Source organism: Microbacterium oxydans, from assembly GCF_000956405.1.
Classification (GTDB): domain Bacteria; phylum Actinomycetota; class Actinomycetes; order Actinomycetales; family Microbacteriaceae; genus Microbacterium; species Microbacterium oxydans_C.
The window spans coordinates 1-82,290 of the sequence record NZ_JYIV01000013.1; the positions used below are offsets into that span (position 1 = coordinate 1).

The window sequence follows — 82,290 nt, forward strand, 5'->3', positions numbered from 1 at the left end:
GCGGGAAGACCTCGCGCAGGGGGCACCCATCGGCGGATGGGATGATCGAGGGATCATGACTACCCCTCCGCGGCTCGACCCCGCCCTCGTTCCGGACGCCGCGGATCCGGACGCCGTCTACCTGGCGTTCGTCGAATGGGCGGAATCGACGGGCATCAGCCTGTACCCCGCGCAGGACGAGGCGATCATCGAGATCGTGTCCGGCAACAACCTGATCCTGTCGACGCCGACCGGCACCGGGAAGTCGCTGGTGGCGATCGGCGCGCACTTCAGCGCACTCGTGGCCGGGCGTCGCAGCTACTACACGGCACCGATCAAGGCGCTCGTGAGCGAGAAGTTCTTCTCCCTGGTCGACGTGTTCGGTGCCGAGAACGTGGGCATGGTCACGGGAGACTCTGCGGTGAACGCTGACGCCCCCATCATCTGCTGCACGGCGGAGATCCTCGCGAATCTCTCGCTGCGCCAGGGCACCGACGCCGACGTCGGGCAGGTCGTGATGGACGAGTTCCACTTCTACGCCGACCCCGACCGCGGATGGGCGTGGCAGGTGCCGCTGCTCGAACTCCCGCAGGCGCAGTTCATCCTGATGTCGGCGACCCTGGGCGATGTGACCGAGCTCGCCGCCGACCTCACACGTCGCACCGGCCGCGAGACGGCGACCGTGACGGGGGTGGAGCGCCCCGTCCCCCTGCACTTCTTCTACGAGACCACCCCGATCCACGAGACGATCGACGACCTGCTGAACACCGGGCAGGCGCCGATCTACGTCGTGCACTTCTCGCAGGCCGCCGCGATGGAACGTGCCCAGGCACTGTCGAGCACCAAGGTCGCCACCCGCGAGCAGCGGGACGAGATCGCCGCCCTGATCGCCGAGTTCCGGTTCACGACCGCGTTCGGGAAGACGCTCTCGCGGTTCCTGCGTGCGGGCATCGGCGTGCACCACGCGGGCATGCTGCCGAAGTACCGACGCCTCGTGGAGCAGCTGGCTCAGCGCGGTCTGCTGCGCGTGATCTGCGGCACCGACACCCTCGGCGTCGGGATCAACGTGCCCATCCGCACGGTGCTGCTCACCGCGCTCACGAAGTTCGACGGCACGCGGATGCGACAGCTGAACGCCCGCGAGTTCCATCAGATCGCCGGACGAGCGGGGCGTGCGGGATACGACACCGCCGGCACGGTGGTCGCCCAGGCGCCCGAGCACGAGAGCGAGAACGCCGCGGCGGTGAAGAAGGCCGGCGACGACCCGAAGAAGAAGCGCAAGATCGTGCGCAAGAAGGCACCCGACGGCTTCGTGTCGTGGGGTGAGCCCTCGTTCCGCAAGCTCATCGATGCCGTGCCGGAGACCCTGACCTCCCACATGCAGATCACGAGCGCCATGATGCTCAACGTGATCGCCAGGGGCGGCGATGTCTTCGCCAATATGCGCGCGCTGGTATATGACAACCACGAGCCGCGAAAGCGGCAGCGCGAGCTGGCACTCCGGGCCATCGGCATCTACCGCACCCTCCGGGAATCGGGCATCGTCGAGAAGACACCGGACGGCGACATCCGCCTCACAGTCGACCTGCAGCCGAACTTCGCCCTCAATCAGCCGCTCTCTCCGTTCGCCCTCGCCGCGTTCGAACTGCTCGATCCAGACGCCTCGACCCGCTCGGCGACCCAGGGGGTCGGAACCGGCTCCTACGCACTCGACATGATCTCGATCGTGGAGTCGACGCTCGACGATCCGCGCGCCGTGCTGAGCCAGCAGGAGTTCCTGGCGCGCGGCGAAGCGGTCGCCGCCATGAAAGCCGAAGGCATCGAGTACGACGAGCGGATGGAACTGCTCGAGCAGATCACGTACCCGAAGCCGCTCGACGAGCTGCTGACCGCAGCTTTCGAGACGTTCAGCGCCGCTCAGCCGTGGATCCGCGACTTCGAGCTGCACCCGAAGTCGGTCGTGCGCGACATGTACGAGCGAGCCATGTCGTTCGGGGAATATGTCGCCTACTACAAGATCGCACGGTCCGAGGGCGTGGTGCTGCGCTATCTCTCCGATGCCTACCGCGCGGCCTCGCAGACCATCCCGGAGGAGTTCAAGGACGAAGACCTCCGCGATCTCATCGAGTGGCTCGGCGAACTCGTCCGTCAGGTCGATTCCAGCCTGCTCGACGAGTGGGAGGAGCTGATCGCCGGCGTCGACAACGGACGCTTCGACCCGCATCGACCTGACGAGCCGATCGTTCCCCCCGCCCCCAAGCGCCTCACGAGCAACATCCGCGCCTTCCGGATCCTGGTGCGCAACGAGCTGTTCCGGCGGGTGCAGCTCGCCGCGCGGGAAGACGTCGACGCGCTGGCGGAGCTCGACCCGACTTTCGGCGCCGACGCGTGGTCGGATGCTCTCGACGGATACTTCGACGACCACGACGAGATCCTCACCGGAACGGATGCACGCAGCTCGAAGCTGCTGATCCTCACCGAGGGCCCGGCGGTGTGGACCGCGCGGCAGATCTTCGACGACCCGGCAGGCGACCACGACTGGGGCATCTCCGCGACGATCGACCTCGCCGCGTCAGATGAGGCGGGCGAGGCGGTCGTCACCGTCGCCGGAGTCGACCGGCTGTAGACGGGGATCAGTTTTCGGGCGGATCCTGCCACCCACGCGGGTCGGGGTCGAGCCGGCGCAGCGCCTGGAGCAGAACGTCGTCGATCGGCGCCGCGAGCAGTTCACGGGTCGCCCGGAGGTCGTCGACCGTGCGCATGCCGATGATCGTGCGATCGATCCGCGGGTCCTGCGTCGAGAAGGCGAGGGCGGCGGCGATCAGCGGGACATCCGCCACGCGGCAGAGGGCGGCCGCCTCTTCCGCCGTCCGATAGGCGCTCGGCGCTGCGGGACCGTAGGCGTAGCGCTCGGTGGGCGGCGGCCATGCCGTGAGGAATCCTCCGCCGTAGGGCGAGGCGTTCGTGACGTGGATGCCGTGCGCGTGCGCGTGGTCGATGAGGCCTTCGGCGCTGCGATCGACGATCGTGTAGCGGTTGTGCGTGATGAGCGCCTCGAAGTGGCCGGTGTCGAGGTAGCGGCGCATCAGAGCGGAGGGTCCGCCCGCGACGCCCAGCGTTCCGATCACGCCCGTGTCGCGAGCGGCGACCAGCGCCGCGACCGGCCCATCGACGGCGAACGCCTGCTCCCAGCTGATGTTCTCCGGATCATGGAGGTAGACGACGGGAAGTCGGTCGAGACCGAGGCGGCTGCGGCTCTCATCGAGCGACAGCCGCAAGCGCGCCCCGGAGAAGTCCCCGGACACCATGTCGCGATCCGCCTTGGTCTGGATCACGAAGTCGTCGGGAACGCCGCCGTGCTCACGGATCGCCATGCCGATCCGCTCTTCGCTGGCCCCGAAGCCGTAGTTGTTGGCGGTGTCCAGCACGCGCACCGCCGGGTCCTCGAAGAGTTCGAGCACGAGGTCGATGGAGTCGGCGGCGGGCACATCCGTTCCGATGCTCGCCGGGTTCCACTGCACCCAGCTACCCGACCCCGCCGCGATCCTCGATGTCGTCACAGTGACCGCCCCTTCGCGTACGTCATGTCATTCCGGATGCTGCTACATTCTCGGAATGCGGTTTCCCGCGCACCGATCGTAGTCCGCCACCGCCGCATCCGCCAAGGAGAATCGATGACCCTCCCCCCGAGTCAGATGCCGACCGCCCGTCCGCCTGCGCAGTTCCTGATGCGACGCGGCCTCGTGACCCAGCTGTTCGCCCCTGAGCAGTTCTGCATCCTCGGCGACCTGCTCGACTTCGGTGAACGCCCGGTGATCCAGGCTCTGGACGATCCACGCCTGCGCACCGTGCACACACTCATCACCGGGTGGGGCTGCCCGCGGATCGGACCGGAGGAGTTGGACCGCATGCCCGCCCTCCGCGCGATCCACCACGCGGCGGGAACCGTGAAGGAGCACCTCGATCCGGAGGTCTGGCATCGGGGGATCCGCGTGACCACAGCGGCGGCGGCGAATGCCGTGCCCGTCGCGGAGTACACGCTCGCCATGATCCTGCTCGAGGGCAAGGGCATCCCCCGCGCCGCGGCCGCCCACCGCGAGGACCCCGCCCGCGATCTCTCCCCGCTCTTCGAGAGCATCGGCAACCACCGCCGCCGCATCGGGATCCTCGGCGCGTCGAAGATCGGGAGGCGGGTGATCGGGCTGCTCCGAGGTTTCGACTTCGACGTCGCCGTGAGCGATCCCTATCTGCGCGACGACGACCCGATCCGCGAGCACGCACGGGTGGTCGACCTCGACGAGCTGTTCTCGAACAGCGACATCGTGAGCGTGCATGCGCCGCTGCTGCCCGAGACGGTCGGCCTCGTGAGCCGCCGACTGCTCGGCCTGATGCCCGACGGGGCGACCCTGATCAACACGGCGAGGGGTCGGATCGTGGACCATGACGCCCTCGTGGCCGAGGTCAGAGCCGAGCGCCTCCGAGCTGTCCTCGACGTCACGGATCCGGAACCCCTTCCAGCTGGGCACGTGCTGCTGGAGTCGCCGTCGGTGATCGTGACCCCGCACATCGCCGGCGCTCTGGGCAACGAGCTCCGCCGCCTCGGGGAGTCCGTCGTCGCCGAGGTGCGGCGGGCCGCCCGCGGCGAGACCGCGCGACACGCCGTGTCTCTCGACGAACTCGCGGCCATGGCGTGAGCAGCAGCTTGACAGGTGCGCGACGCATCCTTAGTCTCGTGGGAAAGCGCATTCCGATACGCTTTCCCACGTCGACCCGACGGCTACCCATCAAAGGAGATGCACCATGAGAAGGACCCTGCTGGCCGCTGGGGCGATCGTCGCCTCAGCCGCACTGCTCGCCGGCTGCGGCGCCGGAACCGGAACCGAGGACGAGAGCAGCGGCCCCGTCACACTGCAGATGTGGTCGTGGGATCCGTCGATGCCCGAGATCGCCAAGGTCTGGAACGAGTCGCACCCCGACATCTAGGTCGAGGTCACCGACCCCGCCGGTGGCAACGAGCTCGTGAGCCGCATCCTCACCGCCCACAAGTCCGGTGACGCCGCCGACATCGTGAAGGTCGAGTACCAGGCACTGCCGGCGCTCGTGTCGAACGGCGTCGCCGCCGACATCACCGAGTACACCAAGGACGCGACCGACAGCTTCACGCCGGCGGCCTTCGACCAGGTGTCGTTCGATGGCAAGGTCTTCGGCCTTCCGCAGGACTTCGCGCCGCTCGTCTTCTTCTACCGGAACGACATCTTCGAGCAGTACGGCCTCACCCCGCCCACCACGTGGGACGAGTACGCCGACGTCGCCCGCACACTGCACGCGGCAGATCCGAGCAAGTACCTCGGCACGTTCAGCTCCGCCGACCCGGGATGGTTCACTGGCCTCACCCAGCAGGCGGGTGCGAACTGGTGGTCCGCGAAGGGTGACACCTGGAAGGTCGCGATCGACGACGACGCCTCGGTGAAGGTCGCCGACTACTGGCAGGGCCTGATCGACGAGGGGACCATCAAGGGCGAGCCGTTCTGGTCGCCGCAGTGGAACAAGGAGATGGACGACGGCACCTACGCCGGGTGGATCTCCGGCGCCTGGGCCCCCGCGCAGTTCGGCGGCATCGCCCCCAACACCAAGGGAAAGTGGACGATGACCGCGCTTCCGGACTGGAACGCCGGCGACGCCACCACGGGCATCTGGGGCGGTTCGGCGACGGCCGTCACCACCGACTCGAAGCACCCGAAGGAAGCCGCAGCCTTCATCGAGTGGTTCAACACCAGCGACGAGGCGCTCGCGCTCCAGGTGGAGAAGATCAACATCTTCCCCGCCGCCATCAACGGCCAGAAGCTCGACGCCCTGCAGACGCCTCCGGCCTACATGCCGAACCAGCCCGACTACTACTCCACGGTCGCGAAGATCTCCGAGGGTGCACGCACCTTCGACCTCTGGGGCCCGAACGCGACGGTCACCTTCGGCGCCTACAACGACGGCTTCGCCTCCGCCATCGAATCCGGCTCCCCCTTCTCCGACGTGTTGAAGAACATGCAGGAGGTGACGGTCGCCGACATGAAGAAGCTCGGCTTCACCGTCGAGAAATAGCATTCCCGGTGGGTGGGGCGGAGCCGCCCCACCCACCCTCCCGAGAGAAAGACAGACGTGACCACCACCACCGCCGCGCGGCGATCGAGCCGGCACACCCCTGAAGACCCGCGCGGCCGACGTCGACCGAGGACGAACGCCGGCTTCGCACTCGCACTGCTGACGCCGGCGCTGATCCTGCTCGCGCTCTTCACCCTCGCCCCCGCGATCTACGCCCTGATCCTCAGCCTCATGCAGCGTCGGATCTCCGGCGGCCTTCTGGGAGGCGAGTCGACGCTCGAGTTCGTCGGCATCGAGAACTACGTCTCGGCCTTCCTCGACTCCGAGCTGTGGGCGGGTCTCGGACGCATGCTCATCGTCGCGGGCATCGGCGTGCCGGGCACCATCATCCTCGCCGCCCTCTTCGCGCTCTGCCTCGATGCCGACCGCACCCGTCTCATCGGCGTCTGGCGCATCCTGATCTTCCTGCCCTATGCGGTTCCCGGCGTGATCGCCTCGCTGCTGTGGGGCTTCCTCTACCTCCCGGCCACCAGCCCGATCGGCGGTGACGTCATCGACTTCTTCGGCGGGACGGAGATCTTCTTCTCCGTGGCGAACATCGCCGTCTGGGGCGTGGTCGGCTTCAACATGGTGATCATGTACACCGCGCTGCGCGGCCTGCCCCAGGAGATGTACGAGGCGGCGAAACTCGACGGAGCCGGCGAGCTGCAGATCGCCCTGCGCATCAAGCTCCCTCTCATCCGCCCTGCGATCGTGATGTGCTCGCTCTTCTCCGTGCTCGGCGCGCTGCAGCTGTTCAACGAGCCGACCACCCTGCGTCCGCTCGCGAACGCCATCTCGTCGACGTGGGTGCCCCTGATGAAGGTCTACACCGATGCCTTCGTCAACGACGACATCCACCGCGCCGCAGCGACCTCGCTCCTGCTCGTCGTGCTCACGGTCGGGGCATCCGTCCTCGTGAACCGTGTCGGAATCCTGATCGGAAAGAAGCGATGACCGCCGTCGTGTCCAGCCCTCGGCGTCTGAGCCGCACCAACCTCTTCTCCACGATCGTCCTGTTCATCGGCGCCCTGTACTGCGTACTGCCGGTGCTGTGGATCGTGGTCGCCGCGACCAAGAGCAGCACCGAGCTGTTCTCCACGCCGACCGCGCTGCCGTCGTTCAGCGGCGGCCTGTTCGAGAACATCGCCGAGCTGCTCGCCTACCGCGACGGCATCTTCGGGCGCTGGATGCTCAACTCCGCGCTCTACGCGGGTGGCGGCGGCATCGCCTCGACGCTGATCGCGGCCGCAGCCGGGTACGCCCTCGCCAAGTACCGGTTCCGCGGCAGCACGTCGATCTTCCGCATCATCGTCGCGGCGGTGCTGCTGCCGCAGATCATGCTCGCGATCCCGCAGTACCTGCTGCTGGCGCAGTTCGGGATGACCAACAACTACTTCTCCGTGATCCTGCCGCTGCTGGTCAGCCCGTACGCCATCTATCTCTGCAAGATCTACGCCGAGGCGTCGGTGCCGAACGAGATCATGGAGGCCGCGCGCATCGACGGCGCCACGGAATGGCGCATCTTCCTGTCGACGGGGCTTCGGCTGATGTCACCGGCGCTGGTGACGGTGTTCCTGCTTCAGTTCATCGCGATCTGGAACAACTTCCTGCTGCCGTTCATCATGCTGACGGACGACTCGAAGTTCCCCCTCACGCTCGGCCTCTACGCGATGCTCCGTGCCGGTGCCTCGCAGGCGGCGCTGTACTCGCTCGTGATCACGGGCGCGGCCATCGCGATCATCCCTGTCGTCGCCCTGTTCCTGTCGCTGCAGCGGTTCTGGCGCCTCGACCTCATGTCGGGCGGTGTCAAGGCATGAGTCGCCTGCGTCTCGTGTCGTCCTCGGACTCAGCGGGGCGGTGTGCTCGCGCGCACGACCGGATGGGTCGGGATGACGCGTCGGCGCAGATCGGCCGGCGCCGCCGTGGCGCGGTGGATCGCTTCGGCGGCGACCTCGTCGAGCGGCACGTGCACGCTCGTGAGGGGCGGCACGACATCACGCAGTGTCGTGATGTCGTCGAACCCGGCGACGCCGATGCGCCCCGGCATCTCGATGCCCCGCTCACGGAGGCCGTTCAGCGCTCCGAGAGCGAGGACGTCGGTCACCGCGAACACCAGATCCGCGGATGCGAGGACGCTGTCGTCGAGCTCCGTCATGAGCTCCCGCGCGCCGTCCCAGTGGAACTCGGGGCGCAGCACACGAGACGGCGGGATGGCGATGCCGGCTTCCGCGAAACCCGCCGTGAAGCCGTCGATCCTCTCCTGCATGGAGCGCAGCGGCAGGTCGCTTCCCAGGAGCAGTGGCGCGCGGTAACCGCGCGCCACCATCTCGACCGCGAGACGACGCGCACCCTCGAAGTCGTCGAAGTACACGGTCTCGAACGGCATGTCGGCGCGGCTGATCAGCACGACGCGCCCGCCGGTCTCCTGGTAGCGCAGCAGCTCCGCCTCGACAGCGGGGTCGGACCGCGCGTCGGTGTAGCCGGTTCCCGCGAGGATGATCGCGCGCGGCTGCTCGCCGCGGAGTTCACGCACCAGCTCGAGCTCGCGCTCGGTGTTGCGAGAGCCGACCGCGAGAGAGACGCGCAGATCGACCGCCTCGGCGGCGTTCATGATCGACGCCGTCATCGCGGAGAAGTAGGCGTCTGCGATGCCACCGGTGATGAGCGCGATCCGGTGGGACGCGCCCCTCGCCACGGCCTGCGCTGCGATGTTCGGCGCATAACCGAGCTGACGCGCCGCGCCGAGGACGCGCTCGCGGTACTCGGCGTCCACGCGTCGTGCCGAACCGTTCACAACGCGGGAAGCGGTGGACTGGGAGACACCGGCCAGGCGCGCGACGTCCGAGAGTGTCGGCGGTCGTCCGCCACGTGCATCGAGAGTCATCGTGGAGAAGACTATCGCGAACCTCGCAGGAATGCGCTTGCTGCGTCACAGAGGACTACCCTGAATAACAAAAAGAAAAAGTGGGACAGCGCATTCCCGCTTACGAGAACTGAGGTGCTCTCATGACATCGACGGAATTCGGATACCCGGATATCGAACTCCTGGTGGACGGGAAGCGCATCGGCGCGGCCACTCGGGCGACCGCTGCGGTGGAGAATCCTGCAACCAGAGAGGTGATCGGGCGGGTGCCGCTCGCGACGGCGGAAGACATCGCCGACGCACTCGCCGGCGCAGGTCGTGCCGCCGAAGCCTGGCGTGACACCTCGCCGCACCACCGCGCCGCGATCCTCATGCGAGCTGCGCAGCTGCTGCGCGATCGGCGCGAGCCGATCGCCCATGCCATGACCCTCGAGAACGGCAAGCCCTACGGCGACTCGCTCGGCGAGGTCGACTACACCGCCGACATCATCGACTCCCTCGCCACCGAGGCGCCGCGCGCCTACGGGGTCGTCCTGCCAACGGCCGGAGACGAGGGGCGAACGCTCGTCGTCACCGAGCCGGTCGGACCGGTCGCGGCCTTCACACCGTGGAACTACCCGCTCACGGTGCCGGGACGCAAGGTCGCAGCCGCCCTCGCGGCCGGTTGCACGGTCGTCATCAAGCCCGCGGAGGAGACCCCCGCCAGCGCGGTCGCCCTCGCGGATGCCCTCGTCGACGCCGGTCTTCCCGACGGCGTGCTGAGCATGCTGTTCGGCGATCCGGCGCAGATCTCCGAGACCCTGATCGCATCGCCCGTCATCCGCAAGGTCTCGTTCACCGGGTCGATCGGCGTGGGCAAGCACCTGGCCCGCCTCGCCGGAGACGCGGCCAAGCCGGTCATGCTGGAACTGGGCGGCCACGCCCCCGTCCTGGTCTTCGACGACGTCGACGTGGACGAGGTGGCACGACAGGCCCTCGGCGCCAAGCTCCACAACACCGGGCAGTCGTGCGGTTCGCCCGTGCGCTTCTACGTGCACGAAGCCGTCCACGCCCAGTTCGTCGCCCGGTTCGGCGAGCTGCTCGCGGCCGCGCGCACCGGTGACGGCTTCGACGAGACCACGGAGATGGGACCGCTCGCGAACTCGCGCCGCTACGACGCCATGGCACCGTTCGTGCAGGATGCCGTCGAGCGCGGGGCCACTGTCGTCGCCGGCGGCTCGGGCGACGACAGCGTCGGATACTACTGGCCGGCCACGCTGCTCGCCGATGTCCCGGACGACGCCCTCGTGATGCACGACGAGCCGTTCGGGCCGATCGCGGCCACGAGCGTGTTCACCGACGAGGACGAGGTGGTCGAGCGGGCGAATGCCCTCCCGTACGGCCTCGCCGCCTACGTGTTCACGAAAGACGCCGACCGGGCGCTGCGCCTGCCGCGTCGCCTGGACGTGGGGATGGTCAGCGTCAACAAGTTCGGCGTCGGTGCCAGGGACACGTTCTTCGGCGGACGCAAGGAGAGCGGCTTCGGCTCGGAGGGCGGCCCCGAGGCCGTGCACGAGTACCTGGTCAAGAAGCTGATCTCGCAGGGATAGATCATGGTCGATGCCCTCATCCTCACGGGAACCGGACGCTACGCCGACCCGTGGCACCCGTATGCGGAGACCAGCCCGCTGCTGGCGGAGCTCGTCCGCACCGCCGGTTTCTCCCCGCGCATCGAGACCGACGTCGACGCAGCCCTGCGCGGACTCGACCCCGGGGTGCGTCTGCTCGTCGTCAATGCGGGCGACCCCGAGGGTCCGGATGCCGGGGACGCGCCCGACGCGCAGGCGCCGACGGTCCCACGGGAGCACCGTTTCGAGCATGCGGTGGCGGGCGACCTCGCCCTCGGTGCCGCGCTCGACCGCGGCATCGGCCTCCTCGCCGTGCACTCCGCGGCGGCGAGCCTGCGGGACTACCCGAGCTACGAACGCGCCCTCGGCGGGCGATGGGTGCGCGGGACGTCGTGGCATCCGCACTTCGATGAGGCACAGGTGCGGCTGGATCCTCGGCATCCGCTCGCCACCGGGATGCCCGACTTCACCGTCGACGACGAGCGATACACCGACCTCCGGGTGCACGGCGACATCGACCGGCTGGCGTTCCACGAGCACGACGGCGTGCAGCATCCGCTCGTGTGGACGCGCGAGGTCGGCCCGTCGCGAGTGGTCTACGACGCACTCGGTCACGACTCCCGCTCGTACGCGTCGACGGGTCATCGCGAGCTGCTCGGCCGTACCCTGCAATGGCTGGGCGGGGTCTGACGCCGCAGCTCACCGCTCGAGAGCGCCGGAGGCCACCGAGCTGACGGGAACGGACTGTGCGGTGCGCCCCGCCCGATCCACCGCGACGATCCTGCCGAACCTCGCCAGCGTCTCGCGTCGGTGGGAGGCGGCGATCACGGTCCCTTCGAACCGTTCGAGCACGTCCGAGATGATGCGCTCGGACTCGGCGTCCAGGCTCGCGGTGATCTCGTCGACGATGAGCACCCGCGGCTCGCGACACAGCGCCCGCGCCAGGGCCAGCCGCGCCCGCTGGCCTCCGGACAACCGGGCACCGTGCTCACCGAGTTCGTCATCGAGGGTGATCCAGTCGTCCGCTCCCACTCGCGCGAGGGCGTCGCACAGCTGCTCGTCGGTGCGAGGGTCCGCTCCGCGCAACAGGTTTTCTCGGACCGTGCCGTGGAAGAGGCGGGTGTCCTGCTCCACCACCGCGACGACCCGGCGCAGATCGTCGTCGCGGATGCGGCCGAGCGGAAAGGCGACGCCTGTCGCGTCGACGAGCGCGACGACGCCGGTCGCCGGATCCCACAGGCGGGCGGCGAGCGCGATGACCGTGCTCTTGCCTGCCCCGGACGGCCCGGCGAGACCGATGTGCTCGCCCGGATCCACGTCCATCGACCAGCCGCCCAGCACCTCGGTCCGGTCGTCGTAGGAGAACGAGACCTTCTCGAAGCGCACCCCGACGGGGCCATCGGGCACTGAGATCGGACGCTCGACCGGCGTCACGACCGGAGGACGATGCAGACCCGCCCCCACACGGTCGGCGCTCGCGATCAGCGGGTGCAGCTCCGACACCGTATGGGCGGCATCGGCCACCGCAGCCACTCCGGCCACGGCGAGCGCGATCACCGCGGGCAGCATCGCGGCCCGAGTGCTGCCGACCGTCCCGTCGAGGACCAGGGACGCCGCGATCACGCCGATCACCACAGCGGTGAGGATCAGCTCGCGAGTGCCGTCGACGAGGTGGGCGATGGCGTCCCTCCGACGACTGATCGCCGCGGACCTCCGGGTGCCGGCGACCGCCTCGCCCACGACGCGGCCCTGCAGCCCGTAGGCGAGAACCTCGCGCACGGCGCCGAGAGCATCGACCAGTCGCTCGGACTGATCCTCCCGCTCCTGCTGCTCGCGCGCCCCGACCCGCCGCGCCGGTCGCGCTCCTGCCCACGCGGTGAGCGCGACGGCCGCCGCCCCGCCGAGCATCACGCACGCCGCCACCGGCATCACGATGAGCGCGCAGACCACGGCTCCGAGGAACAGGGTGAGGGCGGCCCCGATCTGCGCCACCGTGTGCGCGTAGAAGAACTCCAGCTTCTCGATGTCGGTCATCGCCACCGACGCCGCGCGACCCGAGTGCTCGCGGCGCCGCCCCGGGACGCTTCGGGAGTAGGCATCGAAGAGCGCCATCCGCAGCCGCGCCAGCACCCGGTATGCGAGGGCGTGCGACACGTCCATCTCCCGCCAGGTGAGGAAGGTGCGCAGCAGCACGAGCGTGCCGAGCGCGACCCACCAGATGACCGGAGGCCAGGTTCCATGCACGACCGCGCCGCCCACGCCGAGGGCGGTGAGCACCCCGATGGCGGCGAGCGCGCACAGACTCGTGGTGGCGATCAGATAGCTGCCGATGATGCGACGCCACTCCGGTCGCAGCGGCGGAAGGAGCCGGGCGAGGATGGCCCCTGACGAGGTCACGGGGTCTCCTCCACGAGCACTCCCTCGCGCAGCACCCGCACGTCGGCCACGCGGGCGAGCGCCTCGGGGCGGTGACTGATCATGAGCACGATCCTCTCCTCGGCGACGCGTTCGAGCGTCTCGGCGACGGTCAGGGCGCTGCGGTCGTCGAGGGCGCTGGTGGGCTCGTCGACGAGCAGCACGGGGCGACGGGCGAGCAGTGCTCTGGCGAGCGCGAGGCGTTGGCGTTGTCCCCCCGACAGGCTCGCGCCCGCCTCCGCCACCCTCGCCTCGAAGCCGCCGGGGATGGCCCTGATCTCGTCGAGAACACCTGCCGCGGCGCAGGCACGCTCGACCTCTTCATGATCCGCACCGAACAGGTCGACGTTCTCCCTGATGGTGCCGGCGAAGAGGACAGGGCGCTGCGAGACGACGGCGACATCGTCCGGCTGGAGCGGACGCCCGTCGAGCTCGACCGTTCCGGCTGCCGCGGGCAGGAATCCGAGGACGAGGTCGAAGAGCGTGGATTTGCCTGCGCCCGAGGGACCGGCGATCGCGTGGACCTCTCCGCGCTCGGCCAGGAGGTCGACGCCGCGGAGCACGTCCCGCTCGGCACCGGGATAGCGGTACGAGAGACCGGAGATGCGGAGCACCTGGCCCCCGCGACGAGCGTGCGCACCGGCCTCCCCCTGCACCGGCACGGGAGCGGGCGAGCGACGGAACGCCCCGAGGGTCGCGAGACCGGGAACAGCCGTGAGGCCGAGGAAACCCGCGTGCCAGTGCCGGGAGAGCTCGCGCACCGGACGGAACGCCTCGGACGAGAGCAGAAGCAGCGCGTACACCTCGACGGCCGGAGGCTCACCGGTCAGGACGGCGACGACCGCGAGCCCGGCGGCGAGTACCACACCGGCCTGCACGGCGAGATCGGTGATGGCCGTCTCCGCCAGCGAGGAGCGCATCACCCGCTCGGTGGCGAGGCGCAGCGCCTCCGACCTCGTGTGCAGGCGCGCCCGCGTGGCGGGGACGTCTCCCAGAGCGCGCAGCGTCGACATGCCTCGGAGGGACTCGAGCAGGTCGCCGCTGAGTGCCTCGTAGCTGTCCCAGTGCTCGAAGCCTCGACGGGCGAGCATGCGCTTCCACAGCAGCGGACCGAGCACCGCCAGCAGGATCCCCAACGCGACGCACACCGCGATCAGCGGGGACAGCACGGCCACGAGACACACCGCCACGAAGCTGCCCACCACGAGCTGCACCACTGCGGGGATGTACTTCGACACATAGGCGTCCGTGCCGTCGATGCCGTCGCCGAGTGCGAGCTGCGTCGAGCCGTCCCTGAGACCGGCGTCGTGCAATCGCTCCGGCACGAGCACCGCGGAGACAGCCGCACCCCGCAGGTCTTCCCTCACCCTCCCCCCGAGACGCGCGGCGGCATCCCCCTGCACGAGGGTCAGCAGCATCCGCGTCACTCCGATCGCGAGGATCGCCCCGATGCCGACGACCGCACCCTGCCCGTCACCGCGCACGAGAGCGGCGAGCGACCACGCGAGCGCCAGCGCCTGCAGCAGGTGCGTCGCGTACACGAGGAGAAGGAGGAACGTGGTCCCGGCCAGAAGCCAGGGGTGCCGTCGCGCTTCGCGCCACAGCTCGGGGACGATCATCATCGTGAACCTCCGGGAGAGTCGAGGAAGGCGACCGCGTGGAGGATCCAGCGCCCGCCGGTCGAAGAGAAGCCGGACACCGGGCGAACGCCACAGCCTCCGTCGAGGGCCGCGCGGTAGCAGAGACCGGCCGCGGCGAGGTGGGCGTTCCAGAGCGCGGTACCGATGACCGATGCCGAAGCCGTGGTGGGCACGGACCAGGAGCGGACGGCGCTTGCGCCCCGCACCCACGCCTGCCCGGACGCACGCGCGAGGTGCTCGACCTCGGCACGCAGCGACAGGCCATCACGCGAGATCAGGCCCATCGACGGTCGATCGGCCTGATCTCGCGCGTCTGCCTGATCTCGCGCGTCGGCCTGATCTGGCGCGCACGCTCGATCTCGCGCGTCGGCCTGTTCTCGCGTGTCTGCCTGATCTCGCGCGGGGGTCCGGGCCGCGAACTCCGACGTGGCCGGCGAGCGTCTGGTGCCGAGAGCGCGACGTGCCGCGTCCACCGGCAACGGAGCGCGCGGGAGCTCGACCGCGGCGAGCGGGATCTCGGGGACGAGCCCCCGTCCGAGCCAGCTGTCGACGTCGGAAGCACGGGGCACGCCGAGCAGCCCACGCAGCAGGGCCGACGGTCCGAACAGCCCCCGCCCCGCCCTCGCACCCAGGAGGAAGCCCACGGCGGCGACCGCGTAGGCGGTGTCGGCGATCCACAGCGGCCACGCTCGATGTCGGTAACGGCCGAAGGATCGACCCGGCTGCACCGTGAACACCACCCGCGCGATCCCGTCCCCCGGAGTGTTCGACGGCCATCCGTCCGCGCGGTCGGCACGGGGATCACGCCGGAGGAAGAGTCCCCTGTCGTGGTCGACCGCCCAACGCCCGCCATCCGCGTCGACGAAGTGCGTCTGCACCGGGTAGCACGCCCCCGCCGAGGGCACAGGGCGACGGTGGATGCGCGTGGACGTGCCGTCCTCCGCCCGATGGAACTCCCCGGGGAGCCACAGACCGTCGACGAGTTCGCGCACCCCGACAGCGGGTTCGTCCGACACGGCTCCGGTCCGTTCCCAGGCGTTCACCCTCGGGCCGGGCGGCAGCGGACCGGACGGTACCTGCGTCGAGTGCACCTGATCGAGCGGGGCGGCGAGGCCACGCCCTTCGCGGAACCCATGCGTCACGGCAGACCTCACATGTGCGGGGCCGGGAGGAGCGTGAAGTCCTCCGGTCCGCCGTTCCAGGTCGTCCGCCAGCCGCGCTCCTGCGCCGCCTCTCGGAACCGGGGCATGCCGAGGTACGAGAACGCGGCCGGTGCGTTGGGGACGAGCCCCGTCACGATCGAGCGCACCACGCGCAGATCAGTGCGCCGCACGTCGGAGGTCGTGAGGTCGCGCGTGAGCACGCGGTGGCCGCGATCAGCCAGGCGCGTGTAGACCTCGTCCATCGTCACGGGTTCCACTGCGCTCAACGGGAGTACGCCCTGCACTGGATCCTGAAACCGGCGTGCCTCTCCATGCACGGTCGGGTCCAGCCAGACCTGCACGTGTGCGCCGAGGTCGATGACCTTCTCGAACCGGGCTCCGGCCGCGGTCGTGTAGTCGGCGTCCGCACGGAACTCGAGGGTGAGCCCCTTCGCCATCAATCCTTCGGCGACGGCGCGGAACACCCACCCGTCCGCCGTCGTGCAGCCCTGCGTGTAGATCCAGGTGTGCACGGCTTCCAGCACGGCCTTCCGTGCGGCGCGTGCGGGATCGAGCGCGGCCGAGAACCCCGCGGCGTAGAGGCCGCGCTCCGGGTCGTGCACGAGAGCGCCGATCGCCGGGGCGAACTCCGAGGGCATGGCGACCAGCCACACACGCAGGCTGCTTCCGCGCAGATCGTCGAGCAGGCCGGGGACCGTCGCAGGGTCGATGCCGAGCGTCGGCCCGTCGAGGTGCCACCACACCTCGAGCGCATCCCGCTCGATCACCTCGATCACCCCGCGGTCACGTGCGTCGTGGAAGCCTGCGCCCGTGGCGATCCCGGCGTAGTTGAGGTGATGCGTGCGGGGCAGGGACCGGAACCGGGATTGCCGCCAGTTCAGGTGCACGAGGGAATCCGGCATCCACACCGAGCCCCCGTCGAGATCGTCGCAGCGCGCCCACAGCGTGGGAGTGGACTCCTCCAGCCGTTGATAGGGGAAGCCAGGACGGGAGAGCTGCCAGTCGGCGAAGCGCGGAAGATCGGCGTCGTCGATGACGGGCTCCCCGTCGGCGCGCAGCTCTTCCGCCGAGGAGACACGGAGCTCGTCCGGCGGCAGCACATCGGGCAGCCAGTTGCCGCAGTACCGCTCCACGCCTTCGCCGATCGCCGCGATGCGCGCCTGGGCTGGGTCGCCGAACGAGGTGCCGAGCGAGACCCGGTCGGCGGGCCATTCGCCCAGCAGGCGGGCGTCGGCGACCGATGCGGTGAGAGCCAGATACCGGTGCGGAGCGCCGATCGGATGCGGAACCTCGCGCACCGAGCGGATGATGCCTGCCTCCGCATCGACGAGCGCCTCGGCGGGCAGGGTCGCCCGAGCGGCGCGGTCATTCCGGGTGTCGTGCGCGTTCATGCTGTCCTCTCGTAGCGCCAGCGGCCGGTCTCGGGCTCGAAGGCCGATCGGGTGCGCCGGGTCGACTGCCGACCGACATGTGCGGTTTCGGGTGCCGACGCTGTTCCCGCCGAGGGCAGGCCGGTCTCGGTGAGCCAGGCATCCAGCACCCCGCCGATGCCGCCCGCGCTGCGCAGCCGCGAGCGGACGTCGTCATCGTCGATGTCGGCGGCGAGCCGGTGGCCCCAGGGACCGTCGACCAGGTGCAGCGGCCCACGCCAGGCGTCGGCGAGCCGGCCCGCATCCGCGAAGAAGAAGTCGTGGTCGCCGCGGATGAGCAGCAGGGGCACGCGGAGGTCGCCGTAGGCGCGGTGCAGATCGACGGCGGGCGCGGACCACAGGCGCCGCCAGCCGGAGAGCACCTCCCGCGACCACCCCCATTCCTCTGCCGCCCGGTGCACGCCGACCTCAGATGCCCGTGCCACCCTGGCCTCGAGCTCCTCGTCGCTCAACGGCGGGAGGGAACGCGCTCCACGACCGTGCTGGTGCCACCACCCGATCCGGTCGCGCAGGTGCGGTCGCCCGTTCTCGTCCCACGCGGTCTCGGCCAGACCGAGCGCCGGAACCAGGAGTACGAGCGCATCGACGTCGACCGATCTCGCCGCCTCGAGTGCGGTGTGGGCGGCGTACGAGCCGCCGGAGAGAAGGAGCGGCAGCCCGGGGCTCTCGGCCCTGACAGCATCGACGACCGCGCGACCGTCCGCACGCTCGGAGAGGTAGGGATGCCACTCGCCGTCGGACGAATGTCTGCCGCGTACGTCGTGGATCACGCAGCGGTAGCCGCGCCTCACCCAGGCCCGCGCGGTGTCTGCATGCCGCCAGGCGCCGTAGGGCGTGCGGATGACCACCACGCCTCGCATCTCTGCGGGCGACCAGACCCACCCGCGCAGCAGGGCTCCGTCATCGGCGACGACGGCGTGGGGACGGGCATCGCGGGGCGGGGTCATCGGAGCAGCCTCGGCGGTGCCGCGGGGAAGGGGAGCACCGTGTGCTCGGTGACCGATCCGGTCGACGGCACCAGCTTCCACAGGGTCGTGCGCAGATGGTCGAGGTCGGCGTCCGCCCGCGCCCAGGCCAGGATCACGTCCAGCAGCCGAGCGAGCACGAGCACCGAGGTCGCCTCGTCGACGGGGGTGGCCGCGGCCGGACCGGACTGCTGCCATGCCTCGGTCGAAGCGGGTGCGCTGCTGGCGGCCAGCCGTCGCGCGGACACCTGGGCCGAGGTCGGGTCGTGCTCGTCGAGCGCGAGCGGATCGATCAGGATGCTCTCGCCCTCACGGTACACACGCAGCCAGGCGACACCCCGCAGGGGAAGCATGTCGAGGTCGGCCCACCGACGACGGTCGTGCGCATCCTCGGCATAGGCGACCACGAGGGAGGCGTCCCCCGGCAGCGCGGACGCCGGATCGAGGACGGTGACCCGCGCGCCCCAGGCCTGCAGCACGCGTTCGAGCTCATCGACGAGTGGGCCTGCTCCCAGAAGGCAGACATCGCGGCGTTCGTCCGGCCAGCGGCGAAGTGCATCCGCGGACTCGCGCTCCTGCACCTCGACCGTCAGGCGGCCGAGGAAGGCGGAGGATGTGCCGTCCACAGCACGGTCGAGAGCGTCGAACAGCTCGGCGGGTGGTGCGTCGATCAGGACGAACCGTCCGGTGCGCAGGCGGATCCGGGGGCGGCCGTCTGCGCCGAGGACGAGATGGGCTCCCGAGTCGGGGAGCGGCAGGATACGGGAGTCGGAAGTCATGGATTCTCTCGGTGAAGGGCCCGGCCGGGCGCGAACGCCCGGCCGGACTGGAGTGCGCTCGAGAGCGCGACGGAAGGATCCGCGATCAGTCGAACGGGTTCTCGACCAGTGCGTTGGAGTGCGATGCCGACAGGTGCGCCAGCTGCTCGGACTCTTCGATCTCGGCGAGGATCTGCTTTTCCATTTCGTTCTCCTTCTGTGAGGTTTCCGACCCGCGGGGTGCGGGGCGGGTCCACGGTGGGACGAGATCGACCCTAATTGATAATGATTCTCAATATCTACTAGTCTGGCGACCATGCCCTCCTCGCTTCCCCTCCTCGCCGCTGATCACCGGGCCGGGACCGTCTTCGAGATTCATGGCGACTCCCGGCGTGTCGCGGTGGCCGACAGCTGGCTCGCCGAGCACGCCGGATTCCTCCGCCTGCCCTCCGGCCCGAACGGCCGCTGGGCGTTCGCCGACGACCGCGGCGGTGCTCTGGTCGTCGGCGGCGGCGACACCGTGCGACGCATCCCGATCGCCATCCCCGCCGAACACCTCGCCTGCGACCCGTCTGGTCGTCACGTCGTCGTCTCCTCCGGCCTGGGGGCGAACGAGGAAGCCTGGAGCGACCTGGTCACCGTCGTCGATCTCGCGACCGACTCATCCGTGCGGTTCCGGGCCCGAGTCGGCGAGCCCGGGGTCGTCGTCGCTCCCGACCAGGCCTCCGGCGAGCCGACGATCGTGCTCCGTCACCGCGAACCCGGGGCCGTCGAAGCGATCCCCCTCGCCGCGGCGCTCGCGGTCGGACCCCACGCCCCGGTGCTCCACGGACGCGTTCTCACCGACATCGCCGCGGACGGCCACGGCGACGTGATCGACCCCGTGTCCGGCATCATCGGCATCGCGACGAGCCGCGGGCTCGAGCGCTTCGTCGTCGACGGGGGTGCACCTCGGGCCATCGGCAGCATCCCCTGGCCCGTCGACGGACGGGCGTACTACCTGCGTCTCGCCGGCGACACCGGGCGGGCGACCGGGATCGTGCGCGGGGGACCGGCCGCCCCTGGATCGTGGCCGGAATGGACGAACACGTTCGTCGAGATCGACCTCGCATCCGGCTCCTCCCGTGCCGTACCGCTGCCCCCGGGACTCGCGTTCCGGTTCGCGCTGGCTGCAGGCGTCGCGGCGGTCGCCGTCATCCACCCCGACGGAGATGCGGTGGTCGTGATCGATCGCGAAGACGCACGAGTCTCACAGATCGTCCCGATCCCGGCGATGGCCCACCCCCCTCGCGCCGGTCGGCTGCCGTGGGACGGTGTCGACGGCCGCCCCGCCCAACGCCGGTCCATCGCGATCGACCCCGTCGGCGGGACGATCGCCGTCACCAGCGGCGGCGACGGCACGATCCATCTCCTCCGCGGGACGGACATCTCGACGGTCGAGCTCCCCACCCCGCTCGACGAGGGCGGGCATCTGCTGTGGGCGTCCGAGGGCGACCGCGTCGACGACCTGGTGGGCCGATGAACACGCATCGGGGAGTGCTCGACGATGCCCTCACCCGCGCCGAGCACCACGGTCGGCCTGGTCTTCCACTCGGCGGCTTCGCACTGGGGCGTGCGGACGGGCGCACCCGCCGCGGCATCCATCGTCTCGACGGTTCGACGGTGATCGAGCCGGACGGACACCTCCATCGGATCTTCCCCTCCCCCGACCGTCGCCTCATCGCGGTGGAATGGGCGCCCACCGCCGACGAGAACGCCGTCCTCGGCCTCGTCGACGTCGCCGCGGGCACGCTGCACCTCCATCACGACATCCGCCTGCGCTACGACACGGTGCTCTGGACGGCCGACTCGCGGAGCCTCGACGTGGTCGCCAGCCGCGACCGCCAGCTCGTGACCCTCGACGTGGAAACCGGCGAGACCCGGGTGGCTCCCCTGGCGAATGAGGGCCGGCTGCGACTGTTCCCCGGGGGAGCGAGTGGCCTGCGCGCCCTCAGCTCGACAGGGGCGGGAACCACTCTGACCGACCGGGCGACGGGGACGCCGCTGGGCCGGTGGTCCGCACTGTTCCGCGCCGGCCCGCTCGGCTCCGGGGTGCTCGTGTGGCACGACAGGGGCTTGGATGCCGTGTCGATCGACGCCGCAGCCGACAGCGCAAACGACAGCACACTCTGGCACTGGCATGACCCCGACGTGCGGATCGTCGACGTCGCGGTGCAGGACGATCGGGTGGTGGCGCTCGCCGTGGCGGAAGGGCGGAGCGTGCTCATCGACCTCGACGACGGCATCGAGGTCGGCCGCGCAGAACCTGCCTCTTCCGACGCCGATGTGCTCACCACGACGATGATCGGCGTCGACGACGGCGGGCTGCATCTGGGCGTCGAAGGCCCGCTCACGCCACCCCGCATCGTCGAGCGCGCACAGCTCGGGACCACGATCGCGCCGCCCTCCCCGTACTCCCGCGCGACCACCGTGCGCCACGACATCCCGGCCGCCGACGGCACGACCCTCACGGTGCACGTGACGTCGCCGAGCACTGCGGAGGGGATCACGGGCGCGGGGACGACAGATCCGCTGCCGATGATCCTCACCTGCTACGGCGGCTTCGGCGTGCCGCACCTGCCCGTGTTCGAACCGACCGTGCCCGCGTGGATCGAGGTCGGCGGTGCCTACGCCTTCGCCCAGCTCCGTGGTGGGGGCGAGCGCGGTGAGGCCTGGCGCGAAGCCGGATACGGCGAGCGCAAGCACCGCACCGTCGCCGATCTCGCCGACGTCGCCCGCGGTCTCATCGCGGCCGGTGTCACCCGTCCCGATCTACTCGTCCTCGCCGGGGCCTCGCTGGGCGGGGTCGTCGCTGCCGCGTGCGCGCTCGAACATCCGGAGCTGTGCGCGGGGTTCGTGACCACAGCCGCCCCGCTCGACGTGCTCGCCCTCGAGGATCATCCGCTCGGGGCGGGCTGGCGCGCGGAGTTCGGCGACGACGGCACACCCGCGTCCCGTGCGCGACTCGGTGCGCTGTCTCCGCTCGCACGCGCCGAGTCCCTTCCGGTCGGTGCGCCGGTCCCCTCCTATCTGGGAGTGGTGCTCGGCGAAGACACCAGGGTCCTCGCCCGCGACACGCACCGGATGGTCGAGTCGCTGCGTCGGGCGGGCGGCTCGGCCCGCTCATGGACGGCAGCGGGGGCAGGTCATGGCGCGAACGAGTCCGTCGCCCTGCACGACCTCGGCCTCGCGGTGCTCGACTTCGCCGCAGAGGTCACATCGACCAGCACAGCAGGCACCACGACCGGAGACACCCGATGAGCGATTCGACAGCCGCCCTCCCCGAACGACGCGTCCGACGCCTGTCCTTCCGAAGGCAGGGGAGCCGAGAGCACGCTCTGCACCGCAGCGGAAGTCGACGGATCCTCCCGGTCGGCCCGACGGTGACGACGATCGTCGTGCTCGCCGTTCTCGTCCTCGTCGTCTCCGCCGCCACCGGCCCCGTCGGCGTCTCCCCCCTCGATGCCGCCAAGATCGTGATCGGCCACCTGATCCCCGGCATGCCCTGGATGTCAGACGGCACGCTCACCCCGCTGCAGGACCAGGCCGTGTGGCAGTTCCGGGTGCCCCGGTCGCTCCTGGCCGCACTTTCGGGGGCGGGACTCGCTCTCGCCGGAGCCATGATGCAAGCCGTCGTGCGCAATCCCCTCGCCGAGCCGTACATCCTCGGCGTCTCCTCGGGCGCGAGCGTCGGCGCCGTGCTGGTGATCGTCTCCGGAGGCGCCACCTTCCTCGGGCTGACGATGAGCGGTGCGGCGTTCGTGGGGGCGATGGTCGCCTGCCTCCTCGTGGCCATGCTCGCGCGCATCCGCGGAGAGCTGTCCCCGACCAGGATGATCCTCGCCGGTGTCGCGCTCGGCGCCCTGCTGAGCGCGGTGACCAGCTACCTCACCCTCACCACCGACGCCCAGAACGTCGTGAGCGTGATGTTCTTCCTGCTCGGCAGCGTGTCGGCCGCCGACATGTCAACGCTCCTGATCCCTGCGGTCGCGCTCGCGATCGCCTGCATCGCCGTGTTCGGGCTCTCCCGTTCCATGAACGCGCTGCTCGCGGGCGACGAATCGGCGCTGGCCGTCGGAGTGCGCACGACCCGGGTGCGGGGCGTGCTGCTCGTGCTCGCGTCGCTGCTGACCGGAGCGATCGTCGCGGTGAGTGGCGGTATCGGATTCGTCGGGCTCGTCGTGCCGCACATGGCCCGACTCCTCGTCGGCTCCGAGCACCGGCGGATGCTGCCGATCACGATCCTCGGCGGCGCTCTGTTCCTGATGGTCGCCGACCTGCTCGCGCGGACGGTCGCGATGCCCACCGAGATCCCCCTGGGCATCCTCACCGCCTTCGTCGGGGCTCCGTTCTTCCTGTGGTTGATGCGCAGCGGGGGCGACCGGGCGGGGTTCGACCGATGAGCGTGCACTTCGACGGCGTGAGCGTCGCCCGCGGCGGACGCACGGTGCTGCACGGGATCGACCTCGAGGTCGCCACAGGCCGCATCGTGGGTCTCCTCGGCCCGAACGGCAGCGGCAAATCCACCCTGCTGCGCACCCTGTTCACGGGCCAGCGTCCGCAGCAGGGGCGTGTCCTGATCGACGGGGTCGACGTCTCACAATTGCCACCGCGCACGCTCGCGCGCACCGTGTCCGTCATGCTCCAGGACGCCCCGTCCGAGTTCGATCTCACCGTGCGCGAGACAGTGCTGGTCGGCCGCTCACCCCATCGTCCGCCGTTCAGCCGGGACACCCCGGAGGATCAGCGCATCGTCGACCAGGCCCTGCGCACCGCGGACGTGCACGATCTCGGCGACCGACTGGTGCGTCGACTCTCGGGCGGTCAGCGCCAGCGGGTGATGCTCGCCAGAGCCCTCGCGCAGAGCGGCGAGATCCTCGTACTGGACGAACCGACGAACCACCTCGACATCGCGCACCAGCTCGATCTGATGCGTGTGGTGAGCGGCCTCGGCACGACCGTGATCGCCGCCCTCCACGATCTCAACATCGCCGCCGCGTTCTGCGACGACGTCGCGGTGATCGACGAGGGCAGGATCGTGGCCTTCGGCGCTCCGGACACCGTGCTCACCCCCGCGCTCGTCGACGAGGTCTTCCATGTGACCGCCCGCATCGCCGTCGAGGTCGACACGGGAGCACGCGCGATGACCTTCCACCCCAGACAGCCCCAACCCCTCACCTAGGAGAAGAAGAATGACACCACGTACCCGATCCACCCGCCTGCTCGCCGCCGTATCCGTCGGCCTCGGCGCGATCGCCCTCACCGCCTGCGGCAGCGGAGTCTCCACAGGAGCAGCACCCGTCTCCTCCGAAGGGGCGATCAGCATCGAGAACTGCGGCCGGACCGTCGAGATCCCGGCCACGCCGACGGCCGTCGTCGGACTGCACCCCTCGCAGACCGAGCTGCTACTACGCCTGGGTCTCGCCGATTCGCTCGTCGGACAGGCGCAGGCCACCGCGGAGGAGTTGCCGAGCGACGTCGCGGACCTCGCGGCCGATGTGCCCGTCATCGGCGGAGACGCCCCGCCCAGCCGGGAGGAACTGCTCGCCGTCGAACCCGACTTCGTCTACTCGCCGACCACCTACGAGTTCACCGCGGAGCAGGGCTTCGCCAGCATCGAGCAGCTCTCCGAAGCCGGCGTCGCCGCGTACACCGCGACCGGCGGATGCTTCGACCGGCGCATGGAGGGCACGGTCGACGACCTCTTCATCGACCTCGAGAACCTCGGCGAGATCTTCCATGTCGAGGACGAGGCGAAGGACCTGATCGAGTCGTCCAAGGCCGAGCTCGCGACCGTCGAGGCGGCGCTCGACGGCCAGGATCGTCCCCGCGTCGCTCAGATCTTCGTGGAGGGGACGACCCTCACCGCGATCGGCGCCGGCATCGAGTACGACATCCTGAAGCGCGCCGGTGCCGACAACGTCTTCACGCCGGACGACCCCGCGTTCGCCGACTTCTTCGCCGCCGAGATCACCCCGGAGTCACTCGCGTCAGAGGCACCGGACGCGATCGTCTTCGCGGTGTCCGACCCCGCGCACGAGGCAGCCGTCCGCTCCTACCTCGCCGCGACGTTCCCCGACATGCCCGCCGTGCGCGACGGCCGACTGATCGCGGTGCCCTCGACCGACCTGTTCCCCGGCACACTCGGCAACGTCTCGGCCGTGCGACTGATCGCCGAGGGCCTCCACCCCGACGTCGTCTTCGACTGAGCAGCACTGCCGCGCCTGCACCCCCGGAGAGCACACGCCCTTCGGGGGTGTGGCGTCAGATCTCGTAGACGTCTCGACGGTGCGCGACACGCACCAGGGTCACGAGCACCTGATCGTCGATCACTTCGTAGAGCACGCGGTAGTCGCCGATGCGCACCCGCCAGGCATTGTCATAGCCGGAGAGCTTTCGGACACCGGGAGGGCGGGGCTCCCGTTCCAGCTCAGCGATGCCGACGAGAATCCGTCGACGGATCTGCGCGTCGAGTTTGCGTATCTCCTTGGCGGCCGCTGTGGTGAACTCGACCCGGTAGCTCGTCACGCAACTTCCGTGATGAGCTCATCGAGCGACACCCGCTGACCATCATCCGCAGCCTTGGCGGCCGCGAACTCGGCCGCATCGCGCGCGGCTTCGAGCTCTTCGAGCAGTTCCAGATCAGCCACGCTGATCACGACGGCCGTGAGCTTGCCGTGGCGGGTGACGCCCACGCGCTCGGAACCGTAGGCGACACCTCCGAGAACGTCGGCCAGGCTGTCGCGAAGATCCTTCGACGGGACGCTGCGGCTGATCGTGTTCATGTCACCATTCTACCCCTTATGTACATAAGAGCGAGAAGATACCTGAATCAGGCCTGCATGACGGCGAGGACGTTGCCCGCGGGGTCGCGGAACCACGCGATGTCCGGTCCCCGCCCGTTGCCGCGGACGATGCCGCGCTCGTCGGAGGGGAACTCCTCGTCGCTGTAGATCTTCGTCTGCACGCCCCGGGCGATGAGCTCATCCACGGCGGCGTCGACATCCGCCACCGGGAAGTTCAGGATCGTGAAGCTCGCCGGCGTGTGGTTCGGCTTCGGGTACACGAGGATCGAGCCGCCGCGAGGCAGGCGCAGGTCGAGGAAACCCATCGCGTTGCGCTCGACGTCGAGCCCCAGGGTCGTGCCGTAGAACTCCTCCGCCGCGTCGATGTCGTCGACGCTGAATCCGCTGAACGCGTTGTCCGCTGTGAAAGCTGCCATGGCTCCAGCATCCGCCTCCTGGGCCCGGTTGTCGATGCCTTCTCGACTCCTCCTCACACCGCGGCGTGCACGAGCCTGCCGACCAGGTCGACGTAGTCCACTCCCGCAGCCGCGAACATCCGCGGCACCTGCGACGCTGCGGTCAACCCCGGCATCGTGTTCACCTCGTTCAGCAGGGGACCCCTGTCCGTGAGGAAGAAGTCCATCCGCGCGACGCCATCGCACCCCAGGGCGTCGAACATCGCGATGGCAGCACGCTTGAGGGCGGCCGCCTCGCCCGCGTCGAGCTGAGCCGGCACCGTGAAGCGCGCGCTCCCGTCGTACTTCGTCGCGGTGTCGAAGAGTCCGGTCGCGTGGATCTCGAGCGGCGGAGCCGCCCACCGGATGCCCCCCTTCTCGCGCAGCACGGCCACGTCGATCTCCCGCGCCCGGACGACCTCCTCGACCAGGATGCGCCGGTCGAAGCGCGCAGCCTCGTGCAGCGCGGCGAGCAGATCCTCCTCCTGAGTCACGAGGCTCACGCCGTGGCTCGATCCCGCCGACACCGGTTTCACGACGACCTCGCCGTCGAACTCCACGTCCCCGATGTCGTCCGCCGAGACCAACCGCCCCCGTGCGGTCCCGATCCCCACCGCATCCGCCACCAGCTTCGTCGTCCATTTGTCCATGCCGATCGCCCCCGCTCGCAGACCCGAGCCCACCACGCGGACTCCGGCGAGCGCGCACAGCGCTGCCAGTGCGCCATCCTCGCCGAGCGCACCGTGCACAGCGGGGAAGACCACGTCCGTGCGCGTGAGCAGGGGAAGCGCGAGCGCCAGCGACTCGGCGGTGGATCCCCCGTTCGGGCGTCCGTCGACGCGCCAGATGCCGTCTCGATCGATCGTCACGCACGTCACCTCGTGACCGCCCAGCCGCAGGGCTGCGGCGACCGCGGCCGCTGATGCCAGCGACACGTCGTGCTCGGCGTTCTGCCCTCCCCCGATGACCAGCACCCTCGTCATGCCGCACTCCTCCGCACTCGCGCTCCGATCCCGGTGACGATGGTGTGCGGGATCGTCCCCGCCCACCGCGCCCACTCCTGCACCGAGGGCACCGGGCCCCCGTCCGGCCCGAACACGGTCGCGATCGTGCCGCGCGGGAACAGCGCGGCCCCGGTGTCGACCACGATCTGATCCATCGACACCCGTCCGACGATCGGATGCCGCACGCCGCCGATCTCGACGCCGGCGCCAGGCGCGAGCTCGCGCGGGATCCCATCGGCGTACCCGACGCCCACCACCGCGAGGTGCGTCTCGGTGCGGCTGACATGGCTTCCCGCATACCCGACAGCCGTGCCGGCCGGGGCGAGAGCACCGTGCACGACGGGGGCGGTCCAGCGCGCGGCCCCGACCAGTGGCGTCGTCTCCGAGGGGTCGATCCCGACCAGGCCCGCGCCGATCCGAACCATCCCGAAATGCGTCGCGGGATCGGTCAGCGCCCCCGACGTCGCCGCCAGATGCACGAGCACCGGACCGAGCCCGGCGCGCAGGACCGCATCCCTCCCCTGCCGCATGCGCAGCACCGACGCCGCGTTCGCGCGCGGGTCGCCCTCGTCGGCACACGGCAGATGACCCATGACGCCCATGACCTCGACACGCCCCCTCCCGGCGCGGGCCAGCCGGAACAGCTCGGGCCATTCCTCCAACGGAGACCCGCCGCGGGCCATCCCGGTGTCCAGGTGCAGATGCACTCTGACCGGGCGGGACGCATCGGAGATCAGCTGGTGCAGTTCTTCGGCCGAACCCACCGCGATGTCGATGCGATGCTCCGCCGCCGCCTCCGCATCGATACCCGCAGGGTTCAACCAGGAGAGGATGGGCACGGCGAGTCCGGCCTCTCGAAGTGCGACACCCTCGGCGACCTGCGTCACCCCGAGCCATTCCGCCCCCGCCGCGACCGCTGCTCTGGCCACCACGACGGCACCGTGTCCGTAGCCGTCCGCCTTCACGACGGCCATGATCGGCACCGAGGTCGCGGCCCTGACGATCCGCAGGTTCTCGGCGACGGCGTCGGGGAGCGTGGTCAGCGTCGGCGCATGCAGGCGCGAGGCGATCGCGGGATGAGGGACGGTCATGATGGTCATCGCTGCATCCTCGGGTCTTCGGTGGGGTCGGCGTACATCTCGGGGCACCCCTGATCGATCGCCTCGGGGCGCAGTTCGTAGTGCCAGGACTCGTTCGCGTAGGTCTGGCACAGCCCGTAGTGGGAGCCGTGCTGGGCGAGCCAGTCGAGCGTGGGCAGCGGACCGACGTCCACGGCATCACCCGACACGTGCGCCGACGTCTGCGGCGTCGCCACCCAGCGACGCGCTTCGTCCTCCGAGCCGTAGTCGGCGATCGCGTCCTGGAGCATCCGCTCCTGGAGCCCCGGCGAGCGCCATCCGCTGTTCACCAGGAACGTGACGCCGTCGCGCTCGGCGTCCGAGGCCGCCCGCTGCAGGGCGTCGAGCAGCGCGGGGTCGAGGTTGCCGACCGCGACGCGGTCCACGTCGAACACCGTGGGCTGATCCCCGTCACGGATCGCCCCGTCGGCGTCACCCGGCACGTCGACGGGCTGCACCTCGTCGGGCACCGGGGTCGGCACGGGCGTGGGGAGCGTCTTCGCCGTGTCGGCGAAAGCCACGGACAACGACTGCTGCACCGCGAACGCCAGGATCACGGCGGCGGCGAGCGCGACCACGGCGCCGGCGACCCGACGGCGGCGGCGTGCCCGCGGCAGGAGGGACGAGCTGTTGGTGTTCATGCTCCCAGTGAAGAAGGAGCGCAGTTGCGACGGCGTATGCGCTTTTCCATATGCTCGCGATATGCCGGGGTGCGTAGGATCGCTGCCATGCGTGTGCTGATCGTCGAGGACGAGCCCTACCTCGCCGAGGCGGTCCGCGATGGGCTGCGCCTGGAGGCGATCGCGGCCGACATCGCGGGCGACGGCGACACGGCGCTCGAACTGCTGAGCATCAACTCCTACGACCTCGCCGTGCTCGACCGTGATGTGCCTGGCCCCTCCGGCGACGACATCGCCCGCTGGATCGTCGCGTCGGGAAGCGGCATCCCCATCCTCATGCTCACCGCGGCCGACCGGCTCGACGACAAGGCGAGCGGCTTCGAGATCGGTGCCGACGACTACCTCACCAAGCCGTTCGAGATGCGCGAGCTGGTGCTGCGTCTGCGCGCCCTCGACCGTCGCCGTCAGCGCAGTCGGCCTCCCGTGCTGGAGGTCTCCGGCCTCCGCCTCGATCCGTTCCGTCGTGAGGTGTACCGCGACGACCGCTATGTGGCACTCACCCGCAAGCAGTTCGCCGTGCTGGAGGTGCTCGTCGACGCCGAGGGCGGTGTCGTCAGCGCGGAGGAGCTGCTCGAGCGCGCCTGGGACGAGAACGCCGACCCGTTCACCAATGCCGTGCGCATCACGGTCTCCTCCCTGCGCAAACGCCTGGGCGAGCCGTGGATCATCCTCACCGTGCCGGGTGTCGGCTATCGGATCGGAACGGACGCCGATGCCTAGGCGCCGCGGGATGAGCGCTCGCCTCAAGCTCACCCTCAGCTATGCGGGCATCGTGGTGGTCTCCGGCGTCCTGCTGTTGGGAGCGGTGGTCTTCTACCTGTTGCGGTATGTCCCGGACACCGTCGAAGTATTTCCCAACCGCAGCGACCTCATGCGGGTATTCGTTCCCGTCGCTGCGATAGCGATGCTGATCCTATTCGTGATCGGTCTAGCCGGAGGCTGGATCCTCGCCGGACGCATGCTGGCACCGTTGGGGCGTATCGGCGATGCAGCGCGTCTGGCAGCGCAGGGATCGCTTTCACACCGGATCAGGCTCCCCGGTCCCGGCGATGAGTTTCGCGGCCTGGCCGACGTCTTCGACTCGATGCTCGAGCAGCTCGAAGCGCACGTCGCCGAGCAGCAGCGGTTCGCCGCCAACGCCTCGCACGAGCTGCGCACTCCCCTCGCGATCTCGCAGTCTCTACTCGAAGTCGCCCGCGACGACCCGGACCGTGACGTGGACGAGCTGATCGTCCGGCTGCAGCGGGTGAACACGCGAGCGATCGATCTCACCGAAGCGCTGCTGCTGCTGAGCCGGGCGGAACGTCGGACGTTCCCGCGGGAGATCGTCGATCTCTCCCTTCTCGCCGAGGAGGCCGTCGAGGCGCTGGTGCCCCTGGCCGACCGTCGCGGAGTCGCGATGGAGGTCGGCGGTGTCCCCGCGCCGGTGCTCGGATCCGCGGCGCTCCTGCCGCAGCTGGTGACGAACCTCGTGCTCAATGCCATCGTGCACAACCTGCCGACCGGCGGCGCCGTGGCCGTGCGCACGCACTCGATGCCGCACGCGGTCGCGCTGGTCGTGGAGAACACCGGCGAGCAGCTGCCCGCGCATCGCGTCGCCACCCTGGTCGAACCGTTCCAGCGCGGCGCCGAGCGCACCCGCAGCGACGACCATGCCGGGGCTGGACTCGGCCTCGCGATCGTCGACCGCATCACGCAGGCGCACGGCGGCACACTGGTGCTCACCCCGCGATCGGGCGGCGGGCTGATCGTGACCGTGTGGCTGCCGCACCCCTACCCGACGGAGCTTCCCAGCTGACCGACCACCTGGGCTTCGAATCGCGCAAATGGTCGGATGCGGGGCCCAGAAGGAACCATTTGCGCGATTCGAAGACCGGCAACGGGCGTCACCAGGGGCTGGGTTCGTAGTCCTTCAGGAACACACCGTGGATGTCCTCGCCGGCCTCGCCGCGCACGATCGGGTCGTACACGCGGGCGGCACCGTCGACCAGGTCGAGCGGGGCGTGGAATCCCTCTTCGGCGAGGCGCACCTTCGTGTAGTGCGGGCGCTCGTCCGTGATCCAGCCCGTGTCGACGGCGGTCATGAGGATGCCGTCCTTCTCCAGCATCTCCCCTGCGCTGGTGCGGGTGAGCATGTTGAGAGCGGCCTTGGCCATGTTCGTGTGCGGGTGTCCAGGTCCCTTGTAGCGGCGGGAGAACTGCCCCTCCATGGCCGAGACGTTGACCACGTACTTGCGGTGCGAGTCGGAAGCGGCCATCGACGCGCGCAACCGGCTGATCAGCAGGAACGGAGCGGTGGTGTTGGCGAGCTGCACCTCGAGCATCTCGAGCGGATCGACCTGCTCGATCGACTGCACCCAGCTGTTCACGCGGTTCACGTCGGGCACGAGACCGCCGGCGTCGATCGCTGTGCCGTCCGCATGCTTCTCGAGCGACGAGGATCCGGGGGCCATCGCGAGCCGGGCGAGGTCTTCGGCCGTGAGCGCCTGTCCACCCTGCTCGGCGACCGTGCCGCCGAGGGCAGCGACCGACAGCAGCGGATGCGCATCGACCGAGGCCTGCAGCGCCTGCGGGTGCGGATCGGCCGTGTGACCGAAGGTCTCCATCTCGGGCAGGGGCCCGTCCGGAAGCGGCTGCAGCTCGGCATCCGCCAGCAGGGAGTACGCACCCGGGGAGCGGCGCACAGTCTGAGCGGCGTTGTTGATCAGGATGTCGAGCGGACCCTGCGCCGCGACCGAGTCAGCGAGGCCGATCACCTGGGCGGGGTCTCGCAGGTCGATGCCGACCACACGCAGACGGTGCAGCCAGTCGGCAGAGTCGGGCAGGGCCGAGAAGCGCCGCACGGCATCACGGGGGAAGCGGGTCGTGATCGTGGTGTGCGCGCCGTCACGCAGCAGCCGCAACGCGATGTGCATGCCGATCTTGGCGCGGCCACCCGTCAGCAGGGCACGCTTGCCGGTGAGGTCGGTGCGGGCGTTGCGCTTGCCGTGGCTGAAGCGCGCGCAGTCCGGGCAGAGCTGGTGGTAGAAGGCGTCGACCTGTGTGTAGGGCTGCTTGCAGATGTAGCAGTTGCGGGGCTTGAGCAGCTCTCCCGCGATCGGGGCGTCCACCACGCTGGTGGCGAGGTCGTTGCCACGGGTCTCGTCGTCGATGCGGTCAGGGGCGCCCGTGGCGGTGCGGGCGACCACGGCCTTGTCGGCCTCGGCGATGGCGTCGCGGATCTGCTTGCGGCGCACGCGCTTCACGTCTTTGAACATCGCCGCGGTGGCCTGGCGCACCGCGATGAAGTCGGGGTGCTCGTTGTCGATCCGGTGCAGCTCGCGCAGCACACGCAGCGTGGTGGCGAGATCGTCGGGGTCGACGCCCGGTCCGAGTTCGGGTGCAGCGTCGGAGGGGGCGTCGGTCATTGTCCCGATTTTACGCGAGCATCCTGCACGTCCGCCCCCTCCCTCCTCCTCCTTTCCTTCGAGTGCACGGGATGTCACCGAGTGCACCGTGTACCCGCGCGCCGATGCCGTGTGCTCAGCGAGAACCCGTGCGCTCGGCGACGCGAGCTCCTGCTCCGCTCGCGAAGGCGCAGACTGGAGGCATGAGCGAACCCGATCCGCACCTGATCGACCCCGGACTCCTTCCGACGCCGTTCACCGCCGACGAGATCCGCGACGCCACCGGGACCGGCACCACGATCCATCTGCTCCTGGAAGGGCCGGACGGCCCGCTCGCCGAGCACGTCAACCGCTACCACGACGTGGACGACGAGGGCGCGACGCTCGACCGGTGGTCGGTCGACGACCCGAAGGCGATCGTCTCGAACCGGGTGACCTGGCTCGAGCTCCAGGGCCACTCCGCGTTCGATCCCGAGACGACGAGTGTGTCGACAGTGAGCCTGACGACTCCCCTCGGCACACTCACCTGCCGCAGGTACGACACCGTCGACGGTGTCTTCTGGTTCTCGGTCGACCACCCCGGCATGCCGGTGCAGTTCGAGTCCGACGGCCTGCGCACGACCGTGCTGAGCATCGAGCGCGACTGAGACGCCGCGGCCAGGCCCTCCGCGGTCTGCAGGGCTCTCGCGAAAACAGGCCAACACGCGAGAACAGGCCATCGTGCGGCGGAACTGCCTGTTTCGACGCGTCCGCCTGATCCCGCGCGCGGCTGACCACGCCGGGAGTGGGACACCCCCGAACGTCGGCACCCCGGCGTAGGGTCGCACCATGAGCAGCACAGCATCCGGAGAACGTCATGGAGTGGTCCCCTCCTATCTGCTCGCGCGTCTGGCCGAGTCGGGCCGCTTCCCGAAGGCTGCAGCTGCCGCGCGACAGACCCTGACCGCCGGGCGACCGCCGTTCCGCGCCCGCATCGACCTGTCGATTGACGAGAACGGCGACCTCGTGGCGCAGCTGTCCGACGCCCCCAACCGCACGATCAGCGACGCCGGCAACACCCAGCAGCTGCCGGGCGCGATCGTGCGCGGCGAAGACGATGCCCCGGTCGAAGACACCGCGGTGAACGAGGCCTACGACGGACTCGGCGCCACTTTCGAGATGCTCCTGGCGGCGTTCAACCGCAACTCCCTCGACGACGCGGGTGCCCCGCTGGACGCGACCGTGCACTACGGCGTCGACTACGACAACGCCTTCTGGGACGGTGAGCGTATGGTCTTCGGCGACGGAGACGGAGAGGTGTTCCAGCACTTCACGGGCTCTCTCACCGTCATCGGCCACGAACTCGCCCATGGGGTGGTGCAGCACACCGCCAACCTCGAGTACCAGGGGCAGCCCGGTGCCCTGAACGAGTCGATCGCCGACGTGTTCGGCGCCCTGACCGAGCAGTACGCCCTCGGGCAGACGGCCGACCAGGCGACGTGGCTCATCGGCGCGGAGATCTTCACCGATGCCGTGGAAGGGTCGGCGCTGCGCTCGATGATCGCGCCCGGCACCGCTTACGACGACGACGAGCTCGGCCGCGATCCGCAGCCCGACCACATGAGCGGCTTCGTCCGCACGACCGAAGACAACGGCGGGGTGCACATCAACTCCGGCATCCCCAACCGCGCGTTCGCCCTCTTCGCGACCGACCTCGGCGGCAACGCCTGGGAGCGCGCGGGGACCGTCTGGTATCGCGCCCTCGCCGGAGGCCTGTCGAGCACCGCGACCTTCACGCAGTTCGCCGACGCCACGGTCGCCGCGGCCGCGACGTTCGACCGGTCGACGGTCACCGCCGCTCGACGGGCGTGGACGACCGTGGGAGTCTATGAGGATGAGCGAGTCCCCTCCACCGACTGACGCACAGGTCGTCATCGCGGTGGTGCGCACGGGCGGCATCGCCGGCATCCGTCGTCAGTGGCGGGTCGAAGCGGAACCCGACGACGCCGTGGAGTGGATCGACTTGATCGACCGCTGCCCGTGGGACCAGGAAACGGAATCCGGACGGGGCGCCGACCGGTTCATGTGGAGCATCCGCGCGCGCACGCCGTCCGAGAGACGCGAACGCGAGCTGCCGGACTCCGCACTCGACGGCCCCTGGCGCACACTCGTCGACGCCGTGCGCGCGGCCTCCACCTGACACGCCCATCCGACGTACGCTCTCAGGTGAGCCGTGGACCGGCGGCCTCGCGAAGGGGGATCATGCTGACGACGGACGAAGCAGAACGGCTGCTCGGAGCAGCACGAGATGCGTACACCAGGGGTGACCCCCTTCTCCATCTGCACGTCGAGGTCAGTCGCCTCACCGGGGCCCCGTCGTCCTGGGGGTCGGCGGAGAACGACTACCTCCAGAACGAGAGCGTCGGCTACTTCCTCGGCGAAGTGGAGCGGGTCGGCTGGCGTCTCGAGCACACCGGATACGCCTTCGTCGACTCCGGCGCCACCACCTCGGATCGGCTGATGAGCACTGGAACAGGCGTTGTCAATCACGGTGGCGTCTCGGGGTACTTCACCTTCCGCCGCACGGCCTCCACCTGACGCGCCCGGCACTCGGCGGCATCCGATCAATCGCGTGTGAATCCGGCCCTGTCTCGGCGGCACGGGGTCACAATGGACCCCATGGGACTTTTCCAACAGAAGCCTGAAGAAGAAGAGAACCAGTGGGTGCTGCCTTCTGAGCCTCTCGAGCGCTCCGAATCAGAAGTCCTCGACACGGCACCCGTCGTCGATCCGCTGTCGATCGGACTCGGCGCAGAGACCAGCGGTGACCTGAGTTCGGTGCTGTTCCCCGTCGCGCCTCCCGAGCCGGAAGCCACTGCGACCGAGAACCGGGAACCCGAGGACGACCCCGAAAACGACTGACAGACCGGCCAGACCCGCCGATCTCAGCCCCGCGCCTCACCCAGTCTCCAGTACCCCGAGAACGTGATCCGGTCCTTGGAGACGCCACGATCGACCAGGTGTCGGCGCAGCTCCTGCACCGCGAGTCGCTCTCCGCACACCCACGCATAGTCGATCACCTCGGGAAGCTCAGCGGCCCGTACCGCCTGCTGCAGCCTCGCCCCCGGCAACTCACCCCGGCGTTCGACCCAGGTGACGGCGCCCGCGAGATCCTGTCTCTCCGCGGCGTCCGCGATCTCGATGAAGACGTGGGTCTCCGAACCCCCCGTCTCCTCGAGGATGCGGGCGATCGCGGGCAGTGACGACTCATCGCCGATGATCACCCGCGCGCGAGTCTCGGGCAGCGGCGCATACAGTGCCGTGCACTCGCGGATGCCGAGAGCCGAGCCGACGCGCGCCCGTCCGGCGAATCGAGTTCCGGGACCCTCGTCACCGTGCACGACGAAGTCGACATCGATCTCGCGAGCCTCGGGACGGTGGTCGCGCACCGTGTACCAGCGCAGATCCGGCCGCTCCGTCTCGGGGATGGCCGCGACCGCCGCACGGATGTTCTCCGTCCCATCGTTCGCGGGCAGCACGAGCGGAGCGCTCTCGTCGCGGGGCAGCAGCAGGCCGAGGTACTCGTCCGGTCCCGCGGGCGCGTAGTCGGCGAACTCCACCGCGGACATGGTGAGCCGCCGCATGTGCGGGGTGAGATCGCGCACGGCCGTGACGCGGGCCGCGAAGACGCGAGCGCCGGAGCGGCGAGGACGCTGGGGAGGACGGACGCGGTGGATGGTGCGCTCAGCCACGCCGAGCCCCCTCTCTCCAGAGCAGCCACAGGAAGAACGCGCCGCCGACGGTGATGGTGACGACGCCGACCGGGATCGGCGCCGGGAAGATGTTCTGCGCGAGCAGGTCGCTGGTGAGCAGCAGCAGCGCCCCCACGAGTCCCGAGGCGAGGAAGCTCGTCGCGCCGGTCAGACCCCTGGCGATGTGCGGGGCGATCAGCGCGACGAACGAGATCGGCCCGGCCGTGGCGACGGCGACCGCCACGAGCAGAGTGGCTGCCGCGAGCAGGATCCATCGCGCGCGCACGGTCCGCACGCCCAGCGCGGTCGAGACGCTGTCACCGAGTGCCATCATCCGCGCAGCCGGCGCCGCCCGGACCAGGAGCGGGATGATCAGGAGCAACGCGATCAACGCCGGGAGCAGGTCACCCCATCCGCGGCCCTGCAGCGAGCCGATCAGCCAGGTCTGCGCCGTGGTCGCGCTCGCGACGAACACCTGGGTCAGCACGTAGTCGACCACGGCCATCGCGGTGGCCGACAGCGCGACACCGGTGAGGATCAACTGCACACCGTGGAGCCCGGAACGCGCGGTGAACAGCACGATCACGCCCGCGATGACGAGGGCACCGATGACTGCTCCGAAGGCCGCCTGCGCCAGGGATCCGCCCAGCACGAGCATCACGACCACCGCGCCCACCGAGGCGCCGCTGCTGATCCCGATCACGTCGGGGCTGGCGAGAGGATTGCGCGTCAGGCTCTGGAACACGGCACCGGCGACGGCGAGGCTCGCACCGACGACGATCGCGACGAGGCTTCGCGGCAGACGGCGACCGAGCACGAAGAACCCGTCCAGTCGCTCCGGCGGGCGACCGAGCAGCGTCTCGATCAGTGCGGCCGGGGTGACGATGTACTCGCCGATCATGAGCGCGGCGATCAGCAGCACCAGCAGGGCACCAGCGAGGATGCCGCACACGAGGGCCGTGCGATGGCTGAACCGGAAGGACCAGCGCTCTCCGCGGAGAACACGGTCGTCGGACGTCAACGCGACGGTGCGCGGGCTCATGAGATACCCGCCGTCCGCTTGCCGACCACGAAGGCGATGAGCAGCGGGCCGCCGATCAGAGCCGTGACGATGCCGACCTGCACCTCTCCGCCTCCGCCGATCACGCGGCCGAGAGTGTCCGCCAGAAGCAGCATCGCCGGGGCTGCGAGCAGCGACAGCGGCAGCACGATGCGCAGGTCGGATCCGACAAGGCGACGGAGCAGATGCGGGATGACCAGACCGACGAACGCGATAGGTCCGGCGATCGCGGTCGCCGTTCCGCAGAGCAGCGTGACGGCGACGAGCACGAGCGCGCGCACGACACCGGGCTTCACTCCGAGCGCGATCGCGCTGTCGTCACCGAGTGCCATCAGGTTCAGTGCGGGCCCGAGCAGCAGAGCGAGGATCACCCCGACGACGATGAAGGCCACCAGCGGCAGCGCCTCTTCCACCGGTCGGGCGGTGAGGGAGCCTACTCTCCAGAACCGGAACGCGTCGAGCACCGTCTCATCGGTCAGCACGATCGCCTGCGAGAGCCCGGCCAGGATGGCCGAGAACGCGACCCCCGCGAGGATCAGTCGCACGGGCGATCCCGAGGCGAACCGGGTGCCCGAGAACCAGAAGATCACCGCGGATGCGAGAGCCGCTCCGGCGAGCGCGAGCCAGATCGTGCCTCCGACGCCGAGGGCGCCCAGCACGCTCATGCCCGCGACGACGCCGAACGAAGCGCCGGCGCTGACGCCCAGCATCCCCGGGTCCGCGATCGGGTTGCGGGTGAGCGCCTGCATCAGCACACCGGCAGCACCGAGCGCGACGCCGCAGATGACCGCGTTGACGGTGCGGGTCACGCGCAGCTCGCCGACGATGTTCAGGACGTTCTGGTCACCCGTGCCGAACAGCGAGAGCACGACCTCGTCGAGGGGCACGAACCGCGCGCCGACGGCGAGACTCGATGCCAGCGAGATCGCCAGCAGGGCCACGACCAGGGCGATGCCGAACCGCGTGGGGAAGCGGGATGCCGCGAGCGGGGTGCGACGGCGCGCGACGACGACCGGTTCGGAACTCATATTTGGATAGCCTAACCAAACATCACTAGGGTTGTGAGACGTGAACAGACCTCATCGAACGCGCTTCCGTCCGCTCGCCACCGCTGTCGCCTCTCTGGCCGCGATCACCCTGATCGCCACCGGATGCTCGAGCACTCCCGCAGCGGAGGAATCCGCTCCCGCAACGGACACGAGCTATACCGTGGTGCACGCGATGGGCGAGACGGAGTTCGAGTCGGTCCCCGAGCGGATCGTCGTGCTCGACTCCCCGCAGATGGACGCGCTGGTCGCCCTGGGCATCACTCCGGTCGGCGCACCGGAGATCGGGGCCGGACGCGGCTTCCCGGCCTACCTCGCCGATGAGCTCGACGGCACCGAATCGATCGGCTTCATCGCCGAGCCCGACGTCGACGCGATCGCGAACCTCGCCCCCGACCTGATCATCGGCTCGAAGGTGCGGCACGAGGCGCTCTACGAGGAGCTGTCGGCCATCGCGCCCACCGTCTTCTCGGAGGACACCGGCACCAACTGGACCGAGCAGGCCGTGCTGACCGCCGCCGCCGTGGACCAGAGCGACAAGATGGACGAGCTCATCAAGGGCGTCCAGGATCGAGCGGCCGAGATCGGCTCGGCGGTCGAAGCCGACGGCACCACCGCGTCGATCGTGCGCTTCCGCTCCGACAACTTCCGCCTGTACGGGCCCGGCACGTTCTCGGGATCGCTGCTCACCGACATGGGATTCGACCTGGGCGCAGACCGCGACTGGAACGAGTACTCGATGATGGAGCTCAGCCCCGAGCTCTACGAGCAGATCGACGGCGACGTGGTGTTCTACATGAGCCCCGGTGGAGACCCCACCGCGACCACGCAGGAGCGAATCACCGGCCTGTGGGGCGCCCAGCCCGGCCCTTCCGGCGACAAGGCCTTCCAGGTGGAGGACGACACCTGGATGGTCGGCATCGGCGTGATCGGTGCCAACCTGGTGATCGACCAGGTCGAAGACCTGCTCGGCTGATCCCTTTCGAATCGCCCGAATGGTTCCCTCCCACCCGAAAAGGGAACCATTCGGGCGATTCGAACACCCGGAGGAACGATGACCACGCCGCACCCGGCACTCGAAGCTCGCGGACTCGTCGTCGCCTACGACGGCAAGGTCGTCGTCGACGGCGTCGATCTGGCGCTGCCGGAGGGGTCGTTCACCGTGATCCTCGGGCCGAACGCCTCGGGCAAGTCCACCGTGCTGCGCACCCTCGCCCGCGTGCTGAAGCCCGAATCCGGCGACGTGCTCTTCGACGGCCGCGCGCTCGGCGAGTACGGCTCCAAGGAACTCGCCCGCAGGATGGGACTCCTGCCACAGGATGCCATCGCTCCCGAGGGGATGCGGGTCGCAGACCTGGTCTCGCGCGGCAGGTATCCCCACCACTCCGCACTGCAGCGGTGGACGGCCGCCGACGACACCGCCACGCGCGAGGCCCTCGCCGCGACGAACACCACCGATCTCGCCGAGCGCTACGTGGACCAGCTCTCCGGCGGGCAGCGGCAGCGCGTCTGGGTCGCGCTCCTGCTCGCCCAGCAGACCCCGGTGATGCTGCTCGACGAGCCGACGACCTTCCTCGACATCGCGCACCAGTACGAGCTGCTCGACCTGCTGCGGGACCTGAACGCGCAGGGCAAGACCGTCATCGCGGTGCTGCACGACCTCAACCAGGCGGCACGGTATGCGGACAACCTCGTGCTCATGAAGGAGGGGCGCGTGGTCGCCACCGGGACCCCGTCCGGGCTCATCACGGCAGAGCGCGTGGGAGACGTCTTCGGCATCGACGCGGTGGTGACACCCGATCCGGTGACCGGCACCCCGATGGTGGTCCGGCGGTGATTTCCGCGTCGTCCCCCACCGTTACGGTTGAAGGATGACGATCACCGCCGCCGCAGACGGCTCCGCCCTGGGCAACCCCGGCCCCAACGGCTGGGCCTGGTACATCGACGACGCGAACTGGGCGGCCGGCGGTTCGCCGCACGGCACCAACAACCAGGGCGAACTGCGCGCCGTTCTCGAACTGCTGCGCGCGACGGCCGGCACCGACGAGAAGCTGCTGATCGAGTGCGACAGCCGCTACGTGATCGACTCCGTGACCAAGTGGATGCCGGGGTGGAAGCGCAAGGGCTGGCGCAAATCCGACGGCGGGCCGGTGCTGAACCGCGACCTGCTGGAGGGCATCGACGAAGCCATCCGCGGCCGTGACGTCGAGTTCTCCTGGGTCAAGGGCCACGCAGGGCACCCGTTGAACGAAGCCGCCGACGAGCGCGCGAACGCCGCCGCCAAGGCCTACCAGGCGAAGCAGGAACCGCGTCGGGGGCCCGGCTTCACGATGGCGACGGATGCCGGAGCCGCGGTCGCCGCGTCCGCTGCAGTCGTCGCCTCCGCTCCCTCCTCCGCCCGGACGGCTTCGACGCCGGCCTCCACCCCTGCTCCCTCGGCTGCGGCCTCCCCCGCACCAGCCCCGGCCGCAGAGACACTGTGGGCCGAGGCCTCCGACCTCCTCGACGGACTGGATGCGCCGGAGGACGACCCGATCGAGCTGCGCATCCCGCTGTCGTCCGACGAGCACGCGAGGCTGCGGGACCGCGCCGAGGCCCAGGGCGTCTCGCTCGAAGAGGCGCTCCGCCGCCTGATCTGAGCGCGGCGACCGAGGCGTACACTCGCACCATGTCGACTCCCGCCCACACCATCGGCCGTATCTTCCTCGGCGCCTCGCTCGTCTTCGCCGGCGTCTCCCACCTGACGGTGGCCCGCGAGGAGTTCCAGGCGCAGGTGCCGGAGTCGCTGCCTCTCGACCCCGACACCACGGTGCTGGCCTCCGGCGTGGCCGAGGTCGCACTCGGTTCCGCTCTGCTGCTGGCACGCCGTCGTCGGCGCACGGTCGGCACGATCGCCGCTCTGTTCTTCGTCGCCGTGTTCCCCGGCAACGTGGCGCAGTGGATGCACCACCGCGACGGATTCGGCCTCGACACCGACATGAAGCGCTTCGTGCGGCTGTTCTTCCAGCCTGTGCTCGTCGCTCTGTCGCTGTGGTCGACCCGCGAGCCGCGACGCTGAGCGAACGTCGCGGGTGAGGGGCGCCCGCTGCGGCACGGCGGGTCCTCCGAGGTGCGGTCCGTAGACTCGGCGGATGACGGAATGGGTGGTGACGCAGCGGTGAAGGCCCGCACCGCCTTCGGCCTGCTCCGCCTCGGTGCCGCCGCCGTCTGCCTGGTGGCGCTCATCCACAGGCTCGCCTGGGGCCTGGCGTCGAACACCATCGCGAGCCAGAACTTCTTCGCGTATCTGACCAACCAGTCGAACATCGCGTTCGTGGTGCTGTTGAGCATCGCGGGTGTGATCGCCCTGCGCACGGCGCGCGATCCGCGCTGGCTCACGGTCGCGCTGGCTCTCGTGCTGACGTGGACGATCACGGCCGGACTCGTGTTCGCGATCCTGGTCTGGCAGGCCGGGGTCCGCGGTATCCGCATCGACGTCCCGTGGTCGGATCAGGTGCTGCACTTCTGGCTGCCCGCGGTGACGGTGGCGGCATGGGCGCTCGCCCCCGGGCACCGTTCCGTCCCGTGGCGGGTGGTGCCGGTGACACTCGCCTATCCCGTGCTCTGGGGCGTGTTCACGATGATCCGCGGCCCGTTGATCGGCTGGTACCCGTACTACTTCCTCGACCCGAGACAGGTGAGCGGTCCCCTGGAGTTCCTCGTGTCGTCGGCGATCGCCCTCGCCACATTCGCCCTCGTCGCGACGATGCTGGTGCTCATCAGCCGCATGCCGCTGCCCCGGCTGCTGCAGAGGGAAGCCGAGCAGAGCGCGGAGACGACGACGGACGAACAGGTTCCGATCGGCGAGCGCGTCGGTCAGACGTAGAGGGAGAGCGAGGCGAGGGCGGCTTCGATCGCCTCGTCGTCGTCGAGCTGCGCGAACTCGGCTGCCGCAGCACCGCCCACGATTCCCACGAGCACGTTCTCGCCCGTCGCGGGTCGCAGGTTGATCCAGGTCGGGATCGTCACGTCGGCGCCGACCGCGTGCCAGATCGCCTCCTCGCTGTCCCAGAACGCCTCGTCCCAGCGCAGCCAGACCGTCTCGATCGCGCCCATGCCGAGAGCCGACACCGCGCCGCGGTTGGAGAAGGGCAGGGGTGGGTCGAACTCGATGCTCCGGTCCTGCAGCACGCCGAGCGGCACGGTGACGACGACGCGGTCGAAAGACAGCGCCTCCCCGGTGCCGAGACGCACGCTCACCCCCGAGTCGTCGTACGCCAGCCTCGCGACGGGCGAGTTGAGGCCGACGGTGACGCCGTCGAGCGTCTTCTCGATGAACGGCGTGAGGTCGCCCGTCGCCGCCTTCGGGTCTCCTGTGGGCAGCGGCGGCGCGAACCAGCTCGAGAGTTCGTCGGCGCCGGCTCCGGTGCGGGCGGCGAGGATCGCGAGCAGTGCGGCGGTCGCGGGGTCTGCAGGGTCGATGCCCGCGGCGGTCAGCGCGTCGGCCACGGAGGTGTCTTCGGGAGCAGCCTGGGCCGTGGTGATCGCGGCGTCGAAGGGCTGCGGGTCGACCGGGTCGATGTCGCCGTCCGGTCCGCGCCAGAGCTCACCGGCGAGATCGACGATCCCGACCTCCCCGCTGCTCAGACGATCGAGCACCTCGCTGTCGTCCGCGCTGAAGAGCCAGGCCCCGAGCTGCGCCGGTACGGGCCAGGAGTCGTCGAGGCGCGAATAGACCCGTCCGCCGACGCGGTCTCGTGCCTCGAAGACCGTCACCTCCATGCCGCCTTCGGCGAGGAGCGCGGCGACCGTCGCGCCGGCGAGGCCTGCGCCCACGACGGCGATGCGTTCGCCCGAGGTTGCAGGGATCATGACCTCTTCGGCGGCGCGGGTGCCAGAGGCGATGGCTCCGCGCACCGTGCCGGGAGCGTCCACGTCTGTCGCCTCACCTGCGAAGAACAGCCGCTTGCCGACAGGCCGCGCCAGTGCGGAGCGGGTGTCGGACAGCACGCGGACCGGGGTGAAGCTGACCGCGCCGAGAGAGTACGGGTCCGTGGTCCAGGTGCTGCGCACGCTGCCTGCCGCGGCGGGGACCCCGGGTGGCGGTTCGGGTTCGCGCGTGCGGGTGGGGGTCGGCGTGGGAGCGGGTTCGGGGGTGCACGAGGCGAGAAGCACCGAAGCGACACCGGCTCCGGCGCCGAGGAGCAGAGTGCGGCGCGTGATCCTCATCGTGTCGCCACCTTATCCCGAACACCTGCCCGGACGTGCGGCACCTCGACGCGCGGCCTCGTCGGGACAGGCGAAAACGCCGGGTCAGGCGAAACGTCGCATCAGGCAAAACCGCCGGATCAGGCGAAACGCCGCATCAGGCAAAAACGCCGGATCAGGCCGCCTCGAGGGAGATCGGCCTGACCCGGCGTGAGCGCCTGAAACCGCGACGGCTTCCGCGCGCAGGATCCGACGCTAGACGGAGAGCAGCTCCCGCTCCAGGCGGGCGAACGACGACTCCATGCCGTCCACCATGCCGGTGGCGAGGATCATGTCGCGCGTCTCCTTGTCGGGGTACTCGATGAGCAGCGTGACGAGGGTCGCGCCGTCCTCCTCGTACAGGTTAAGGTCGTTGAGCGTCTCGGTGGGCATCCCCTGCATCCGCTCGGTGGTGACCGCGCGGCGCGGAGCGTCGATGAGGAGCGCCTCCCCCTCGAAGCCGAACGGCTGCCCCTCGGTGTCGCCCACCGGCGCCCACGAATTCCGGTACGACTGACCGACCTCGGTGGCAGCGACGCACTCCGTCATCTCCCACCCGTCGGGGCCGAGCATCCACTTGCGGATGAGGTCCGGCTCGAAGTGCGCGCGCCACACCAGCTCGCGCGGACCATCGACCAGGCGGGTGATGCGCACGTGCGTGTCGTCGAGCAGCTCCAGTCGCGTGCCCTTGCCCTGGGCGTAGTCGCGGAGGTCCTGCAGCACGGCGTCGAGCTGCGCCATGGCCATCTTGATCCCCTCGACCTGACCCATCTCGACGACCTGTTCGAGCGCGTCGACCGAGTCGAAGTGGCTCGTGGTGGTCATGCGGGTGCCGTCGGCGGTGGACTCGAAGGCGAAGGTCATCCGCTGGGCGGGGAAGCCGTCGAGCGGTGTGCCGTTCTCGTCGACGAACGAGTCGATGACCTCGAACGCGTTCGGCGCATCGATCGAGATGAACTCCCACGACCCGGACGACTTCTCCCCGCGCGGACCGTTCATCGAGTACTGCGCACGACCGCCGACGGTGTGGTCCCACGCGGTGAAGGTGGCCGGCCATCCGGGAGGGCCCCAGAAGCGCTCGAGCTGCCGCGGGTCGGAGTAGGCGCTCCACACCCGCTCGATCGGGGCGGCGAAGTCGGCGACCACGGTCATGGTCAGATTCTCGGCATCGGTGATGACGTCGGTGACAGGCATGTTCAGTCTCCTTGTGCGTTCTTGTCGGTATCGCTGTTGTCGGATGAGCCGGACCCCACGGTCTCGGCGAGCAGATCGTCGAGTCGGGCGATGCGCGACCGCCACAGCTCTTCGTATCGGGCGAGGAGCGCCCTGGCGCGGGCGATCATCTCGGGGTTCGCGCGGACGAGCCGCTCGCGTCCCTCGGCGCGCTTGACGATGAGGTTCGCGGCCTCGAGCACGGCGACGTGCTTCTGCACCGCGGCGAACGACATCTCGTATTCGGAGGCGAGAGTCGAGACCGACTGCTCCCGCTCGATCGTCCGGCGCAGGATGTCGCGCCGGGTCGACGTCGCCAGTGCGTGGAAGACACGGTCGACCTCCGCTTCGCTCAATTCTCTTTGTGCAACCATTTGGTTGTACGTTATGCCTGCGGAGCGGGTGTGTCAAGAGGGGTTTTGCGAATCGCGCCCCGGTGTCGGCGACCCGCGATACCGTCGCATCACAGCCCACGTCATCACGGAAGAGGCCCCCTTGTCTCGACACTCCGTCCTCGACGTCGGCGAGCATGACCTCGAAGATCTGCGACGGCGGCTGCGCGACACACGCTGGGCCGAGCCGTGGCCCGTGGAGGACTGGGAGGCGGGCACCGACCAGGCGGAGCTTCGCCGGCTCGTCGACGTGTGGCTGAACGGCTTCGACTGGCGCGCGCAGCAACAACAGATCGAGGAGCTGCCCTGGCACAGGGCGGACATCGACGGGACGCCGGTCGCTTATCTCCGCTTCGATGCCGAGCCGGGAGGGACCGGGATTCCCGTTCTGCTCACGAACGGCTGGCCGAGCACAGCACTCGAACTCGTGGATGTCGCTCGACGCCTGGCGACACCATCGCGTTTCGGGGGCGATCCCGCCCATGCCGCCACCGTGATCGTGCCCGCGCTTCCCGGGCTGCCGTTCTCACCGCAACGCCCCCGACTCGGCGTGCAGACGCACGACCTGTGGCACCTCCTGATGACGGAGCATCTCGCCTTCCCCCGATACCTCGCGCACGGCGGCGACCTGGGGGAGGGGATCACCTCCCGTCTCGCGCAGGCATACCCCGAGGAGGTGGTCGGCATCCACCTGCTGTCCACAGCCGCTCCCGCACACCTCGACGAGGAGTCGATCACCGCCGAGGAGCAGGCCCACCTCGACCGGGTACAGGAGTGGTCGGCCTCCGAAGGCGGATACCAGCACCAGCAGCAGACGCGGCCGCTCACACTGGCGGCCGCCGTCTCGGACTCCCCTGCCGGATTGCTGTCATGGATCCTGGAGAAGCATCGATCATGGAGCGACTGCGGTGGCGACGTCTCCTCCCGCTTCAGCGACGACTACCTGCTGACGCTTGCGACCGTGTACTGGTTCACGAACTCGATCGGCACGTCGTTCCGCCCCTATTACGAGTACGCAGCGGGATTGACCTCACGCATAGAACGGGTGGAGGTGCCGACCGCCGTCGCCCTGTTCCCGCACGACCTGGCGTCGCCGCCACGGAGCTGGATCGAACGCACGTACAACCTCGTCCGCTACAACCGAATGCCGCGCGGGGGTCATTTCGCGCCGCACGAGGAGCCGGCACTGCTCGCCGACGACATCTCCACATTCGCCCGCGCACTTCCGCACGCATCCTCCGCGTGAATCCACCTCCCCATCGCGGACCATGCGGCGCGGCGGCATCGATCGCCCCATCGACTGATCACAGCATCGACGTGAGCACTCCGCCATCCGCACGCACAGCCGCCCCGTTCGTGGCCGACGCGCGGGGACTCGCCAGGTAGGCGACCAGGTCGGCCACCTCGGTCGGGTCGAGGAACCGCTCGATCAGAGTGGTCCGGTTCTGGTCGATGATGACCTGCTTCATGGCCTCCGGCGACAGATCCTGCACTCGAGCCACAGCCTCGACCGCCGCAGCGACCCCATCAGAGTAGGTCGGCCCGCCCAGGACCGTGTTCACGGTGACCGAGGTACCGCGGGTGAGCTTCGACAGACCGTTGCCGAGAGCGATCATCGCCGCTTTGGTCACGCCGTAATGCACCATATCGGCGGGGACATTCACCCCGGACTCGCTGCTGACGAGGATCATCCGGCCCCAGCCTCGCTCGATCATCCCGCCCAGCAGGTGTCGTGCGAGCCGGACTCCGCTCATCACGTTGACCTCGAAGTAGCGCTCCCACTCGGCGTCGTCGACGGCCTCGAACTCCGCGAGCCCGAACACGCCCACATTGTTGACGAGGATGTCGACATCGCCCAGCTCCTCGAGAAGCCTTGCGACGTCATCCGCGTTCGCGAAGTCGGCGACGAGCCCGGAGACAGACGCCCCGGCGTGCTCCGCTCGCAGGCGCCCCACCGCCGCATCGACCGCCGTCGAGTCACGACCGTTCACGATCACTCGCACACCCTCGGCCGCGAGCGCCTCGGCGATCGCGTATCCGATCCCGCGGCTCGAACCGCTGATGAACGCCGTCTTCCCCTGCAGCTGTAGATCCATTCGCTTTCCTCCTCTTGACGCCGAACACGGCAAATCACTTGCTCGGGAAAGCGACTCTAGATCATTTCACTTGCTCAGGAAAGTCAATACCCGCGGATCTTCACGCTCGATGACCTATCCTTGACGCATGTCCGAGCAGCCGACTCCCCTGCACCTGAGCGACGATCAGCTGACGATCTGGTCCTCCGTCGCCACGCTGTTGGAGCGCCTCCCCACGGCTCTCGATGCGCAGCTGCAGCGCGACAGCGGCCTCACGCACTTCGAGCACGGCATCCTCTTCGCGCTCGATTCCGCACCGGATCGTCGCCTTCGCCTGAGCACCCTCGCCGCCTATGCGAGCTGCACGCTGTCGCGCCTGTCGCGCGCGATCTCGCGACTGGAATCCAAGGGATGGGTGCGTCGGGAGATCGACGCGGCCGACGGGCGATTCACCCTCGGCGTACTGACGGACGACGGCCACGTCAAAGTCGCCGAGTCCACGCCGGGCCACCAGGCGCTGGTGCAGCAGCTCGTCTTCGACAGTCTCACCGCTGCACAGGCGCGACAGCTGGGGTCGATCAGCACCCGCATCTCCGCGGCGATCAGTCCTGATCCGACCTGGGCTCCTTCGCCACGCACCCTCCAGTGAAGAATCCATTCACGTGAATCCACCTCCGCTTTTCAGGCGTAGGCTGGAGTGAAGGACGGACCGTCCGAGAAGATCTCCCGGCACCGCGCCCGCCCGGAAGTGGAGTCCCTCGTGGCTCAGTACGACGTCTCGAACCGCTCAGCGATCGTGACGGGAGCGGGCAGCGGAATCGGTCGCTCGACCGCCCTCCTGCTGGCGAAGAACGGTGCATCGGTCGTGGTCAACGACCTGAACGCGGATCACGCGAACGCGGTCGTCGAGGAGATCCGCGCAGCCGGCGGCACGGCCGAGGCCTCGGTCGGCGATGCGACCGATGCCTCGTGGATCGCCTCCTCCATCGAGCTGGCGAACTCCCTCGCCCCGCTGCGCATCGGCGTCAACAATGCCGGCATCGGCGGCGCATCCGCTCCGACGGCCGAATACGAGGACGAGGCGTGGGACAAGGTCATCGCGATCAACCTCAACGCGGTTTTCCGCAACATGAAGGCGCAGATCCCCTCGATCCTCGCGAACGGCGGCGGCTCGGTGGTCAACATCGCGTCGATCCTCGGCAGCGTCGGGTTCGCGAACTCACCCGCCTACGTCACCGCCAAGCACGGCGTCGTCGGCATGACGAAGTCGGCGGCACTCGAGTACTCGGCACAGGGCGTGCGCGTGAACTCTGTTGGCCCCGGGTTCATCGACACTCCGCTGCTCGCCAACATGGGACCCGAGGCGAAGGACTTCCTGGTGTCGAAGCACCCGATCGGACGCCTCGGCCAGGCCGATGAGGTCGCGAACCTCATCGCGTTTCTCGCCAGCGACGCCGCGAGCTTCATCACCGGCAGCTACCACCTGGTCGACGGCGGCTACACCGCCCTCTGATCGAATGGCATCCGACCCCGGGACCCGATTCCCGGTGGTCGGATGCCATCAGCAGCGACGCAGATCCCCCCGGCGGCGTCGCTGCGCACCCCCATCCGCCTTCGCGCACACTTTGCCCAGGAGCGCGTCGGCGGCGGAGGCGAGCTGTCAGGCGACCGCGTGCATCGCCGGAGCGGCGGACAGGAACGGCGCCAGCTCCAGGTCCGTCAGGTCAAGACCGTGCGCGGAGCTCGCCGCAGCCATCATCTTGACCAGCAATGGACGCTGAAGCTCGATCTCCTCTTCGACGGCGAAGCGCACCGGAATCGACGCGTGCATCCACAGCGTCTCGGTGCCGGAACGCGACGTGCGCAGCGTGAGGGGAAACGACTCTCCGCGGCGGAGCTTCGTCACGGTGACGAGGCGAAGATGGGCGAGCGTCGCATCATCGATCTCCACGATCTGCGATTCCCCGGCGTAACTGAGCTGGCCCATGAGTCCCTCTTTCCCGCGTATTTTGTACAGGAAATAGATTACTAGTTTAGCTAGTTAAATGGCAAGCGAAACTATTCAATCGCATCGATCTCTGACGCCAGCCGCCGCAGGAATCGCGAGATCGCGGCGATCTCGTCGGGCGTGAAACCTTCTTCCACTCGCGCCACCCGCCGCGAGATCTCGTCCGCGGGCGAGTTGATGTCGCGAAGCGAAGGACGGATCACCTTCGATCGCCTGTCGTCCGGATGCGCCGTCACCACGATCTGGCCGCGATCGGACAGACGCCGGATCACGGAGGTGATCGCCGCGGTGCTGACCGCCAGGTGAGCGGCAAGATCGCTCGGCGTCACGGGCGCATCGATCGGGGCCGCCGAGATGAATCGCAGGGCCGAGCGGTCGGTCTCGTTGGGCTGACGCCCCGCCATGAGGCGCCGCGCGAGCCGCGCCTCCACGCGCAGCAGTTCATCGACGTCGCGGTCGAGCCGAGACGCCATGACCCCCAGACTGTTCCCCATCACACCCCTCATCGGCTCCGGACACCCATCTTAGCTCGGAAGTCTTTTTATCTGTCTGACTAGCGAAATCCCGCGTGCATCACACCCTCACGCCGGTGAGAGGATGGATCTACCGCACGAAAGGACGTCATGGTCGAGCGATCCGCACTCGAGAACGAGAAGTACATCGATTACGCCGCCCTCCTCGAGCGCCTGGAACGACAGTTCCCCACCATCTCCCGCGATCGGATCGAGCAGATCATCGTGGCCGAGAACGACGCGATCACCGGCGGTTTCCTCCTGGTCGTCCCCGCCGGGGTCGCGACAGGTGCGATCGAGATGCTGACGCGGGAATCCTCTCCCGCGGCAGACGGAGAGGCGGTGGCCTGATGAGCGAGCCCCAGGAGTATGCACGCTCGGGGTACTGGTACCCCGACTCGGAGAGCGCCAGCACCGTCGATGTGCTGAACATGCTGCGGCGTTACCGGGCGGCCGAGACCGCGATGCGCGCCCGCACTCGGGCATCGATGGGCATGAACGAGACCGACCTGATGGCGCTGCGCTTCCTGCTGCGTGAACAGCGCGCGGGCCGCATCGTCCGTCCGATCGACATCGCCAGGATGCTCGACATCTCCACCGCGTCGACGACCACGCTCATCGACCGCCTCGAGAAGGGCGGACATGTCCGTCGCGAGGCGCATCCGACGGACCGCCGCGCCGGAGTCGTGGTTCCGAGCGTGAGCAGCGACGAGGAGGTCAGGGCCACCCTCGGCGCCATGCATCGCCGCATGCTCACCCTGGTCGACGAACTCTCCGACCAGGAACGAGCGGTGGTCACACGGTTCCTCGCCGGGATGACCGCGTCGATCGAAGAGGCCTCCGACCTCGACCAGGAGCTCCGGAACGTGATCCGGGACGAGAAGGGCCCCCACGCGGCGGAGTGATCCCCCGCGCTACAGCCCTTCCGCGATCTCCTTGATCGCAGCGAGGCGGCGGTCCCACTCGCGTCCGATCACGTCGAGCTTCGCCGCCGTGGCGGAGAGCTCGGCACCGACGACGCGGAAGCGCACTTCGCGCCCCACACGAACCGGCTCGACGAGCCCCACCTCCTGCAGCACGGCGAGGTGCTTGGCGATCGCCTGACGGGACACCGGAAGGCGCCCGGCGAGGGCGGATGCCGAGGCATCCCCCTCGCCGAGTGCCGTCAGGATGCTCCAGCGCGTCTCGTCCGCGAGTGCCGCGAACACGGGAAGCAGTGTTTCGGTCGTCACGCTTCGCCTTCCACGAGCGTGACCATCTTGTCGAGCTCCAGATCCCAGCCGGTGCGGTGCGACTCGAGGTTGGCCCTGGGGTCGGAGGTGCGCTCGAACCCGCTCTCGACGACCGTGAGCCGCGTGCCGCCATCCGCGTCCTCGAGCGTGAAGGTGAAGACGGTCGAGGTCGACTCGTCGATGCTGTCCGGCAGCGCGCCGAGGGCATCGTCGTTGTTCCAGCGGTACGTGATGCGCCGCGGCTCGTCGAACTCCTCGACCCGGAGGGGGATCACGTCGTAGTCGGGGAACGTCATCGTGCCGGTCGCTCCGACGCCGCTGCCCTCGAGCACCGTGCGCCCGAACCAGCGCGAGATGTGCTGCGGCTCTGCCACGGCTCGCCACACCTTGTCGACGGGTGCCGCGATCTGGATGCTCCGCCGCACCGAGAATGTCTCCTCGTCGACGACGGATGCCTCGTTCTGGGTCATGTTCACCATGATGGGTCCTTTCGGGATTTCCTGCATGTCCCGTCGGCCGGATCAGCCGACTGCAACTCCAGGGTTGCACTTCTCGGCTCCACGCACAACCCTAGAGTTGCAGCATGCTCACCGCGCACCCCCATCGCTCACTCCACATCACGCCTCACGCCGGCCTCACCTGTCGGAGGAATTCACGAATGCATGAGGAATCGCCGGAAGACCACCCGGCATCCGTGTTTTCTTCCGCCATCCGGAACCATCGGAACCCACGGAACGCAAGGGCACACCCGCACCACAACCGCAGGCCCGTGCCGGCCTCAGGCGCGAGGCCGCCGCCTCTCGAGGAAGCCCGCCAGCAGCACGGCGACGAGCGCGGCCACCGGCGCCACGAGGAGCCCCGCTCGCAGACTCTCGTTCTCGGCGATGTAGCCCACGAACGGCGGAGACAGCAGGAACCCGAGGCGCAGCAGCCACGACACGACCGTGAGCCCGACGCCCGGCCGCAGTCCCGGCAGTTCGTCCGCGGCATGCATCGCCGCAGGGATGAGCGTGGCGATGCCGAAGCCGACAGCCGCGAACCCGAGGATCGTGCCCGGCACCGAGGGGAATGCGAGCGCGAGGGTCATCCCGACGGCCGCGATGGCGCCACCGACCCGCGCGACCCACCGCTGACCGAAGCGATCCGTGAGCGGATCGCCGATGATCCGACCGATGAACTGCGCACCGACCAGGGCGATGAAACCGAGAGGAGCGATCGCCGCCGCAGCTCCGAGCGAGTCGGCGAGGTAAAGAGTCGCCCAGGAATTGCCCGCATCCTCGGCGACGGCGCCGGCCATGGCGATGAGGGTCAGGGCGATGATCGCGATGACGGTACGCGGCGTCACACCGCGGCGGAGCGTTCCGGCGAGTTCGGCCGGCTCGGCCGTAGCCTCCTCGTCGACCTCGTCGTCGCGGCCGGGGAGGCAGAAGCGCAGGGCGACGAGCGCGACCGTGGCGAACACGGCGGTCGAGATGCCCAGGTGCACGGCCAGCGGCAGCCGCAGCGCGATCGCCACCGCGGCCATCGCCCCACCCAGCACCGCGCCGATCGACCAGATGGCGTGGAAGCCGTTGATGATCGAACGCCCGTAGCGACGCTGCACCCGCAGACCGTGGGCGTTCTGAGCGACGTCGGTGATGGCGTCGGACGCCCCGCCGAGAAACAGCGCCACCGCGAAGAGCACTCCCGAGGGAGCGAGTGCCGCCGACAGCAGGCCCAGGCTCGTGAGAACGGTGCCGATCACGGCGATGCGGGCGGAACCAAACCGACGGATCAGCACCGCGGCCAGGAGCCCGGCGGCGATCGCTCCGGCAGGGAACGCCGCGATCGCGAATCCGTAGCCGAGGTTGTCCAACCCCAGAGCGGACTTGATCTCCGGGTACCGCGGGAGGATGTTCGCGAACAGCGCCCCGTTGGTCAGGAAGAGCGCGGAGACGGCGATGCGCGCGCGGCGGGATGCCTGATCCGGCACAGGTCGTCGAATCGATTCGATGGAGGCCATGTCTACGATCGTACGGTGCGCCGCGCGCCTCGGTCGACGAGATCGAGAGCCCACCGATCGAGACGCACCCGGCGCCGCACCTCTACCCAGCCCCGGCGCACCCCGCAACCCCGTTTCCGCAGGTCACTCCTCGGGCCTACGCTCTTGCCATGTCGGAACTCACCCAGCCCACCGGTCGTGAAGATGCTCTGCGCGCCATCCCCCGCGATGATGGGACTCCGCCGCGGGCCCTCGTGCTCGGTGCGACCGGCTACATCGGCGGGCGGCTGACCCCGCGACTGCTGAACGCCGGATACCGCGTGCGGGTGCTGGCGCGCGATGCGGCCCGCGCGGCTTCCTTCCCGTGGGGCGACGACTGCGAGATCGTCGAGGGCTCGGCGGATGATGCGGATGCCGTCGCCGCAGCCGTGGACGACGTCGACGTCGTCTACTACCTGATCCACTCCATGTCGGCAGGAAAGGGCTTCGAGGAGAGCGACGAGCGCGCTGCTCAGACCGTCGCGGATGCCGCTGCCCGAGCGGGCGTGCGACGCATCGTGTACCTCGGCGGACTGCATCCGGACGATGCGCAGCTCTCCCCGCACCTGCGCTCGCGCGTACGGGTCGGCGAGATCTTCCTGAACTCCGGAGTGCCGACACTCGTGCTCCAGGCGGGGGTCGTGATCGGCTCGGGCTCTGCGTCGTTCGAGATGATCCGCCACCTCACCGACGTGCTGCCGTACATGCCGGCGCCGAAGTGGGTGCGCAACCGCATCCAGCCCATCGCCGTGCGTGACGTGTTGCACTACCTCCTCGGGGCGGCGCGTGTGGAGGCGGACGTGAACCGCGCCGTCGACATCGGCGGACCCGACGTGCTGCGCTACGGCCAGATGATGAACGGCTACGCGGTGGAAGCGGGCCTGCGCCAGCGGGCGATCGCCGCCCTCCCCGTGCTGACTCCCGGCCTCGCGTCGCACTGGGTGAACCTGGTCACGCCGGTGCCGCGGTCGATCGCCCGCCCTCTGGTGGCGTCGCTGCAGAACGAGTGCATCATGAAGGATCACGCCGTCGACGAGCTGATCCCCCGGCCCGAAGGCGGCCTGACCCCGTATCGACGTGCGGTCGACCTGGCGCTCGGCCGCGTGCGAGGCGACACCATCGAGACCAGTTGGCAGGACTCCGAGGTCTCCGGCGCACCGAGCGACCCGCTGCCGAGTGACCCCGACTGGGCAGGACGCACGGTCTTCACCGATTCGCGCTCGGTCACCACGACCGCGTCTCCCTCGGAGCTGTGGCGCGTGATCCTCGGTATCGGCGGGGAGAACGGCTGGTACTCCTCGCCGCTGCTGTGGGCGGTGCGCGGGTGGATGGACCGCATCGTAGGCGGCGTGGGCCTCAGCCGTGGCCGACGCAGTCGCACCGCCGCACGTGTGGGCGACGCGATCGACTTCTGGCGCGTCGAAGCGGTCGAGACCACGGACGCCGGATCGCTGCTGCGCCTCCGCGCCGAGATGAAGGTGCCGGGAGAGGCATGGCTCGAGCTGCGCGCGGTACCCGATGCGAAGGGGGCGCGCTACGAGCAGCGCGCGATCTTCTTCCCGCGCGGTCTGACCGGACGCCTCTACTGGCTCGCCGTGCTGCCCTTCCACGGCGCGATCTTCGCGGGCATGGCCGCGCGCATCACCGCCGCCGCCGAGGACCTCGAGACTTCTCCCTCGGCACCGCCCCACCCCGCCGGAACAGGCGAACGCGCCGAAACGGGCGAACGCGCCGACTCAAGCGCACCCGCCGACTCAAGCGCACCCGCGACAACAGGAGAACGCGCGGCAACAGGCGAACCCGCGGCAAAGTCGCCTGATCCCGCGTGATTGCCTGACCCGACGCACCGACGCGCCCTGAGCCGACCCGCCCTGAGCCGACGCGCCCTGAGCCGACGGCCCACACGCTCGGCTGCACTCAAACGACCCACCCCGCCGACACAGGCGAACACGCCGAAACAGGTGACTTCCCGGCAAAGTCGCCTGATCCCGCGTGATTGCCTGACCCGACGCATCGACTCGCCGGCCTGACCCGACGCACCGACTCGCCGACCCGACGCGCACCACGCCCTGACGCGCACCCCGGCACCCCGGCACCCAGAGCCCCCGGGAGCGTCGTCAATCCGTGCGGGGCTGCGGAGCGGGGTCCGGGTCCACGGGGCCGTCTTCCAACGCAGCATCGACGACCGCGTCCACCTCGGCCGGCGGGATGATGTCGATCGCCTCGGTCGCGGCCTCGTACACCTCGGCCAACGTGTCGTCGACGGTGTCCTCGTCGATCCAGGCGAGGTCGTCCTCCGAGTGGTCGTACTCGACGGGCACGAGGGCGAAGTCGTCGCCGTATTCCTCGAGCCCGGCCATGACGCTGTGGCGGACGGCGGCGCGGGCATACCGGTCGCGCAGGATCAGGGGATCCCGTCGCAGATCCTTCATGAACGCGATCATCATGAACGTCATGATGATCGCGAACGGCAGCGCCGCGATGATCGTCGCGTTCTGCAGCGACTGCAGGCCGCTCCCCTCGGCCCCGCTGACGAGCAGCACGGCCGCGATCACACCGACCAGCACGCCCCAGACGACGGCGACCCAGCGTGACGGCTCCGGACGACCCTGCTGGGAGAGCGTGCCCATGACGAGCGAGGCGGAGTCGGCGCCCGTGATGAAGAAGATCGCGATGAGGAGGATGAGCACGATGCTGGTGATGAGCGGGAACGGCAGGTTCTCCAGCACCCCGAACAGCACCTCCTCTGGCGGGTCGACGGTGAGCCCTGCGCCGTCCATCTGCTGCTGGATCGCCGTCGTGCCGAAGATCGCGAACCACACGAGCGAGATGGCGGACGGCACCACGATGACGACCGACACGAACTGACGGAGCGAGCGTCCGCGGGAGATCTTCGCGATGAACATGCCGACGAACGGCGACCAGGAGATCCACCACGCCCAGTAGAAGATCGTCCAGCTCGACAGGAAGGCCTGCGCGGTCTCGCCCTGCGACGCGGAGCGGCCGATCATGGTAGGCAGATCGCCGATGAACTGCACGGCGACCGACGGGATCACGTTGAGGATCAGCAGTGTCGGACCGACGAAGAACACGAAGAACGCGAGCAGGATCGCGACCACGGCGTTGATGTTCGACAGCGCCCGGATGCCCTTGGAGACACCGGACACGGCGGAGGCGATGAAGCACGCCGTGAGCACCGCGATCACCGCGATGAGGATGCCGTTGCCGAGGGGCCCGATGCCGCTGACGAGCTCGACACCGTGGCCGATCTGCAACGCCCCGAGTCCGAGGGAGGCTGCCGTGCCGAACAGCGTCACGATGATGGAGAAGATGTCGATCGTGCGGCCGACCGGGCCCGTGGTGCGGTTCTCGCCGAGCAGCGGGGCGAAGATCGAGGAGATGAGCGGGGTGCGGCCGCGGCGGTAGGCGCCGTAGGCGATGGCACCGCCGACGAGCGCGTAGAACGCCCAGGCCTGCGGACCCCAGTGGTACAGCACCTGGGCCTGCGCCGTGTGCATGGCCTCGAGGGTGTTCGCTTCGACGGTGCCCGGCGGCGGGTTCTCGAAGAACGTCAGCGGCTCGGCGGCGCCCCAGAACACCAGGCCGATGCCCATGCCCGCCGCGAAGAGCATCGAGATCCACGAGAACATCGAGAATTCGGGCTCCTCGTCGTCGCGGCCGAGGGGGATGCGCCCGTACTTGCTGAAGCCGACGAACAGCATGAACACGAGGATGATCGTGGCGATGGTCGTGAAGAAGAAGCCGAAGTACTCCACGACCCAGGCGAGGACCGTGCTCGTGGTGCCGGCGAGGTTGTCGCCCGCGAACACACCCCAGGCGATGAATCCGAGGGCGAAGGCGGCGGCGACGCCGAAGACGAGCGGGTCGGTGCGGTAGGTGCGCCCCGTCTCCTCGACCGAGACACCGGGCACGAGCGCCGGGTGCACGCTGCGCGGCGGAACGGTCGTGATATCTCGGACGATCTTGCGTGCCGTCTCGGAGGCCTTGGCCGGAAGGCGGTTCGTGCCGGTTCCGACGGCGTCGGTCTGCGGACGCGGAGGGTTCGATCCTGCGGAGCGTTCGTCGGGCTTCTCGTCAGGAGTGTCCATGAGAGTCCATTTTGTCATGGACGCTGTCCGGCCGAGGCTGGGCCGAAACCCAGACCGTCGGCGCGAACCGCGGCGCGTCGGGCAGCGACGCGCCGGGCGGACGCTGTCTGCTCTGGGTTTTCGGGCGCGTCGCAGTCAGCGCGGGCGGCGCCCGCCGAACAGCGCGTGCAGCAGCGGGAGTGCCGAGACGCAGACCAGGGTGATGCCCAGGGGCGGCACCGACGGCACGAGCAGCGCGCCGCCGACCAGCAGCGCCGCGAAGAGGACGCCGGAGCCGATGCGGCGCGCGATGCCCTCGAGCCGGTCCAGTCGACGCTCGAGTCGTGAGGTGTCGAAGGTGACGTTGCCGTCGTCGAGGCGCGTGATGATCTTGTCGATGCGGCCGGGTAACGCCCAGGTCGTGGACATCGTGCCCATCGCCTGGTTCGCGAAGGCCTGCACGATGTTGCCGCTCTCGTCGCGCAGCAGACGGCCGGCGTAGGGCTCCGCCGCATCCCACACGTTGAAAGCAGGGTCCAGGCCGCTGCACATGCCGGACGTCAGCGAGACGGCACGGATGAGCAGCAGCATGTTCTCGGGCAGCTGCAGCGGGAGCGAGCGCACCATGTCGCCGAACTCCTCCGCGAAGTCACGGAACTCGCGCGGGTCGACCTTGCTCAGCTCGGCGAACCCCATGCCTCCGAAACGGGCGAACAACGTGGTGAGCGCCCGTTCGAGCTCGGCCGTGTCGGCGGACGGAAGCAGCACGCCGATCTCCTGCGCGGCGGCGACGAGGCCACGACTGTCTCGACCGGCCACCGCGATCAGGAGTGTGCGCAATCCGTCGCGGAGGCTCGCAGGAATCTCGGCCATCATGCCGAAGTCGATGAACGTGAGGCGGAAACCACGCCCCGTGCCGCCCTCCACCAGCGGCGAAGGCGTGACGAAGATGTTGCCGGGGTGGGGGTCGGCGTGCACGAAGCTGTGCGTGAACACCTGATCGAACATGACCTCGGCGAAGACGGCGGCGACCTCGGAGGGATCTATCCCCGCGGCGCGGAGGGCATCGATGTCGTTGATCTTGATGGCCGTGACGTCCGACAGCGTCAGCACCCGACGGGTCGAGCGCTCCCAGACGATCTCGGGAGTGTCGACGCGGGGATCGTCTGCGAAGTTCTCGCGGAAGCGCTCCGCACTCGCGGCCTCGTGCAGGTAGTCGATCTCCTCGAGGCTGGTCGCGGCGAACTCCTCCACGAGTGCGGGCGCATCCACGCGATCGGCGACGATGCGCACGCGCGTCAGCCAGCGCGCGACCCGGCGGAGGGCCGCGAGATCGACCGCCACGATCTCATCGATGCCGGGTCGCTGAACCTTGACCACGACCTCGCCGAGCCCCGTGTCCGCCGCGTCGAGCGCCGACAGTCGGGCGCGGTGCACCTGGCCGAGGGAAGCCGCCGCGACGGGGTTCTCGTCGAACCAGGCGTACGCCCGTTCGAGCGGGATGCCGAGCTCGGCTTCGGCGAGCGCACGGATCGCCGGGGTTGGCACGGGCGGAACCTCGTCCTGCAGCCCTTCGAGCTCTTTCGTGATCTCCGGCGGCAGCACGTCGAGGCGCGACGACATGAACTGTCCGACCTTGATCATGAGTCCGCCGAGTTCGACCGCGAGCACATGGAACCGACGCGCGAACGTCTGCATCCGCTGCCCACGCGTCCGCTCCGAGATTCGGCTCATCCCGAAACGGGGCAGGACGAGTTCGAACCACCAGATCTTGAGGAACTCACGACCGGCGAACGACAGGATGCGGCGGTACCTGGCGCGGTGCACACCCTGTGCCGCAGCATCCGTCATCGCGTGGTCCCTTCGCAGACCCCCACTCGATGCCGCACTGCGCGGTCAGTCCTGCGCGAGGATCGTGTACAGCCTACGGCGGGCCTCGTCGAGGACCTCGATCGTCTGCTGCACCTGTTCGGCGGAACCGCTTCGACCGACCTGGGCAGCCGCGGCAGCGAGGTCGACGCCCGCCTTCGGCAGAGCGTGGAAGCGGGCATTGTCGCGCTGACCGTCTTTGCCGGTCGATGACTCCCACGGCGCCGGGGTCTCCGAGCTCTCGTCGGCGACAGCACGGCCGGCCTCGGTGAGCGAGTAGGTCTTGCGGCCGTTCTGCTCCTCTGCCTCGATCAGCCCTTCGTCGGCGAGCAGCTGCAGGGTCGGATACACGGAACCGGCACTCGGCTTCCACATGCCGCCGCTGCGCTCGGCGATCTCGTTGATGATCTGATAGCCGTGCATCGGCTTCTCGGAGAGGAGCGAGAGCACGGCCGTCCGTACGTCGCCGCGGGCCATGCGCGAACCACCGGACGGGCGCGACTCGAAGGACTTCCGGAGCTGATCCATCGCCTCGAAGATCGCGGATGCCGGGCCACCGGAGCCGGTGCCGAAGCCGGAACCGCCGAAGAGTCCGCCGGGTCCGCCACTGCTGGAGCCGCCGGTGCCGCCGAACGGGTTGGAGGGGAATGCGTTGTTCATGATGACCTCCTGCTGTAGGTGTGAACGATACTCAACGATATATCGTTAACCCTGGGCGCGGGGTGGGAGTTCTGGATCCGAATGCCGGGTCAGTGAGACGGCAGCGTCAGGATCTCCGCGCCGCCCTCGGTGATGGCGATCGTGTGCTCACTGTGCGCCGTGCGGCATCCGGTGGCGCTCCGCAGAGTCCAACCGTCGGCATCCGTGCGGAGCTCATCCGTGTCGGCCATGACCCAGGGTTCGAGTGCGAGCAGCAGGCCGGGGCGCAGCACATATCCCCTGCCCGGTCGACCGTCGTTCGCGACGTGAGGATCCTGATGCATGGTCGATCCGATGCCGTGCCCGCCGAACTCGAGGTTGATCGGGTAGCCGGCAGCACTCAGGACAGTTCCGATCGCATGGGAGAGGTCGCCGATGCGCGCCCCGGGACGCGCGACGGCAATGGCGGCGGCGAGCGCGCGCTCGGTCGTCGCGATCAGCGCCAGGTCCTCGGCGGCAGGATTCCTACCGACCACGAAGCTGATGGCCGCATCGGCGGCGACTCCTCCCAGCGTGACGGCCAGGTCGAGCGTGAGCAGATCGCCGTCGACGAGCCGATAGTCGTGGGGCATGCCATGCAACACAGCGTCGTTCACCGCCGTACAGACGTAGTGACCGAAGGGTCCGCGGCCGAACGACGGTGCGTAGTCGACATAACAGGACTCGGCACCGGCGCGCTCGATCAGCTCGCGGGCGCATCGGTCGAGGTCGAGCAGGTTCACACCGACCGCAGCACGAGCTCTCAGCTCCTGAAGCATGTCGCCGACGAGGGCGCCCGCCGCCCGTGCACGACCGAGCTCGTCGGCGTTCAGTATCTCGATCACGATCTTCCCTCGTTGCTCCAATAACAATCCCGGTAATACTATCCCGGGATTAGAATGGTCGCCATGATGGTCCGCCTGCCCCTCAGCCCCGAAGACATCGAACGCGGTGAGCGCCTCGGTGTCGTCCTGCGTCGGGCGCGCGGAGATCGGTCGATGCTGTCGGTCGCGCTGGAAGCCGGAATCTCCCCCGAGACGCTGCGGAAGATCGAGTCGGGGCGCGTGGCAACGCCTGCCTTCTCGACGATCGCAGCCGTGACCGACGTGCTGGGCCTCTCCCTGGACGCGGTGTGGGCGGAGATCGGTTCTCACACAGACAGCGGCCGCGCGCCGAGCATCGCCTCCTGACCCGCGCCAGCGCTTCATCCGCGATCAGCCGTCCGAGTCGAGTTCCCTCGCGCACACGCCCGACTGTCGCGCAAGCCCGGTGACGCACACAGGAAGACGTGGTTAGCTCTGGGAGTTGTCGACTTGGGGGAGTGAGACGTTTGTCACAGAGTGATCGGCCGGAGAAGAACAGCAGCGACACCGGCAACATCCGTGTGAGCGTGATCGTGCCGGTATGGCGACCGGGCCCCTCGTTCGACGACCTCATCGCGTCACTCGACCGACAGAGCCTGGGCACCGCGTCGTTCGAGGTGCTGCTGTGCGACGACGGCTCCGGCGAGCCCACGGCTGCCCGATTGGCCGACATCGCCCGCGATCGGCCGCACGTGCGCGTACTGTCGCTGGAGCATTCCGGATGGCCTGGCATGCCTCGCAATCATGGGGTCGATGCGGCTCGTGGAACCTACGTGCAGTTCGTCGATCAGGACGACTACCTGTTCGACCGTGCGCTCGAGAAGCTGTCCGACTATGCAGACCTGCACTCCTCCGATGTGATCGTCGGCAAGGAGGTGGGCATCGGCCGCCGCCTTCCGAGCCGGATCTTCAGCCACGACATCCCGAACGCCGTCCTCGGAACCGACCCGCTGCTCGAGATGCTCACGCCGCACAAGATGTTCCGGACGTCGTTCCTGCGGGCCAACGGCATCCGCTTCCCCGAGGGCAAGGTGCGGCTGGAAGACCACCTCTTCGTGATGCAGGCGTACTTCGCGGCCTCGACGATCTCCGTCCTGGGGAGCGAGCCGTGCTACGCCTGGGTCAAGGAGCCCGGCAGCGCGAGTTCTTCGCGCATCGACCCGGAGTCGTACTTCCCGCACCTTGAAACGGTGCTCGACCTCGTCGAAGCGCACACCGAGCCGGGAAAGCTCCGCGATCGCCTTCTTCGGCACTGGTTCCGAGGCAAGATCCTCAAGCGGCTCTCGGGCCGACAGATGGCCAGGTACCCCGACGACTACCGGGAACGCCTGCTCGATGTGGTCACGCCGCTGGTGCAGGAGCATTTCGGCCCCGGCGTCGATGCCGGCCTCGGGTTCCCCCACCGGATCCGCGCAGCTCTGCTGCGCGCCGGGCGACGTGACGACCTGCTGGAGCTGGCGCGTTTCGAATCCGAGATCACATGTCGCGCCGTCGTGACCGAGGTGCACTGGTCTCGCGGTGGCGGTCTGCACTTCACGATCCGCGTGACCCTCACGAGAGCGGGTGAAGACGCGTTCGTCTTCGAAACCACGACCGAGCAGTCGGCGGACCCCGCATCCGGAGCCGCACGCTCCAAGAAGGTCACGCGGCTCATCTCGCTCCCGGCCTCGACGACCGAGAGACTCCCGGAGGACCTCGTGATCGCCAACCGCGAGCTTCGCAACGATCGGGTCGACCTCTTCCTCCGCGATCGCGATACCGGTGCCGAGCGCCGTCTCGGAGGTCGACTTCCCCGCAAGCTCGACTCCGCCCGAGTGGCGATCGACCCCGTGAAGGTGTTCGGACCGGATGACACCTCCCGCGGGGGCGCGCTGACCGTGAAGGTCCGACATGCGGGGTGGACTTTCGAGACACCGCTCGAAGCCTCCCCTGCCGTGCTTGCCCGCGCCGGACGGTCTCCGCTGCTGGCAGGCCGCTCCTGCACCCTCGTAGCGACCGACAAGGGCACGGTCGAACTGCGCCGCGAGTGGCCTGGCGGCCGGATGAAGGACCTCACCGGACGTGCTGTCCGTCGCGTGCGCGCTCTGACCAGGAAGAGCTGACGCTCCCCCGCCACCCCGGCCGCCACGGGCGACGATCCCCACGAGCGACACCCCGGCCGGCGGGCACAGCGCTCCAGCCGACAGCGTCACTGGAGGGCCGCTCGTGCGACAGCGCGCATCGCGGGGCTGATCGACCCGTACTCGCCCGGCGATGAGAGCGCGCACAGGCTTTCGATCACCCGATGCACCCCAGCCGGATCGCCCGCGCGCCAGACGCTGCCGCCCAGATGCGCCCGCGGAGACCACTCGGAGAATCGTCCATCACCGCGCCCCTCCTCCACCGCAGCCTCCCCTCGCGCCACGACGGCGAACAGCTCGTCGAAGGTCGAGGCGGATCCGTCGGCGACAGCCAGCAGGGCGAGGGTGACCGCACGCGGCCAGCCGCTGGGGAACAGCCTCTCCCTCCCCAGCGCCCGCACGCCATCGATGATCCGCAGGAACGCCCGCACCTCACCGTCGGCCAGTGCTCGCCCGAGGTGCGTGACGACGATGCAGCCACGCAGCCGACGTATCGCCTTCGTCCGTCGCGCCAGCGACGCGAGAGCATCGACCGGGTCGGGAAGGCCGGGGACCGCCACGGCCGGCCAGTCGAGAGCGTCGACGGCGTCGGAGACGATCGCGCGGGGCAGCCACCCGGCGGCCGGATCCTGGTCGACGCCGTCGGGGTCGACCCTCGTCACGAGAGTCCGGATGCCGGCCGTCGCCATCTCCGCGATCTCGGAGCCCGCCGCGGTCTCGTCGAACGGCACCGCGTCGATCAGCCGCGCATCGTCGAGGTGCGCGAGGAGGGCAAGGCGCCGAGCGGGAGACAGCCCGTCGCACAGTGCGGCCAGGGGCGAGAACGGACGGAGAGCATCGCCGGCCACTCCCCACGCCGCGGGGTCGAGGCGCGGCTGGACCAGGCCGAAACGCTGCGCGAGCTCGATCCCCACATGCTCCGCCCGGAAAGCCGGCCGCTGCGTCTGCCACTCCGTCGAGGGGTGCGCGGTCACCGGGTCGGATCCTGGCTCGATCACGGTGACCCGCGGGTCCCCCATCCGCGTCGCATAAGGTCCGCTGATCGCCACGTCCACCACGTCAGCGACGCCGGGGACAGGCACCTGTTGCGTCGGAGTTCTCCACACGCAGAGGTCGATGAGTGGCGACCGATCCGCGTCCGATTCGAGCTCGGGCGCTTCCGGTTCGAGCCCGAGACTCAGGCGATATGCCTCGATCAGCCAGTAGGAAGGGGCATCGCGCGGGACACCGATGACGCGGGTGAGCTCGGGGCATCCTGCGACCGACATCTCGACATGAAGTGCCCACGTGACGTGGACGTGCTCGGAGAGGTTCATCCGCGCAACGCTAGGTCGTCCGCAGCATCATCTCAGGACCCGAACCCACCGATTGTCGAGAACTCGACGAAGCCGTCTTCAGTGCAGAAGAGTTGCGACCACGAGCCCTGGGCAGGCGCGATCTATCGGCTCGCGAGTAGCTCCTCGAGACGCGCGGCCTCCCCCTGCGCCATCGCGTACCCGTGCTCGGGCGCAGGGTAGGCGCCGCTGCGCACCTCCGAGGCGTACGCCCCGACCCCCGTGATCGCATCCGCCCGCAGCTCGGCGTACCGCTTCACGAACTTGGCGGCAGCCCCGTCATAGAGACCGAGCAGATCGTGGAAGACCAGCACCTGCCCGTCAGCCGCCCCGCCCGCTCCGATGCCGATCACCGGGATGTCCAGCAGCGGCATGAGCGCCGCCGTCACATCGGAGGGCACGGCCTCCACGACGAGCATCGAGCACCCGGCCTCCTGCAGTGCGAGCGCATCGTCGATCACGGCCATGGCGGCTTCGGCGGAGCGCCCCTGCGCACGGTAGCCCCCGAGTGCGGTGGCGGTCTGCGGCGTGAGCCCGACATGACCGACGACCGGGATGCCCGCCTGCACGAGAGCCCTGGCGCGCTGGACCGTCGTCCCACCACGCTCGATCTTCACGAGGTCGCAGCCGGCCTCCTTGATGAAGCGCTGGGCAGTGGCGATGGCGACCTCGTCGGAGGCCTCGTACGAGCCGAAGGGCAGGTCGCCGACGAGAAGAGGCACTGTAAGCCCTCGCCGCACCGCCTTGGTCAGCATCAGCATCTCGTCGAGCGTGACCGGCACCGTGCTGTCGTAGCCGAGCACGGTCATCGCGGCGGAGTCCCCGACGAGCACCACGTCGACGCCGGCGGCCTCGACGATCTGTGCGCTCGGGTGGTCGTACGCGGTGACCATCACGATGGGCTCACCGGAGGCCTTCTTCGCGGCGAGGGCGGCGAGGGTGAGCTGGGTGCGGGGAGCGGCGTGAGCGCTCATGCGCTGACCTCCGTATCGGTTGTCGCCGCGGCATCGGCGACGTGCAGGACGTGGTTGTCGATGAGACGGGCCGCCCCGACGTGCGCGGCGACCGCGAGCAGGGCGTCACGGTCGACGCGGGCGAGGGGCCGCAGCGTCTCGGCATCGCGGAGCTCGACATACTCGGGATCGATGCCGGCATCGGCGAGCACTCCGCGCGCCGTCGAGAGGATGCTCCCCGCGTCGCGATCGCCGGCCTCGAACGCGGCAGCCCCCGCGTCGAGCGCCCGGTTCAGAGCAGACGCCTGCGAGCGCGCCTCCGAGTCGAGGTAGACGTTCCGCGAGCTCATGGCGAGGCCGTCCGCCTCCCGCACGATCGGACAGGCGATGATCCGCACGTCGAGGTCGAGGTCTCGCACCACGCGGCGGACCACGAGCACCTGCTGCGCATCCTTCTGCCCGAAGTACGCGGCATCCGGTCGGACGATCCCGAACAGCTTGGTGACGACCGTGGCGACGCCGTCGAAGTGGTGCGCCCCACGACTCGCGCCATCGAGCACGTCGGCGAGACCGGCGACGTGGATGTTCGTCGCGAACCCGTCGGGATAGATCTCGGACTCGGTGGGAGCGAAGAGAATGTCGACGCCCGCGGCCTCCGCGAGCCCCGCGTCGCGGGCCTCGTCGCGCGGATACGCGCTGAGGTCTTCGTTCGCGCCGAACTGGGTCGGGTTGACGAAGTGCGAGACGACGACGAGGTCGGACGCCTCGCGCGCAGCGCGCATGAGGGAGAGATGGCCATCGTGGAAAGCTCCCATGGTGGGCACGAGGCCGATGGTCTCACCCGCGGCTCTGGCGTCTCGGATCGCAGCGCGGACCTCGGGGATCGTGCGGAGGATTCTCATGGCGTGGGCTCCTCGAGTGCGGGCGCGGGGGCGATGGCAGATGCGGTGGCGGTGGGTCGGGCGGCGACCTCGCGCGTGGCTGCCGCGAGTGCGTCGAACAGGTCGTCGAGTTCGAGGGCTTCCGCGGCAGCACGCTGGCGCGCCACCGTCCCCTCGTCGCCTCGGGCGATGGGTCCGGTCAGCACCGCGGCAGCGCCGTTCTCCGCCCAGTTCTCGACCGTCTGACGCACGAGCGGGGCCAGGAGCGAACGGGTGATGTCGCGGGGAATCCCCGCATCAGAGGCCAGGCCCTCCGCGGCGTCGAGCACCGTGAGGACGAAGTTCGAGGCGAACGACGCGGCCGCGTGATAGCTCACGCGCTGTGCGTCGTCGATCTCGAACGGACTCGCGCCGAGGGCGGTGGCGAGCTGTTCCGCGACCTCGCGGGCTGCGGGCGTGCGACCGGCGATCGCGGCACCGATGCCGCGGAACACCTCGGCGGGCTCGTCGCCGGTGAAGGTCTGCAGCGGGTGGAGGCTGAAGTCCACGTCGGTGAGCGCTGTCGCGCCGGACACGTGCCCGAGGAAATCCGCGTGGGCGCGGGCGACGGGCGCAGCCTCGGCGATGGCCGCATCCGGGACGGTGAGGAGGACGACATCCACATCCGGAATCCGCTCGTCGCGTCCGAGGGGTCCGACGACGTCGAACCCGGCTGCCCGCAGAGCCCGCGCGAGTACGCGTCCGAGACGACCCGCGCCCACGATGGCGATGGTCGTCCCTGGTGCGAGAAAGGCGGATGTGTGCATGTCGATTGCCGGGCCGGGTCACGCGGCGCGGGTGCCAGAAGTATCTGCCCGGCACCGCGTGCGATCCAAATCGCGGAGCAATGTGAGCATACGTACGCCGCCAGAGATAGCATTATGCTCGTTCTGGACCGCTTACACCTGTCTTTCCGCTCTCCGACGGAATCGACGAACCCCTGAGGTACGCGGACGCACCCCAGGGGTCTCCCGCCCGCTGAGCTCAGTCGCGTGGCCAGACCACGACGATCCCCGCTCCGATGACGGCGAGTGCCGCCGCCCCGAGGAAGAGCCAGGAGAATCCACCGGTGAGGGCAGTTGCCTCGGAGGCTCCCTCTGCGGACAGCGCCGCGGTGCGCAGACCGGCCACGGTCCCGAGAACGGCGAGTCCGACCGCGCCACCGATCTGCTGACTCGTGTTGATCAGACCGCCGGCGAGGCCGGATTCTCCCCCGTCGACGCCGTCCACCGCGAGCTGGGTCGTCGCCACGACAGCCCCGCCGAGACCGACTCCGACCAGGATCGTCGGCCCGAGCAGCTGCGCGAGGAACGTGGCATCGGACGGCGCGGCTGCGAGCCAGGCGAGCCCTCCGGCCAGGACGAGCAGAGAACCGATCAGGACCGGGCGGGTGCCGACGCGCGCGATGAGGGCGGGTGCCCCACCCGCCACGAGCACGAGCACACCCGCAAGCGGCAGCTGCGAGAGGCCGGCAGCGAGCGCGTCGTAGTGGAGCACGGCCTGCATGTAGACGGAGAGAGCGAAGAAGAGCGCCACCATCGCCGCCCCGCCGAGCAGCATCACGATGTTCCCGAGCGCCAGGTTGCGGTTGCGGAAGACCGCCAGCGGCACCAGCGGCTCTGCAGCGCGCCGCTCGATCAGGACGAACGCGACACCCAGCGCGAGCGCCGCTGCGAACAGGATCATCGGCAGTGGGTGCACGAATCCGAGCTGTTCTACGGCGCTGAGCGCGCCGACCAGAGCCACCAGAGCGCCCGTGACCGTGACCGCACCGGCGGCATCGAGTCGCCCGGGAGAACGGGCGCCGTCGCGGGTGATGAGCAGCGGGATGGCGATCAGCACGAGCGCGCCGACGGGGACGTTGACGAAGAACACCGACTGCCACCCGAGAGTGGCCGTGAGCACACCGCCGAGCAGAACTCCGGCCGCCGACCCGATCCCGGCGACGGCTCCCCATACGCCGAGGGCCTTCGTGCGCTCCTTGTCGTCAGGGAAGAGATGGGTGAGCAGTGCCAGCGCCGCGGGGGCGAGGAGTGCGGCCGAGGCGCCCTGGAGAGCTCTCGCGCCGAGGAGCATCTCGCTCGACACGGAGAACCCGGCGAGTGCGGAGGCCGCGACGAAGCCACCCGCGCCGATCAGGAACACGCGGCGGTGTCCATAGCGGTCGGCGAGACGTCCGCCGAGGAGGAGAAGCCCGCCGAAAGCCAGCACATAGGCGGTGATCACCCAGGCGAGGGCGGCCGTGCTCATGCCGAGCTGGGCGCCGAGCACGGGGAGCGCGATGTTCACGATCGAGGCGTCGAGCACGACGAGGAATTGCGCGAGGGCGAGCACGCTGAGCGCGAGCCAACGCCTGGAGCTGCGCGGTGAGGCGGTGGCTCGGGTCGTGGTGGCGGTGGGAGAGGTCATGGGATGCTCCTGTTCTTGTTCGGTGGTTGATTCGGTTCTGGGAAGTATCTGAGTGACTGCTCACTCACTCTTGAAGGCAAACGAAGGCGCCCTTGCCGGGGACCGACGTCAGTCGGGGTGGGTGATCCCCCTGGTCAGGAGGGCGACCCAATCCCCCGGGCGCCCGTCGAGCTGCGTGGTGACGATCAGGTGGCAGAGCTGCCCGTAGGCGATGAACCGCTGCACGTCGGCATCCTCGGCGCGCGAACGCTGTCGAGCGAAGACCGTGATGCGCTCGAGCCCCGCACGAAGCGCCTCGCCGATGGCCGGGATCTCCGCCACCGACTGCGCATGCACCTGCAGCATGAGCAGTTTCCGGTCGGAGATCAGGTGCGCGTAGGCGTCCCCCATCGCGTCGAGCAGACCCTCGGGCGAGGTGTCGCCCGCGGCATCCGCGCCTTCTTCGAGGGCGACGAGGATCGCATCGAAGCAGGCTTCCAGGGCGACGACGAACAGTGCCTCCTTGCCCGAGTAGAGCTTGAAGACGTAGGCCGGCGAGATCTTGGCCTCGCGTGCGACGTCGGCGACGGTCGTGCCGTGATACCCGCCCCGCGCGAATGCCGCCAGCGCAGCCGCGGCGACGACAGGCTTGCGGGCGTCCGCCGTGGAGAGGATCGAGCTGCGGTTCGTGGACATATGAGTGACTGTACACTCACTCTCGCAGATCGACAAGATGATCTTGTGCTTCGACGCAGAGTCAGTCGCGCAGCACCGAGTCCAGCAGCCCGGGGAACAGGGCGTCGAGGTCGTCGCGCCGCAGCGTGAGCATCCGCCGGCGTCCGTTCGGCTCGTTGCGGATGACACCCGCTTCGCGCAGCACCTTCATGAAATGCGACTTGGTCGACTTCGGGAGGTTGGGGTCGGTGGCGTGGCAGGCGGCCATGTCGAGCGGGCCGTCCGCGAGCTGACGCGTGATGGCGAGTCGCTCGGGGTCGCTGAGCGCGAAGAGCACGTCGGTGAGCTGGATCTCGGAGCGCTCCGGGTGAGGAAGATCGCCAGGCATAGTTCGATAATAGTTGAACAATTGACGAAACGCGCGTACGCTCCGATAGTTCGATGATTCTCGAACCGAACGAGGAGACGCCATGACCACTACCGAGCCGATCGTCGCCGTCCCGCTGGCGAAGACCTCCCCGCAGACACGTACCCGGTTCGGGTTCGTGCTGGCGATCGTCGCACAGGTCCTGATGATGGTCGGTGCGAGTGCGCCTTCGCCCTTCTACCCGGTGCTCGCGCAGCAGATCGGTTTCGCACCCGTCGTGATCAGCGCCGTGTTCGCGGTGTACGCGGTGGCGCTGCTCCTCACTCTCCTCACCGCCGGTTCCCTGTCGGATCACGTCGGACGCCGACCCGTGGTGATCGCAGGGTTGCTGCTGCTCGCCGGCAGCATGTTCCTGTTCTGGCACGCCGACGCCGTGGCGACACTCTTCCTCGCGCGCATCCTGCAGGGCGTCGCGAGCGGCCTGCTCATCTCGGCCCTCTCCGCCACGGTGCTCGACTTCGCTCCGGGCGGCCGCACGGGGACCGCTGCCCTGTGGAACGCACTCAGCCCCGGGATCGGCCTCGCGCTCGGAGCGCTCGTCTCGGGCGTGATGCTCGACGTCAGCGGCGAGGCCTTGCTCGACGTGTTCGCACCACTGAGCTCGGCGTACATCCTGCTCGCGGCGCTGTTCTTCCTCGTGCCGGAGACCGCACCGCGCAAGCCGGGCGTCTGGGCGTCACTGAGCTTCCGGCTGTCGATCCCGACCGCGATCAGGGCCGACTTCTGGCGTGGCGCTCCGGCGGTCATCGCGGGGTGGGCGACGGGCGGGCTGTTCCTGTCGCTCGGAGCCAACATCGTCCGAGGCGAGCTCGGGGGCGAGGCGCACATCTGGCAGGGGCTCGGCGTAGTGCTGCTCGCCGGCGTCGGAGCCCTGACCGCGTTCACGCTCCGGAAGCTCGCAGCACGGTCGATGGTGATGTTCGGCACTGCCGCCTTGGCGACCGGAACCCTGCTGTCGCTCATCGCCCTCGGGCTCGGCTCGCTGCCGTTCTATCTCCTCGCTGCCGCCGTGACCGGGATGGGGTTCGGCACCGCGTTCTCGGGAGTCGTCGCCTCGCTCGCCCCGCGGATCCCGGCGACCCAGCGCGCCGACACCTTCGCCGTGATCTATCTGCTCGCGTATCTGGCCTTCGGCGTACCGGCGGTCATCGCGGGCGCGCTGGTCGGAGTCGTCGGCCTCGAGGCGGTGTGCGTGGGCTACGGGATCGTCGTCATCGCGCTGGCGGGGATCGCGTTCACGCTGCGTATGCGCCGCGCGGCATAGACGCGGAAGAGCACGTCAGCGGACGACGAGCTCAGGCGTGATCAGCGCGTGCGCGGACCCGGACTGAAGCGTGCGCGGGGCGACGATCTCCCCCGTGGGGCCCATGAGGAGTTCGAGGACGGCCGTGGCCACATCCTCGGGCCGCTGCTCGACACTCGAGAAGCCCAGCGCCTCGGCCGTCGGGGTGTTGTCGAAGCCGATCACCGGAAGCGAGAGCCCGGCAGCGGCGACGGCCAGCAGGGCGCCGACGGCGAGCGAATCGCTGGCACAGACGAGAGCGTCGGGCGCGTGACCTGCGGCGAGCGCCGCATCGACGCAGGCGCGTGCGAGGGGAACACCCTCCTCCGCGGTGAGCCGTTCGCCCTGCGCTCCAGCCGCAGCCATGGCCTCGCGCCAGCCGCGCTCGCGGTCGTCGCCGGTGCCCGAGCCGGTCGGCCATCCGAGGAAGGCCACCCGTCGGCCGTGCGTCAGCGCGTGCTCGGTCGCGGCACGTGTTCCCGCCGCACCGTCCACGTCCACCCAGAGGTGGCGCGGATCGGCGATGTCGTCCTCGCCCCAGGGGCGGCCGAACGAGATGAAGGGCAGCCCGTCCTGGTCGAGGCTGCGCACGCGCGGATCGTCGCGCGAGGTGCCGGTGATGATCGCGGCGTCGATCTCCGACCCCTCCCACAGCTCCGACAGTCGCTGGATCTCCTCTTCCCGCGTGCGGGCGGCGTAGACGAGCATCCGCATACCACGCTCGCTCGCCCGCTCCGTGACGGCGTGCACGAAGCGGTCGAGCACGACGCCGGAGATGCCGCCGAGATACGGATCGAGGCGGATCCCGATGGTCGAGCTGCGCCGCAGCCGCAGACGTCGAGCGGCCGCGTGGCGGCGATACCCGAGGTCGTGGATCGCCGTGAGCACGCGTTCCCTGGTCGCGGGGCGGACGATGTCCGGAGTGTTGAGCACGTTCGAGACCGTCTGCCGGGAGACGCCAGCGCGCTCGGCGACGTCTTCGACGGTCGGCGCCTTCGCCATCGCACCTCCTCGTCCACGTTCGGGTCCGGTCCGGGTTGACACCTCCCGTGACTCCCGCTTAGCCTATTCCACGCAGAGTTTGATCGTTCAAATTTCTGCCACGGAGCCTGGACGGTCCTCCCGAGACCGTCGTCCGCACCACTTCATCGCACCCGCAGTGACTCATCAAAGGAGAGAGACCATGACACGGCACACCACTCGCGCAGTCTTCGGCACCGGGGCGGTGCTGCTCACCAGCGCGCTCGTGCTCACCGGCTGCGGCTCCGGATTCGCCGGAGACGACACCAAGGCGGACAGCGAGGGACTCACCTCGTCCGACGACGCACTCACGGTGCTCATCGGCTCGTCCGGAGACGCCGAGACCGCGGCCGTACAGTCGGCGATCGACGCCTGGTCGGCCGACTCCGGCACGAAGGTGAAGCTGCAGACCGCGAGCAACCTCGACCAGGAGCTGTCGCAGGGCTTCGCCGCCGGCGACCCCGCCGACCTGTTCTACCTCTCCACCGACCAGGCTTCCGGCTACGCCGCCAACGGATCGCTCGAGGCCTATGGCGACCAGCTCTCCAACAAGGACGACTTCTACCCCTCTCTCGTGGAGAACTTCACGGTGGACGGCACGTTCTACTGCGCACCGAAGGACTTCTCGACGCTGTCGCTCATCATCAACACGCAGATGTGGACCGACGCCGGCCTCACCGACGCCGACCTCCCGAAGACCTGGGACGACCTCTCCGCGGTGGCACAGAAGCTCACCACCGCCGACCACGTGGGCCTGGCCTTCGGCGCCGAGTACCAGCGCGTCGGCGTGTTCATGGCCCAGGCCGGTGGCGGTCTCGTCGACGACGGCACGGTCATCGCCGACGACGCCGCCAACGTCGAGGCCCTCGACTACGTGAAGTCACACCTGGTCGACGGCACCTTCGCCTACGCCAAGGACGTCGGGGCCGGCTGGGGCGGCGAGGCCCTGGGCAAGCAGTCCGCCGCGATGGTCATCGAGGGCAACTGGATCACCGGAGCGCTGTCGAACGACTACAGCAGCCTCGAGTACACGGTCGCCGAGCTCCCCGAGGGCGCGGGCGGCAAGGGCACGCTGCAGTTCACGAACTGCTGGGGCATGGCTGCCGACAGCCCGAACCAGCAGGCCGCCCTCGAACTGGTCGAGTACCTGACGAGCGCCGACAGCCAGCTGGCGTTCTCGAAGGCGTTCGGCCCGATGCCGTCGATCAAGTCGGCCGCCGACGAGTGGACCGCCGCGAACCCCGAGCTCGCCCCGTTCCTCGCCGGTGCGGATTATGCCCAGTTCCCCCCGAACCAGGCCGGCACCGCCGACGTGATCGCCGACTTCAACTCGCAGCTCGAGTCGCTGAAGACAGCCGACCCGAAGACGATCCTCGACTCCGTGCAGTCGAACCTCGAAGCGGTCGTCGAGTAACCATGGCGGTCAAGGCAGCGTCTCGCCGCGGTGGGGCCTCCGGGCTCCGCCGCGGCGAGGCGGCAGCCGGATGGCTGTTCACGGCGCCGGTGATCGTGATCCTCGGTGTCTTCCTCCTCATCCCGGTGCTCATGGCGCTGTGGGTGAGCGTCTCCGACTGGGGCGGCCGCGGCAGCCCCCTCTCCGGATCGGTCTCGTTCGTCGGCGCCGACAACTTCTCGGCCGTCCTCACCGACGGCGGTCTCGCGACCAAGGACTTCGGCACCGCACTGCGCAACAACGCCTGGTACGTGCTGCTCGTGGTCCCGCTGCAGACCGCGCTCGCCCTGTTCCTCGCGATCCTCGTCAACCGCGCCATGCTCCGCGGCCGCGGCTTCTTCCGCACCGCCTACTACTTCCCCTCCGTGACCAGCACCGTCGCGATCACGGTGCTGTGGATGTTCCTCTTCACCTCCAGCGGCGCCGTCAACGACGTGCTCTCCTGGTTCGGCATCAACGGGCCCAACTGGTTCAACGATCCGCGCGGCATCCTGCATCTGGCACTCGGCACGGTCGGCGTCGATGCCGGTCCCGCGGCGCTCACCCAGGGCGGCACACTCGGAGTGTCGTGGTGGGAGTGGCTCGCCGGTCCGTCCGTCGCGATGAGCGCGTACATCCTGATGGCCATCTTCACGACCTCCGGCACGTTCATGCTCATCTTCCTCGCCGGTCTGCAGAACCTCGGCGCCGACGTCGATGAAGCGGCCATGATGGACGGCGCGAACGGCTGGCAGCGCTTCTGGCGCATCACGCTCCCGCAGCTGCGCCCGACCCTGTTCACCGTGCTGACCCTCGGCCTCATCGGCTGCTGGCAGGTGTTCGACCAGATCTATACGGGCACGCGGGGAGCGCCGAGCAAGACCACGCTCACCCCGGCCTACCTCTCGTACCAGACGGCGTTCCAGAACCAGGAGTGGGGGCAGGGCGCGGCGATCGCGTTCATCCTGTTCGTCATCATCGTGATCTTCACGCTCCTGCAGCGCTGGGTGCTGCGCGACCGACCGGTGTCGAAGCGTCGCATCCGCGCGTACCAGTCGTCGAAGGGAGCATCGTCATGAGACGGCTCTCGTCGAAGCAGCTGACCTGGCAGATCGCCCTCTACGCGCTGTTGATCATCCTCGCGATCATCTACATCTACCCGTTCCTGATCCAGGTCGCGACGAGCTTCAAGACCGATGAGGATGCCGCGTCCAGCGGGATCACGCTGATCCCCGACGTCTGGACGTTCGCGGCGTACGAGCGCCTGTTCCGCAACTCCGACTTCCCTTCGTGGTTCGTGAACAGCGCGATCGTGACGATCTTCGTCACCGCGGGCCGGGTGTTCTTCAACTCGCTCGCCGGGTACGCACTCGCCCGACTGCGCTTCCGTGGACGCGGTGTCGTCTTCGCGGCACTCGTGGCGGTGATGTCGGTTCCCACCGTGGTGCTGCTCATCCCCAAGTTCCTCGTGATCAACCAGCTCGGCATCTTCAACTCCTACGCCGGGATGATCCTGCCGCTGCTCGTCGATGCGGCCGGGGTGTTCATCATGAAGAACTTCTTCGAGTCCATCCCCGAGTCGGTCGAGGAGCAGGCGCGCATCGACGGCGCCGGCACGTTCCGACTGTTCTGGTCGGTGGTGCTGCCGATGGCGACGCCCGCGCTCGTGACGATCGTGATCCTGTCGTTCCAGGGTTCCTGGAACGAGCTCAGCCACTTCATCGTGTCGACCAACGACCCTGCCCTGACCACCCTGACCAAGGGCGTCGCGTCCCTCGCCAGCGGTGGACTCAGCCAGGGCACCCAGTATCCGCTCAAGCTGGCGGCCGCGCTCATCATGACGATCCCCGTCGCCGTGATGTTCTTCGTCTTCCAGCGCCGCATCATGAACTCCACAGAAGGAGCCGTCAAGGAATGACCCCCACCCCGCCCCTCCAGCCGTTGCTGGACGACGCCGTGATCATGCTCGAGGCGCCGACCCAGGCCTGGTCCGACGACATCGGCCGCATGGGTACCGCACCGATCCACGGGATCTACCACGGCGACGTCCGGCACATCCGGAGCATCGAGATCACCGTCGACGGCACCGCGCTCGAGTCCATCGGGTGCGTGTCGGCGGTGCCGCAGCAGACGGTGCTGACCGACCTGCTGCGCGGGCTCGACGACGAATCGGCCGACCCGAAGGTGCGGATGGACCGTGATCGCCGGGTCGCCGCCGGTGCGTTCTCGGAGCGGATCACGATCACCTCCCACCTCGACGCACCGGTCGCCACAGCAGTGACAGTGCGGGTGCTCCCGGACTTCGCGCCGATGCAGGAGGTCAAGGCGGGGCTGGGTACCGAGGCGACGTGGAGCTGGGACGGATCCATCTGCCGTGCAGGCGAGGCGTCGTTCACGCTCACCGCTCCCGAAGCCGCGGTGACGCAGGACGGGGAGGCCCTGATGCTGCGGTGGGATGCGGTGGTGCCGCCACGCGGATCCGTCGCCCTCGGCTGGGCGGTCGACCTCGACGACCCGACGCTCGTCGTCACCGCTGCCCGTCCGTCGCGGGCTCCGCAGCCCGCCGTCCCCGCGGATTCGCGCGCTGCCCGCTGGATGGCGCAGGCGACCGCCGACCTCTCTGCGCTCCGCCTCGCGCTACCCGACCATCCGGACGACGCGTTCTACGCCGCAGGAGCCCCCTGGTTCTTCACTCTCTTCGGTCGGGACTCGCTCTGGGCAGCCCGCCTCGCCCTCGCGGTCGACCCCGACATGGCGGCCTCGACGCTGCGGGTGCTGGCCCGGCTCCAGGGCACCGCGCACGACGCATCGACGGCCGAGGCTCCGGGCAAGATCGCGCATGAGCTGCGCAGCGGCGCCCTGTCGTTGCCGAACGAGGGCGTGCACCTGCCGCCGCTCTACTACGGCACGGTGGATGCGACCCCGCTCTGGATCTGTCTGCTCGCCGACGCCCACGCCGAGGGCATGCCCGAGCGAGAGGTGCGGGCACTGCTCCCGGCACTTCGCGCCGCGTTGACCTGGATGACGGTGCACGGCGACGCCTCGGGCAGCGGCTTCATCGACTATGCGGATGAGTCGGGCCACGGACTCGCGAACCAGGGCTGGAAGGACTCCGGCGACTCGATCCAGTGGCGCGACGGGCGCTTGGCCGAGGGCCCCATCGCGCTCAGCGAGGTGCAGGGCTATGCGTACGAGGCCGCCGTGCGCGGCGCGGATCTGCTCGACACGTTCGGCGAACCTGGCGGCGCTGAGCTGCGGGCGTGGGCTGCCGACCTGCGCGAACGCTTCCGCGCTGCGTACTGGATCACCACGCCAGAGGGCCGCTACCCCGCGATCGCCCTCGACGCCCACGGCGCCCCGGTCGACACCCTCACCAGCAACATCGGACACCTGATCGGCACCGGCATCCTCGACCCCGAGGAGGAGCGGGCCTGCGCCGCACTGCTGACCGCGCCGAGCATGTCGAGCGGCTACGGCATCCGCACCATGTCGACCGACGCTGCCGGATACTGGCCGCTCAGCTATCACGGTGGCAGCGTATGGGCGCACGACACCGCGATCGCCGTGCACGGCATGATCCGCGCCGGGCTCGATGCCGAAGCACGAGTGGTCGCCGAGCAGCTGCTCGACCTGGCGGAGGGCTTCGACTACCGCGTGCCCGAGCTGCACGCAGGTGATGCGCGCGTGCCCGGCGGCGCGCCCCTTCCCTACCCCGCCGCGTGTCGCCCGCAGGCGTGGTCGGCGGCCGCGGCCGTCGTCGTGACGCACGCCCTGGGCTGACCCGGACGGATCGGACGAGCGATCGGCTGAGCGCCCGCGGGCCTCAGTCGATCGCTCGTCCGTCCTTCCAGACGGTGTCGACGAGCGGAACGCCCGGCCGATAGGCGAGGTGGATGCGGGTCGGCGCCTTCAGCAGCACGAGGTCGGCTCTGGCCCCGGACGCGATCACGCCGACGTCGTCGCGGCGCAGTGCCTTCGCCCCGCCCGCCGTCGCGGCCCACACGGCCTCGGCCGGGGTTATCCCCATGTCGCGCACGGCCACGGCGATGCAGAACGGCATCGACGAGGTGAAGCTCGACCCCGGGTTGGTGTCGCAGGCCAGAGCCACGGTCACTCCCGCGTCGATCAGGCGCCGGGCGTTCGGATACGGCTGCCGCGTCGAGAACTCGACCCCCGGCAGCAGGGTGAGCACGGTGTCGGACCCGGCGAGCGCGTCGATGTCGGCGTCCGTCAGATAGGTGCCGTGGTCGATCGAGGCCGCACCGAGCTCGACGGCCAGACGCACGCCCTCTCCTGGACCGAGCTGGCTCGCATGCACGCGGGGGGCGAGTCCGCGCGCGATGCCGGCCTCCAACACCCGCCGCGACTGCGCGACCGTGAAGGCGCCGGTCTCGCAGAACACGTCGATCCACTTCGAGTACGGGGCGCAGGCATCGAGCATGGGCCCTGTGACCAGATCGACGTACTCGTCCGGACGGTCGGCGTACTCGGCGGGCACGACGTGTGCGCCGAGGAAGGTCACCTCGGGCGTCACCTCTGCCGCTAGGCGCACCAGGCGCTCCTCGTCGGCGACGCTCAGCCCGTAGCCGCTCTTGATCTCGACGGTCGTCGTGCCTTGGGCGAGCATCTCGTCGAGGAAGCCCCGCAGGCGGGCGCGCAGCTCGTCGTCGCTCGCGGCGCGGGTGGCCGCGACGGTCGAGCGGATGCCGCCGGCCGCATACTTCTGCCCCGCCATGCGCGCCTCGAACTCGACGGCGCGGTCGCCCCCGAAGACAAGGTGACTGTGGCTGTCGACGAATCCGGGAATCATCGCACGCCCGGCGGCGTCCACGACCTCGTCGGCTTCCGGGGCCTCTGCTGCCGCACCCACCCAGGCGATCCGCTCGCCCTCGATCAGCACCGCTGCGTCGGCCAGCGTCCCGGTGCGGTCATCAGCTGTCGCGACGTTCGTCGTCAGTTCCGCGATGTTCGTGATGAGCGTCGACATGTCCTCACCCTTTCAGAGCATCGGCACGTTCAGGCCGCGCTCGCGGGCGACCTCGCGGGCGTGCTCGTAGCCGGCGTCGACGTGGCGCATCACACCGGTGCCGGGGTCGTTCGTCAGCACGCGCTCCAGCTTCTGGGCGGCGAGGTCAGAACCGTCGGCCACCGTCACCTGACCGGCGTGGATGGAACGGCCGATGCCGACGCCGCCGCCGTGGTGCAGCGACACCCAGGAGGCACCGGACGCCGTGTTGAGCAGGGCGTTCAGCAGGGGCCAGTCGGCGATGGCGTCGGAGCCGTCCTTCATCGCCTCGGTCTCGCGGTAGGGCGAGGCGACCGAGCCGGAGTCGAGGTGATCGCGACCGATCACGATAGGAGCCGAGAGCTCGCCCGAAGCGACCATCTCGTTGAACTTGAGTCCGGCGAGGTGGCGCTCCTTGTAGCCGAGCCAGCAGATGCGGGCGGGAAGCCCTTCGAAGTGCACCTTCTCGCCGGCTTTCTCGAGCCAGCGGTGCAGGGCGGCGTCTTCGGGGAAGAGCTCGGCGATCGCCCGGTCGGTCTTGTAGATGTCTTCCGGGTCACCCGAGAGCGCAGCCCAGCGGAACGGCCCTCGTCCCTCTTCGAACTGCGGGCGGATGTAGGCCGGCACGAATCCGGGGAACTCGAATGCCCGGTCGAACCCGCCCAGCTGCGCTTCGGCGCGGATCGAGTTACCGTAGTCGAACACCGCGGCGCCCGCATCCTGGAACGCGACCATCGCCTCGACGTGCGCTGCCATCGATGCGCGCGAGCGGCGGGTGAACTCCTCCGGGTCGCGCTCGGCCTCGGCCTTCCAATCCGCCACCGAGGTGCCGAGCGGGAGGTAGGCGAGCGGGTCGTGGGCGCTGGTCTGGTCGGTCACGATGTCGATCGGCACGCCGCGACGCAGCAGCTCGGGGAACACCTCGGCCGCGTTGCCGACGACACCGACCGAGAGGGCCTCCCCGGCGTCCTTGGCGGCGACCACGCGGGCGACGGCCGCGTCGAGATCGGTCGTGTACTCGTCGAGGTAGCCGTGTTCCACGCGGCGAGCGAGGCGCGACTCGTCGACGTCGACGATCAGAACCGCCCCGTCGTTCAGGGTCACCGCGAGCGGCTGAGCGCCGCCCATTCCCCCGGCGCCGCCGGTGAGGGTCAGGGTGCCGCGCAGCGAGTCGCGGCCGAGCGAGCGGGCCACGGCGGCGAAGGTCTCGTACGTGCCCTGCAGGATGCCCTGCGTGCCGATGTAGATCCACGAGCCGGCGGTCATCTGCCCGTACATGATGAGTCCCAGCTCTTCGAGCTTGCGGAACTCGGGCCACGTCGCCCAGTCGCCGACCAGGTTCGAGTTGGCGATGAGCACGCGCGGGGCCCACTCGTGGGTGCGGAACACGCCGACCGGCTTGCCCGACTGCACGAGCAGGGTCTCGTCCGGTTCGAGCTCGTCGAGGGTGCGCACGATCGCGTCGTAGGCCTCCCAGCTGCGGGCGGCCTTGCCCGTGCCGCCGTAGACGACCAGGTCTTCCGGGTGCTCGGCGACCTCGGGGTCGAGGTTGTTCATGAGCATGCGCTTGGCGGCTTCGGCGCCCCAGCTCTTCGCGGTGCGCTGGTTGCCACGGGCAGCGCGGACGACTCGCGGTCCGGAAGCGGTGCTTTCTGATGAGACGTTCTCAGCCATGAGTGTGCTCCTTTGCGATGCGGGCGACGTCGCCCGACTGGACGAGGGCGGTGACGGCTTCCATGTCCGGGGACAGGAAGCGGTCGGGTCCAGGACCTGCGGCGACGGTGCGGACCAGGTCACGAACGGCTCCGGTCGCGGGTCCCGCCTGCAACGGTGCGCGCAGATCGAGGGCGCGGGCGCCGGTGAGGATCTCGATGGCGAGCACGCGGCCGAGGCCGTCGATCGCGCGGCGCAGCTTGCGGGCGGCGGCCCATCCCATCGACACATGGTCCTCCTGCATGGCGGACGACGGGATCGAGTCGACAGATGCCGGGACGGCGAGACGCTTGAGCTCGGAGACGATGCCGGCTGCCGCGTACTGCGCGATCATGAGGCCGGAGTCGACGCCCACCTCGTCGGCGAGGAAGGGCGGGAGTCCGTGGCTGCGGGCCGGGTCGAGTGCGCGGTCGGTGCGACGCTCGGACACCGAGGCGACGTCGGCGACCGAGATGGCGAGGAAGTCGAGCACAGCGGCGACCGGAGCCCCGTGGAAGTTGCCGTTCGACTCGATGCGCCCGTCGAAGGTGATGACGGGGTTGTCGATCACGCTGGCGAGCTCGCGTCCGGCGATCAGCGTCGCGTGGGCGAGGGTGTCGCGGGCGGCGCCGTGCACCTGGGGCGAGCAGCGCAGCGAGTAGGCGTCCTGCACGCGGCCGTCATCCGGGCCCTTATGGCTCGCGACCATGGGGGAGTCGCCGAGGAAGGCGCGGAGATTGGCCGCGGACTCGGCCTGGCCCATCTGTGCGCGGAGGGCCATCAGGTCAGCGGCGAACACGGCGTCGGTGCCGAGCTGCGACTCGACCGACATGGCCGCGGCGATGTCGGCGGTGAGCAGGAGCGTCTCGAGGTCGTGCAGGGCGAGCACCAGCATGCCGAGCATGCCGTCGGTGCCGTTGATGAGCGCGAGCCCCTCCTTCTCGACGAGGGTGAGCGGCTCGATGCCCGCAGCAGCCAGGGCGTCGGCTGCGGGGACCAGAGCGCCGGATGCGTCACGCACGTCGCCTTCGCCCATCGCGGCCAGGGCGATGTGGGCAAGAGGGGCGAGGTCGCCCGAGCAGCCGAGCGACCCGTACTCGCGCACCACGGGGGTGATGCCCTCGTTGAGCAGGGCGGCGTAGGTCTCCACCACGACCGGGCGCACGCCGGTGCGTCCGGAGGCGAGGGTCTGCAGGCGCAGCAGCTGGAGTCCGCGGACGACCTCGCGCTCGACCTCGGCGCCGGTGCCCGCGGCGTGCGAGCGGATCAGGCTGGCCTGCAGCTGCAGGCGACGGTCGGGGGCGATGAAGGTGGTCGCCAGGGCGCCGAATCCGGTGGAGACGCCGTAGTGCGGGTTCGGGTCAGCGGCGAGGCCGTCGATCACACGGCGGGTCTCGGCGACGCGGGCGAGCGCCTCGGCGTCGATCTGCACGGGGGCGTCGTGACGGACGACGGCGACGACATCGGCGGGCGACAGCGGGGCCGCTCCGACCAGCACGGGGGCGAGTTCGGTCATGGTTCGATTCCACACCCGAGGTGTCGTGCGGGACACCGGTTCGTGGGATGCTGTGTCTGTGATCCCAGACAAATCGCCTTCCGAGTCGTCCGGAGCGCAGGTGCCGGCTGCAGAGAACACGCTCCGCATCCTCAGCTACCTGGCTGCACGGCCCGCTCCTGTCGCGGCGTCGGCGATCGCGCGCGAACTCGAGCTGCCGCGATCGACGGTGTACCACCTGCTCACCACGCTCGCCGCGCACGGGTTCGTGCTGCATCTGCGGGAGGAGCGACGGTGGGGATTGGGCACTTCCGCCTTCGAGCTCGCCGGCGGCTACACACGCCAGCAGCCTCTTGCCCGCAGAGGACGGCCTCTGGTGGCTGCGCTGTCGGACCGTCTCGGAGAGAGCGCACACCTGGCGGTCATGAGTGGCGGGGATGTGCTGTACGTCGTCGAAGAGCGTGCGCCACGTCGGCCTGCGCTGGTCACTGATGTGGGTGTGCGACTTCCGGCTCACCTCACCGCGTCGGGACGGGCCATGCTCGCGGCGCTCCCCCGCGAGCAGGTGCGGGCCCTCTATCCCGATGTCTCGACTTTCCCCGATCGCACCGGGTTGGGTCCACAGACGCCGCGAGAGCTACGAGAACTACTGCGGGAGGTACGCACCCGGGGTTATGCGACGGAGAACAGTGAGATCGCGGAGGGCCTGCGCAGCGTCGGGGCCGCGGTTCTCGATGCTGCCGGCTGGCCTGTTGCGGCTGTGGCGGTGACATGGGGTCGTGAGGATCTGGACGAGGAGGAGATCGCTGCCGCCGTGCGCGAGTGCGCGGCGATGCTCGAGGCGCGCTTGAAGCGGTGAGGTTGGCACCGATGGGTGCGTTAACGCAGAAGAGCCACCCCACGAGGGATGGCTCTTCTGTGTGCGTGGCGCTGATGCCTCGCTAACGCAAGAAAGCCACCCAGCATTGGGTGGCTTTCTTGTCTAAAAGGAGTCCGGCGGTGTCCTACTCTCCCACAGGGTCCCCCCTGCAGTACCATCGGCGCTGTGAGGCTTAGCTTCCGGGTTCGGAATGTAACCGGGCGTTTCCCTCACGCTATGGCCGCCGAAAC

81 protein-coding genes, 1 rRNA gene and 1 pseudogene are annotated in these 82,290 nt (G+C 69.4%); 39 read left to right on the forward strand and 44 right to left on the reverse strand.

What is annotated here, in order from left to right:
* The first annotated feature begins 55 nt into the window (after window positions 1-55).
* Window positions 56-2,605: a DEAD/DEAH box helicase gene (locus RN51_RS01445; protein WP_045262340.1), complete on the forward strand. Its 2,550-nt coding sequence runs from the start codon at window positions 56-58 to the stop codon at window positions 2,603-2,605.
* A gap of 7 nt (window positions 2,606-2,612) precedes the next feature.
* Here the strand turns inward: RN51_RS01445 and RN51_RS01450 are convergent, their stop codons facing one another.
* Window positions 2,613-3,539 (reverse strand): aldo/keto reductase, encoded by a 927-nt coding sequence (locus tag RN51_RS01450; protein WP_045262271.1) that lies wholly within the window; start codon window positions 3,537-3,539, stop codon window positions 2,613-2,615.
* Between the two features lie 114 nt (window positions 3,540-3,653).
* Between RN51_RS01450 and RN51_RS01455 the strand changes: the two genes are divergently transcribed.
* The 5 genes and pseudogenes from RN51_RS01455 (at window position 3,654) to RN51_RS01470 (ending at window position 7,934) form a co-directional block, all read left to right on the forward strand.
* Window positions 3,654-4,673, forward strand: coding sequence for a hydroxyacid dehydrogenase (locus RN51_RS01455; RefSeq protein WP_231579182.1), 1,020 nt, complete (start codon window positions 3,654-3,656; stop codon window positions 4,671-4,673).
* Between the two features lie 106 nt (window positions 4,674-4,779).
* Window positions 4,780-4,962 carry a hypothetical protein gene (locus RN51_RS18635; protein WP_231579183.1) on the forward strand — a complete coding sequence of 61 codons (183 nt, stop codon included), beginning with the start codon at window positions 4,780-4,782 and terminating at the stop codon, window positions 4,960-4,962.
* 24 nt (window positions 4,963-4,986) lie between these two features.
* Window positions 4,987-6,075: pseudogene (locus tag RN51_RS01460) on the forward strand (ABC transporter substrate-binding protein); the annotation flags it as partial.
* A 57-nt stretch (window positions 6,076-6,132) separates the two neighbouring features.
* On the forward strand, window positions 6,133-7,071 hold the full coding sequence (locus RN51_RS01465; protein ID WP_231579185.1) for a carbohydrate ABC transporter permease: 939 nt from the start codon (window positions 6,133-6,135) through the stop codon (window positions 7,069-7,071).
* Complete coding sequence (locus tag RN51_RS01470; protein ID WP_045262273.1) at window positions 7,068-7,934, forward strand: carbohydrate ABC transporter permease; 867 nt, start codon at window positions 7,068-7,070, stop codon at window positions 7,932-7,934. Before RN51_RS01465 ends, RN51_RS01470 begins: the two co-directional genes overlap by 4 nt.
* Window positions 7,935-7,963: 29 nt before the next feature.
* Here RN51_RS01470 and RN51_RS01475 read toward each other — a convergent pair whose 3' ends face one another.
* Window positions 7,964-9,001 carry a LacI family DNA-binding transcriptional regulator gene (locus tag RN51_RS01475; RefSeq protein ID WP_045262274.1) on the reverse strand — a complete coding sequence of 346 codons (1,038 nt, stop codon included), beginning with the start codon at window positions 8,999-9,001 and terminating at the stop codon, window positions 7,964-7,966.
* A 122-nt stretch (window positions 9,002-9,123) separates the two neighbouring features.
* On the opposite strand from RN51_RS01475, the gene RN51_RS01480 reads away from it, so the two are divergent.
* Together RN51_RS01480 and RN51_RS01485 are read left to right on the forward strand one after the other, a co-directional pair.
* The gene (locus RN51_RS01480) at window positions 9,124-10,569 is read left to right on the forward strand and encodes an NAD-dependent succinate-semialdehyde dehydrogenase (RefSeq protein WP_045262275.1); all 1,446 of its coding nucleotides are present in this window, start codon (window positions 9,124-9,126) and stop codon (window positions 10,567-10,569) included.
* A gap of 3 nt (window positions 10,570-10,572) precedes the next feature.
* Window positions 10,573-11,277 carry a ThuA domain-containing protein gene (locus RN51_RS01485; RefSeq protein WP_045262276.1) on the forward strand — a complete coding sequence of 235 codons (705 nt, stop codon included), beginning with the start codon at window positions 10,573-10,575 and terminating at the stop codon, window positions 11,275-11,277.
* Between the two features lie 9 nt (window positions 11,278-11,286).
* Here RN51_RS01485 and RN51_RS01490 read toward each other — a convergent pair whose 3' ends face one another.
* The 7 genes from RN51_RS01490 to amiA all read right to left on the reverse strand — a co-directional run bounded on the left by RN51_RS01490 (window position 11,287) and on the right by amiA (window position 19,163).
* A complete protein-coding gene (locus tag RN51_RS01490) occupies window positions 11,287-12,984 on the reverse strand; it encodes an ATP-binding cassette domain-containing protein (RefSeq protein ID WP_045262277.1) in 1,698 nt (565 codons plus the stop codon).
* Window positions 12,981-14,624, reverse strand: coding sequence for an ATP-binding cassette domain-containing protein (locus tag RN51_RS01495; RefSeq protein ID WP_045262278.1), 1,644 nt, complete (start codon window positions 14,622-14,624; stop codon window positions 12,981-12,983). The genes RN51_RS01490 and RN51_RS01495 overlap by 4 nt, the downstream gene beginning before the upstream one ends.
* On the reverse strand, window positions 14,621-15,784 hold the full coding sequence (locus tag RN51_RS18315; protein ID WP_045262279.1) for a hypothetical protein: 1,164 nt from the start codon (window positions 15,782-15,784) through the stop codon (window positions 14,621-14,623). The genes RN51_RS01495 and RN51_RS18315 overlap by 4 nt, the downstream gene beginning before the upstream one ends.
* An 8-nt stretch (window positions 15,785-15,792) precedes the next feature.
* Window positions 15,793-17,196, reverse strand: a complete 1,404-nt coding sequence (locus RN51_RS01505) for a YcaO-like family protein (protein ID WP_045262280.1) — start codon at window positions 17,194-17,196, stop codon at window positions 15,793-15,795.
* A complete protein-coding gene (locus tag RN51_RS01510) occupies window positions 17,193-18,182 on the reverse strand; it encodes a CocE/NonD family hydrolase (protein ID WP_045262281.1) in 990 nt (329 codons plus the stop codon). Before RN51_RS01510 ends, RN51_RS01505 begins: the two co-directional genes overlap by 4 nt.
* Window positions 18,179-18,979: a hypothetical protein gene (locus RN51_RS01515; RefSeq protein ID WP_045262282.1), complete on the reverse strand. Its 801-nt coding sequence runs from the start codon at window positions 18,977-18,979 to the stop codon at window positions 18,179-18,181. The genes RN51_RS01510 and RN51_RS01515 overlap by 4 nt, the downstream gene beginning before the upstream one ends.
* An 85-nt stretch (window positions 18,980-19,064) precedes the next feature.
* Window positions 19,065-19,163 carry a streptamidine family RiPP gene (gene amiA, locus RN51_RS18770; RefSeq protein WP_017831216.1) on the reverse strand — a complete coding sequence of 33 codons (99 nt, stop codon included), beginning with the start codon at window positions 19,161-19,163 and terminating at the stop codon, window positions 19,065-19,067.
* A gap of 111 nt (window positions 19,164-19,274) precedes the next feature.
* Between amiA and RN51_RS01520 the strand changes: the two genes are divergently transcribed.
* Genes RN51_RS01520 through RN51_RS01540 form a run of 5 tightly spaced genes read left to right on the forward strand, consistent with a single transcriptional unit; the run spans window position 19,275 to window position 25,206 of the window.
* Window positions 19,275-20,480, forward strand: coding sequence for a hypothetical protein (locus RN51_RS01520; protein WP_045262283.1), 1,206 nt, complete (start codon window positions 19,275-19,277; stop codon window positions 20,478-20,480).
* A complete protein-coding gene (locus RN51_RS01525) occupies window positions 20,477-22,258 on the forward strand; it encodes a prolyl oligopeptidase family serine peptidase (protein ID WP_045262284.1) in 1,782 nt (593 codons plus the stop codon). Before RN51_RS01520 ends, RN51_RS01525 begins: the two co-directional genes overlap by 4 nt.
* Window positions 22,255-23,400: a FecCD family ABC transporter permease gene (locus RN51_RS01530; protein ID WP_197073156.1), complete on the forward strand. Its 1,146-nt coding sequence runs from the start codon at window positions 22,255-22,257 to the stop codon at window positions 23,398-23,400. The genes RN51_RS01525 and RN51_RS01530 overlap by 4 nt, the downstream gene beginning before the upstream one ends.
* Complete coding sequence (locus RN51_RS01535) at window positions 23,397-24,179, forward strand: ABC transporter ATP-binding protein (RefSeq protein ID WP_045262285.1); 783 nt, start codon at window positions 23,397-23,399, stop codon at window positions 24,177-24,179. The genes RN51_RS01530 and RN51_RS01535 overlap by 4 nt, the downstream gene beginning before the upstream one ends.
* Window positions 24,180-24,189: 10 nt before the next feature.
* Window positions 24,190-25,206: an ABC transporter substrate-binding protein gene (locus RN51_RS01540; RefSeq protein ID WP_045262286.1), complete on the forward strand. Its 1,017-nt coding sequence runs from the start codon at window positions 24,190-24,192 to the stop codon at window positions 25,204-25,206.
* A gap of 55 nt (window positions 25,207-25,261) precedes the next feature.
* Here the strand turns inward: RN51_RS01540 and RN51_RS01545 are convergent, their stop codons facing one another.
* From RN51_RS01545 to RN51_RS01570, 6 genes are read right to left on the reverse strand one after another with little or no spacing between them, the layout of a single operon-like run.
* The gene (locus RN51_RS01545) at window positions 25,262-25,525 is read right to left on the reverse strand and encodes a type II toxin-antitoxin system RelE family toxin (RefSeq protein WP_045262287.1); all 264 of its coding nucleotides are present in this window, start codon (window positions 25,523-25,525) and stop codon (window positions 25,262-25,264) included.
* Window positions 25,522-25,782 carry a type II toxin-antitoxin system prevent-host-death family antitoxin gene (locus RN51_RS01550; protein WP_045262288.1) on the reverse strand — a complete coding sequence of 87 codons (261 nt, stop codon included), beginning with the start codon at window positions 25,780-25,782 and terminating at the stop codon, window positions 25,522-25,524. The genes RN51_RS01545 and RN51_RS01550 overlap by 4 nt, the downstream gene beginning before the upstream one ends.
* Window positions 25,783-25,829: 47 nt before the next feature.
* Window positions 25,830-26,219, reverse strand: coding sequence for a VOC family protein (locus RN51_RS01555; protein ID WP_045262289.1), 390 nt, complete (start codon window positions 26,217-26,219; stop codon window positions 25,830-25,832).
* Between the two features lie 53 nt (window positions 26,220-26,272).
* Entirely contained in the window at window positions 26,273-27,220 is a 948-nt protein-coding gene (locus RN51_RS01560) for a D-alanine--D-alanine ligase family protein (protein WP_045262290.1), read from the reverse strand.
* Entirely contained in the window at window positions 27,217-28,341 is a 1,125-nt protein-coding gene (gene alr / locus RN51_RS01565) for an alanine racemase (protein ID WP_045262291.1), read from the reverse strand. The genes RN51_RS01560 and alr overlap by 4 nt, the downstream gene beginning before the upstream one ends.
* Window positions 28,338-29,000 carry a M15 family metallopeptidase gene (locus tag RN51_RS01570; protein WP_045262292.1) on the reverse strand — a complete coding sequence of 221 codons (663 nt, stop codon included), beginning with the start codon at window positions 28,998-29,000 and terminating at the stop codon, window positions 28,338-28,340. Before RN51_RS01570 ends, alr begins: the two co-directional genes overlap by 4 nt.
* An 87-nt stretch (window positions 29,001-29,087) precedes the next feature.
* Here RN51_RS01570 and RN51_RS01575 point away from each other — a divergent pair, with 87 nt between their 5' ends.
* Both RN51_RS01575 and RN51_RS01580 read left to right on the forward strand, forming a co-directional pair.
* The gene (locus RN51_RS01575; RefSeq protein WP_045262293.1) at window positions 29,088-29,759 is read left to right on the forward strand and encodes a response regulator transcription factor; all 672 of its coding nucleotides are present in this window, start codon (window positions 29,088-29,090) and stop codon (window positions 29,757-29,759) included.
* 10 nt (window positions 29,760-29,769) lie between these two features.
* A complete protein-coding gene (locus RN51_RS01580) occupies window positions 29,770-30,837 on the forward strand; it encodes a sensor histidine kinase (RefSeq protein ID WP_045262294.1) in 1,068 nt (355 codons plus the stop codon).
* A gap of 88 nt (window positions 30,838-30,925) precedes the next feature.
* Here RN51_RS01580 and RN51_RS01585 read toward each other — a convergent pair whose 3' ends face one another.
* Window positions 30,926-32,446, reverse strand: a complete 1,521-nt coding sequence (locus tag RN51_RS01585) for an SDR family NAD(P)-dependent oxidoreductase (protein WP_045262295.1) — start codon at window positions 32,444-32,446, stop codon at window positions 30,926-30,928.
* A 182-nt stretch (window positions 32,447-32,628) separates the two neighbouring features.
* Between RN51_RS01585 and RN51_RS01590 the strand changes: the two genes are divergently transcribed.
* The 5 genes from RN51_RS01590 (at window position 32,629) to RN51_RS01610 (ending at window position 35,326) form a co-directional block, all read left to right on the forward strand.
* Window positions 32,629-33,072 carry a hypothetical protein gene (locus RN51_RS01590; RefSeq protein ID WP_045262296.1) on the forward strand — a complete coding sequence of 148 codons (444 nt, stop codon included), beginning with the start codon at window positions 32,629-32,631 and terminating at the stop codon, window positions 33,070-33,072.
* A gap of 181 nt (window positions 33,073-33,253) precedes the next feature.
* Window positions 33,254-34,324 carry a M4 family metallopeptidase gene (locus tag RN51_RS01595; RefSeq protein ID WP_045262297.1) on the forward strand — a complete coding sequence of 357 codons (1,071 nt, stop codon included), beginning with the start codon at window positions 33,254-33,256 and terminating at the stop codon, window positions 34,322-34,324.
* Window positions 34,299-34,604: a protealysin inhibitor emfourin gene (locus RN51_RS01600; protein ID WP_045262298.1), complete on the forward strand. Its 306-nt coding sequence runs from the start codon at window positions 34,299-34,301 to the stop codon at window positions 34,602-34,604. Before RN51_RS01595 ends, RN51_RS01600 begins: the two co-directional genes overlap by 26 nt.
* Before the next feature lie 62 nt (window positions 34,605-34,666).
* The gene (locus RN51_RS01605) at window positions 34,667-35,002 is read left to right on the forward strand and encodes a hypothetical protein (protein WP_045262299.1); all 336 of its coding nucleotides are present in this window, start codon (window positions 34,667-34,669) and stop codon (window positions 35,000-35,002) included.
* Window positions 35,003-35,083: 81 nt separating this feature from the next.
* Entirely contained in the window at window positions 35,084-35,326 is a 243-nt protein-coding gene (locus RN51_RS01610) for a hypothetical protein (protein WP_045262300.1), read from the forward strand.
* Between the two features lie 23 nt (window positions 35,327-35,349).
* On the opposite strand, the gene RN51_RS01615 is transcribed toward RN51_RS01610, so the two are convergent.
* Genes RN51_RS01615 through RN51_RS01625 form a run of 3 tightly spaced genes read right to left on the reverse strand, consistent with a single transcriptional unit; the run spans window position 35,350 to window position 38,244 of the window.
* Window positions 35,350-36,156 carry a siderophore-interacting protein gene (locus RN51_RS01615; RefSeq protein ID WP_045262301.1) on the reverse strand — a complete coding sequence of 269 codons (807 nt, stop codon included), beginning with the start codon at window positions 36,154-36,156 and terminating at the stop codon, window positions 35,350-35,352.
* The gene (locus RN51_RS01620; protein ID WP_045262302.1) at window positions 36,149-37,198 is read right to left on the reverse strand and encodes a FecCD family ABC transporter permease; all 1,050 of its coding nucleotides are present in this window, start codon (window positions 37,196-37,198) and stop codon (window positions 36,149-36,151) included. Before RN51_RS01620 ends, RN51_RS01615 begins: the two co-directional genes overlap by 8 nt.
* Entirely contained in the window at window positions 37,195-38,244 is a 1,050-nt protein-coding gene (locus RN51_RS01625) for a FecCD family ABC transporter permease (protein ID WP_082066242.1), read from the reverse strand. Before RN51_RS01625 ends, RN51_RS01620 begins: the two co-directional genes overlap by 4 nt.
* Before the next feature lie 40 nt (window positions 38,245-38,284).
* On the opposite strand from RN51_RS01625, the gene RN51_RS01630 reads away from it, so the two are divergent.
* The 5 genes from RN51_RS01630 (at window position 38,285) to RN51_RS01650 (ending at window position 42,127) form a co-directional block, all read left to right on the forward strand.
* Window positions 38,285-39,238, forward strand: coding sequence for an ABC transporter substrate-binding protein (locus RN51_RS01630; protein ID WP_045262303.1), 954 nt, complete (start codon window positions 38,285-38,287; stop codon window positions 39,236-39,238).
* A gap of 78 nt (window positions 39,239-39,316) precedes the next feature.
* Window positions 39,317-40,099, forward strand: coding sequence for an ABC transporter ATP-binding protein (locus RN51_RS01635; protein ID WP_045262304.1), 783 nt, complete (start codon window positions 39,317-39,319; stop codon window positions 40,097-40,099).
* A gap of 34 nt (window positions 40,100-40,133) precedes the next feature.
* Window positions 40,134-40,901 (forward strand): ribonuclease H family protein, encoded by a 768-nt coding sequence (locus RN51_RS01640; RefSeq protein WP_045262305.1) that lies wholly within the window; start codon window positions 40,134-40,136, stop codon window positions 40,899-40,901.
* Window positions 40,902-40,930: 29 nt separating this feature from the next.
* Window positions 40,931-41,320: a MauE/DoxX family redox-associated membrane protein gene (locus tag RN51_RS01645; RefSeq protein ID WP_045262306.1), complete on the forward strand. Its 390-nt coding sequence runs from the start codon at window positions 40,931-40,933 to the stop codon at window positions 41,318-41,320.
* An 81-nt stretch (window positions 41,321-41,401) separates the two neighbouring features.
* Window positions 41,402-42,127 (forward strand): Pr6Pr family membrane protein, encoded by a 726-nt coding sequence (locus RN51_RS01650; RefSeq protein ID WP_045262307.1) that lies wholly within the window; start codon window positions 41,402-41,404, stop codon window positions 42,125-42,127.
* Here the strand turns inward: RN51_RS01650 and RN51_RS01655 are convergent.
* From RN51_RS01655 to RN51_RS01665, 3 genes are all read right to left on the reverse strand, one after another.
* Entirely contained in the window at window positions 42,118-43,470 is a 1,353-nt protein-coding gene (locus RN51_RS01655; RefSeq protein ID WP_045262308.1) for a flavin monoamine oxidase family protein, read from the reverse strand. The two genes, RN51_RS01650 and RN51_RS01655, sit on opposite strands and share 10 nt — an antisense overlap.
* Before the next feature lie 234 nt (window positions 43,471-43,704).
* On the reverse strand, window positions 43,705-44,682 hold the full coding sequence (locus RN51_RS01660) for an SRPBCC family protein (protein WP_045262309.1): 978 nt from the start codon (window positions 44,680-44,682) through the stop codon (window positions 43,705-43,707).
* Between the two features lie 2 nt (window positions 44,683-44,684).
* Window positions 44,685-45,074, reverse strand: a complete 390-nt coding sequence (locus RN51_RS01665) for an ArsR/SmtB family transcription factor (RefSeq protein ID WP_045262310.1) — start codon at window positions 45,072-45,074, stop codon at window positions 44,685-44,687.
* A 121-nt stretch (window positions 45,075-45,195) separates the two neighbouring features.
* Between RN51_RS01665 and RN51_RS01670 the strand changes: the two genes are divergently transcribed.
* Entirely contained in the window at window positions 45,196-46,338 is a 1,143-nt protein-coding gene (locus tag RN51_RS01670; protein WP_045262311.1) for an epoxide hydrolase family protein, read from the forward strand.
* Between the two features lie 58 nt (window positions 46,339-46,396).
* Here the strand turns inward: RN51_RS01670 and RN51_RS01675 are convergent, their stop codons facing one another.
* The gene (locus RN51_RS01675; protein WP_045262312.1) at window positions 46,397-47,188 is read right to left on the reverse strand and encodes an SDR family NAD(P)-dependent oxidoreductase; all 792 of its coding nucleotides are present in this window, start codon (window positions 47,186-47,188) and stop codon (window positions 46,397-46,399) included.
* A gap of 127 nt (window positions 47,189-47,315) precedes the next feature.
* Between RN51_RS01675 and RN51_RS01680 the strand changes: the two genes are divergently transcribed.
* Entirely contained in the window at window positions 47,316-47,816 is a 501-nt protein-coding gene (locus RN51_RS01680) for a MarR family winged helix-turn-helix transcriptional regulator (RefSeq protein WP_045262313.1), read from the forward strand.
* A 111-nt stretch (window positions 47,817-47,927) separates the two neighbouring features.
* Window positions 47,928-48,680 carry an SDR family NAD(P)-dependent oxidoreductase gene (locus tag RN51_RS01685; protein WP_045262344.1) on the forward strand — a complete coding sequence of 251 codons (753 nt, stop codon included), beginning with the start codon at window positions 47,928-47,930 and terminating at the stop codon, window positions 48,678-48,680.
* A 147-nt stretch (window positions 48,681-48,827) separates the two neighbouring features.
* On the opposite strand, the gene RN51_RS01690 is transcribed toward RN51_RS01685, so the two are convergent.
* Window positions 48,828-49,154 (reverse strand): hypothetical protein, encoded by a 327-nt coding sequence (locus RN51_RS01690; protein WP_045262314.1) that lies wholly within the window; start codon window positions 49,152-49,154, stop codon window positions 48,828-48,830.
* A 71-nt stretch (window positions 49,155-49,225) separates the two neighbouring features.
* Window positions 49,226-49,606, reverse strand: coding sequence for a MarR family winged helix-turn-helix transcriptional regulator (locus RN51_RS01695; protein ID WP_231579186.1), 381 nt, complete (start codon window positions 49,604-49,606; stop codon window positions 49,226-49,228).
* A gap of 192 nt (window positions 49,607-49,798) precedes the next feature.
* Here RN51_RS01695 and RN51_RS01700 point away from each other — a divergent pair, with 192 nt between their 5' ends.
* Both RN51_RS01700 and RN51_RS01705 read left to right on the forward strand, forming a co-directional pair.
* Complete coding sequence (locus tag RN51_RS01700) at window positions 49,799-50,038, forward strand: hypothetical protein (RefSeq protein ID WP_045262316.1); 240 nt, start codon at window positions 49,799-49,801, stop codon at window positions 50,036-50,038.
* A complete protein-coding gene (locus RN51_RS01705) occupies window positions 50,038-50,592 on the forward strand; it encodes a MarR family winged helix-turn-helix transcriptional regulator (RefSeq protein ID WP_045262317.1) in 555 nt (184 codons plus the stop codon). Before RN51_RS01700 ends, RN51_RS01705 begins: the two co-directional genes overlap by 1 nt.
* Before the next feature lie 9 nt (window positions 50,593-50,601).
* Here the strand turns inward: RN51_RS01705 and RN51_RS01710 are convergent, their stop codons facing one another.
* The 3 genes from RN51_RS01710 to RN51_RS01720 form a co-directional block, all read right to left on the reverse strand.
* Window positions 50,602-50,919 carry an ArsR/SmtB family transcription factor gene (locus RN51_RS01710; RefSeq protein ID WP_045262318.1) on the reverse strand — a complete coding sequence of 106 codons (318 nt, stop codon included), beginning with the start codon at window positions 50,917-50,919 and terminating at the stop codon, window positions 50,602-50,604.
* On the reverse strand, window positions 50,916-51,398 hold the full coding sequence (locus RN51_RS01715; RefSeq protein WP_045262319.1) for an SRPBCC domain-containing protein: 483 nt from the start codon (window positions 51,396-51,398) through the stop codon (window positions 50,916-50,918). The genes RN51_RS01710 and RN51_RS01715 overlap by 4 nt, the downstream gene beginning before the upstream one ends.
* 299 nt (window positions 51,399-51,697) lie before the next feature.
* Entirely contained in the window at window positions 51,698-52,921 is a 1,224-nt protein-coding gene (locus RN51_RS01720; RefSeq protein WP_045262320.1) for an MFS transporter, read from the reverse strand.
* Between the two features lie 149 nt (window positions 52,922-53,070).
* Here RN51_RS01720 and RN51_RS01725 point away from each other — a divergent pair, with 149 nt between their 5' ends.
* Entirely contained in the window at window positions 53,071-54,768 is a 1,698-nt protein-coding gene (locus RN51_RS01725) for an SDR family oxidoreductase (protein ID WP_082066250.1), read from the forward strand.
* Between the two features lie 288 nt (window positions 54,769-55,056).
* On the opposite strand, the gene RN51_RS01730 is transcribed toward RN51_RS01725, so the two are convergent.
* The 4 genes from RN51_RS01730 to map all read right to left on the reverse strand — a co-directional run bounded on the left by RN51_RS01730 (window position 55,057) and on the right by map (window position 60,419).
* Window positions 55,057-57,048, reverse strand: a complete 1,992-nt coding sequence (locus tag RN51_RS01730) for a BCCT family transporter (protein ID WP_045262321.1) — start codon at window positions 57,046-57,048, stop codon at window positions 55,057-55,059.
* Between the two features lie 135 nt (window positions 57,049-57,183).
* Window positions 57,184-58,878, reverse strand: coding sequence for an ABC1 kinase family protein (locus RN51_RS01735; RefSeq protein WP_045262322.1), 1,695 nt, complete (start codon window positions 58,876-58,878; stop codon window positions 57,184-57,186).
* A gap of 45 nt (window positions 58,879-58,923) precedes the next feature.
* Window positions 58,924-59,556, reverse strand: coding sequence for a PadR family transcriptional regulator (locus RN51_RS01740; RefSeq protein WP_197073158.1), 633 nt, complete (start codon window positions 59,554-59,556; stop codon window positions 58,924-58,926).
* 89 nt (window positions 59,557-59,645) lie between these two features.
* A complete protein-coding gene (gene map, locus RN51_RS01745) occupies window positions 59,646-60,419 on the reverse strand; it encodes a type I methionyl aminopeptidase (protein WP_045262323.1) in 774 nt (257 codons plus the stop codon).
* Window positions 60,420-60,485: 66 nt separating this feature from the next.
* On the opposite strand from map, the gene RN51_RS01750 reads away from it, so the two are divergent.
* Together RN51_RS01750 and RN51_RS17885 are read left to right on the forward strand one after the other, a co-directional pair.
* Window positions 60,486-60,764 (forward strand): helix-turn-helix domain-containing protein, encoded by a 279-nt coding sequence (locus RN51_RS01750; protein WP_045262347.1) that lies wholly within the window; start codon window positions 60,486-60,488, stop codon window positions 60,762-60,764.
* 140 nt (window positions 60,765-60,904) lie between these two features.
* Complete coding sequence (locus tag RN51_RS17885) at window positions 60,905-62,539, forward strand: glycosyltransferase family 2 protein (RefSeq protein ID WP_052674537.1); 1,635 nt, start codon at window positions 60,905-60,907, stop codon at window positions 62,537-62,539.
* An 86-nt stretch (window positions 62,540-62,625) separates the two neighbouring features.
* Here RN51_RS17885 and RN51_RS17890 read toward each other — a convergent pair whose 3' ends face one another.
* The 7 genes from RN51_RS17890 to RN51_RS01795 form a co-directional block, all read right to left on the reverse strand.
* Window positions 62,626-63,873, reverse strand: a complete 1,248-nt coding sequence (locus RN51_RS17890; protein WP_052674538.1) for a hypothetical protein — start codon at window positions 63,871-63,873, stop codon at window positions 62,626-62,628.
* A 122-nt stretch (window positions 63,874-63,995) separates the two neighbouring features.
* On the reverse strand, window positions 63,996-64,865 hold the full coding sequence (gene panB, locus RN51_RS01770) for a 3-methyl-2-oxobutanoate hydroxymethyltransferase (protein WP_045262326.1): 870 nt from the start codon (window positions 64,863-64,865) through the stop codon (window positions 63,996-63,998).
* Window positions 64,862-65,746: a pantoate--beta-alanine ligase gene (gene panC / locus RN51_RS01775; protein WP_045262327.1), complete on the reverse strand. Its 885-nt coding sequence runs from the start codon at window positions 65,744-65,746 to the stop codon at window positions 64,862-64,864. The genes panB and panC overlap by 4 nt, the downstream gene beginning before the upstream one ends.
* Window positions 65,743-66,531, reverse strand: coding sequence for a Rossmann-like and DUF2520 domain-containing protein (locus RN51_RS01780; protein ID WP_045262328.1), 789 nt, complete (start codon window positions 66,529-66,531; stop codon window positions 65,743-65,745). Before RN51_RS01780 ends, panC begins: the two co-directional genes overlap by 4 nt.
* Before the next feature lie 217 nt (window positions 66,532-66,748).
* Window positions 66,749-68,173: an MFS transporter gene (locus tag RN51_RS01785; RefSeq protein ID WP_045262329.1), complete on the reverse strand. Its 1,425-nt coding sequence runs from the start codon at window positions 68,171-68,173 to the stop codon at window positions 66,749-66,751.
* A 108-nt stretch (window positions 68,174-68,281) separates the two neighbouring features.
* On the reverse strand, window positions 68,282-68,848 hold the full coding sequence (locus tag RN51_RS01790; protein WP_045262330.1) for a TetR/AcrR family transcriptional regulator: 567 nt from the start codon (window positions 68,846-68,848) through the stop codon (window positions 68,282-68,284).
* A 61-nt stretch (window positions 68,849-68,909) separates the two neighbouring features.
* Window positions 68,910-69,215 carry an ArsR/SmtB family transcription factor gene (locus RN51_RS01795; protein WP_045262331.1) on the reverse strand — a complete coding sequence of 102 codons (306 nt, stop codon included), beginning with the start codon at window positions 69,213-69,215 and terminating at the stop codon, window positions 68,910-68,912.
* Window positions 69,216-69,297: 82 nt separating this feature from the next.
* Between RN51_RS01795 and RN51_RS01800 the strand changes: the two genes are divergently transcribed.
* Complete coding sequence (locus tag RN51_RS01800; protein WP_045262332.1) at window positions 69,298-70,518, forward strand: MFS transporter; 1,221 nt, start codon at window positions 69,298-69,300, stop codon at window positions 70,516-70,518.
* A 15-nt stretch (window positions 70,519-70,533) separates the two neighbouring features.
* Here RN51_RS01800 and RN51_RS01805 read toward each other — a convergent pair whose 3' ends face one another.
* Window positions 70,534-71,538 carry a LacI family DNA-binding transcriptional regulator gene (locus tag RN51_RS01805; RefSeq protein WP_045262333.1) on the reverse strand — a complete coding sequence of 335 codons (1,005 nt, stop codon included), beginning with the start codon at window positions 71,536-71,538 and terminating at the stop codon, window positions 70,534-70,536.
* 181 nt (window positions 71,539-71,719) lie between these two features.
* Between RN51_RS01805 and RN51_RS01810 the strand changes: the two genes are divergently transcribed.
* From RN51_RS01810 to RN51_RS01825, 4 genes are read left to right on the forward strand one after another with little or no spacing between them, the layout of a single operon-like run.
* Window positions 71,720-72,970: a sugar ABC transporter substrate-binding protein gene (locus RN51_RS01810; protein ID WP_045262334.1), complete on the forward strand. Its 1,251-nt coding sequence runs from the start codon at window positions 71,720-71,722 to the stop codon at window positions 72,968-72,970.
* A 2-nt stretch (window positions 72,971-72,972) separates the two neighbouring features.
* Window positions 72,973-74,067, forward strand: a complete 1,095-nt coding sequence (locus RN51_RS01815) for a carbohydrate ABC transporter permease (RefSeq protein ID WP_045262335.1) — start codon at window positions 72,973-72,975, stop codon at window positions 74,065-74,067.
* Window positions 74,064-74,906 (forward strand): carbohydrate ABC transporter permease, encoded by an 843-nt coding sequence (locus RN51_RS01820; RefSeq protein ID WP_113680247.1) that lies wholly within the window; start codon window positions 74,064-74,066, stop codon window positions 74,904-74,906. The genes RN51_RS01815 and RN51_RS01820 overlap by 4 nt, the downstream gene beginning before the upstream one ends.
* A complete protein-coding gene (locus RN51_RS01825; RefSeq protein WP_045262336.1) occupies window positions 74,903-76,768 on the forward strand; it encodes a glycogen debranching N-terminal domain-containing protein in 1,866 nt (621 codons plus the stop codon). Before RN51_RS01820 ends, RN51_RS01825 begins: the two co-directional genes overlap by 4 nt.
* A 43-nt stretch (window positions 76,769-76,811) precedes the next feature.
* Here the strand turns inward: RN51_RS01825 and hutI are convergent, their stop codons facing one another.
* The 3 genes from hutI to hutH are packed head-to-tail and all read right to left on the reverse strand — an operon-like array spanning window position 76,812 to window position 81,201.
* Window positions 76,812-77,975, reverse strand: a complete 1,164-nt coding sequence (hutI, locus tag RN51_RS01830) for an imidazolonepropionase (RefSeq protein WP_045262337.1) — start codon at window positions 77,973-77,975, stop codon at window positions 76,812-76,814.
* 12 nt (window positions 77,976-77,987) lie between these two features.
* Complete coding sequence (gene hutU / locus RN51_RS01835) at window positions 77,988-79,667, reverse strand: urocanate hydratase (protein WP_045262338.1); 1,680 nt, start codon at window positions 79,665-79,667, stop codon at window positions 77,988-77,990.
* On the reverse strand, window positions 79,660-81,201 hold the full coding sequence (hutH, locus tag RN51_RS01840; protein WP_045262339.1) for a histidine ammonia-lyase: 1,542 nt from the start codon (window positions 81,199-81,201) through the stop codon (window positions 79,660-79,662). Before hutH ends, hutU begins: the two co-directional genes overlap by 8 nt.
* A gap of 100 nt (window positions 81,202-81,301) precedes the next feature.
* Between hutH and RN51_RS01845 the strand changes: the two genes are divergently transcribed.
* Window positions 81,302-82,039, forward strand: a complete 738-nt coding sequence (locus RN51_RS01845) for an IclR family transcriptional regulator (RefSeq protein WP_197073160.1) — start codon at window positions 81,302-81,304, stop codon at window positions 82,037-82,039.
* A 132-nt stretch (window positions 82,040-82,171) separates the two neighbouring features.
* On the opposite strand, the gene rrf is transcribed toward RN51_RS01845, so the two are convergent.
* Window positions 82,172-82,288: ribosomal RNA gene (rrf, locus tag RN51_RS01850) — 5S ribosomal RNA — on the reverse strand.
* Window positions 82,289-82,290: the final 2 nt, after the last annotated feature.

Bases quoted from the DNA above. Each gene is read 5' to 3' on its own strand.
- RN51_RS01445 (WP_045262340.1), top strand. From the start codon at position 56: ATGACTACCCCTCCGCGGCTCGACCCCGCCCTCGTTCCGGACGCCGCG.
- RN51_RS01455 (WP_231579182.1), top strand. From the start codon at position 3,654: ATGACCCTCCCCCCGAGTCAGATGCCGACCGCCCGTCCGCCTGCGCAG.
- RN51_RS18635 (WP_231579183.1), top strand. From the start codon at position 4,780: ATGAGAAGGACCCTGCTGGCCGCTGGGGCGATCGTCGCCTCAGCCGCA.
- RN51_RS01470 (WP_045262273.1), top strand. From the start codon at position 7,068: ATGACCGCCGTCGTGTCCAGCCCTCGGCGTCTGAGCCGCACCAACCTC.
- RN51_RS01475 (WP_045262274.1), bottom strand. From the start codon at position 9,001: ATGACTCTCGATGCACGTGGCGGACGACCGCCGACACTCTCGGACGTC.
- RN51_RS01480 (WP_045262275.1), top strand. From the start codon at position 9,124: ATGACATCGACGGAATTCGGATACCCGGATATCGAACTCCTGGTGGAC.
- RN51_RS01485 (WP_045262276.1), top strand. From the start codon at position 10,573: ATGGTCGATGCCCTCATCCTCACGGGAACCGGACGCTACGCCGACCCG.
- RN51_RS01495 (WP_045262278.1), bottom strand. From the start codon at position 14,624: ATGATGATCGTCCCCGAGCTGTGGCGCGAAGCGCGACGGCACCCCTGG.
- RN51_RS01505 (WP_045262280.1), bottom strand. From the start codon at position 17,196: ATGAACGCGCACGACACCCGGAATGACCGCGCCGCTCGGGCGACCCTG.
- RN51_RS01510 (WP_045262281.1), bottom strand. From the start codon at position 18,182: ATGACCCCGCCCCGCGATGCCCGTCCCCACGCCGTCGTCGCCGATGAC.
- RN51_RS01515 (WP_045262282.1), bottom strand. From the start codon at position 18,979: ATGACTTCCGACTCCCGTATCCTGCCGCTCCCCGACTCGGGAGCCCAT.
- amiA (WP_017831216.1), bottom strand. From the start codon at position 19,163: ATGGAAAAGCAGATCCTCGCCGAGATCGAAGAGTCCGAGCAGCTGGCG.
- RN51_RS01520 (WP_045262283.1), top strand. From the start codon at position 19,275: ATGCCCTCCTCGCTTCCCCTCCTCGCCGCTGATCACCGGGCCGGGACC.
- RN51_RS01525 (WP_045262284.1), top strand. From the start codon at position 20,477: ATGAACACGCATCGGGGAGTGCTCGACGATGCCCTCACCCGCGCCGAG.
- RN51_RS01530 (WP_197073156.1), top strand. From the start codon at position 22,255: ATGAGCGATTCGACAGCCGCCCTCCCCGAACGACGCGTCCGACGCCTG.
- RN51_RS01535 (WP_045262285.1), top strand. From the start codon at position 23,397: ATGAGCGTGCACTTCGACGGCGTGAGCGTCGCCCGCGGCGGACGCACG.
- RN51_RS01540 (WP_045262286.1), top strand. From the start codon at position 24,190: ATGACACCACGTACCCGATCCACCCGCCTGCTCGCCGCCGTATCCGTC.
- RN51_RS01550 (WP_045262288.1), bottom strand. From the start codon at position 25,782: ATGAACACGATCAGCCGCAGCGTCCCGTCGAAGGATCTTCGCGACAGC.
- RN51_RS01555 (WP_045262289.1), bottom strand. From the start codon at position 26,219: ATGGCAGCTTTCACAGCGGACAACGCGTTCAGCGGATTCAGCGTCGAC.
- RN51_RS01560 (WP_045262290.1), bottom strand. From the start codon at position 27,220: ATGACGAGGGTGCTGGTCATCGGGGGAGGGCAGAACGCCGAGCACGAC.
- alr (WP_045262291.1), bottom strand. From the start codon at position 28,341: ATGACCATCATGACCGTCCCTCATCCCGCGATCGCCTCGCGCCTGCAT.
- RN51_RS01570 (WP_045262292.1), bottom strand. From the start codon at position 29,000: ATGAACACCAACAGCTCGTCCCTCCTGCCGCGGGCACGCCGCCGCCGT.
- RN51_RS01575 (WP_045262293.1), top strand. From the start codon at position 29,088: ATGCGTGTGCTGATCGTCGAGGACGAGCCCTACCTCGCCGAGGCGGTC.
- RN51_RS01580 (WP_045262294.1), top strand. From the start codon at position 29,770: ATGAGCGCTCGCCTCAAGCTCACCCTCAGCTATGCGGGCATCGTGGTG.
- RN51_RS01585 (WP_045262295.1), bottom strand. From the start codon at position 32,446: ATGACCGACGCCCCCTCCGACGCTGCACCCGAACTCGGACCGGGCGTC.
- RN51_RS01590 (WP_045262296.1), top strand. From the start codon at position 32,629: ATGAGCGAACCCGATCCGCACCTGATCGACCCCGGACTCCTTCCGACG.
- RN51_RS01595 (WP_045262297.1), top strand. From the start codon at position 33,254: ATGAGCAGCACAGCATCCGGAGAACGTCATGGAGTGGTCCCCTCCTAT.
- RN51_RS01600 (WP_045262298.1), top strand. From the start codon at position 34,299: ATGAGCGAGTCCCCTCCACCGACTGACGCACAGGTCGTCATCGCGGTG.
- RN51_RS01605 (WP_045262299.1), top strand. From the start codon at position 34,667: ATGCTGACGACGGACGAAGCAGAACGGCTGCTCGGAGCAGCACGAGAT.
- RN51_RS01610 (WP_045262300.1), top strand. From the start codon at position 35,084: ATGGGACTTTTCCAACAGAAGCCTGAAGAAGAAGAGAACCAGTGGGTG.
- RN51_RS01620 (WP_045262302.1), bottom strand. From the start codon at position 37,198: ATGAGCCCGCGCACCGTCGCGTTGACGTCCGACGACCGTGTTCTCCGC.
- RN51_RS01625 (WP_082066242.1), bottom strand. From the start codon at position 38,244: ATGAGTTCCGAACCGGTCGTCGTCGCGCGCCGTCGCACCCCGCTCGCG.
- RN51_RS01635 (WP_045262304.1), top strand. From the start codon at position 39,317: ATGACCACGCCGCACCCGGCACTCGAAGCTCGCGGACTCGTCGTCGCC.
- RN51_RS01640 (WP_045262305.1), top strand. From the start codon at position 40,134: ATGACGATCACCGCCGCCGCAGACGGCTCCGCCCTGGGCAACCCCGGC.
- RN51_RS01645 (WP_045262306.1), top strand. From the start codon at position 40,931: ATGTCGACTCCCGCCCACACCATCGGCCGTATCTTCCTCGGCGCCTCG.
- RN51_RS01650 (WP_045262307.1), top strand. From the start codon at position 41,402: ATGGGTGGTGACGCAGCGGTGAAGGCCCGCACCGCCTTCGGCCTGCTC.
- RN51_RS01655 (WP_045262308.1), bottom strand. From the start codon at position 43,470: ATGAGGATCACGCGCCGCACTCTGCTCCTCGGCGCCGGAGCCGGTGTC.
- RN51_RS01660 (WP_045262309.1), bottom strand. From the start codon at position 44,682: ATGCCTGTCACCGACGTCATCACCGATGCCGAGAATCTGACCATGACC.
- RN51_RS01665 (WP_045262310.1), bottom strand. From the start codon at position 45,074: ATGGTTGCACAAAGAGAATTGAGCGAAGCGGAGGTCGACCGTGTCTTC.
- RN51_RS01675 (WP_045262312.1), bottom strand. From the start codon at position 47,188: ATGGATCTACAGCTGCAGGGGAAGACGGCGTTCATCAGCGGTTCGAGC.
- RN51_RS01680 (WP_045262313.1), top strand. From the start codon at position 47,316: ATGTCCGAGCAGCCGACTCCCCTGCACCTGAGCGACGATCAGCTGACG.
- RN51_RS01690 (WP_045262314.1), bottom strand. From the start codon at position 49,154: ATGGGCCAGCTCAGTTACGCCGGGGAATCGCAGATCGTGGAGATCGAT.
- RN51_RS01700 (WP_045262316.1), top strand. From the start codon at position 49,799: ATGGTCGAGCGATCCGCACTCGAGAACGAGAAGTACATCGATTACGCC.
- RN51_RS01705 (WP_045262317.1), top strand. From the start codon at position 50,038: ATGAGCGAGCCCCAGGAGTATGCACGCTCGGGGTACTGGTACCCCGAC.
- RN51_RS01715 (WP_045262319.1), bottom strand. From the start codon at position 51,398: ATGGTGAACATGACCCAGAACGAGGCATCCGTCGTCGACGAGGAGACA.
- RN51_RS01720 (WP_045262320.1), bottom strand. From the start codon at position 52,921: ATGGCCTCCATCGAATCGATTCGACGACCTGTGCCGGATCAGGCATCC.
- RN51_RS01725 (WP_082066250.1), top strand. From the start codon at position 53,071: ATGTCGGAACTCACCCAGCCCACCGGTCGTGAAGATGCTCTGCGCGCC.
- RN51_RS01730 (WP_045262321.1), bottom strand. From the start codon at position 57,048: ATGGACACTCCTGACGAGAAGCCCGACGAACGCTCCGCAGGATCGAAC.
- RN51_RS01735 (WP_045262322.1), bottom strand. From the start codon at position 58,878: ATGACGGATGCTGCGGCACAGGGTGTGCACCGCGCCAGGTACCGCCGC.
- RN51_RS01740 (WP_197073158.1), bottom strand. From the start codon at position 59,556: ATGAACAACGCATTCCCCTCCAACCCGTTCGGCGGCACCGGCGGCTCC.
- RN51_RS01750 (WP_045262347.1), top strand. From the start codon at position 60,486: ATGGTCCGCCTGCCCCTCAGCCCCGAAGACATCGAACGCGGTGAGCGC.
- RN51_RS17890 (WP_052674538.1), bottom strand. From the start codon at position 63,873: ATGAACCTCTCCGAGCACGTCCACGTCACGTGGGCACTTCATGTCGAG.
- panB (WP_045262326.1), bottom strand. From the start codon at position 64,865: ATGAGCGCTCACGCCGCTCCCCGCACCCAGCTCACCCTCGCCGCCCTC.
- panC (WP_045262327.1), bottom strand. From the start codon at position 65,746: ATGAGAATCCTCCGCACGATCCCCGAGGTCCGCGCTGCGATCCGAGAC.
- RN51_RS01780 (WP_045262328.1), bottom strand. From the start codon at position 66,531: ATGCACACATCCGCCTTTCTCGCACCAGGGACGACCATCGCCATCGTG.
- RN51_RS01785 (WP_045262329.1), bottom strand. From the start codon at position 68,173: ATGACCTCTCCCACCGCCACCACGACCCGAGCCACCGCCTCACCGCGC.
- RN51_RS01790 (WP_045262330.1), bottom strand. From the start codon at position 68,848: ATGTCCACGAACCGCAGCTCGATCCTCTCCACGGCGGACGCCCGCAAG.
- RN51_RS01795 (WP_045262331.1), bottom strand. From the start codon at position 69,215: ATGCCTGGCGATCTTCCTCACCCGGAGCGCTCCGAGATCCAGCTCACC.
- RN51_RS01800 (WP_045262332.1), top strand. From the start codon at position 69,298: ATGACCACTACCGAGCCGATCGTCGCCGTCCCGCTGGCGAAGACCTCC.
- RN51_RS01805 (WP_045262333.1), bottom strand. From the start codon at position 71,538: ATGGCGAAGGCGCCGACCGTCGAAGACGTCGCCGAGCGCGCTGGCGTC.
- RN51_RS01810 (WP_045262334.1), top strand. From the start codon at position 71,720: ATGACACGGCACACCACTCGCGCAGTCTTCGGCACCGGGGCGGTGCTG.
- RN51_RS01815 (WP_045262335.1), top strand. From the start codon at position 72,973: ATGGCGGTCAAGGCAGCGTCTCGCCGCGGTGGGGCCTCCGGGCTCCGC.
- RN51_RS01820 (WP_113680247.1), top strand. From the start codon at position 74,064: ATGAGACGGCTCTCGTCGAAGCAGCTGACCTGGCAGATCGCCCTCTAC.
- RN51_RS01825 (WP_045262336.1), top strand. From the start codon at position 74,903: ATGACCCCCACCCCGCCCCTCCAGCCGTTGCTGGACGACGCCGTGATC.
- hutI (WP_045262337.1), bottom strand. From the start codon at position 77,975: ATGTCGACGCTCATCACGAACATCGCGGAACTGACGACGAACGTCGCG.
- hutU (WP_045262338.1), bottom strand. From the start codon at position 79,667: ATGGCTGAGAACGTCTCATCAGAAAGCACCGCTTCCGGACCGCGAGTC.
- hutH (WP_045262339.1), bottom strand. From the start codon at position 81,201: ATGACCGAACTCGCCCCCGTGCTGGTCGGAGCGGCCCCGCTGTCGCCC.